The following is a 115,343-nucleotide window of genomic DNA, read 5'->3' as shown; positions in this document are numbered from 1 at the left end:
GATTTCGGACAGGTTTCCGCCCACCTCCCGGGATATCTTCATGGCAGCAGTCACCATCTCCAGCTCTGGCGAGGGTATCCTCGCCGCGAAGTTGTCCAATGCCGTCTCGAATGCGACGCCCACCCGCAACTCCCGCAGGAAAAGATCCCATTCCTGGGCGAGAGGTGGAGACTCTTCCTTTACGGTAACTTCCAGCGCCTGCGTGAGGCTGGAACCGGCTTTCATCGAATTGGCAACGGACAGCAGTGAGTCGGGCAACTGGTCGAGTATCTTCTCCAGACGTCGGCGTTTGATCACGCGGTAGAGAAACCGTGGCGCAGCAAGCAGGATCATCGACACGATCAACGCCGGCACCAGCGACTGTGTCAGCAGTAGCGCAAGCAAAAAGCCTGTACAAAGAATGACCACGTTGAGAAAGAACAACTTCTGCGGCTCGATAAAGACGTACAGTTCAGCGAGGCTGACGCGCGCCTCCGAGGTAAACTGCAAGCGGTACGCCTCCGCCGCGCTCGTCGCGACGCGGACCAAGGCAAACGCGAGAATCCCTACGGAGCAGGCGAAGAGAACCGAGGCGATCAGCATGCACGGATCTCGTTGAAAGGCGACTTAGCGAACCGGTCAATGGGCATGCATCACCCCGTCGCGAAACATGCCGATATCCATGGCGATGCCCTGGCTGCGCAGCCGTTCGTAGAGCTCCGGGATCAGTCCGGTGGCGACCAGCTGGCCCTGGACCTTGCCATGTTCATCGTAGCCGGATTGGGCGAACCGAAATATTTCGCCCATCTGGACCCGACCGTTCTCGATCCCCGTCAGCTCCGCGATGCTCGTCACCTTTCTCGAACCGCAGCTGAAACGAGACTGTTGTACGATCAGGTGAACCGCCGACGATATCTGCTCCCTGATGGCCTGTACCGGCAAGTCCATGCCCGACATCATCACCATGACTTCAAGCCGCGAGATGCAGTCCCTCGGACTGTTGGCATGGACTGTGGTCAGCGAGCCGTCATGACCGGTGTTCATTGCCTGCAGCATGTCCAGCGCCTCGCCGCCACGGCATTCCCCCACCACGATACGATCTGGACGCATACGCAAGCAGTTGCGGATAAGATCTCGAATCGCGACCGCACCGCGTCCCTCCTGATTGGGCGGTCGCGCTTCCAGCGAAATCAGATTCGGCTGGCTTAGCTGAAGCTCCGCGGCATCTTCCACCGTGACGATTCGTTCGTCCTCCGGAATGAATGCGGAAAGCATGTTCAACAACGTCGTCTTACCCGAACCGGTGCCGCCGGAAATGATGATGTTGTGTCGGTTTTTCACCGCCTGTTCGAGAAACTGCACCATTTCCCAACTGATGGAGCCGTAAGAGACCAGGCGATCGGGAGTGAGTGGCGTTTTGGAGAACTTCCGAATGGTGATGCAGGGCCCCTTTAGCGCCAAGGGCGGAATGATCGCGTTGACTCGCGAGCCGTCTTTCAGACGGGCATCAACCATGGGGGAGCTCTCGTCAATGCGCCGTCCCAATGGCGCTACGATTCGTTCGATAGCGAACATCACCGAAGTATTGTCCGTGAACGTCACAGGCGACTTGTAGAGCCGCCCTGCTCGCTCGAAGAAAATTTCATCAGCGCAGTTCACCATAATCTCGGTGATGTCATCTTGACCGAGCAGATCTTCCAGAGGCCCCAGCCCCACAGCCTCGTTCAATACCTGACGTCCGATTTCGGCGCGGTCGAGCCCGGCCGGAAAGTCTTCGATATCGTCCAGCACGTGGCGGACGAGCTCGGACGTCAGTGCGCGGAGCTCTGCGTCGCTCATCTCGAAAGTGTTGATGCGCCGGAGGTCCAATTGTTCGAGCAGCGACTTGTGTACACGTCTACGCCAGATACGGGCGACATCCGGCTCCTTGTCATCGTGCTGTACCGCCACCAGCGCGGTTTTCGCGGTCGCAGGAGCTAGCACTGCATTGCTGTCGACAAGATCTTGCATCGGCCGCTCCGGCTGCTGGGTTGTCTGTGCAGGTTGTACATGCAATCTATAACCGTGGATCAGGATCGAGTCTTCCGGCGTCAGAGGCCCGTAGCGTCGCGTCTTGTTTTCATTCACATAGGTTCCAGTCGCACTGCCCATATCCTCGATGAACAGTTCGCCCTGCTGTACAGTGAGCCGCGCATGGACCTTGCCGACTTTCCAGCCTCGCAGGACGATAAGGCAATCCGGATCCTTGCCTATCAGGCAGCTGTCGGTGGAGCAGCTGACGCTGTTGACCCGAGTGCCATGCCTGGTGTTGACGATCACGTTGAACATAAGGGTCGCCTACTCAAGCAAGCCAATAGCGGAAGCAGGACGTTCCCTGACCGCTTTCAGATCGTCGTATTGCGCTGCGAACGTGGTGGGCATCTGCTCCGGCGCGGTAATGATCTCGGGGGTGACCAGAATCACCAGTTCCCGGCGAGTTTCCGTTTTTTCCCGCGCCCGGAACAGCCCGCCAACCACTGGCAGTCGGCCTATCCCTGGTACCGAGTATTGCGCGTTCGCATCGTGCGTCGATAGCAGGCCGGAGATGATGATAGTTTCGCCGTCGCGAACGTTTATCACCGAGTCGGCCTTCCGGGTCAGTAGCCCCGGAACATTGCCCACAGAGGAACTCAGATCGATTGAACTGACCTCCGCTTCGATCGATGCAACGATGTTGCCGTCTGCGTCTGCTGTCGGAGCAATACCGAGCTGTACACCGTACTCTCGGAAATTCACCACTGGATTCCCGTTGCCGTCTACGGTCTGGTAGGGGAACTCCCCGCCGGAAAGGAACCGAGCCTCTTCGCCACTGCGGGTCGTCAGAACAGGCTCGGCGAGGGTCCGGGCGCCGCCGGTGGTTTCCATCAACTGGATCGTAGAAAATAGCGCGGATGAGAATCCCACGAACGGGTGCAGACTCCGATTGCTGGGGGGCACCACATCCAACAGCTCGCCCCAGTTGACCTGTCCTCCCGATGGAACCACGCGATACACATCGTTCGAGACCAGCGTGCCGACAGCGGCAATGGTCGGACCTTCTGCAGCATCGGCCCAGCGAATACCGACGCGACGCCGATACTGCTCGTCAAGCTCGATCAATTGTGCCTTGATGCGGATGAGCTTGCGCATCTGGACTTCAGTCGGCCGGACCATGGATATAACCCCGGGTAGAGCGCCAATGACCGCGGTATAGGTGTCCATCAGCTGTGGATCAAGCGCACCTTCTACGACCAGCAGCCCATCGACCTCGCGGATAGTCAGTCCGGGGTACGAAGAGAGTACTGAGCGCACGGCGCCCAGCCGGCGCTGCACGTTGCCACCCTGCACATAAACTCGGTACTGCTCTATTCTCTGGCCGGGCTTCCACAGATGCAGGTCGGTTTCGCCCGCGTCTTTGGGGATCAGCAACAGCTCGCCCGTGTCAAGCACCGAGACACTCAAAACGTCCTCGTTGCCCACGGCGACCCTGTCGACCTCTCCAACTGATACGGTTCTGACTTCGCCCACATGGAGCTCAAAGTGACGCAGCTGCGCCAATGTCTCACCGGAGCAGACAAGCAAGATTGTTGCGGCGAACCACTGCAGACTTCGCCAATTCCATTTGCACATGTTCATTTCCCTGAATCGCCGTCCGCTGCCGGCAGGTTAAGCGCATAACTTTTCAACAGACCGCGGTCCCGGCGCGCCTGCACGGACTGGCTGTGTACATAGGTAGGAGTGAGGAATCCGTTCTGGTTGGCGCCGCGTACATAAAACTCCACACCCTTGGCCCCAGATAGATCCTGACGTAGCAGTTGCTGCGAAAGAATCTCGTCGCCGTGAATGCGTTCATCGTCCGGCCCGCGCAACATGAACACGAAGTCGCCCAGCTTGTTTGCCAAGGTGATCCTTGCTGCGTCGTCACGAGGTACGCCGACGGTCACAGTTGCGTAACGCTCCTCTTGCAGAGGATCAATCACATCGAAATCCTGCTCCTTTGAGCGCAACGGAGCGCGCCCGACCGAAAGGACTCTGACGCGCTCTCGCAGTAGCACCAGCGCTTTTTCATCCTTGGGTTCGCTGGTAATCGTCGAATCACCGGTGAGCAGGAACAAGTCAACGTAGTCGCCGCTGGTCAGCATCCCTGCGTTACTGGTCACCTCGCTCACCTCAACCGTCACCGCACGCTCGCCCATCTCCAGCAACTGCGAGAACCGCGAAATCGCATCGCCAGCCAGAAAGTGCGTGAGTAGCGGTTCTCCCGGCGACATGGGGTGGCGGACGACCTGGCCATCGTATAAATGGAAGGTTTCCGGCGTGATGGCTTCGGCTGAAAGATGCTTCGCCGGCACCTGCGCAATGGCCATATTGTGCGGCCCAACTTCATCACCCGGAACAATTGGAGCGATCGCGACGACCACATCGCGACTCTCTCCGGAGCTGCCCAGCAAGCGCTCCCGCAGAGACGCTTCCTGTGAGTCCAGATAGTTGTGGGAAAGCCAAAAAGCCACCCCTCCTGCAGCGAGAGCAATGCAAAGCACACCCCACGATCCAATTCCTTTTGCAGCTTTCATCTGTTCTCCTAGAGCGGCATCGATGAGGAATACATGTACGCGGCGTGCTCGGTCTTGATGGCTTCAATCAATAGTTCAATCACATTCTTGCCGTCGAATACTGGCGCAATCAGCACCGCTACGAAAAAGACCAGACCAATTGCGTATTCCACCATTGCGCTGCCATTACAATTCCTTTGCATCACCACTCCTTACCTATGAGTCACCAACACCGCGACGACCGTAGTGCCCTGCCTAGAAGCCGAAAAGGTCATATTCAGCTCTTCGCTTCGACGGCTGAGTATCAGAACATTCCTTTCGGTGGCCTTTGGACTGGTCGCATTGCTCCAGCCCTCCTGAGCGAACCGTCGGTCATAGAAATCATAAGTTCGTTTTAGGCTTTCCGGACTCTCGATCATCAGCGTTCTGCTATGCTTCGGTCCGTCTACGGCTTTGATGTCATTCAACACTTTGCTGTGAGCGACCATCGGAAAGCCTTTTGCCGGTTCTCCTCGCGAAATCTCACTCGGATCAAAAGCGAACGAAGTAGAAAGGATTCCTCGCGAACCAAGCCTGTCGCTGCGATCAATCTGCACTACCTGAAAAAAATCGCCTTCGCGATGAGAAAGCAGAACAAACTCTTCTGTATCTGCAACCGCCATCGCATTGTGCCACTCGGATGCATAAAACTTCTGCAGGTCAGCTAACGCACGGTTGCTCCTGAATTCAAGAAGCTGCATGGGGATTCCGCTAAACTCAATTTCTTCCGCGACAATGGAAACATGCATGTGATCCGCCACGGGAAATTCGGGAAATTGCTTGGCTGCTGAGTCTACAGCAAACATCGAGACACCCAACGATAGCGTCGCGAGCAAGTAGCTCCGCATTGACACTAGCAAGAGCGGCTCCCACCCCTTCCCAGAGATATTCATTCGACAGAATCCGTAGACCGCAACTTCGGATTTGGATCGTGCCCGCCGGCCTGTGTAGCGAATGTATATTCGCGTTCATATTTAAGGCACTGCGCAAACACTGCGGCTTCGGTATGTTCGGGAGGGCTACCTGCTACAGTCATGTCGAACATTTTCTTTTTCAATATATAGTTTACGCTAGTTTCCCGTTCCTTGTGCTTTCCTGCCAATCCGTGCCCTTTTTTGAGAATCTCATGTCTGACGTCGTCCGGAACGACGCTGTCCTTTGGCAGCAATTTATGAAAATGTCTCGCTTCGTCTTTCCAATGCATGCAACCAATCTCCGGATGCATGTGGTGGTGCTCATTAAGCTCGCCGTCACCTCCAGAAATAAAGGTGTCAGCAGATAAAGTCTGGGAAAGCAAAAAACCACACAGCAAGAAAAGCCATTGCCCGCTTGCCCTCCCGCCAGGATGTGGTTGCATCCCTCGTGACCGGAGTAAACTCAAGCGATACAGAAGTAGTGTGACTGAACATCCGGCAAACTTCATGGCTCGGTACCTTCTGAACGAAGTTTCGGCTGTGGGTGATGACCGCCTGCCTGTGTAGAAAAAGTATATTCCGGTTCATATTTCATACACTGTTGGTACACCGAAACTTCGGTATCTGCGGGAGCGCTTCGTGACACAGTCATATCGAACATTTTTTTCTTCAGTATGTAGTTGACGCTGGTTTCCGGCTCCTTGTACTTGCCTGCCAACCCGTGCCCCTTTTTGAGAATCTCATGTCGAACTTCATCCGGAAAAAGACTGTCTTGCGGGAGTAATTTGTGAAAATGACGTGCTTCGTGCCTCCAAAGCATGCATCCAGTCTCGGGATGCATCGAGTGATACTGAACAAGCTCGTCGTCACTTTTGTTCAAAAATTCGTCGGCGATTGCGCTCTGCGCGAGCATAACTACCAACAGCAGCGAAAATTTCTTCATCAATAGCGCTCTAGATACTGTTGAGGGACTCGATCAGGGTCGATGTAGCCAAGTTCAAGCCGACCCACAACTTCCAATGGTCCGACCAGAAACGGCAGGTCAGTCAACACGCTCGCGATACCGTCCAAATGGCTCGTAGGAGTCAGCCCCTGGACCCGTCTGCGTACATGCCCGGCGCCGCCTGCGTTCCAGGGATCCGTAATGAGAGTCACGCTTCGGTCCAATTGGATATCCAGCTCCGCCATTTCCGAAATGCGCGCTGGCGCTCGCAGCGATAAAGCGACTCGGCCGGTATGGGCGCCTTGCTGAGCTATGTCGAACCGAGCAAACAAGGGCACGTTTGAGATCCAGCGAAGCGCGCTCTCTGTCACGCCCGCGGTTCCAGGCGCTGCCTGACGCTCTGAGGTGGCGTTCACGTACAGTGGAAATTCCGAAACGTTACCTGTTTGTCGCAGGATCGGACCATTGCCAGTGGGATGGCCGTATGCGTATTCCAAAAGCGGATCGATGCTATAACGTTTGAGCGCTTCGTCTACATCGCTCTGGATTCCCTGATCGCGCCTGCCAAACACTCTCGCCTGAGTCTCGCCACGTATCTCGTTGTCACTCTTCCCTGTGGCAACGCTTGGCCAACCCTGCGGTCCCTCAGACCATACGGTCCGCTCCCAGGCGATGTAGCGTGCGCCCAGCTCAACCTTGTGCCTGGCGTCCAGATACTTGCCTAAGGTGACCATGGCAATAAATAGCGGTACCAGCACCAGCACTGCGGTGACGAGAAACTCGACAAGCGCCTGGCCTCGTATAGCCGAGCTCATACCAGGTGGCACACCATTCACAATGGTGACCCCGTAGCTAACTGCGCCGCGATTAACCGACTACCTGGCGAAACCTCCGTCAACCGAGGTTGCCAGTACGGGTTATACAAATTGCCGTGCTCGAGGCGGCGGTCTGCCCGTGGCCACAACGACGTCGGCCTGGAGAAATACGATTCCGCTGTCGCTACCGAAACAATTCGGTCTGTCGGCAGCGAGCCGCTCGAGTCAATGTTTAGCTGCTCCGCTACGGCGGTCCCCGAGCCGGATTGCAGCTGATCTTGACTCGTGGAAATGTTCGAGGACTTCTTGGCGAGGTGTACCGTCACACCAGGGCTTTGACTGGATTCAGCTGGCGCGCGACCACTGAATCTCGGATCGCGGTCTGTCTCGAAATCGCGGTAATCCCGGAGGCCATTTATCTTGGAGAGGTTGTTTCCGCGCCCATTAGAGGCACCAAGCGTCGCCGCCCAACGATTTTCCCAGGCGTTGCCCCACTTGCTACCGGGAGAGGTGTTGTAACAGCGGTTGCCTGCGCACTGTCTGCGGCTAAAATAGTTGTGGTCCGATCCTTCGTCCAAGGCGTGCGCTGCACCCCATCCGACAGGCATGGTCTCGCGCCAGCGATAACGAATACGAAAACGGCTTATTCTAGGCAGCGCGATCCATAGGCTTTCGGTATCAAGGGACGTCCAGTCCCAGGTTATTGCATCCCCGCTGTCATCCATGTCGAATTCAGTCGCGCCCCGCTTTCGCATCTGGATCCGCGCAGCAAAAGACCGGTGATTCATCCAGGTCGTCGCCCGGTCAGCGGTAAACCTATCCCTGGAGGCGACCACCAATGCCGTTTTTTCGCGGAAGCGAGACCTGTTCACGCTGTCGCTCTCTCTTCCCTGCCCTAAGGAAACTTCGTTTTTTCTAATGGAGCTCTGCCAGCGGTCCGAATACTTCGCTAGTCCAGCCAACGTCTGCACTAAGCCGAACTCTACATCTGAATCGTTTTGCTTGATGATAGCGAGCGTGGCTTCCATACTGGAAAAATAAGCAGCCTCGTGATAAATCTGCTGCGCTTTTGAAAGAAAATATATATATTCGTCCAGAACTCCAACGCCGGCTCCGGTCACCTGAACTACTACATCTGAAAGACGTTCCGCGAACATCCGAACCGCATTTGTCACCGCTTTAATAGCTTGCCCTATCCCAGGTACAACCTGAGCAATCGTACCGGCGGTGTCGAGATTGATGGCCTCCTGCTCAAGATAGTGAGTCCAGGAGTTAATCGCCACCAACTGTCCGATAGCCGCCTGGTTAGCAATCATCGCGCGATTGGTATAAGCAGTGAAGTTGTAATCCCTTGCGAGCAAAGATGCGGCGCTGTACGCAGCCGCGTCCGAAGTGTTTTGCAATCTGACCCGCTCAGCCGCGACCTGACCTGAATCGAACATGGAAAACGCAGCCAGGCCCATTACCGCGAACAACAGAATGGTGAAGATGGTGGCGTATCCATCCTGATTTTTTTGCATGAGCATGGCTGACATCGAACGATTATTCGCTGCCGATCATGTCGGAAGCGGTGTCGTTGTAATTCCCTAACGAGGTCGCTGTTCCTGCCGCAGTTGCCGCCTGACCCGCTGTACCTTGAGCTTTGGTAATATTAGAGCTAGCCGACTTCCCCGACATTTCATTCGCCATACCGGCAACTTGATGACGAACAGTTTGCCCAAAGAAGCTGTAGGCAGCGATCGCGGCGACGGCGATTAGAGCAGTGATAATGATGTATTCAGTCATGCCCTGACCGAGCGACTTCTTTCTCAAAGAAAAGGTTTGCATATGTTCTCCTTCGCGCACAGACGAATGCCGCGCGCAAGCGCACTGAATGAATTTCATCGTGTGGTTTCAGCAAGGATGACAACGTCAGACAGGCCTGACTGGCCAAAGGAAATTACATGCCACAACTGAGAATTCGAACGAATTCTGTGACGAAAACGTAGCGTCCTTTCTACCGGCCACCTCATAAAAGGTGCGCCGGATCAGACAACACTCCTCAACTCCGGCCGAATTGAACGACATCTCGTCGTAGACATACAACCCATAGACATCGTAAATGCAAAGTAGATCACGAACCTCGGTTCCCACCCATATAGGTGATGGTGCTAATTCCTTCGCTAGTTTTTGGCGTTGTATATCCTGAACGCCAGACATCCGTTGTGTGACTCGCGTCAGCTTTTCCCGCACTCACCGTTGCGCTTCGTCTCTTCGGCCAACACACTCCGGCCCGCACGCCAATGTTCCGCTGTCGTTGGTTCTCCATCTTTGAGTTAAAGACCGGGATCTACCATGACACGGAAGTTTGTCTCCCGCCGGCGTCCGCTCGCCGGTGCCACCTTCGTTGAATACCTGATCGTCGTCAGCGCCCTGATTGTCGTCGGCGTCATCGCCTTTTCCAGCTTCGGCTCCAGCAGCCGCCAGCACGTCGGGCATATCTCCAAGGAGCTGGCCGGCATGCCCGCTTCGATGGACGGCGGCAGCACCGGTGGGGGGAGTTCGGGATGGCCTGGTTCGGGCGGCGGTTCCGGTGGCGGATCAGGCTCAGGGAGCGGCTCCGGTTCAGGAACGGATGCGGGCAGCGGCGATGCCGGCGGCTCGGGTGGGGGCTCCGGCACCGTGGGCGGCGGTACCGGTGGGGGCGCAGACGGTTCGGGCGGTGGCGCTGGTGGCGGCACCGCATGGGATGATTTGCTCGGGAGCGGCAGTGGCGGCGGGCTCGATGGCGTGGGCGGTGGCGGCTCCTCCGGCTTCAACCCCGGCGGCGATCTGGGCGGCGGTATGGCCTGCTCAGTCGACACGGGTAATGATCAGAACGCCTCCCCCGCCGGCGGCAGCCCACCGACCTACACCCTGGTCGGCAACCCGATCAACATCGCGACTGGCAACAAGTACCAGCAGGAAGTCGATTACCAGGGCTCGGGTGAGTTTCCCCTCGCGTTCATCCGCGCCTACAACAGCCACGCCACCGACGAAGCCGGCAGCCTCGGCTCGGGCTGGCAGCACAACTACGAGCGGCGTATCACTGCTCACGATGACGGCCGCATGCGCGTGGTGCGTGAGGATGGCCGCCGGCACTATTTCCGCCAGGATGGCCAGCGCTGGATCGCCACCGACAACAACGTCGACACGTTTGAAGGGGTGTATCGCCAGGACGAGTTGCTCGGTTGGACCTACCGCCCCGGCACCGGTGGCGCCGAGCAGTACGATGCCCAGGGCCGCCTGCTGAGTATCGAGCACGTGCATGGACAGCGTCAGCAGCTTGAGTACAACGAAGAGGGCCAGCTGGCGAGCGTCAGCGATGCCTATGGCCAGCGCGTGCGCTTTCAGTACTCCGGCCAGCGTCTGGTGCGGGTCGATACGCCCGATGGTCAGGCGCTGCAGTTCGGGTATGACACCTTCAACGGTAATCTGCTCACCGTCACCCAGGGCAAACCGGGGCTGCTCGACCGGCTGCGTCGCTCGACACTGGACGGCCCGGCCCGCACCTACCATTACGAAGACACGGACTTCCCACACTACCTGACCGGCATCACCGATGAAGCCGGCCGCCGCTACGCCACCTGGGCCTATGACAACCTGGGCCGGGCGGTGCTGTCCGAGCACGGCCAAGGCGTGGAGCGCATCACGGTTGAGTATCTGGCCAACAAGACCTTCATCACCAACGCAGCCGGCAAGACCGCGACCTATCACCTGATCGAGCAAAAGGGCGTCAAACGCCTCAGTCGCATCGAGGGCGATGCCACCCCCTACTGCCCCGAGACCCAGCAGCGGCATATCTATGCCGACACCGGTTATCTGACCGCCGCCATCGATGCCGAAGGCCGCGCCACGCTGATGGAGCGTAACGAGCGGGGGCTGATCACCGAGCTGACCCAGGGCGTGTTGTGGCAGAACCAAGCGCCGGTGCTACAACCGGAGAGCCAGCGCATCGTCAGCGAATGGCACCCGCACAAGCCGCTGGTGACGCGCCGCACCTATTACAGTCTGGACGATGACCAGCAGTGGCAGCCCCAGCGCGAGACCTTCACGCACTATGACCAGCAGGACCGCCCGGAGGTCTACACCGAGGTCAACCTGAGCACCCAGCAGGTGCCCTACGCCACCCACGGTGACAGTCGCAGCTGGACCTACCAGTACAGCTATCATGACGATGCCAACACGCACCTGGCGCGCATCCGCATTACCGATCCGCGCAAAGCTCAGACCCAGTTGGATTACGACAAGCAGGGTCAGATGGTTCGTGTGACCAACGCTCTCGGCCACGTTACCCGCTATGACAACCACACCGCCCAGGGTCGCCCCGGCCGCATCACCGACCCCAACGGCCTGATCACCCAGCTGACCTACAACGACCGTGGCTGGCTGACCGGGATCAAACGCATCGGCAGCCATACCAGCCAGATGCAGATCGAGTATCTGGCCAACGGCCTGCCCTCTACCCTGCACCGGGAAAACGGTGACAGCCTGACGGTTACCTACAACGATGCCCGCCAGGTCACCAGCCTGACCAACAGCCTGGGCGAGCACATCGCCGTCACACCCAACGCCGTCAGTGGCGCCTGGGAAACGCTGTCGATTCAGAACGAAGAAGGTCAGGACGTGCTGGTCAAGCAGCGTCAGCTCGACGAGCTGGGCCGGGTCATTGCGCTGCTGGGCAATGCCGGCCAGCAGACCCGCGTGCAGTATGACAAGGCCGGCCTGCCGATCCGTATCGAGCAGCAGGCTGGCGAGGAACCCACCGGCCTGCTGACCACCGTGCAACAGTACGATGCCCTGGCGCGTCTGACCCAGACCCGCGACCCGGCCGACGGCCAGACCCAGTTCGGCTACGGCCCGACTGGGCAGCTCGACACCGTGATCGCCGCCAACCAGGCGACCACCCGCTACACCCGCGATGGGCTGGGACGGCTGCTGCAACTGGACAGCCCCGACACCGGTATCCAGATCCATCACTACGATGACGCCGGCCAGCTCAGCCGCACCCACCGTCCGGACCAGCCAGACCAGGACGTCCGCTACCACTACGATGCGCTCGGTCGCCTCACTCGCATCCAGTACAGCGATCCAGGCGAAGACATCACCTACACCTACGATCAGAACGACGAAGCTCATGGCGCTGGCATCGGTCGAGTGACCCGCATCACCAGCCGCCACAGCCAGATCGACTACCGCTACGATGCCCACGGCAACCTACTGGTCGATGCCCGGAAGATAAAGGTGGGTGGGCACACCCATGAGCAAACGATCACTTACAGCTACACGAACGGCAACCAACTGGCGTCGATCACCTACCCCAACGGCCAGACCGTTCGGTACGACTATGAGAACGGCCGCCACAGCCAGGTCACGCTGGGAACCGAGCAAACCGATACCCCGCTGATTACCGACATCACCCACCGCCCCTTCGGCAGCATGGACAGCTGGACCTATGGCAACGGCCTGACCCAGACGCTGGAGCATGACCTGGATGGCCGCATCACTGCGGTCAACGTTCAAAACGAAAACAACGAAGCCGTCTGGCAGCAGGCTTACGAGTATGACCGACTGAACAACATCACCGGCATCGAGCGCAGCGAAGGCCAACGGACTTACCAGCAGCAGTTCGGCTACGACCTGCTGCAGAGGCTGATCATGGATCAGGGTCCCTACGGGCAGCAGCGCTTCGACTATGACGAAGTCGGCAATCGACTGACCCAGCGCTACACCAGAAGCGACGAGAACCACATCGGCGAGCCGGACGAAGCAAAAGAAGAGCTAACCAAGTACTTCTACGCACCCGCCAGCAACCGCCTGCTCGGCACCAGCGAAAATGACGTGATCCTTGACCCCGCCGGCAACACGCTACTGGAGCGCAATGCCACCAACCGCAGCTACGAATACAACGCACAAAACCGCATCAGCGCATACCTGGAAGACGGCGAACTGAAAGCCCGCTACCACTACAACGCGCTCGGCCAACGCATCCACAAGGCAGTAATGCAAGCCGACGGGAGCGAAGCCCACACCCTCTTCCACTACGATCAGCAGGGTCAACTGCTAGGCGAAACCAAGCTACAAAGCACAGAGAAACCCAGCCCCGGCCAAGCGGTAGAAACGCAGAACATCATCTGGCTACAACTGCGATCGGTTGCGGCCATCGACACCACCGAGAACGAAGCACCTCGCATCGCCTGGCTGCACAGCGATCATCTGCTCACCGCTCGGGCTGCAACCGATGCTAACCAGGATCTCATCTGGCGCTGGCAAAGCGATGCCTTTGGGGTAGGCGAAGCTGAGAGATTCAACCACGCAAGCGAGCCACAGCTCACACTGAACCTTAGATTTCCAGGTCAATATCATGACCGCGAAAGCGGGCTTTACTACAACTACTTCAGGACGTACGATCCGGACACCGGCCGGTACATACAAAGTGATCCGCTTGGGCTCATTGGCGGGATTAACACTTATGCCTATACTAATTCTGGACCATTATCATATTTCGATATTCTTGGACTCTGCGCGAATGAGAAAACGTTCTACGATGGGTTCGATTCAGAGTTTCTGAAGACATTCGAAGCCGCGAACCCGTTCGAGCACGCCATGTTCAAAGAGTATGCGCAGGGCATTTCGCTCTCAGCATGGCCAAACGACGATTTCAGGCATTACGAGATAGCTTGGCGGAACTTCGACCAGTATGCCAGGGAACAAGCGATGCGACTTGTAAACCTGCATGGGGCAGGACTAGCAGATAAATTAATAGGGCCGGGGAACATTGCAGGCAGCATCCCTGGAATTGGCCCTCTTGTCGGGATAATCGGGACGATGGGGGCAATATCTAGCTCAGCCGAACTATTATCAATAATTCCAGAAGCCATGGACATTCAAATGCATGGACCGGCGGTAATTAATCAGCCGACATTCATAGAAGCGTTTGGAAGGCCCTACGACAGCACTCTAACGGATTTGCTAAGCCGATGAAAAAGCTAAATATTTTTTCTTTTTTATTCCTCTTTTTTGTACTTTGCTCAACCGCAATTGCTGACCCGGGCGAAGATACTTTTATATTATCGATTGCGGAAACGCATCTAGATCACCTTAAGCTCGACCAGCAAGTCTGGGAGAAACTCCCGTCCGAAGCCACCGCTGCCAGAACACTGCTTTCCGAATCGATAACAAGAAAACTGGTAATGTTGAGCGGACTCGAGTTTTCCACAGCTGACGTCCGCGCGCCGAGGCTAGAGATTCTGTGCCTGTTAAAGCGAGACCCAAGCACTTATCAATCGCACAATCATCATAATCTTTCAAAAATCGCCGACCGCTTCCTCAACAACATAATCTCTGAAGTTATGCATGAAATCGAAAGCGCGCAACGAGTGCTTTATGGGAAAGAATGCTATGTGTCCCCAGACCATCGAAGCGGACGCAGAAGTTAGCAAAAAACCCTAAAATGGAATGAGTAGACCTTACCGGGGATAGCTTGGATTTATTCGGCCCTATAAAAAGCCGGGGTCTCTCAGATTTTCTAGTACTCCAAATACGAATGCTGTCCCAGTGTGTGCAGTATATTCACGTAGCGCACGACCACCGCCGAGGCCCGTCCAAATGTGCTGTTTCTGGCGCGGCCAGATCGTGATTTCGGGGCATCCGTATGCACAAAGCTCTCGCCGCTGCATCGGCATGGCGATCTAGCCTTAGAGGAATAGCCATGACGAGTCTTGCAATCGCTCTCGCATTAGCCTTAGAGAGCAACAGAGGGCGACGAACCCTATGCCGGCCGGTCTGCAAGATCCTTTGAACTCCTTATCCCCAGTTTGAAGCAAGGCAGCGTTCTATAAGCATCTAAATCCCTCACCGCCCCAACATAAACACCTCATACTCCAACTCATCCAACGCCCTACTCAACTGCGCCAGCCCCACCAGCACACAACACGCCAGCGACACGGTGAAGCCGTACCCGAAGAAGCTCGGCCCGAGGTACTGGCTGATCAGGGTGAGAACGACGTTGAGCAGGACGAACAGTGCGGTGAGTTCCAGCACGATGCGGCGTTTATCGAGGTAGAAGAACACGTTGAGCAGGGCCATGAACACGACCTGGATGCTCACGCCGATCAGGTCGATGTAGAACAGCGGCAGGTAGTAGTGCGAGATGCCGAGCCAGTCGAGCAGCGTGGGGGCAAACAGAAACAGCAGCACGATGGTGATGCCCTGAACCTTGCAGATTTCCTGCAGGCCCTGGCGGATCGACAGGGTCATTTCGTTCTTCAGCTGGCCGATGTGCTGCAGCGTCTGCCCTTCACGGATGGCGCTGAACAGGCGCTCGTACCATTCGGCAAAGTCGGTTTCGATGCGTACCAGGAACACGGCCATGCCGGGGATGATCGCCAGGTACGCCAGGAAGATCGGCAGGTCGTACAGCATGGAGGCGCGCAGCGGACCGATGACTGCATCGGAGGTGGCCGGGTTGAACCAGAAGAGAATCTTGTCGACCCAGATGCCCAGGTTGTAGCACAGGCCGGTGAACAGCAGGCTGACGAATACCTTCTTGCGGTCGAAGAAGTCGAAGGCAATCAGCCGGTCGGAGCGGTATTCGCGCAGGATGTCGAACAGGAACATGAACAGCAGTGAGGCGTGGCCCAACAGCAGCGCCAGCAGGAGGCCGTCCAGCTGCCAGTGGCGCAGCACCAGCGCGCTGAGCACCATCAGGGCGTAGCCGCAGAACATGATGATCAGGATGCGGTTGTACTGCTTCATGCCCGAGAGAAAGATGATCACGATCCACAGATCGCACAGCACCACGAAGTTGGCGAGCACCAGGGTGCGGTAGGTAAAGCTCTGGTCGAACAGCAGCGCCAGCAACACGGCGCCCAGCAGGCCGCAGCCAACGGTGATGATGAACAGCACGCCGAGCAGATTGGGCAGGATCATGTCCAGCCGCTTTTCGAACAGGCGGTCGGAGACGAAGCGGGTAAAGAACAGTTGCAGGCCGCCGGTGATGATCAGCGAGCTGGCCATCAGGTAGGTCACCGTGACCAGAAACTGCCGCACCAGCGTACTCGGCAGCACGATGCCCAGGCTGAGAAAGCCGATCAGCATCACGCTGATGATCGACAGCACCCAGGGGCCGGAGCTGATCAGGCCTGCGTATACGTACGCACGTAGCGTGGACGAGTACGAGTCGCGCGCCAGAATCCGGCGCAGTTCGAAGCCAATGCCTGCCATCAGTCGCGCTCCACGGCGGTGCGGTAGATCTGCTCATAGCGCTGCAGCATGAGCGCCTCCCCGTAATAGCGGTGTGCCCGGGCCAGCCCGGCCTGCTGTGCGCGGCTCCATGCAGCCTGACTGCGTAACAGCCGCAGCACAGCCTTGGCGGTGCCCTGCGGGTCGGCAATGGCGACTACTTCCCCGGCTACCCCCAACGCCCGGTCCTCGGGATCGACCCCTTCGATCAGTTCGCGGCAGCAGCCCACATCGGTACAGACAACGGGCGTACCGGCGCACCAGGCCTCCAGAATCACCAGCGGCTGGGCTTCACTGATCGAGGTAAGCAGCATCACGCCGAGCTTGGGCAGGATATCGTGCACCCGCTGGAAGCCCAGAAAGCGGATATTGCGTTCAAGCCCGAGGCTGGTCACCAGGCTGCGGCATTCGGCAGCGTAGTCCGGGTCTTCCTCATCCGGCCCGACCACCCAGCCCTCGGCTTCCGGCAAGGCGCTGACCACGCCGCGCATGGCGCGTATGAAGGTTTTTACATCCTTGATCGGCACCACGCGGCCAACCAGACCGACCACCGGAGCGATGCCCGCCGGCCGCTGGTTGATGATTTCAGCCCAGCGCGCCAGGTCGATACCGTTGGGGATTACCTGCGTGCGTCCGGGGGCGGCGCCATCCTTGATCTGCCGCTGGCGGTTGCCTTCGTACAGCGACACGATCGGATCGCTGGAGCGGTAGACCAGCAGCCCGATCCGCTCGAAGAAGCGAATCCACAGCGTGCGGATGTAGCCGGTCTGGGTATCCATGCTGCTGCTCAGGGCTTCGTCCGGGTTCTCGGGCACCCACCCTGCCTGCGCCAGATCGATCTTGCGCTCCTTGGTATAGATGCCGTGTTCGCTGAGTATCAGCTCGCAGCCCCAGCGGCGCTTGAGGATACAGGCGGCGAGCCCGGCATAGCCGGTGGAGATGGTGTGCAGCGTCCGCGCACGCGGCATGCGCTGTACGGCCTCGGCGAGCATCAGCACCGGCGACTGGATGGTGCGCAGCGTCCAGAAGAAGTTGATGAACGAGGGGTCGCTGCAGTGCTCGCGATAACCACCGGCAATGGTCTGCCAGCTCTGCTTGCTGCGCAGCATATCGGCGAGAGACAAGCGCCCCTGGGCCAGTGCATCGAGCACCATGTCCACCTCGCTCTCATCGGGCGTCAGCGGATGATGGAATACCCGGTAGAGCTGCTGCAGATCCGCTTCCGCGGCGGGGCGTGATCTGGACGGGGCGGCCTTGTCGGCCTGCCAGGCCGATTCGATGAACACCTCTTCCAGATGCACCACGTTGGGCGGCAGCTCGTAGTTGCGCTTGGGGTAGGCTTTTTTCTCGCCGCCGATGAACAGGACCGAGAAAGTCAGATGCGGTAGCCCGAGAATCATCTGGTTGATCCAGCTCGACACGCCGCCTCGCACGTACGGCCAGGTCCCTTCGAGCAGCAGGCACACATCCGCCGTCACTTGCTCATGTGAAGTCTCGCGTCCGGAGTCGACGCGTGTGGCGAAGCGCTCGGGGGCATTCATGTCCAGTACCTGGCAATGTCGGCAAACGGGGGGCGCAGCGTGGCGCCGGCGGGCAGACTGTGCAGCAACCGCCTGACCTCTGCGTAGCGGCCGGAGACGAACGCCGCCTCGGCAAGGAATGGCAGCACCTTGTCCGGGCTGACGCCCTGAAGACGCGCGCTGTTGAACTGGTGCCGGGCCGTGACGATGTCGCCCCGCTCCAGCGCGACGCGGCCGGCCAGCAGGTCCAGTTCGGGGTTGGGTTCGAGCTCAAGGGAGCGGGCACTGTGCGTCCAGGCCTGATCCAGCACATGGTCGAGCACGCTGCCCTGCGCCAGGCCGAGATAGGCCAGCTCCCAGTACCAGCGGGCCAACGCTGCATGTTGCGCCGCGCTCCCCGCTCCGTCCGAGCCGATCTCTTCGATAAGCCGTTCGATGCGCTGGTTGATGCGGCTTTCCTTCTGATCGAGCATCGAATAGGCGAGCAAGCGCACGTCGTCAGACGAATCACGCAGTGCCAGTTTGAGGATCGGGATCGAGTCGTGAGCGGGCATGCGCCGCGTGGCCATAAGCGCGGCCAGCCGTTGCTCGGGGTCGGATGCCAGGTTCAGCACGTCCTGCAGGCCGCCATCGTGAAACATGGGTGAGCGCCCGCTTTCCAGCGGACGAAATGGCAGCTTGGGCACGCCAAGAGACTGCCACATCGGCTCGTCATGGCTGCGCTGCGTATACAGCGCTGGGAATACTGCAGCAATGAGCCCGACAGCACCGAGCACCGGGATGAAAAACGCCAGACTGAATAAAAACAGCGGCGACCAGGGCAGCGGCCGGCGGTAGCGGGCCGGCAGCAGGCGCCATACCGCCAGCGTCAGCAGCGCGCTGGCAGCGGCGTGCGGCAGTACCGCGACCAGCAACCCTTCGAGCAGGCCTGGGCTCGATGCCAGACCGGCCCAGCTGCTGGCCTCGAACGCCAGCGCTCCGCTAAACAGCCACTTGGCTAGCATTCAGTCCACACTCGTTGTAGATGAAATTGCGCAGGCCCTGGCGCTCGCCGTTAGGCACCAGCTCGTAGTGCAAGGTGCGCAGATCGAAGTCCTCGAGACGGCGTTCCTGACCGAATCGCTCGCCAAGCAGGTACTGCAGGCGGTTGATGTAGCCGCCAATGCCCTGCGCCGAGGTCAGCGGCATGAGAATCAGCATGCACTGGTGGCCCTGCCGGTTGGTCACCAGCAGCTGCAGGTCCAGCCCGCGCTGGCTGTCGACCAGCACGCGGATCAGCTCCTCATCAGGCGTGCGCAGCTCGACGGCAAACAGGGTTCCAGACAGATGGTGCTGTTCAACGTCAATCAGCGAGCGTTTGAGCTGCTGCGAGAAGAACTGCGCATCGGCGTCGTCCAGCCGCAGCGACACCGGGTCGCTGTTGAGCAGGTCTGCCACATGCCCCGCCAGCAGTGCCAACAGGCTCAAGGTGCGGTCGTTGAAGGCGAAGAACGGCATTTGCCGAATCGCCAGCAGCGCCAGGAGCCTGCCTTCGGCGTCGATCAGCGGCACGCAGGCCTGTAGCGAGGTGAAGCCCTTCCACTCCCCGCCTTCGATGAACATCTCGCGTACGCTGACCAGCTTGCGCTGTTCGATGCACAACCGCACGAGCTGGTCATCGGGGTCGAGCAGCGCCATCTCGCCGAGCGTGGCCAGCGGTTTGGGCTCCACCCGCTGATCATCGAGCATGCGATACAGCCCCGCCACACGCAGCGAGCCGTACTGACCCAGCAGCCCGATGACCGCATCGGCCATGCTCTCGAGCGCATCGCCGCGACGCTCGAGCTTTCTGAGCTGCTCGCGCAGCAGCAGTAGCGAGCTGCGCAGGCTCTGGTCACCGCCGGCTACGCGCTGCTCGAGCCTGTCATGCGACAGCCGCAGAATCTGATGCGCGCGGGTGAACTCGTCCAGCCGGTACTGCCGGTATTCATTGGCCATCTGCAGCTTCTGCAGGCGCCGCTCCCAATTGTCGCGAAACTCACCCACCAGCATCGCTACGATCAGGGTGCCAACGATATACGCAGAAGGCAGCTCGGCATAAAGCGAACTGCCTTGACGGTGCAGGATCACCACCGAACCAACCAGAATCAGCGCGCTCGCCAGTGCCTTGACGAAGCCATAGCGCAACCCGATCAGCAGGGGCGCCAGCATCGACCACGGAAAGCCGTACACCTTCAGGGGGTCCTGCGGGGAAAACCACCAGGCAAGCCCTATGGTGATCCCGGTGATCAGCAGCGTTTCCAGCCAGGCACCCGGCCCCCGTGCGCTGGGCGCAAGGCTGAAGTCCTTGTGGGGGGAGTCGATAGTCATTACTGAAGCTGCAGATCGTCGACGAGCTTGTCGATGACTTTCTGCGCCGAGCCGGCCAGGCTCTCGCGCGACCAGCCGGCGCGAGCGCCACTGTTGCTCCAGAGCACCCTGCCCGTAGACGGCTCGAGCACGCGCAGGCTGATCCCAACAGCGGGCTCGCCATCCAGGCCGCTCTTGTACTGCCACTCTTCAATGCTGCCGCTGATGACATAGTCCAGACGCTGCTGGCGGGCCCAATCCAGCGCGGCGGCGAGCCGTTCGCGGTCATCGACCAGGATCAGATCACCCTGCCGTGCGGGCGGATAGATACGCGGTTGCAGGCCCTTGCGCGTCAACGAGCTGAGCAGGATCTGTTCGCTGCGCTCTCCGGCCAACGGCGTTTGTGAATAGTTGACCATGGGCACAAGACCCCATTGCGCCTCGCGCGGCAAGGCCTCGCCCTGCTGGCCGGTGAAGTTGGCGCAACCGCCAAGCAGCGCTGCGAGGCCTGCCAGCGTCAGATAACGGAACCATTGCATGATGAGTCTCCTGTTTGATGCCACGATCAGCGTCCGAATCGGAGGCTGTAAGTTAATCCCAAGGTACCGCCTGGCTCGCCACCACCTCCGCGCGGTGCCGACTGGTAGCCGCCGGTGATGGCGAGTTCGTCATCGCCGAGCAGCTCGACACCGATGCCCGCATTGATGCCATACACGAAGCTGCTGTCGGTGAACTGCCAGCCAGCCAGCAGATCCAGCGACCAGGTGTACTGGCCGCGGGTACGGTTGAGCGCGCCGGGGATGCCGCGCTGCAACGAGGTGCCGGCATACACACGGCCGAACTCGTCCTGTAGCAGGGTATCGGCAGCAACCGCGTCAACACGCAGCGCGCCGCCCTCCTCTGCGGTGAGGCCAGACAACGCACCGCTGCTCAGACGCGCACGCTGATAGTCGATGCCGGTGCGCAGCAGCCAGGTGGGCCCGGAGAATTTCTGTATTTGCGTCCACTCGGTGGTTACCGCTTCCGAGGCGCCCAGGGCCTGACCGTCGAGGGTGCTGTAGCGGTTATGGCGCAGCGTCCAGCCGAGCTGGTCACGCGCCGAGAAACGATGCTGGCCGGCCAGCCCGATGCCGCTCTGCTTGCCGAAGGCGCGCAGCAGGCCGCTTTCCACGCTGGCCCGGTCCCAGTCCAGCGAGAGCTGCAGCGCATCGCGACTGGTCAGGGTCCAGCTACGGCTGACTCCCAGACCGAAGCGGTCGTCGGCCCCGTGCAGGCTGGTATCCAGTGTCAGCTCGGCAGCACCGTCATCAAGCGAGCGCTCCAGCGTGATCGCGGCAAACTGTTCATCATCCAGCCTACCCGGCTCGAGCAAATCGCTGCGATAACGTGCCTGTTGAAGATCGAGCGATGCGTACCATGCATCCCCCACATGCCGCGCCAGCGTCAACTGAGGGCCCTCGCGATTGAAGCCACCGAAGTCCTGCCGCAGCCAACCGATGCGCACGCCCTGCGGGTGCCGCTGATGAAACTCCACCGCCTGACGGCGCAACTGTTCGGCGACAACCGGGGCCTGACGCGTCCCGATACTGCTCAGCGCCAGGCTCATCGCACTGCGGCTGAGTCCAAGCCGATCGAGGATCGCCACGCGCTGCGCCGGATCGAGATCACCGGTTTGCAGCAGCCGCTCAAGCGTGTCGCGGCTGTCCTGACGCAGCGCCTGTTGCAGCTGGTTGTAAGCATCAACCCGCAGGCCCTTGCGCTGTGCCCAGGCAATCCACTCATCCTTCTGGGCTTCCTGATTGGTGGCGTCGAACTGGGCCAGCAGGCGGTCGAACCAGACCTGGAGCATGGCCGGCGAGCCATCACGCCAGCGCATCGCCTGCTGTTCGGCCTGCAGGGACGACGTACTCGCCGCCAGCAGGCGCAGCCAGGTGGCGTAGCGCTCGGGCGACTCGTTCATCGGCTGGGTCTGTAATCGCACGACGAGCGCATCGCGCAGACGATGGGCCTGGTCGCTGCGCCCGGCGGCATCCAGCGCATCGGCGTAGGCAGCCTGCGCCACCCAGTCATCGGCATTCGCCTGCAGGTACAGCCGGAACCAGGCCAGTGACTGTTCATGGCGCTGCAGCATCTGGTTGGCGGTAGCAAAGGGAAGCCACAGAGCCCCGACGTTTCGGGCAGCGTAGTGCCAGCGCGTAAGCAACATGGGCAGTTCGGCCACCCGTTGCCGGTCGATGAGGTGCCACATCAACCGTTCATGGAACAGGTATTCGCGGGGGAAGCGCGCCAGGCCGAGGCGATACAGACGTTCGGCTTCGTCATGGCGCTGCTCGCGTTCTGCAAGAATCGCGCGGGCGAGCAGCAATCGGGACAGCTCGGCAACGTTTGGATCGCGCTCGGCTTCCTGGATCAGCTCACGGTAGAGCTGCATGTCGCCCAGTTGATCGGCAAGCTCCAGCGCCAGCACCAGGTCGCCTGCGTCGGCCCAATTTCGCCAGCTCCCCACCAGCATGGCGAGGGCGCGACGCGGCTGCTCGAAGCGGTAGGTTTCGATGAGTTCGCTCTGTTCGCTGCGAAGGAGCGGCGTACCACTTGCGACCAGCGACTGATAGGCATGCTGTAGATCTTCCGTACGCTCAAGCGTCCAGGCCAGCGCAGCCCGGGTGCGCCAGTACTCCGGGTCGGTGATGCCGCGCGTATCGACCTGTAGCACTTGCCATGCGAGCTCCGGCTGGTGGAGTCGCCAGGCGGTATTTGCCCAGTCGACCAACTCCTGCGAGTCCAGCTTGAAACGCTTCGCCATGCGCTGCAGCGTTTCGAATTTGGACTGAAGCTGCCCGGTGTTTTCCAGATTCTGTGACAGACGTGACCAGGCAAGGCGATGTCTCGGCTGGCGTTGCAGGTAGCTGCGCAGCCAGGTTTCAGCCTCATCCGGCGTCCCGCGCTGTTCGTGGGCATAAACCAGCGCGTCCAGCTCGACATCAGAGAGACGTTGCCCGACCCCTTCACCACCCAGCCACTGGATGCCGCGGTCGTAGTCATACAGCTGGAAGGCGAGCTTCCAGGCATGGGTGCGGCCGTCCGCAGCGGGCTCTAGCGCAAGGTATGCCTGCCAGTAGTCCAGTGCCTCGGGGCCGTAGCCGTTCCATTCGGCAAGCTGGGCCATTTGCCGCTGCAACGCCGCATCGCCGGGACGCAGCGCTGCCAGCCGCTCGCCGGGAAACCAGGCATTGCGGATATCACCGGCAGCCAGATGAAAGCGCAGTTCGGCCTCGAGCGCCGTTTCACTGTCCGGCAGGATTTCGCGCCAGTAACGAACGATCCGACCGGCAAGATCGAATCGCTGGACACCCATCGCGACATTGACGCCCTGGGCCAGCCAGGTGGAGAGCGCGTCGCTGATCGGCAACCGTTCCAGCTCGCGGACCAGCAAGAGTGATGCCTCAGCATGCTCGCCCACCGCCACTAGGCCTTCATAGGCGCGCCGCACCAGAGCCGCTCGCATCGCACCATCGCCCGACGACTCGAGCAGCTCCAGATAGACCTGCGCCGCCTGGGCCGGACGGTTGCCTGCCATGTACCAGGTGGCCGCCTGCTCCAGCAGAGCGACGCGCTGGCCGTCCTGCTGTGCGGCGAGGCGTCGATACAGGTCAGCCGCGACCAGGGGCAATTCGAGCCGAAGGGCGTCCTTTGCCAGACGCTGCTGGCGAGCCGCTGACAATGCGCTGCTATCGTAACTTTGCAGCGCCGCCCGCGCCTCATCCAGGCGGCCCGGCTCTGCGCTACTCAGGGCCTGGGCGATAGTGATGTGCAGACCAAGATAGCTGGCCTCTTCGCGGTCCGGGTCGGGCCAGGCCTTCAGATGCTGGCGAGCGCGGTCGTACTCGCCGAGGTACGTCAGCAATTCGATGAGTTCGATCCGACGCGCCTCATCTTCCGGGCGCGCGGCGAGCAGCAACTCGGCATAGTTGGCCGAGACCGCGTCAGGCGTGCGGCCTTCAGGCAACAGCATGTCTTCGCCGGTATAGGTGAGCACGAGCGCCCCGCCGATACCGGAGGCAATCGCGACCAGTGTCCATGGCCGGACCAGCCTGATGGGTTTATCTGCAGGTGAGTTGCGCATTCGTCACCTGTTCCATCGGCATCTCGAACATCCACACCCCGGCGGCGCTGGCCCCGGAGTAGGTCTTCCCTGAATGACGCACTGTGCACTGCCCGGCCGCCCTGACGGCAAACCGCAACGGAAATTGGCCGGCGAAGGAGAATGTCACCTGGTCGGCGGTGTCGTATTCCCAGCGCTGCAACGGCAGGTTGGCATGCTCCAGAGCAGGACGCGTGTCGCGCTCGGTGCGCAGGGCGATGGTTGCATCGGCCTTGCTCAAATGCACGTAGCGGCCCTGCGGCAGTTCACGCACGCCAGCGACGCCATCGGAGCGCAGCAAATCCGGCCACCCCATGGCGGGATCGAGTCGAAGGGTGCGCAGCGCCCCCAGACCCTTCACCTGCCACGCACCATCACCACGCTGGGCCAGGCTGGCTGAATGCAGACCATGCACGCGCTGGACGTAGTCACTCATCCACATGGAGAACGGTTGCTCCGCGAGCATGCTCCGGTAGATGTCGCGCATGACCTTGATCGACGCCTGCTTGGTCGCCGAATAGAAGTGGTAATACAGATGCATGCCACGCAGCCGGCGGGGCGTATCGGTCAGCTCGAATGTCTCCATCACGCCCTTGAAGCCGTAGAACGGCCCGCGCCACAGATTGGTGTAGACGTTTTCGTTGATGATTGGCGCGTACACCTGCAGGCCGCCGGCCGTGGGCCGCAGAAGCGGGTAAAGGCCGGTCAGCGACGGATTGGCATGGGTGAGTATGGTGGCCCCGCCGTTGACGTTGCTCAGGCCAGCCTCGTAGGCAAGCCGGATGGTCTGGTCATCGGGCACCGCATCGCCGGACCAGAAGATCATCTTCACCGGCTTGTCGGGAGTGGTCAGGCGTTCGTTGATGTAGTCACGCGAGCCGACGATCTCCCGCTCGAGATCCATCTGCGTGTAGCCGGGTATCGCCATGTTCAGGCCGTACTCGGCATGAAACCCCTCGCGCTGGGCGGCACGCTCCGGCTGCCAGTAGAACGGGTGGCTATAGCTGTGGGTGGCGACCTCGACCCGGGGATGAGCGAAGATCTTGCGGGCAATGGGTTCAAGCTTTGGCGCGAGATAGGGATACATGCCCTTCGGGCCGACCTCACCTTCGACGACCGATGCCGAGGTCAGCAGCGGATACGGTTCGATGAACTGATCCAGTGCCACCTGCCCGGCATAGGGCGCCCCGGCCGCCTCGGCGCGTGAGACAAACCCGTCTCCATCGATATGCACGGTGGCTATCCGCAGCCCGTTTTCCGTGGTCGCATCCGGGCGCGGCATTGGCGGCAGGCGCAGCGCTCGCTGCAGGAATGCAAACGGGTCGAGGATCCACCGACGCTGCTCGGCACCGTCTTCCAGCACGTAGGGACTGAGCGCCAACCCGCCCCACTCGCCAATGGCTACCGGGGAGAAGGTGCGGCCGTCCGCACCGGTCAAGGTCAGACTCGCGGTTGGACCGCCCGGCAACAGGGAGAGGCCGACCATGCCACGCGTGCGCGCCACCACCGGCGCTTCGAATGCGCCGAGCAGCGTCTCATCCTGGCTGGTGATCGTGAGCCCGGGCCGCACGGGCTCGCTGGAACGGCGCAGGCCAAGCCTGCGCAGCAGGGCCGTGTCGTCCACCGGCAGGCCAGCCATGAAAGCCATCGGCAGGCCCTCGTCAAGACGAGCACTCAGCCACGCATGCAAGGGGTATGGATCATCCGGAGCGCCGCTGGTCATCCATACCACCACGCCGGCGTACAGGCCCAGCGGCTGAACCGGCAAGGAGCTGCCGTCGACCGACAGGTAATCCACCCGGTAGCCGAGATGTTCGATCACGCCGCCCAGCAACGTGTGGCCATCATTACGCGAGACGCTACCCTCGCGCGGGTCATACAGCACGGCGATGCGCCGAGGGTGCACCTCGATGCTGCCGACACCCAAGGAATCGAGCTGGGGCGTGGTGATGTAAGGCACATAACCTTGCTCGCCGAGCGCAGCGGCCAGCTTTCGCGCCTCATCGCGTCGCTCTGGCGGCAGGTACTCGATGGCGATCACCGGAACGCCGCGATCCCTGAGGGGGGCGAGCTGGCCTTCAAGCCATTGCCGGTCCTGCTCGGGCACATTCCGATAGGCATTGGCGGAGGCATCCCAGCCGGCACGCAGCGACTCCGCTGCGACGGCAGCGACCGACTCACCCAGCTCCGGTAGCACCTCGAAGCCGCGGTTGAAAAACAGCTTGAGTTCCGGCTCGGCCTGATTCAGCGCAGCGATGAGTGTCACCAGCGCCTCACGCTGCGCCGAGTGCTCGGCCTTGGGCAACAGCGTGAAGCTGTCCAGCGTGTCGAGAAACAGACCGCGATAGCCGAGTGCGCTGAAGGAGCGTGCCTGTGACAGCAGATGCGCCCGCCAGACCGGCGACGTGAGGTCCATGACCTGGCTGTTCCAGCCGTGATTGGTGACGCTGGTGGAGGCGGTACGGGCGACGTCAGGGTATTGCTCAGCCTCGGACGCGTCCAGCTCACCAATGGAGAGATAGGCGAAAGGCAGGCTGCCCTGCGCGCAAAGAAAGGCGACGTTGTCTGCAGACAAATGGGCTGGCTCTACCACCACCCAGTCAAACTGGGACAGTTCGGCAAGCGGCGGCTGATCGGCATACCAGAAGGCAACGCTGGGGAGAGTGGTAGCCTGACCGGCGGAGACGACGCACAGCAACAGAATGCCCGCAACCATGCGACACCAGGCCCGTCCCTGTGGCCTACAACCGTTCCTGAACTGCATCTACGTCCCCGAGATTCGAACCGCCCTCCCCTTGGATGCGCCCAGCGGCTCGAATGACTAGCAGAAGAACGACCGGGCAGGCGCGATGCCGCGGACGAATGGAACCGTCAAATTCCAGAGAACGGTCCAATATGATGCCAGTATGGCATCATCGATTAGTACGTCAATATACCGTCTGCAATCGGCCGGACGAGCGGTCGATGCCGGTTATCGGACGCATCATACGGCCTCTTACGGTGCGTTCGCCAGCGCCTTCAACAATGCCTCATGGAACTCCTCGGGCGCCTCGACCTGCGGGGAATGGCCCAGCTCCGGAAACTCGATCAATTCGGCATTGGGGATAGCCTCTGCAGTTTCGCGGCCCAGCGCGGGATAATCACCCAGCTTCCTGGCAACGTCGTCCGGTGCCCGGTTGGCGCCCGGGGCCGTGCGGTCCTTGCCTCCGATCAGCAGCAGAGTGGGCGCCTTGATGTTGGGGAATTCCTGGACCACCGGCTGGGTGAACAGCATCTCGGCCGTCTGCGCCTGGTTCCAGGCGACGATCTCCCGACCCGGCCCGCTGTACATCCCGGCGAGCATCTCTACCCAACGGTCGTATTCCGGCTTCCACTGGCCGTCATAGTAGAACTTCTGCTGGTAGCCCTTTACGCGCTCGTAGTCGGTCTGCAGCTCCCCTTCGTACAGCGAGTCGACGGTTGCGTAGGGGACGCCCTTGGCCAGCCAGTCTTCGAGCCCGATGGGGTTGACCATGACCAGACGCTCGGTCAGATCCGCATGATCCAGCGCAAAGCGTGCGGCGAGCATGCCGCCGATGGAGTGCCCGATGATCACCGCCTGCTCGACGTCCTCATGCTCGAGCAATTTGGCAGTGTTTGCAGCGAGCTGGCCGAAGCTGAACTGGTAGCCGCGCGGCTTGGTGGATTTGCAAAAGCCCACCTGGTCCGGCGCGATGACCCGGTACCCAGCTTCGCTCAACACCTCGATCGTCCGCTCCCAGGTCGCTGCGCAGAAGTTCTTGCCGTGCAACAGCACCGCCGTGCGGCCGTTCGCTTCACCGGACGGCTCCACATCCATATAGGCCATGGACAGGTCCTGCTGCTGCGAAGTGAACTCGAACTGCTGCACCGGATGCGGATAGTCAAACCCTTCAAGCTGTGCGCCATAGCTGGGCCGGGACTCGGCCTGGGCCACGCTGGCACACAGCAGCGCCGCTCCGAAAAAGCTGTATCGAAAGACCATTGTTAAAAGCTCCTTGAATCTGACTTGGCTGAAAGGCATCGAGAGTATAGCCAGCCCTGATGGGCTGGCCCGGCTTGCGGGGGCATGACAGTCTGAGCCTGCCGCGAACTGTTACGGAACGCCGCGCGCCTTCTGTCTCTGTTTCAGCCCTTTCCGGTCATCTAGGATGAACAGCCTACAAGGAGATTCCCATGCGCAGCGTGCCATTCAAGCAGGTCGATGTTTTCACTCGCACTCCGTTCAAGGGCAACCCCGTCGCCGTGGTGCTCGATGCCCAGGGATTGTCTGATGAACAGATGCAGCAGATCGCCAACTGGACGAACCTGTCCGAGACGACATTTGTCTTCCCGGCCACGGCCGACGGTGCCGACTACCAGTTACGGATCTTCACCACGGTGTTCGAGCTGCCCTTCGCCGGCCATCCGACCATTGGCACCGCGCATGCGCTGCTCGAGGCCGGACTGGTCGAAGCACGTAATGGTCGTCTGGTGCAGCAATGCCCCGCCGGGCTGGTTCCGCTTTGCATTACCGGCGCCGGAGACACCCGCTCTATCGCCTTCGAACTTCCGGAGCCGGCATTCACCTCCTTTGACCAGGCGCAGGTCGAGGAGCTGGAAGCGATCCTCGGCACCCCGCTGGTGCGCCAGGCTACGCCTCGGCTGATCGATGTAGGCGCTCGGTGGATCGTCGCGCAGCTGCCGTCTGCTGACGCAGTGCTCGCCTGCACGCCGGACTTTCTGCGTATGCGAAAGCAGGATGCCGCCGCCGAGGCGACCGGCGTGGTGATTTTCGGCGAGTATCCCGAAGGCTCGCCAGCCCGAGTCGAGACCCGCGCATTCGGGCCGGCAACCGGCATCGAAGAAGACCCTGTGTGCGGCAGTGGAAATGGCTGCCTGGCTGCATTTATCCGCGCAACCGACCAGACCGCCCACTTCGGCAGCCGTTTCGTCTCCTCGCAGGGTGCAGCACTGGGGCGGGCGGGCCTCATCGATATCGTCATCGAACCACAGCGCATACAGATCGGCGGGGCGGCGGTCACCTGCATCGATGGGTCCATCACCCTCTGACTCCATGTCCGGCCGCCAGACAGGCGGCTCGCCTTTGGCTTGGGCTGGCTGCGTCGCCGCGCTACCATGTGGCGCTTCGCTTCGATACTGGCCCGACTGCTGCCGTTATCGCCCGCCCACTTGGCTCCCTGCGTGACAGAGATCAGACTCCTTGAACAACGAGCAACCCAGCCATAGCCGGTCTCGCGAAGACTGGTTTACCAAAGGCCTGAAAGAGCGCCTGCCCAGCGAGGTACGCGAGTCGTTCTCCGAACAGCAGCTGCAGGCGCTGAAAGTCGCCTTTGGCGCACGACGCTGGGGAAAACACCCGGTAGACCTGCGCGGCACGCTCGATCTGTGGCGTTGGCGTTACTACTTCGTGCTGCTGATCGGTCGCAACCGGCGCGAGCTCACCCGCCGTGAGCAGCGAATCTCCCGCGTGATGGGCGCGCTTTCACTGGTCGGTTTTCTGCTGTTTTCAGTGCTGGTCGGGTTGCTGGTGCTGTACGTGCTCAAGTCAGCGCTGGGCATCAACCTCATGCCCAACACCTCGCTGGGACTATGGGACTGGCTCAAGAGCAGTTGAGCAGAACCGCTGCGCCGTCGGCGCTTGCCTCGCTGTTCTCTCTTCGGCTCGATCACGCTGCCAATGCCTGCAAAGCGGCGGTGGCCCCGGCATCTTGAACTAGGCTGGTTGAACGATCCGGCGCTGGAGAACCGTCGATGTGCGGCCGCATATCCCATTTTCGATCCGAGGAAAAATACCTCAAGTGGCTGAAAAGCCAGGTACCGGTAGCCGGCCCTGTCGATGACCGGCCCAGCGAGCGCTACAACGTTGCGCCGCAAACCCATGTCAGCGTTCTGCACCAGGACGAAGACGGCCTGCGCTTCTCGCCCATGCGCTGGGGCTACGCCCCGCTGTGGGCGGGCGATAAACCACCCTCGATCAACGCTCGTCTCGAGACAGCGGCCCGCAGCAGATACTGGCGCGACATCTGGGCAGTCGGACGCTGTCTGGTTCCCGCCGACGGCTGGTTCGAGTGGGTAAGCGATGCCCACCAGCCACGCAGTCGCCAGCCCTACTTTATTCACCTGGCTGACAATCAGCCCATGTTCTTCGCGGCAATCGGTCGTTTCGAGCGAGGGCTCTCAGCGCCATCACCTGAGACCACCGGCTTTGCCATCGTCACGGCCGACAGCGAAGGCGGCATGCTCGACATTCATGACCGGCGGCCGGTCGTGCTGGCACCCGCGGTGGCTCGCCGATGGCTGGACCCGGGCCTGGATGCCGCGGCGGCTGAGGACCTGGCCAGAACGCACGCAACGCCGGCCGAGTCATTTCGCTGGCACTCGGTGGACGCGGCGGTGGGCAATGTACGCAACGATGGGCCACAGCTGATCGAGCCGCGCCCGCTGGCCCCTCGCACGCTGGATCTGTTCGACAGCTGAAACGGCCTGCCCGGGTGGCTGCATAAGCATCCATAAGCCGGCTCAATGAATGCTGCCTGATCCCGGCGATTGGCTAGAATCAGGCTCAGGCAACGCCTTCCGATAACAACAACAAGGAACCGTACATGAAGCCACTCTTTCCACTTGCGATGCTCGCTGTGCTGATCAGCACTCCTGCGCTGGCAGACAATAGCTACCAGCCGCCGCAGGCGCTGGTCGCCCCCTCGGCATTCAAGGGGGTGCATGGCCTGGCCGTGGATCACCAGGGCCGCCTGCTCGCGGGCAGTGTGGTCAGCGCCAGCATGTATCAGGTCGACATAGACTCCGGCGAGGTGACCACCTTCATCGGTCCGCCGGAAGGACAGGCTGACGACATCGCCATCGGACCCAACGGCGAAATGGCCTGGACCGGCTTTTATCTTGGCAAGGTGCTCTATCGCGAGAAGGACGATGCGCCGATTCGCGTGCTCGCCGAAGGGTTGCCTGGCATCAATTCGATCGCTTTCAATCAGGAAACGGGCAAGCTCTACGCCAGCCAGGTGTTTCTGGGTGATGCGCTCTGGGAAGTCGACGTGTCGGGCGCTAGCGAGCCGCGAGCGATAGGCAAGGACCTGGGCGGTTTCAATGGCTTTGAAGTTGGCCGGGATGGCTGGCTGTATGGGCCGCTGTGGTTCAAGGGCCAGGTCGTGAAGATCAATCCGGCGGACGGGGCCATGCAAACAGTTGCCGAAGGCTTCGACACCCCGGCCGCGGTGAACTTCGACTCCGAAGGCAACCTGTATGTGCTGGACACTCGCGCCGGCACGCTCAATCGCGTAGATGTCTCCACCGGGCAGACGAACGTGGTGGCGACGCTCGACAGCTCGCTGGATAACCTGGCCATCGACAAGGATGATCGGATATTCGTCTCGAACATGGCCGACAACTCCATCGAGCTGGTCGACCCTTCATCCGGCGAAGCGCGGGTGATCACCAAGGGGGAACTGGCCGTGCCAGCCGGTCTGACCATCAGCGAGGACGGCAAGACGCTCTACATTGCCGACATCTTCGCCTTTCGTGCGGTGGATACCGACACAGGTGAGGTCACCGACATCCGCAGGGCGCATGGATCGGACATCGAATATCCGTCTGCCGTCTCGATGGGTCGCACGCGGTTTCTGCTGACCAGCGCGTCGACCGGTACCCTGCAAGCGATAGACATGGAAACCCGCGAAACCAGCGCCATGGTGCATGGCTTCAACGCACCGAGTTCGGCGGTGGAGCTGGAGGACGGCACGATCGTGGTCAGTGAGCTGGGCAGCGGCAAGCTGATCAAGGTGACCGGTGACGCGCTGGACAAGCGTGCCGGTCTTGTCGAAGGGCTGCAGGGGGTGGTGCAGATGATTGTCGGCGCCGATGGGAAGATTTACCTCACCGAGGCGGCAGGCTTTCTGACGCGGGTTGACCCGAAGAATGGCAAGATCGAGCGCTTGATCGAGGATCTGGCGATGCCGGAAGGACTGGCTCAGCTGAGCAATGGTGACATCGTCGTTGCCGAAACCGCCGCGAAGCGCCTTTCGGTGATCGATCTTGATGGTGGTGAACGGGAGGTCCTGGCAAAGAATCTCCCGATCGGCCTACCCGCCGGCCCGGGCATGCCGCCGAGCGGAATCACCACCGGGGTCGCGGTTGACGCCGATGGGGTGATCTATTTCGGGTCGGATATCGACAACGGGCTGTACAAGATCGAGCCGGTAATCGTCGAGCCCGATCGCGCCATTGCCGAGAAGCCGGAGTAGGCGTCCAGGCGTCGACCGAGGCCGGCGACCCTTCGCGGCTCCTACAGTGGCTCAATACGCTTTTGCAGGAGCGCGACTGGGCGCGAAAGGGTTTTGCGGATGCTGCTTCGCGGTCATGCCCGCTCCTACCTACAAACAGCGATGTACGTAGGTACGTGAAGCGGAGCCCGATCAGGGCTCCGCTCTGCCGGTCCGTCAGGACGCCCGGTTCATGTCCCGCAACACGAAATGCAGGATCCCGCCCGCCTTGAAGTAATCGATCTCGTTGCGGGTATCGATCCGGCACAGTGCCTCGAACTCGACATCGCTGCCGTCCTTGCGCTTGCCGACCACCTTGAGCATCTGGCCAGGCGCAAGGTTGTCGTCGATGCCTTGCACATCCAGCGTCTCGTAACCATCCAGCTCCAATGGGCCAACGCCCTGACCATTGACGAACTGCAGCGGCAGCACGCCCATGCCAACCAGGTTGGAGCGGTGAATCCGCTCGAAGCTTTCGGCAATCACTGCCTTGACGCCGAGCAGGTTGGTGCCCTTGGCCGCCCAGTCGCGGCTCGACCCGGTGCCGTACTCCTTGCCGGCCAGCACGACCAGCGGCGTGCCTTCGCTCTGGTAACGCATGGCAGCATCGTAGATCGACAGACGCTCGCCACTCGGCGCATGGATGGTCTCGCCACCCTCTTCGCCACCGAGCATGCGATTGCGAATGCGGATGTTGGCGAAGGTGCCGCGCATCATCACTTCATGGTTGCCGCGACGCGATCCGTAGGAGTTGAACTCGTCCGGGCTCACGCCCAGCTCCTGCAGATAACGACCGGCCGGTGACGAGGCCTTGATATTGCCGGCCGGTGAAATGTGATCGGTGGTGATCGAGTCGCCGAACACGGCCAACACCCGGGCGCCCTGAATCGGCTTGAGCGGTTGCAGCGGCTGATCGATGGTCTCGAAGTACGGTGGATTCTGGACGTAGCTCGACTCGCTGTTCCAGGCGTAGGTGTCGCTTTCGGTCACGCGGATCGACTGCCAGTGCTCGTCACCGCTGAATACGTCTGCGTAGCGCTTGCGGAACATGCTGCCATCGACGTTCGCCACCGCCTCGGCAATCTCTGCATTGCTCGGCCAGATATCCTTGAGGAAGACCGGCCGGTTGTTCTGGTCATGCCCGAGCGGCTCGGCCAACAGGTTCATCCGCGTATTGCCCGCCAATGCGTAAGCTACGACCAAAGGCGGCGACGCCAGCCAGTTGGCGCGCACCTGCGGATGCACACGGCCTTCAAAGTTGCGGTTGCCCGACAGCACCGAAGATACCGCCAGGTCATGATCGACGATGGCCCTGGCGATTTCGTCCGGCAGCGGCCCGGAGTTGCCGATGCAGGTGGTGCAACCGTAGCCGACCAGGTTGAAGCCGAGCCTGTCGAGATACTCGGTCAGCCCGGCCTTCTCCAGGTAGTCGGTAACGACCTTGGAGCCGGGCGCGAGCGATGACTTGACCCACGGCTTGCGCTGCAGGCCCAGTTCGGCAGCCTTCTTCGCCACCAGACCGGCAGCCATCATGACATTCGGGTTCGAGGTGTTGGTGCAGGAGGTGATAGCGGCAATGACCACGGCGCCGTGCTCGAGCGTGAACTCCTCGCCGTCCATGCTGATGCGTGCTTCGCCGCGCTGGGTGCCTTCTCCGTGTTCGAGCATCTCGACCTTGTCGCGCGGTGCCGGCTGCAGATCCATCAACTCCTGGAAGGCCTTGCTGACACGGCCAAGCGATACGCGATCCTGGGGGCGGCGCGGCCCGGCCAGGCTGACCTCGACCTCGCTCAAATCCAGCTCGAGCGTGTCGGTGAACTCCGGTTCCATGCCTTTCTCGCGCCACATCCCCTGCGCCTTGCAGTAGGCTTCGACACGTTCGATAACCTCGTCCGGGCGGCCGGTCATGCGCAGGTAACCGAGCGAAATCTCGTCAATCGGGAAGAAGCCGCAGGTAGCACCGTACTCGGGCGCCATATTGCCGATGGTCGCGCGATCCGCCAGGGGCAGATCGGCCAGACCGTCGCCGTAGAACTCGACGAACTTGCCGACGACGCCCTTCGCCCGCAGCATCTGGGTTACCGTCAGCACCAGATCGGTTGCGGTCACGCCTTCGGGCAGCTTGCCGGTCATCTTGAAACCGATCACTTCCGGAATCAGCATGGACACCGGCTGGCCGAGCATCGCTGCCTCGGCCTCGATGCCGCCGACCCCCCAACCCAGCACACCGAGCCCATTGACCATGGTGGTGTGCGAATCGGTACCGACGAGCGTGTCCGGATAAGCCCAGGTCTTGCCGTCCACTTCAGACGCCCACACGCTCTGGGACAGATACTCCAGATTGACCTGGTGGCAGATGCCGGTCCCCGGCGGCACGACGCGGAAGTTGTTGAACGCCTTCTGGCCCCAGCGCAGAAACTCGTAGCGCTCCCCGTTGCGTTTCATCTCGATGTCGACGTTGTCCTGATAGGCGTCGTCGTAGCCGAAGCGGTCGACCATCACCGAATGGTCGATCACCAGATCCACCGGCGACAATGGGTTGATCCGCTGAGGATCGCCACCGGCCTTGGCCATGGCGTCGCGCATGGCAGCCAGGTCGACCACTGCAGGCACGCCGGTGAAGTCCTGCATCAGCACCCGCGCAGGACGATACTGAATCTCCCGGTCCGATGAGCGCATCTTCAGCCAGTCGGCCATCGCCTGGATGTCGTCGCGGGTCACGGTCACGCCATCTTCATGGCGCAGCAGATTCTCCAGCAGAACCTTCAATGAAACGGGTAGCCGGTCGATACTGCCGAGTTTCTCGGCTGCCTTCGGCAGGGAATGGTAGTGGTAGGTCTTGTCTCCTACCTGCAGCGTGCTCAGCGTATCCAGACTGTTGCCTTGGGACATCCTCAACTCTCCTCTCTGGTCAGCCGACGGCTCGCGCCGGATCGGTTAAAACTGCCAAACAGCTCACTAAAACTTTAGTCCCATGGGGCTAAAGACCGCGCCTGTTTCGGCGATACAGTGAGCATAGACAACAAAACGTCTCCCACCGCTCACGCTTTCTTCCCAGGACAGTATTAAAATGCGCAACAACCAGCCCATCACCCAGCGTGAACGGATGTTCAATGCCGATCAACGTTTGATATCAGCGACCAATCTGAAGGGTCAGATCGTCTACTGCAATGATGCCTTCGTCGATATAAGCGGCTTCACGCGAGAGGAGTTGATCGGCAGCCCGCACAATCTGGTACGCCATCCGGATACCCCATCTGCGGTGTTCGCGCATATGTGGAACGACCTGAAAAACGGGCGCAGCTGGATGGGTATCGTCAAGAACCGTTGCAAGAATGGCGATCACTACTGGGTGAACGCATTTGCCACCCCGGTCTGGGAGAACGGCCAGGTGACCGGCTATGAATCGGTACGGGTGCGCACGACCCCTGCCCAGGTCGAGCGGGCCGAGGCGCTTTACAGCAGACTCAATCAGGGCCGCGCCCCGCGAACAACCGACTGGGCTGGTGTCATGCTGCCGGCCGCCTTCGGTATTACCCTGGCCGCGGTCGGTGGCGGACTGACGCTGGGACTTGGCGGCCTGGGTGCGGGACTGGCTTGCGCTGCCGGCATACCAGCGGCCTGGGTGTACAAGCGACTCAACGATCAACGGTTGCAACGCGCCATCAGCGCCGCTGACAATGCCATTGTCGATCCGCTGCTGGCGACCATGTATACGCCTCACCGCGGCGTCCTCGGTCAGCTGGAGATGGCCATGCACAGCCAGCAGGCCCGTCTGCGCACGTGCCTGACGCGTGTCATGGACAGTACGGACGGTTTGCGGGTGCAGGCCGAGGAGTCCAGCAAGCTGGCACGTGCCAGCAGCGACGGCCTGTCGCGGCAGCGCCAGGAGACCGATATGGTCGCTACGGCGATCAACCAGATGGCTGCCGCCACCCAGGAAGTATCGAGCAATGTGCAGCGCACTGCGGACGCTACCCGCGATGCCAACACCCTTGCCGACCGCGGCAAGCAGGTGGCCACCCAGGCGCGCGACGCCATCGAAGTGCTTTCCGCGTCGGTGCGCTCGGCGGCCACCGTCTCCAACCAGCTGTCTGTCGATGCACGGGAGATCGGCAGCGTCGTCGACGTTATCCGGGGGATCGCGGAACAGACCAACCTGCTGGCCTTGAACGCAGCGATTGAAGCGGCCCGTGCCGGCGAACAGGGGCGCGGCTTTGCCGTAGTGGCTGATGAGGTGCGCGCATTGGCCAGCCGGACCGCCAGTTCGACTGAACAGATCCACAAGCTGATCGAAAACCTACAGGGCGCCGCGGCGAAAGCGGTATCGACCATGCATGCCGGTCACGAACAGGCCGAACTGGGCGTAAGCCGGGTCATCGACGCTGACGAGGCGCTGGACGGCATTCGCAACGCCATCGAACGCATCAACGAGATGACTGGCCAGATCGCCGCTGCGTCGGAAGAGCAGACCGCCGTCGCCGATGAGATCAATCGCAATGTGGTCAACATCGCCAGCCTGTCGGACAGCACCGCGACTCAAGCCTCCCGAAGCGCAACGCTCGGCGCAGAACTCGCCGCGACTGCCGGACAGCAGGCTGCGCTGGTAGAGCGCTTCGCCAAGCGATAATCGGGAGAGGCTGCGGGAGCCGGGATGTGGGAGCGGCGGCCCCGCCGCGATAGCGGACTCGCCCTTCGCACCCAATCGCGCCGAGAACGGCTCTCTCACCATTGACTGACACCGTCGCCAGACTGCATGAACCTACCGGGCACTTTGGCGCGGTGCTAAACTCCGTCCTTTTGCAGATCGCAACAAGGACACCCCATGTGCGGAATCGTCGGCGCCATCGCCCAGCGTAATATCACTCCCATCCTGATCGAAGGCCTGCGACGCCTCGAATACCGCGGCTATGATTCGGCCGGGGTAGCCGTCCTGGCGCAGGGCAAGGGCATTCAGCGAGTCCGGGCAGTCGGCAAGGTCATCGAGCTGGAAAAGAGCCTGAGCGAAACACCGGCGCTGGGTCACATGGGCATCGCCCATACGCGCTGGGCGACCCACGGCAAGCCCGCCGAGCACAATGCACATCCGCACGTGTCCAACAGGTTGGCCGTTGTCCACAACGGCATCATCGAAAACCACGCACCGCTAAGAAAGAAGCTCAAGGACCTGGGCTACGTTTTCACCTCCGAAACCGACACCGAAGTGGTCGCCCACCTGCTCGCCCATCACTACGAGCAAAGCAAGGATCTGCTTGAGGCATTCCGCCAGACGCTGGGCGAAATCCACGGCGCCTACGCCCTTGCGGTCCTCCATGAAGACGAGCCCGAGACGCTGTATTGCTCGCGCATGGGCAGCCCGCTGGTTATCGGCGAAGGCGTTGAAGAGCACTATATTGCCTCCGACCCGCTGGCCCTGCTGCAGGTCACTGATTGCTTCCGTTACCTTGAAGAAGGCGACTATGCGCGTGTATCGCGTGAGCAGTGCGACATCTGGAACCGTCAGCACGAAACCGTAGACCGCCCCGTCAAGCGCTACGAACATGCCGCGCACAGCCTGGACAAGGGCGAGTATCGCCACTTTATGCTCAAGGAAATCTACGAGCAGCCCGAGGCGATCACCCAGACGCTGGCGGGCACGCTGGGTGACGACCATGTGCTCACCGCCCTGCTCGGCCCGGAAGCCGAAACGCGCCTGGCCGACATCGAGCATATCCACATCGTCGCCTGCGGCACCAGCTACCACGCCGGCCTGGTTGCCCGCTACTGGATCGAGGCGCAGGTCGGCATCACCTGTCAGGTCGAAGTCGCCAGCGAGTACCGCTACCGCACCGTGGTGGTGCCGAAGAACACCCTGTTGATTACCATTTCCCAGTCAGGCGAGACTGCAGACACCCTCGCTGCGCTGCGCTTTGCCAAGGATCAGGGCTACCTCGCAACACTGGCTCTGTGCAACGTAGCCGGCAGTTCCCTAGTGCGCGAGGCGGACTGGCGTCTGCTGACCCATGCAGGCCCGGAAATTGGCGTCGCGTCGACCAAGGCATTCACCACCCAGCTGGTGGCGCTGCTGTGGTTGACTACCGCGCTGGTACAGGCCCGTGGTGGCGACAAGCAACTGATCATCACCAACATCAACGCGCTGAACGCATTACCGAAGATGGTCGAGCAGGCTCTCGAGCTCGACACCCGCATCGCCGAACTCGCCGAGCGCTTCGCCAACAAGCATCACGCCCTGTTCCTGGGCCGCGGCACGCATTATCCGATCGCCATGGAAGGCGCGCTGAAGCTCAAGGAGATTTCCTACATTCATGCTGAAGCCTACGCCGCTGGCGAGCTCAAGCATGGGCCGCTGGCACTGGTGGATGAAGATATGCCAGTGGTGAGTGTGGCGCCGAGCGATGCGTTGCTTGAGAAGCTGAAGTCGAATCTGGAGGAAGTGCGGGCGCGTGGTGGGCAGCTGATTACCTTTGCGTGTGAGCGTGTCGAGCAGAGCGAGGACGGCACCACCGAAACCATCAGCCTGCCGTGGGTGGAAGAATGCATCTCGCCCATCCTCTATACAGTCCCGCTGCAGCTGCTTAGCTATCACGTAGCGCTGGTGAAGGGGACCGATGTGGATAAACCGCGGAATCTGGCAAAGTCTGTGACTGTGGAGTGAAGCGCGAGTTGATCCCCGCAGGAAGCCGGGCGAAGAGCCCGGCCGACCTTCGACAGCTGATCTGGGGACGCGCTCGGGTCCCTTACCCCTCTACTCTATTAGATCGCATGGCTGCCTGTTCTTCTGGTTGATACAGCAGGTCGACGATTTCGCTGCTGGGTTCGTACCCTAAAGCCGTGCTCAGCAAAGTCTGCCTGATTACATCGTAGTCACTGTTGCGGACCGCCTGACGGATGGTGTCCAGGACCGGCAAAAGCCGGTCCCAGCTTATAAAAACTTCGCTTGCTCGACGAATTTTCGGATGCTGTGTTTCCTGAGGGTTATCGCCAATCAGAAGCTCTTCATAGAGCTTCTCGCCAGGGCGGAGACCGGAAAAAACAATCTCGATGTCGCCATTTGGGTTGTTGGAATCCTTCACGGAAAGACCGGACAATGAGATCATCTTTCTGGCCAGATTCGCAATCTTCACGGGCTCACCCATATCGAGCACGAAAACGTCTCCGCCTGTGCCCATCGCCCCGGCCTGTATAACCAGCTGGGCGGCTTCCGGGATAGTCATGAAATAGCGGGTGATTTCCGGGTGCGTCACCGTGACCGGTCCCCCAGCACGGATCTGTTCGCGGAACAGCGGAATCACCGAGCCTGATGAACCAAGTACGTTTCCGAAACGAACCATGGTGAAGCGCGTACGGTTCATGTGCTTCAGAACTGAATCATAGCCCCATAGGGCCGGGGCCTTTTCCACACTCAATGCCTGCATGAGCATCTCGGCCATCCGCTTCGTGGACCCCATAACGTTGGTCGGACGGACGGCTTTGTCAGTGGAAATCAGGACCACGTTCTCGACCTGACATTTGATAGCGACCTGCGCCACGTTCAATGTGCCGAACACGTTATTCATGATGCCTTCGGCAACGTTAAACTCCACGATGGGTACATGCTTGTAGGCAGCAGCGTGATAGATCGTGTGGACGCCCCATTTGGCAGTAACTTGCTCAAGCCGACTCTTATTGCGAATTGACCCGAGAATTGGAATAAGCTGAATCGATAAGCCCTGCGCCGCCACTAGGCTCGCAAGTTCCGTATGTATGGCATACAAGGCGAATTCGCTATGCTCAAACAAGATCAGCGTGCGGGGCTGGGCTGACACTATCTGCCGACAAAGCTCGCTACCAATGGACCCTCCGGCCCCCGTCACCATCACCGCACGAGACTTGATGCAACGTTCGAACAGACCATGGTCAGGAGGCACGCAATCTCTCCCCAGGAGGTCAGCAATATCGACTTCCTGCAAGTCGTCTACCTTCACCTTGCCCGAAGCAATGTCAGCGATAGCAGGCATAGTTCTAACATGAAGAGGATACTGTTCGAGTGTTGACAATATCTTCTGACGATACATACGAGTGGCAGACGGGATCGCCAGGAACAATTCTTCTACACCGGTAGCTGCAATCATCTCGCCGATGCGTTCCGACGGATACACCGGCAGACCGGACACCGTACGGCCAGCCAGGTTCGGGTCGTCATCAACGAACGCCACAGGTTTGTATGTGCCGTCGATTTTAATGGAGGCGAGTAGTTGATTTCCGGCGCCTCCAGCGCCGTAAATCGCGACAGGAATTCCGAATCCTGCGCCCCTGGGGCGGATCACAGCGCGACCTGCCGTAAACCAGTCGCCGGTGAAATATTCACGCGCTACCAGTCGAAGCCCGCCAAGCAGCAACAAACTCAAGCACCAATACATGAACAGGACTGATCGAGAGCGGAAGATTCCGGTACCTGAGATGTCCAGCAGGAGTATTGCGCTACCAAGTGCTAGAAGCCCAATGGACACCGCTTTGAAAATACAGGTCAGCGCATCCGTACCGACATACCGCATGACAGCACGATACATACCCAAACGAATGAAAAATGGCACAGCCAGAATCGGCGCTAGCAGGAATATCTGTGTCTGCCCCGGCCCCGGCCATAGCCAGCCTTCGCTTCCCATTCGAAGATAGAAAGCCAACCACAGCGCAATCCAGATCAACAGCACGTCGGCTAGGATCTGAATAATGCGTTTCTGCGTGTAGCTCAACGAAACGAGACGTTCTTTTAACAAACTATTCTTCCGCTCGACTCAAAAATGTAACAACGAAAAAGGCGCCCTAGGGCGCCATTTTAGCGGTCCAACCGAAGAATACTACCCATCACATCGAACGAATCGCCTCCAACAGGCGCTTAGTCTGACGTTCCATTAGCTGAAAGTCGCCACGGCTCTCCACATTCAGACGAATAACCGGCTCGGTATTGGATGCCCGCAGATTGAAACGCCAGTCCGTAAAGCAAATACTGACCCCATCCGTGTAGTCGACGTCGAGCGCGTCCTTCGTATACTGCGCTTCGATTGCCTTGAGGACAGTAGGCGCATCGTTGACCTTGAGATTGATCTCGCCGGATGACGGGTACGCGGCAATGCGCTCACCGACCATATCGGACATGGGCACTCCCTTGCGGCAGAGCAGTTCTGCCACGAGCAGCCACGGGATCATGCCGCTGTCGCAGTAAGCGAAGTTGCGGAAGTAATGGTGCGCGCTCATTTCGCCGCCATAGGCTGCGTCTTCCTTGCGCATACGCTCCTTGATGAACGCGTGACCTGCCTTGGTCTGCACCGCGCGGCCACCATTTTCTTCAACCTGCTCGACGGTGTTCCACACCAGGCGTGGGTCATGGATGATCGCTGCACCAGGCTCTTTCTTCAGGAACGCCTCCGCCAGAAGGCCGACGATGTAATAGCCCTCGATGAAGCGCCCCTGCTCGTCAAACAGGAAGCAACGGTCGAAGTCGCCGTCCCAAGCGATACCCATGTCTGCCTTGTGCTCCAGCACGGCCTTGCTGGTGGTCTCTCGATTCTCGATCAGAATCGGATTGGGGATACCATTGGGGAAGGTGCCGTCCGGCTCATGGCAGATCTTGATGAACTCTACCGGTATCTGCTTTGCCTTGAAGGCCTGCTCGATGGCATCAATCACCGGACCGGCCGCGCCGTTTCCCGCATTCACCACCAGCTTCAGCGGGGTGAACTTGTCAGGCTCGATGTAGCCCATCAGGTGCTCGACGAACGCCTGGCGCGTATCTACCTTTTCGTATTTGCCGCGTGCGCTGTCCGGTACCGACGGATCTCGGCCATCCTCGAGGGTAACGCTCATCTGCTCGGCCATCTGGCGAATGTCTGCCAGGCCGGTGTCGGCGGAGATCGGACGCGAGCCCTCGCGCACCAGTTTGAAGCCGTTGTAGTCGATCGGATTATGCGAAGCAGTGACCTCGATGCCGCCATCCACGCCAAGGTGGAAGGTAGCAAAGTACACTTCCTCGGTCCCTGCGAGCCCCAGGTCCAGCACGTCTACACCTTCATCGCGCAAGCCGTTGGCCAGCGCTGCCTTCAACTGGGGCGATGTCTCACGTACGTCTCCGCCCAGCACAATGCTGCGCGGTTTGAGAAATTTCGCAAAGGCGCGGGCGATACGGTAAGCGATATCTTCATTCAGCTCCGTACCAAGCTGTCCACGAATGTCATAAGCCTTGAAGCAGGTCAGCTGTGTCATGTCGGTTCCCATTATTTCCATTCTGCGCGAATCCGGCGTAGCAGGCCGGCGGTGGAGACGTCAGTGTCATCCGTTTCGTTATCTTCCCCGCGAATCTTGCCGAGCGTGGTCATGGCAATCTTCTTGCCCATTTCCACACCCCACTGATCGAACGGGTTGATGCCCCAGATAACCGATTGCACGAACACCTTGTGCTCATACAAGGCGATCACAGCTCCGAGGCTGTAGGGATTCAATTCATCGAGGAGCAATGTCGAACTTGGCTGGTTGCCGCGATAGCGCATGTACAGCGGCTGGCTTTCGGCATCCTTCAACGCCGCGTCACCCAATGCCAACAGGCGTGACTGCGCCAGACAGTTTGCCAGCGCCAGCTGATGCTGGGCGATCAGCTCATCTGCAGCGTCATGGTGCAGCGATTCATGATACCGGCGGGCCGGCACGATGAAATCGCAGGTCACCGCCTCGGTGCCCTGATGCAGCAACTGGTAGAACGCGTGCTGCGCATTCGGGCCCACATCGCCCCAGATGATCGGACAGGTAGCGTGCTCGACCGGCTCGCCTTCCCGCGTGACGCTTTTGCCGTTCGACTCCATTTCCAGCTGCTCGAGGTACAGCGGCAACTGCTTCAGGCGGCCATCGTAAGGCAGAATCGCCAGACCATTAATGTCCAGAACGTTGGTGTTCCAGACACCAATCATGGCCATCAGAACCGGCAGGTTTTCCTCCCACCTCGCATTCTTGAAGTGCTCGTCCATGTCGTAGGCGCCCGCGAGAAAATCCCGGAAGCCCTGCATACCGATTTTCAGCGCGATCGGAAGACCGATTGCTGACCACATCGAATAGCGCCCACCCACCCAGCCCCAGAACCCGATCTGATTTTCTTCGGCGATGCCCCATTCGGTCATCTTGTCTGGCGAGGCAGAGACACCAATAAAGTGGCAATGCAGCACACTGGCATTGGCACGGCGGCCAAACGAACGCTGCAGCCACTGTAGTGCAGTCGCGGCATTGGTCAGGGTGTCGATGGTGGTGAACGATTTGGACGATACGATGAACAGCGTTGTCTGCGGTTTCTTGTCCCGCAGCAACTGCGACAACTGACTGCCATCGATCGTCGATGCGAAGTGAATATTCAGTCTTTGCCGAGTCCGGGTCGTAAAGTCGGCCAGTGCCTCGGTCACCATCAGCGGCCCGAGATCGGAGCCACCAACACCGATGTTGATCACGTCGGTGATCACTTCGCCCGTCGCGCCGCGCCACTGGCCTGCCTGAATCTTGGCGACGATACGCTCCATCCGGGCAAGCTGCTCGTGCACCTCGGCGGTAATGTTCTCACCATCTACCTCGCAGCGCGCATCGGGTGGCAGTCGCAACGCCCAGTGCATGGCCGCCCTGCCTTCGGTGTCATTGACCTTTTCCCCGGCAAAGAGGCGGCCGATCCACTCACTCAACTCGTGCGTTCGGGCCAGCTCGAACAGTTGATTCAAGGTCTCTTCCGTGACACGTTGCTTGGAAAAATCGAACAGTAGCGGGCCGAACTGACGGTGCATCTTTGAAAATCGGTCCGGGTCTGCTGCGAAGAGTTCGGCGAGGTGCTGCTTGCCAGCCGTCGCTCCGTGCGAAAGCAGCTCGTTCCATTGGCGTTTCTTGGCGTCAGTCATCAGCGTCGTCCGATTCCGAAATACTCAAACCCGATCTCTTTCATGTACTCCGGGTCCCACACGTTGCGGCCGTCGAGCAACAATGGATGCCGCATGCTCGCCTTCATATGCGCGAAGTCCGGGCTCCAGTAAGCCTTCCACTCCGTGACCAGCATCAGCGCATCGGCATCAACCAGGGCCGCGTACGGGTCCTGATGCAGGATCAGATCGTCGCGAGGACCGCCAGCCCATTCGGTCAAAGCCGGCATCGCTCTAGGGTCATGGACGTGTACTTGCACACCTTGTGCCCATAAAGCCTCGATCAAACGCAAGGCTGGAGCGTTGTCGATACGCGCTGATTCGGGCTTGAACGCCACGCCCCAGATCGCAATCTTGCGTCCTTGAAGGTCTGTGCCGTAGTAGCGCCAGAGTTTGCGAAACAGCGACTCCTTCTGACGCTCGTTGATGCGCAAGACCTGATCCAGCAGTTGCGCCTGAATACCGCTCAACTGCAAGGTTGAAGCCAGGCTCATCACATCGCGCGAGAACGCCAACCCGCCGAAACCGCAACCGGGGTAGAGATAGCCTTCGCCGATACGCTTGTCCGCGCCCATCCCGCGTCGTACCCGCTCAATGTCGACATCGAGCATATCGGCCAGGTTGGCCATATCGTTCATGAAGCTCAGGCGTGTAGCCAGCATGCCGGTGATCGCCAGCTTGGTGAACTCGGCTTCGCGCGGAAGCATGAACATCATTCGGTCGATGCGGCGGTTGAAAGGACGGAGAATTTCGCCCGTCATCCGCTGAGCCCACTCGGAATCACAGCCCACCAACCATTGAGAGGCGTTGAGAAAGCTTTGCAGCGCGGAGCCTTCGATCAGCAAATCCGGCACCGCTACAGCTGCGCGTTGAGCAGTTGACGCGCCAGGCAGTTCGCGCAACGCTTTCTGCAACGCTTCAGTAGTACCCACCTGGAAGGTGGACTGATTGATCAGAAGCCAGCTACGCTCCGGGCCTGAGGGCAACGCCGCGATCGCGTCATAAGCGATATGGGTATCATTCGGCGACAGACCCAGCCAGACGACCGAGGTTTTGTCGTCTACCTGCTCATCGACGCGCGCAAGCCGGAACCGGCCCGCGGTAGTCTGCTCGGCGATCATTTCAGCAAGACCCGGCTCGCGAAATGGGCAACCGCCCCTCGCGAGCGTGGTTGCAGCGGGCCCCTTGGGGACCCGCATGGTGACGTTATGTCCGGTAGAGGCCAGGGCAGCGGCACTTACCAAAGCGCACAACGTGTCTCCATACACATCGATGAACATGCACGCCCCTTACATATATTGCTTGAGAATATCCCTGAATCCCTCACCGAGTTTGGGATGTTTTACACCGTACGCGACGGTTGCTTCCAGGTAGCCAAGCTTGCTGCCGCAATCAAAGGAGCGTCCAGCGATGCGGAAAGCATCGGCGCCCTGCTCTTTCATCAATGCGGCGATGGCGTCGGTCAGCTGAATTTCGTTGCCTGCACCAGGCTTGGTCTCGTCGAGCAGCTCGAAAATGCGAGCCGGGAGCACATACCGGCCAACGATCGACAGGTTCGAGGGCGCTTCCTCGCGAGGCGGCTTTTCCACAACGCGATGCATGGCAGTGCCTTCGCCGGCCTGAAGGTCGACCCCCGCCACATCCACCACCCCGTACTGGCTGACAAGCTCGTAGGGAACCGGCTCGACCATGATCTGTGCGCGACCGGTCTGCTCGAAGTGCTGCACCATTACACCCAGGTCTACGCTGGAGCCCTTCTGCTCTACCAGAACATCGGGAAGCATCACGGCAAATGGCTCGTTTCCGATGACTGCACGAGCACAATTCACGGCATGGCCCAGGCCGAGCGCCTTGCCCTGGCGAACGGCAGTAACCTTCAGATTGGCAGGAGCCGTTTCACGCAAAATCTCAAGGAGCTCATGCTTGCCGCGCCGATCGAGCTCGGCTTCCAATTCGTAGTGCGTGTCGAAATGATCTTCGATGGCTTTTTTGCTGGAGTGTGTGACCAGAATGATCTCGTCGATGCCTGCGGCGAGGGCTTCCTCGACAACGTACTGAATGACGGGCTTATCAACAACAGTGACCATTTCCTTCGGAATGGCCTTGCTGGCCGGGAGGAAGCGCGTGCCGAGTCCGGCCACGGGTAGAACAGCTTTTGTAACCTTCACGAGAACTCCATGTATCAAAAAATCAATTCGATGTCCATGCATGCCATAAGCTTGCGGGGGCGCAAGCTAGCCATGAAACGGGACGCCAACCTGCCTGTTGTGTGGAACGTTTCTACGCCCCTAAGTTCCATTTCCGATCGATGGTCGTGATCGTTTTTTCGCAAATCCTACAGCCCGTCAAAAGGCTGGATCAGGCCGTCGCCTCAGTCATGACTTCGCGTATCACGGCGCAGGTTTTTTCCAATTCCTCGCCGGTCAGTGTCGGATGGACAAGGAACATCAAGCTGGTTTCTCCCAGCCGTTTCGCGACGGGCAAACGCTCAGTTGGACGCCAGCCAGTGTCGTCGAACGCCTTTTCGAGATAGACCTCGGAGCAGGAGCCTTGATAGCACGGCACGCCACTTTTATTTATGGCCTCGATGATACGATCTCGCCCCCAGCCTTGCGCCAAACGCTCCGATTCGATCTGCACGTAGCACTTGTAATGCGCATGAGTGCTCCCCGTGGCCTCGTCGAAACTGGGCACCTTGAGCGATGCGAAGCCGCGGCAGGTTTCCCATATACGCTGCGCGTTCTGCGTGCGGGCCGCGGTCCATTCTTTCATGCGACGCAGTTGAATCCGCCCGAGCACCGCCTGTATTTCAGTCATGCGCCAATTAGTGCCGAAGCTCTCATGCAGCCAACGGAAACCCGGCGGGTGCTCACGCTCATAAACCGCATCCCACGACTTACCGTGATCCTTGTAAGCCCACATCCGCTTCCACAGGTCGCGGTCGTTGGTTGTAACCATGCCACCCTCTCCGCCGGTGGTCATAATCTTGTCCTGACAGAAGGACCATGCCGAGATGTGGCCAATCGACCCGACCGAACGCCCTTTGTAGCGAGCGCCGTGTGCCTGGGCACAATCCTCGATTACAAAAAATCCTTGCTGCTTGGCCATCGCCATGATCGGGTCCATGTCACACGGCCAGCCGGCGAGATGGACGCAGATGACCGCCCTGGTTCGCTCTGTCAGGACCGCACTGACAGTCTCGTGCGTGATGTTCTGCGACACCGCATCGACGTCTGCAAACACAGGCACAGCCCCAGCAGTCACGATACTCGAAGCCGATGCAAGGAACGTGCGCGAAGTGACGATCACTTCGTCTCCCGGACCGATCCCTAGCGCTTTCAACGCCAGATCCAGAGCTACCGTACCGTTGGTCAATGCAATTGCATGATCAGAGTCGGCCCAAACAGCAAATTCTTTTTCAAACTCGCGGCCCTCGTTACCAGTCCAGTAATTGACCTTGTTTGATAGCAGGACGTCACGCACCGCGTCGGCCTCCTCGTCAGTAAAGCAAGGCCAGGGTGAGAAAGGGGTGTTAAGCATAGAAATATCTCGGAACGAAGGCAGCCAAGTCCTGGCTGTATTAATCGGAAGACGTGGAGGCCCGTCAGAGCACCCGAGCGGGAACACCGACAACGGTACATGCGTCAGCAACATCGCTCACCACAGCCGCTCCGGCTCCCACTGTGACACCAGAGCCAATACGCACTAGCTGGCGAACACAACTACCGATGCCAAGCCAACTCTGATCTCCTATTACGACCCCTCCTGCCAAATGAGCTCCTGGGCTGATATGAACCGCAATTCCAAGCACGCAGTCATGGTCAACTGTCGCACCAGTGTTGATGATCGCGCCCATACCGATTGAAGCATCAACGTTTATCACGACCCCGCCAAGTACAACCGAACCGACTCCAACGCGAGCGGAACGACTGACTAAAGCTGACGGGTGAACCAACGTCGTCAGCTTCGCGCCGTGTTGAGCCAATGCGGTCAGCTTGGACTGCCGTACAGCATTGTTACCTATGGCAACCAACACGCCATCGAAATCTGATAACCGCTTTAGCAAGGCCGCCATATCACCTTCAACAGACCACCTGGAAATCGATCGCTTAGCTGGCCAAGCATCGTCGAAAAATATGACTGTCTCCCAGCCGCAAACCTCCGCGCAATCGGCGATTACTTTCCCGTGGCCGCTGGCGCCCAAGATAGCCAGCCGCTTCACGAGTCATTCCCAGTAAATCTCGCTGCTGTGGCTTCGCCATCAGCGCTGATACCGTCGCGCACTAGCACTTTTTTCACGGTCAAAAATAGAATCTTGATATCCAACGACAGCGTTTGATTGTCGACGTACCAGACGTCGAGCATGAACTTTTCATTCCATCCCAAGGCGTTACGTCCGTTTACCTGGGCCCACCCGGTGACTCCCGGTCTTACCTCATGGCGACGGTACTGCTCAGCCGAATACAACGGAAGGTACTCCATCAACAAAGGCCGTGGTCCAACCAGGCTCATGTCGCCTTTCAAGACATTCCACAGTTCGGGCAACTCATCCAAACTGGTCGAACGAAGAAACTGGCCGAATGACGTGAGGCGCTCGGAATCAGGCAAGGGAGTCCCGTTCGCATCAACCGCGTCTTTCATAGTGCGGAATTTCACCATCTCGAACGGCTTACCATTCAAACCCGGGCGTACCTGCCGAAACAACACTGGCGTTCCAAGGTTGCAGCGTACCTGCCAAGCTACGATAGCAAGCACAGGTGCCAGCAATAGCAAGGCAAGCAAGGCGACCAGACAATCCATGATTCTCTTCAACATCATTCCCACCACTTGTTATGCGCCGCCGGCAAGCGTGATATCTGTAAGACGTTGTGCGAAATGCGAGATTTGCAGCCGCTCCCTAAGTTCGTCAGGCACCGTGATCGGCGCAGACGCACCCTCCAGAGACGAAAAACAAGCTATCAGCGCATCGTGCTCTGGTTCGCAAACGACACCCAGATTCAGATCTCGCACCCAGCGCGCGACGCTCGTCCCTTCACCGCATATGGCCAGTACGCCCGCGCCGGAGAGCGCATAACCGGAGGACTTGCTGGGGAAAGCGTAACGCGTAACCTCGTCATCGATGGGCAGCAACGCCCATCGATGTCCAGCCACCAGCTCGGCCGCCTCGACCGCGGAGATCACCCCTTTGTATTGCACCTGCTCATATTCCGACGCCAATGCTTCGATATCCTGAGCGTGTACTCCGCCGCCGGCAAAGGTGAACCGTAGGCCACCGCCTGCCTTCAAATAGGCGCGTATCGCCGCCACCACCAACGGGATCCGCTGCAACCGGCCAGCATTGCCGCAGAACACGACATCCCCCTCAGGCAAACCCGTTTGCGCTGGCACCCTGTCGAAAGAGGGATTATCGAGCAGGTGTATTGGTATGTCACCTGAAGCGCGAGCGTTGATGTAGGTTCTCATGTCTTCGGACAGGGTCACCGCCGCCGCCGCATTCCGGATGGTGAAGTTATCCAACGCTTGCAGTACCTTGAAGACCAGCCGATTCAGCGGTACCACAATGTTTGCGGCCTCGGGATGAATGTCCTGCAGGTGGTAAACATAGGCAGCCCGGAACAATCGACAGTAGACCGCCACCACGAAGGGTACGACTACCGGCGGGTTGGTCGAGACATAAACCGTCGCAGGCTTCACGCGGACCAGGCTGAAAAACGTCCACGCCATGAAGAAAATGGCCTCCGCGATACGCTTGGCCAAGCCGCTGCCGGAAGTCGTGTAGGATCGACAGGCACGTATCTGGACATTCGCTCCCCGGCCAGCGTCAGCCAAGGTTTGCTCCAGGTTACCACTCGTCTGCGTCAGAACGCAGACAGTGTGGTCTCGGGCAGCAGTTTCAGCGAACTGAAGCAAACCTTCGCCAATCACCTGGCTGTCAGGCCAGAAGCTACGGTTCACGATTGCGAGGTCGGTACGTTTGCGTCCCACGTGCCCGGCCCTCAGAAGCGCTTCCAGACGTTCTGCATCACATAATCACGATAACTGTGGACGATGCGCACGACCTTCTCTGCCACGTTCGGCATGCTGTAATCGCCAACCAACCGAAGCGTTCGCTGTTCACCGCGCTGCTGGCCCTCCAATATCGCGAGCCCCTGCAAGACACGCTCCTTGTTCAGTCCCACCATCATCGCAGCAGCCTCTTCCATGCCTTCAGGCCGCTCATGCGCTTCACGGATATTCAAAGCCGGGAAATTGAGGATGGATGACTCTTCATTGATCGTGCCGCTGTCGGACAACACAGCTTTAGCCGCAAGCTGCAGCTTATTGTAGTCCTTGAAGCCCAGCGGCTTGAGGAGCTGGACATTGGGATGAAAATCGACTCCGAGTGCATCGACGCGTTTTTGGGTTCGCGGGTGCGTCGATACGATGACCGGAAACCCGTACTGCTCCGCGACGGTATTCAGCACATCGACCAAGCCGGAGAAGTTGGCATCCGAATCGATGTTCTCTTCCCGGTGAGCGCTCACGACGAAGAACTTGCCAGCTTCCAGTCCCAGGCGTTGGAGTATGTCCGAATTCTCGATGCCGGATCGGTAATGGTTGAGCACCTCGTACATCGGGCTGCCGGTCTTGATGACCATATCCGGTGACAGCCCCTCGCGCAGCAGGTAGTCCCGCGCGATGGTGCTATAGGTCAAGTTGATGTCTGCAGTATGGTCGACGATGCGGCGGTTGATCTCCTCCGGAACCCGCATATCGAAACAGCGGTTACCCGCCTCCATATGAAAAGTCGGGATTTTCCGGCGCTTGGCAGGAATGACCGCCATGCAGCTGTTAGTATCGCCCAGCACCAGCAAAGCGTCTGGCTGAACCTGAGCCAGGACCTTGTCCACAGCGATGATGACATTGCCGATTGTCTCCGCTCCGCTGGCTCCGGCCGCGTTGAGAAAATGATCAGGCTTTCTTATTTCCAAGTCCTGAAAAAATATCTCATTGAGTTCGTAATCGTAGTTTTGGCCAGTGTGAACCAGGATATGTTCGCAATGTTCGTCCAGCTTTGCCATGACCCGAGAAAGCCGAATGATTTCCGGACGGGTGCCCACCACCGTCACGACCTTAAGTTTCTTCATTTGAAATCCTTGTAGCAGTCAAGCTTCAGTGCCCACCGGCCTGGCGTAGGTATCCGGCCGCTCCCGGTCGAAAATCTCGTTCGCCCAGAGCATCACCAGCATTTCGTCACTTCCGACATTGGTAATGTCATGGGTCCAGCCGGGTACGGTTTCAACGACTACTGGCTCATCACCCGATGCGAACAGCTCGTAAAATTCACCCGTGACGATGTGTCGGAACCGATAACAAGCCTGACCCTTGATAACCAGGAACTTTTCGGTTTTCGAGTGATGATAATGGCCACCGCGGGTGATACCCGGATGCGCGGTGAAAAAAGAGAACTGCCCCGAGTCCTTCGTCTTGAGCATTTCGACGAATACGCCGCGTTCGTCCCCGTGCTTGGGGAGCGTATAGCTGAAGCTCTCGGGCGGCAGATAGCTCAGATAGGTGGAATAAAGCGCGCGCGTCAGACCAGTACCGACGGCATCCGTCGTGAGCGTCTGGCGGCTGTCTCGAAATGCCTGAATCTGTCTAGCCAGAGCTCCGACTGTGGTGGCATACACCGGGTCGACGTCCATGAACGGCTGGCCGTCGACCTTACCGTCCATAAGAGAAACGAAACAATCCACCACGTCATCGATGTAAACCAGTCGAAGCGGGGCGTCAGGGTCGTTCACCTTGATGGGCAGACCACGTGAAATGTTATGACAGAAGGTCGCGACAGCCGAGTTGTAATTGGGCCGGGCCCACTTGCCAAACACATTCGGCAGCCTGAAAACGTGTACCGGAGAACCGGTCGACGATGCAAGGTCGATCAGCGACTGCTCCGCTGCCTTCTTACTCTCGCCGTAGGGGTTGGAACTTTCGGCCTGAATGGACGAGGTGTATATCAACGGGATCTCGCGTCCGCTCCTGGCGACCGCATCACAGAGCGCCCGGGTGAGATCCGTGTTGCCTATGGTGAAATCCGCTGGGTCTTCCGGTCTATTCACCCCCGCCAGGTGGAAAATGAACTCCGCATCCCCGACCAGTTGGCCGAGGCGCTCCAATGAGTCTTCGCGGGTAAACGTGTGAACGTCGACATCCTTGCGCTCCCCCAGGTGGGCAACAAGATTTTTGCCTACGAAGCCGTTCGCTCCGGTGATCAGCACTTTCATCGGCTATTCCTCCGGCGTTGCGTATTCGCCACGTTGGATCGCGCGCATGAACTCGAGTCTCAACAACAAGCGCTTCATGCCTTCCACATCCAGCCGTTCGGTGTTGTGAGAGTTGTAGTCTTCACTACGGGAGATTTTCTCTTCACCCTGTTCGACATACTTCGCGTAGTTCAGGTCGCGCAGGTCCGGGGGCACCCGGAAGTACTGACCTGCCTCTTCAGCGGCGGCCATTTCTTCGCGGCTGAGCAGTGCTTCGTACAGCTTTTCACCATGACGCGTTCCGATTACCTGAATCGGGTGTTCCGGTTTGTCGAGCAGTTCAACCAGCGCGCGCGCCAGGGTTTCCACGGTTGCAGCGGGTGCTTTCTGCACGAAGATATCGCCGTTGGTGCCGTGCTCGAAGGCATGCAGGACCAGGTCGACCGCGTCGGAGAGCGTCATCATGAAGCGAGTCATGTTCGGATCGGTCAAGGTCAGCGGCTTGCCCGCTCTGATCTGCTCGATGAATAGGGGAATGACAGAGCCACGGGATGCCATCACGTTGCCGTAACGAGTGCCACAGATGACCGTCTTGGCATCATCTGCGTGGCGCGACTTGGCAACCATGACCTTTTCCATCATCGCCTTGGAAATACCCATTGCGTTGATCGGGTACACCGCTTTATCGGTACTCAAGCACACCACGCGCTTGACCTGATTCTGGATCGCCGCTTCCAGCACGTTTTCAGTACCGATCACGTTGGTCTTGACCGCTTCCATCGGATGGAACTCACACGACGGAACCTGCTTTAGGGCGGCTGCATGAAATATGTAATCCACCCCGCGTGTCGCATTCAGAATGCCCGGATAATCTCTGACGTCCCCCAGGTAAAACTTCAGCTTGGGATGACTGTAGATCTTCCGCATGTCGTCCTGCTTCTTTTCATCGCGGCTAAAAACTCGGATCTCGCCCAACTCGGACTGAAGAAACCGTTTGAGCACGGCATTACCGAAGGAGCCAGTGCCGCCGGTGATCAGAAGAGTCTTACCTTGAAATTCGTTCACAATTCGCCTCCACAAAACGCACGATTCTTGCGCCGACTGCACCGCTGGTCTTTTCACGCAAGAGCCAGTCACGGGCATCGTCAGCTTTTCGCAGCAAAACGGTTTCATCCATGCGGTCCAATCTTTCGATTGTCCGCGCTATACAATCAACCGAGAATTCTTCAATGAGGTTCAGATAGGCATCGTACTCTGCAGGAACCCCATCAAGCTTGGTTGTCATGACTGGGACACCACTGGCCATGTACTCCAGAATCTTGGAAGGAAATGAGTACCGAGTGTACTTTTCCGCTGGGTCACGGGTCAGGGCAAGCAACGAGGCACGCTGCTGAATAGCTTGAGCATGCGCGGGCGGTACGAATCCGAGGTATTTGATCGCAGCGCAATCCTGCGATTGGCTTCGCAGGTAGTCCTCTAGGTCGCCACGGCCGCACAGCCAGAGCTCGTAGGAAGATCCCGCCCTCTTGAACGCTTCGACGAGTTCGACAATGCCGTAAGCGCGGTTAACCGAACCAGCATAAAATATAATTTTTTTGCCTGAGCAGTCGGGTAGTGAAGCCGGATACTCAACATCCACCGCGACCGAGTCATCACATATTCCCTCCACTACTAGCGCAGGCACATGCGCCCAGGCGGAACTGTCCTCAGCCATTGGCTTGGCAGCGACAAAAACGCCACTCGCCCGAGCCAGCATGGCATCTACCAGTTTGACGTCCAGCCTTTTCAGCCATTTGACAGGCAACGACCGGTTGAGCCCCATATCCATATAAACCGGCAGATCCGGCACGTACACGAAGAAGGGAGCCGACACGAACGTCGAGTACAAATACGCAGCGAGCAGATTTGGCGTATGGGCCGAATATAAGCAAACCACCGGCTTTTCGGACCTGGGCTGAGAAATCAACGCGGTCAGCACCCCCAAAAAGCGCGACGCGAGTTTCAACACCGGCAAGTTGATCAGCGGAAGGACCCGTGCCCCGCGCCCGTCCTGAGCTTGCCCAGTCTGACTCGGCAGGAGCACGTGCGGATTGCGTGGATAAGTCGAGACTGCCGCTGTGGAAATCGTCCGCACACGCGCCCCACCAATGCGCAAAGCACGCAAGAATCGCGACTCAAGCTTGTACGCCGCAACCTGAGGGAGCGCATCGCCAGCAGTGTATCTCTCGAAATAGTCCGGGCTTACACAAAAACCCACCAACAGAATATTCATAGATTCTCAGTGCTGATCGTAATGACGGTCGCGGTCGGGGCGCTGACGGGTGAAACAAAAAGCGGAGCGCAGTATACGCCAGAACAACTGCCACGGACCAAGCGAAGCGATAGTAACGTCCAGACCCCAGGCAAAACAGAAGGCCTGACCACTGTCGGCAGCGCGCAAAACGCTACGCGCTCGGGCCTACTGAGTGTCTCTTTGCGCCGAGCATACCGAACAGGAAAAACGCCACCGCTCCGGCGCTTGGAACTATCAAAATATCCCAGACTAGCGCCATCGGGCCGAAAGCCATCAAGACTGCCGACCAGGCAAAAAAGCGCTCGGGCGAAGGCTCACTCATCCTGGTGCGTCGAACTGCCGAGCTCAGGTTGAAAAAGAGCATGGCGATGAATGGAATGAAGAAAATCAATCCTCCTTTCCAGACCAACGTGAGGAAATAAACGTGAGTAGATGTATTGGCTGCCAAGCCCGGAGAAATCTCTTCTGACGTATATCGACCGTACCCTGAGAAACCATTGCCGAAGAGCGGGCTGGCTACCGCCTCACTTACACCTTCAACGAGAAGTTGAATGCGACCCGTGGCAAACTGATCGGCCTTTTCCTGCCAGACCCTGTCTGCCTCTGCGGTTCCTGACAAGTGCCCTTCCTGTGCAGACGCTGGCCCCTTGATCGCGTCCAGCGAAGACAACATCCGACTCGCCTCTATACCTCTGACGTAAGTGAGACCAAACGCAGCGACAAGGGCGAGAAGCGCGAAGAGAGCTTTTCGCGCATTCTGTCGATCGCGAAATGCAAATAGGACGACAGACCCAAAAATCCAGATCAACAGCAGCTGCGCGCTGCGTGACTCACTTCCGAAGATCAGAAACGATGCGGATAAAAGAGCGAGCCACATTACTGCTGATAGCCACCGGTTCGCCACACCGCCAATTAGAGTTCCGCAAAGAATCATGGCTTGCAAACAAATTAGGTGCGCAAGGCTGAGAACCCCGAAGGTCGCAAAAACCGGCAGTCCTAGAAACTCGGCGTTCATGGCCGCAAAGCCAAGAGAACCTATGTAAATCCTCACGGCTTGGTCCAGAAGAATCACGCGGGCAGCGACCACGATCAGGAATATCGATGAAAACATGGAAAACCAGAAGAAAATCCGGCTAATCCCGCTACTCTTCGCTAAAAATCGCCCCAAGAACAAGAATGAAGGCGCGAACATGATAAGGACTAACGAAAGAAGGTGCCTGATCGTCTCGCCGTCAGGCGATACCGCTTCCGCTGCAAATATCGAAACAACACCAGCTACCATCGAAAGTATGTAGGCTGCCCCCGTGCGATCGAAGTCATTCAAGAACCCCAGTCCAATCAGAGGAACCAAGAAAAAGGCAGGGTTGATGTCATAGCCCAGTAGCTGAAACAGCACGATGGGGATACACATCATAGCGGCAACGATAGCCACTAGCGCGTCGCTCCTGCCGAGGGTTAGGTGCAGCTTAAATATATCCAGCATCCGGATCCTTAATAGTCGTATCTAGTGCATTTCGCGTGGAACGCTACTCTCCATCAAGCCAGGCTTCGTCTTATGGATGTCCGCCGTCCCCGTTCTGTGAAGGATTTCCAATCGATACCCTTCCAGAGAGCCAGACAAGCGAAAAAAGAAAAACCTGCGAGCAACATGAGGCTACCTATCCAATATCCCAACGAGTTTCTTGACGGCCCCATGGCATGGCTCAATAGCTCCCCAATGCCGAATAGTAAAAATGCCCAAAGGATCGGCATGCAGAATTTGACGAGCTGAATTTTCTTGCGAAGAGTGTACATCAAGACAGCCAGATACAGCATTTGTGCGAGCACGGCGGCAACAGCGACACCGAGAATCTTTCCTGTCGCGCCTGCGATGAAACAGAGTACGATCGAGACCAGAGCGCAGCCTATGGAAAGTATCGCCAGCCTACCTATCTTGCGGTGCACCTCCATCCGTTTTTGAGCGTAAACCGAGACGGAAGCCAGAAAAACGCCGCAGAATGCCAGAAAGATGGTGCTTATCGACAAACCGACTTGCCTGTCAGCAATCCGCTCGAAAAGCTCGAGCCCCCAAAGGTCTAGCGCAACCCATAACGCGGCAAAGGCAATAACCAGAAAGGAAATTGAAGCTTCGACGATGTCAATCGCGAAATGGCCTTCGCGGAATCGATTGATCAACAACGAATGGACCATCATAAGCAGTGGCATGCTTAATAGCCCCGACGCGCCTATGAACAAGTCTTTCAAAGAGAGGTAGGCATCACCCCCCGCAAGGTTATAGTGCCCGAGAGCAAATCGGTCTGCGGCAGCCATGATCAGCATTCCGAGCATCCACGGCGACAATGCAGAGCCATATTGATATATGGCCGTAAAACTGGCTACGAAGGCTTTCTTCCCTACGATCAAGTTTTCCGCACCGTGCTCCTTCAGCTTAACCAGCAGGAGAAACAAGGATGCCGCGAGATAGCCAACCGATAGCGACAGGATTGCAAACTTGTAGTTCACTGCTATCCGCTCGAAAATCACAAGGACGGTCACGACTTGGCCGACCGCCTGGAGGAGGATGGCGACCAACTGATGTCGCACCTGAAACGTCGCTTGATACACCGAAGAAAGGAAAAAGAACAACGCTTGGCTGAAGCACAGCAGCACGACGTTGTAGAACGCATAATCGTCGACGAAAACCGTCGATACGACTCCGGCAGCTATAGCCGCCACGGGGGCTATAATAAGGACGGACCATAGACAGCTGTAGAAAAGCGTCGCTCGATTATCGGCGCTTGCCACACAGTAAATATAGGAATTACCTATCCATGCACTACCCAACTGCGCAGCGATCAGAGCACTCGCGATGCTCACTGAATAGCTGACATATCCACCTTCGGGCAGAACCGAATAGAGGAGGACGATAAAGAATATGCCGGTAGCCGCAGGGATCAGCTTGACCGGAACGTACAACAAGAGCTTCCCGAGGAAGGTCGAGGAATTCATCCGGGGAGTTTTCCAACGCAGAGCTCGTTCGTCAGGAATATTCGTTCAGCAGGTCGCAAACTCGGCTCCAAATACAGAATTACATCGGTGAGCCTGAGCATCGAACCCGGATCACCAAGCCTCCGCGTGGCGTAAGAAGGCTCTTGCACAGCCGGCTGGCTGCATCGCGCACGCTACCGCCCCGAGATTTCTACTGCTTTCCATTGAGGCTGGTCTGCGACGCGCAACAGTCACCTTCGATAGCATACTTCAATAATGGCCTGACAGGCGCAGGCGAGATGATAGACGCTCCGGGGTGACCTTGTCAGCGCAAAATGGGCAGCTGGTCACCGTCAAGCGAATCGATGGCGGCAAATTGTGCTCTGTCTTGACCTTCGAGCTGAGTAACCAACAAGCGCCAACGTTGATCAATTAGACATAGACTCACTCATCCACGTACCGTTCCAAAAGCGGGCCAGCAATTTCGTCCTTGTGACAACAGTCAACCTATCGCGGAGCGGCCAGTCGATCGCGAGTACTGGGTCATCCCAACGGATCGCCCGCTCGCAATTGGTGCGTATTGGCCCCCAGTCTTGCACGATATATCGCGTTGCCCTCTATCGTATCTAAACTGTAGGCGGAACTTTCAGGGGCACGGCATCAGGCGTTTTTGCACTTAAAGCTTGTAGCAAGTTTTGGCCACTCTTGAGGAGCGATTCCTTGGTTGCCGGGTTTTTCAATGACTTCTCAGGCGAAGCAGCATCACGAAGTCTCGCCCGAGGCGGCGAAGGGATGGATACCGCCTCTCGGGTTACCTTCGGTGCCTTGCTGGGTCTCAAAGACGTTACATCGCCTACCAGCTAAGCTTCGGTGGGCGCGCAATCTGCTCGTTTGCTCCGTAAAGGTATCCCTCTCGCTTGCCGGTCGAACAGGAGGAGCTGGAGTTATAAGAGGTGGCCGGCTTGTCAGTAGAACTACTCCGCTCCAATCCACGCACTTTTTATGGAACCTCGCGTCGCACCCCATTAGCAGTGACCTAACCGGCGCGCGCAAAGGCGTTTTTTTCACGAGAGCCACGGCAGGGTGTCCTGAAAATAGAGTTACCCAGACGCTTGTGCTACCGCATGTCGCGGTGTCTTCGTGGATCCACTGAGCTGCGGCTGTAGTCCTTGCGCTTCGCTGCGCACAGTTCTTTAAGCATGCAGGTCAGATCAACCCGCTGCCTTTAGCGCTCTGAGCGGAATATGCAACAACTGCTCACGCTGCAAAAGGTTGAGCAGGATCACCGCACGATCTTCTCCATCTGCTTTGCAGAACACCGCCTCGATATCTCGAAACGGCCCATCGGACACCGTCACTTTGCAGCCCGACTCAAAAAGCGGCTGTGCCTTGTTGGTGGCCAGACGCTGGCGAATGTCTACGATGATGTCACCCGGCACGGCCACCGGACGGTCGCAGAAGGTGACTAGCCGCGCTACACCGCGCGTCGAGCGAATGCTGTGCCAGCTGTCAGTGGTCTGGCAGAGGTTGATGAACAGGTAACCAGGGAACAGGGATTCGTCGAGCATCACGCGCTTGCCTCGGCGCATGGCTTCGACCGGGTGCACCGGGCGGTAACAGGGGAATTTCTGATTGCGCAGATGCTCTTCAGCGCGGGCGTCCTGGCGGGGCTTGCACTGGATGAGATACCACTGGGGGGAACTGCTCTGATTGCCAGACATCCTGTCTGTCTCCTTTAAGCCTTGCACGATGCATCCATGCTCGTTGTTGCCAAATAATTGCCGCCGGTAAAAACCTGGGGCGCTACGCAGCGCGGCGATGCCAATATAATAGCGCGGCGACCTTCTGTACAAATGCTCTTTTTGCACTCCACGATGACTCGCGCGAACAGGCTCGCGTTGCGCGCCCGTGGTGCAAGGCCTTTAGCGGAATGGACCAATTCTTCGGCCGGCAAACGGCAAGCTCCCGCCGGGCCGTAGGAGCGTACCTGGGCGCGAAAGCGGAGTCCGAGCACCCTGCTTCGCGGCCAGGTCCGATAACACCCACTGCTGCCTACCTCTGTAGGAGCGCACCTGGGCGCGAATGCAGCATCCGCGAACCCTTCGCGGTCATGCCCGCTCCTACAAAAAGCGGAATCACGCGGTCGGAATCACCACTTCCATCGCCACACCCTTGCGCCGCGCTGCTTCCTTCAACAACCCCGCCAGCCGTTGCTTGGCTGCGTCATCGCCATGCACCAGCCGCACCTGCCTGGGCCAGTGGCGCATGCCGGTGACGAATTTCACCAGGCCCTTCTGATCCGCGTGCGCGGAATAGCCACCCAGCGTCTCGATGCCCGCACGGATGTCATAGCGCTCGCCATCAAGCTCGACCCAGCCGCCACCCGGCCCATACTGCTGAATGTCCCGCCCCGGGGTGCCGCGTGCCTGGTAGCCGACGAACAGCACGTTGTGTCGCGGGTCATGCAGCATGGCCTTCAGGTAGTTGACGATCCGCCCGGCGCTGCACATGCCGTTACTGGTGATCACCACGGCCGGCTGCTTCGTCTGGGCCAGGCGATTGACCATGGCGATATGCTTGTCGTGCGAGTCCACCGTCAGCAACTGCTCGAACCCCAGCGGCTTGTGGCCCTGACGCACGCGGCGCAGCGCTTCCTTGTCCCACCATGGCTTGAGCTGGCGGTATAGCGTGGTGAAGCGGGTGGCCAGCGGCGCATCCAGAATGATCGGCAGATTCTCCCAGTCAAGATTCTTGCCCGGCCCGCCTTTGCTGCGCTTTTTTGCGCTGGAGATGATCGCTTCGATCTCGTAGAGCAGCTCCTGCGTACGGCCAATGCTGAACGCAGGGATCAGCACCGTTCCGCCATCGGCCAGCGCCGACTCCAGCGCCTTCTGCAGGCGCTCGCGGCGAGTGCGGCGGTCTTCGTGCAGGCGGTCGCCATAGGTACTCTCCAGCACCACCACGTCCGCCTGCCAGGCCGACTTCGGTGGCGGCAGCAAGGGCGCATGCGGCGCGCCAAGATCACCGGAGAACACAATGCGATGCTTCGCCCCGGTTGCGGGGTAGCGCACGTCCACCTCAACCCACGCCGACCCGAGAATGTGCCCTGCCTGCCGGAACCGGACCCGACAAACGAGGTCGTCCCGATCGATGAGCGAGATCCATTCGCGGTAGGCGTGCCCTTGCAGCATCGGCTCCACAAGCGCGAGAAATTTCTCTGTCAGGTCGCGATCGCGTTTAACGCTCAGCATGAAGGCATCTTCCAGCACAGCAGGCATCAGCATTGCTGACGGCTCCGTGCAATGCACCGGCCCCTTGAACCCGGCCGCGATCAACCAGGGCAGCCTGCCGATATGGTCGATATGCACATGCGTGGCGATCAGCGCTCGCACGCTGGACAGGTCGAACTCGATCTCCAGCTTGCCTGCACCCGCCCCTGCGTTGGAGAGCTCCGCGCCCTGGAACATGCCGCAATCGACCAGCAGGCTGTCGTGCTCCGTCAACCATAGTTGATGGCACGACCCGGTCACACCCTGCACCGCTCCGTGGTGCTCGATGAATGGATAGGTTCCGCTCATTGCACAATCCCTTGCGTTGGAAAACGTGGGCGGAACCTTACCGTAATGGCGCATCGCTAGCCGTGACCTCTCTCACATGACAGGACCATTCCAACCTTCCGCTCCGCCTTTCATTCCTCTGCCCAAGCCGCTGGCTGTCCTGCACAGACGAATGGGGCTTCCGAAAGTAGCACTGAGCCATCATACTCCGCGCCCGTTCGTCATCATCAATTCAGACGATTGCCGAAAGTTCCCGGCAATGGTCAAATTCCGACGAAAGGACATAAACCTAACGCGCCGATCCGCCAGGTTCGGTGCCATGCGAGGGACCGTGTTATGCAGTACCGTCCGATTTCCGTCGTCGCCTGTGCGCTCCTGCTTTCCGCCTGCGCCGGCACCGCAGTCAACAACACCGCCGGCCGCCAGACCATCTACGAAGATGTGCGCACCAGCAGCTCAACCGTCCAGGGCATCGGCCTGGAATCGCAGGACATCGTTGCCGTCACCGACCAGATGATGCGCGACATGCTTGCCAACCCTGCCCTGGCCCGTCGCGCCACACCTCCGCGGATCATCCTCGATTCGGCCTACTTCACCAACGAAAGCGCCTCGCGGATCAACAAGAACATGATCACCGACCGGCTGCGTATCGAGCTGCAACGCGCGGCTCAGGGACGCATGGTGTTCATCGGGCGCGAGCATGCTGCCATGGTCGAAGCAGAGCGTGATCTCAAGCGCGCCGGCGTGACCGATGCCGGCACCATCCGCAGCACCCAGGGCACTGCCGGCGCGGACTTCCGGCTGGTCGGTCGCATTACTTCGGCCGACGCGGTCGACACCTACTCCAGCGCCACATCGCGTTATCAGCAGCTGACCTTCGAGATGATCGACATGGAATACGGCACCGTCGTCTGGGCCGGCATGTACGAGATGAAGAAGACCGCGCAGGACGATGTGATCTACCGCTAGGACCCGGCATAAGGACCCATGCCATGCGATCAGGACTATTACTGCCCGCGCTGTTGATGGCGGGCTGGCAGACTGTTGCCGTCGCCCAGCCGGAACCTTTGGCGGACGCGATCCAACGTATAGAGACCGATGACGCCAACAACCTGGTACTCAACCAGCTGCAGGCCGCCACCGTCGCGCTCGATCTGGGCCTGCGGGACGAGTCGGCCAGGCTGTTCGATGAGGCTCTGGCGGGCGTGACCGCAGTCTACGCGGACAACGAGCGCGCCGCCGCGGCCCGCGGACTGTGGCAGAACGAGGGCGCCAAGGACTTCAAGGGGGAACCCTACGAACGCGCCATGGCGTTCTACTACCGCGGCATCCTCGACATGTACGCAGGCGACTATGAGAACGCCCGCGCCAGCTTCAAGAGCGGGCTGCTGCAGGACGCCTTCGCTGAAGAGGCGCAGCATCGTGCCGATTTCGCCCTGCTGATGTTTCTCGAGGCCTGGTCATCCCATGTACTCGGCGCGAAGGACCTGGCCAGTGAACGCTTCACCGAGGTACAGGGGCTGCGCCCTGCTCTCACGCCGCCGGACGCCTCGCACAACGTGCTGGTCATCGTCGAAACCGGCAAAGCGCCACGCAAGCTGCAGGACGGCATCGGCGGCAATCTGCTGGTGTATCGCCAGGGCAAACGCTTCACCGAGGCTGGGGCACGCCTGACCAGCAACGGCCAGACCATCGATCTATTGCCAATGGAAAGCATCTTCTGGCAGGCGTCCACCCGTGGCGGCCGTCCGGTTGACGGGATTCTCGACGGTCAGGTGCAGTTCAAGCAGACCACCCAGACGGTGTCGGCGAACGTCTCGGGTGTAGCCAGCAACGCTGCCAGCTTCGCGCCTCTGTTCGGCGCTGCCGGCGGTGCATTCGCAGGGGTCGCCGCAGTAGCCGGCCTCGCCACGCTAGCCACCGCTAAAGTCACCGCCCGGGCCGACAACCGCTTCTGGAACAATCTGCCCGACATGGTTCACGTGCACACCATGGCCGCCCCCAAGGGCGAGCGCGAAGTGCGGGTGGACTTTGTCGATGGCAACGGCACCGTGCTGCCCGAGCTGAGCCAGACCGCCGCTATTCATTTTGATGACCAGGGCCGGGGGCTCGTCTGGGTCCGGGCGCGCCGAGCAACGGACGTAGATACCAAATGAGGTACACGCAATGAAAATCTGCAATGCCGCACTACTGGCCAGCGCGCTGCTGGCCATGACCGCCTGTTCCTCCGTCGACCGTAACGAAGGTGCCCAACCCGGCGTCCGCATCAGCGATGACCGCGCGCCGAACGCCGGCGTGACGCTGGATAGCGTGGTCATTCTGGACAAGACCCTGCAGGACCGTCGCTCCGGCAAGCTCGCCATAGAGCGCTCCGGCGCCCGTCGCACCCAGACCGGCACCCTGGAAGCCTTCGCCGTGATTCGCAACCGTACCGACCATCCGCTGCAGATCGAAGGCCGCACGCAGTTCCTCGATGACCTTGGCGTGCCGATGGAGGCGCCCAGCCAGTGGAAGCGCCTCTATCTGGATCCGCAGTCGGTCAACGGCTATCGCGAGCTATCTACCAGCGTGCAGGGCGTAGCGCATTATTACATTGAAATTCGGGAAGCTCGCTGATGAACCGCCTGCCAATCAGAACCTGCACGCTGGCATTGTTCATCAGCGCAGCGATGGCTGCCCCGGTCGTCTTCGCCGACTCGCACACCCCGTTCGATGAGGATCTGGGCGAATCGCGGTTGGAACAGACCACTCCGGCCGGGCAGATCAGCTCTGGCTGGACACCGCCGCCTGCGGCCAGCGACCCGGGCGAACAGCGCTACATAACCGAACCCACGCGTGACACCAATGCCGAGGCCGCCCAGACCATCACCGCCAGCTTCAGCGCGGCCTATCGTGCTGCCGGCTCCCCCCGCATGGCGGTGTATTTCAACCGCCAGCTGAGCGAAGAAGTCCGCGAGTGGATACCCGGCTACCAGCAGTTGCGCGTCACCAGCAACCAGACCGCCAGCGTTACCGGTCCGGACCTGCAGACGGCCGACGCCAGCTACAGCAGTGACCGCAGCGCCACGCTGACCACACGGCACGCAGTCGATACCTCCGGCCGCCGGGTGGATCCGTCAGAAGAATGGACATGGCAGTTCGAGGATGCCATCACCCAGGTATTTCTCGGTGCCGGCGCCAATGTAGTGGATCGTGCGATGATGTTCCGCCAGGCCGCCCACAAGAACCCTAACAGCCAAGGCGCAGACGGTTCCATCTCCATCACGCAGAATGAGATGTCCGCACTCAATGGCTTTGCCGACATCCTCGTCGAGGTGAAGGTGACGCGCTCCGCCTCCGCGCTCGGTTATGACTTCCGTGCGACCGGCAAGAACATCAAGACCGGCCAGATCATCGCCTCAGCCTACTTGAATGGCGAAGGCGACCAGCGCGCGCAGAGCTACGTGGCCACCGCCAACGGCTATGAGAAACAGTACACCACCCCCCTCACGGTCGATTACATCTCACGGGAGCTGACGCTCAAGCTGATGCAGTCGATGGCACCACAGTTGAGCCGCTGAACGGAATTTCACCATGAAGAAACTGATTTGCTGTCTCGCCCTGATCGGCCTGACAAGCGGTTGCACCCAAATGATCGAACACGCGGCGTACGTTGCCCCTGAGGACGTCCCGCCGGCACCGGAACTCGTTCCAATCCAGATGGGCCAAACTATCGATGTGGCGGCGCCGGAGATGTTTCTGCTACGCACCCGCATGATGGATGCCGAAATACCGCTGTTCAACTTCTACCAGTTCAACTCCAAGCCCGGACAGACCGTCACCATCACCATGCGCTCCAAGGGTGGAGACACCGCCCTGTCGCTGCTGGACTCCTATGGCCACGAGAACGTGCAAATCCTTGCCAGCACCACATCAGTCCGTAACAACGAGGCGGCGCGGGCAGCACGGGCGCGCGGAGAGCATTCCGAAATGATCATCACGCTCCCGCCGGATGAAGATGGCGTTTACTACATCCAGCCGACCATGGCGCAGAACGGCTTTTCGCTCACGCTGCAGGCCGGATCGGTACCCGCGCAGGACATTCTGAAAAAACCTTGAATCAGCACAACCGTAAAGCAGGGAACGCACCCGTATGAAACGACTTATTGCAGTAGTCGCGCTTACCGCGAGCCTCACCGGCTGCGCCGGCCTCGTTACAAGCCCGGAACAGGCCGCCGCTATCGCGACCAGCGCCAAGCCAATCCAGTACGGTGAAACCGTACAGGGCGCCGCCAACACCTATCCCGCCTCAAATCTCTATTACCGGTTCAGTGGCACCGCCGGCCAGCCGGTGACCATTACGCTGAGATCGCAAGGGCCCGATGGCGGACTCGAGCTTGGCGGCAAACCTGGCGCTTCGAACGTGACCGAGTATCCCAACACCATGATGCCGCAGAACTTCAACGCCAACGGTCCGCATGCAGAGATCCGCACGTTGCTGCCAGCCAGCCCAGACGGCAATTATTACGTCCGTGTGATGCTGGAGGACACCGGCGCCTACAGTCTTACCCTTCAAAAGGGTTTAGTCGTATCACAGGACATTCTCAAACTGCCGTCGCCGATTCTGGGCACTACCGGCAAATACATGAGCCCCTTTACCGAAGACGACACCATCACCCCCTGGGTGGAGAAAGGCATAGCCGTCACCGTCGGTGCTAACGTTGGTCAGGCCCTGGGAAGCGTCGCGGCACTCAGCGCAAGTTCCGACAATCTCATCTTGGCGCTAGCCGGGGGCGCGATCGGTAAAGCGGTCGGCACGGCGATATCGGTCGAAGCCGTCGGCGGCTGGGAATTCGTCAAGGCAAACTCCGACCAGTCCTTCGAAACCGTCGAAGACCTGGGGCGCTACCTGCACTACCGCCATTCAGCCCACCCTCAGTACAAGGAAGTCGTCGCGGCCACGGCGGGCATCTATCCAGAGTTGAACCGAGCGATGACAGCGGTCGTGATGGGTCGCTAAGGCGTCGAACGCAGCGCTCAGACATCCCCGCTTCGAAACTCCACCGTCAGATGCTTGACCTCATGCACATGGTCAAGTCTCTGACGCACCTCCTCGGCACCCGACTCCCCGCGCCCCACCACACTTACAATCGCCGCCAGCGCCTCCGGGCCGACCTGCCATACGTGCAGATCAACCACCGCCGCATCGCCTGGCCCTTCAACCAGCTGCCGGATCTCGTCGGCCACATGCGGATCGGTGCGGTCCAGTAGCACGCCCGACGTCACACCGATCAGGCTCCACGCCCAGCGCGCGATGACCAGTGCGCCGACGATACCCATCAGCGGGTCCACCCATACCCAGCCCAGATAGCGGCCCGCCATCAGCCCGACGATCGCCAGGACGGAGGTCAACGCATCGGCCAGCACATGAAAATAGGCCGATCGCAGGTTGTTGTCGCCGCCGTGCTGGTGAGCGTGTCCGTGCGCGCCTTCGCCCTCATGCCCATGGCTGTGCTTAGGCCCGAGCAACACCGCGCTGACCACGTTCACCACCAGCCCCAGTATTGCCACCAGAATGGCCGCGCCGAACTGGACCGGAACCGGCTGCAGCAGCCGCATCACCGACTCGAACGCGATCCCCAACGCGACCAGCCCCAGGATCAGCGCCGACGCAAAGCCGCCGAGATCCCCCACCTTGCCGGTGCCGAAGCTGTAACGCCCGCTGTGCGCATGGCGCCGGGCGTAGGCGTAAGCCGCCGCGGCGATGCCCAGCGCGCCGGCGTGCGTGGCCATGTGAAACCCGTCGGCAAGCAATGCCATGGAGCCGGTGAGATACCCGGCCGTGATCTCGCCGACCATCATCACCAGCGTCAGCGCCACCACCCACAGCGTGCGCCGGGCGTTGCCTTCGTGTTGCGAGCCGAGAAAGACATGGTCATGGGCCGGTCGGGCGGTGCTGTTCATCGCAGTAGTCATCCTGGTGCCATCGCAGTGTTGGATACCGACAGCCTAGTCGCTCAACAGCGCCTTCTGCACAGCACCATCCACCCCCCAGTGGGAGCGGCGTCCCCGCCGCGATGGCGTCCGCAGGACGCCCAAGGTTCCTGCTAAGCCAAACAAGACCCCCTTCACAAACCCACCGCCCCGATTTGAATCGCCCGCCACCCACAGGCACCCTCCCCTCAACGTCACATCACCAGGGAAGGCTCATGATCAAACGACGCCTCATCCTGTGCCTGGACGGCACCTGGAACAGCAACGACAAGAGCGACGCCATCACCAACGTGGTCAAGCTGATGCGCCTGATCCCGTGCATCGGCGCAGACGGCATCAGCCAGATCGTCTACTACGATCGCGGCGTGGGCACCGGGCCGGGGGACAGAATCACAGGCGGGTTCAGCGGCAAGGGGCTGGACGAGAAAATCATCGATGCCTACCGCTTTCTCGGCAACAACTACCACCCAGGCGACGAGATCTATCTGTTCGGCTTTTCCCGCGGCGCCTACACCGCGCGCAGCCTCGCCGGGCTTATCGACATCGCCGGGGTCATACACCCGTCCTGTCTGGGCGAACAGCTGGACGAACTGCAGACCATCCGCCGCTCAAACCAGACCGCTCAGCACAAGCGAGCAGCCATCGCCGCCATCAGCGGTCTGCGCCGGCATGAACCGGCACCCATCAAATGCATCGGCGTATGGGACACCGTCGGTTCGCTGGGCATCCCCGGGGACTGGGCGCGGCACAAGTCCTTCGCCTCGCGCTGGTACTTTCATGACGTGCACCTGGGCCAACATGTCGACGTCGCCCTGCACGCCCTGGCCATCGATGAAAAGCGCCCGGCCTTTCCGCCGACCCTGTGGGAGAAACCGATTGACCAGCCACTGCCACCCGGGCAGGTGGTCGAGCAGGTATGGTTCCCGGGTGTGCACTCCAATATCGGCGGCTCTTATGCGGACAGCCGCCTGTCTGACATCACGCTGGACTGGATGATCAAGCGGCTACGCGCCCACACCAGGTTGACCGTCGACGACCTGACGCTTCACCCGGCTGCGCAGACAATCGAAGACTGCATCGCCGGCAAGGGCATCGAAAGCCGCACGCTGCTGTACCGCGCCATGCTCAGCCACGCGTGGCCCTACCTGCGCACGCTATGCAATGTACTCACCCCACCCACCGGCAGGCTGGACGCGCTGATCCGCAACCGGGTCAAACCGCTACACAGCCGCCGTAACCAGCCCAGACCCGGTGAGCAAACCGTCAACGAACGGGTGCACATATCGGCCCTGCAACGCTGGCAACTGGAGGCCGTGCAGCATGATGCACCGGAGCATAAAGCCATACCGCCGGTCCCCTACCGACCACCGAACCTGGCGGAGGTCATCAGGCAGGCACGCCTGGCCCCAGGGAAACGTCCGGTCACGATTGTCGGCTGGGATGGCGAACCGATCCCGGCAGCGCAGGTGTACTGGCCCGCCGAGGAGTAGAGGAAGGTACAGAACGGCCCAAATGCATGAACCACGCCGCGCGCAGCGCGCCTCCAGCTTGACCCGCACCCCGCTGCGCCATACAGTTCCACTTTCGTGGCCACCGCGCCGGAAACCAAGAAAGCCAAATGTTCAAATCGATATTGATCGTATGTGTAGGGAATATATGTCGTAGCCCTACTGCCGAAGCGCTGCTCAAACACAAGCTGCAAGGCTACGACATCAAGGTCACCTCAGCGGGCCTGGGCGCCCTGGTCGGCAAGGGCGTAGACCCCACCGCCGCCGCCGTCATGGCTGAACATGACATCAGCCTGCACGACCACATGGCCCGCCAGCTGACGCGGGAAATGGTCCGCGATGCCGACCTGATCCTCACCATGGAAACGCGGCATATCAAGGCGATCTGCGAGCTCACGCCCGAGGCGCGGGGCAAGACGTTCCTCTTCGGCCGCTGGCTCAATGGTTGTGAAACGCCAGACCCGTACCGTCAGCAGCGCCAGGCTTTCGTGCATGTCTACCAGATCCTCGACAAGGCCGCCAACGCCTGGCTGCCCTATCTCGTCCGCTGACTCCAGCCTGTAACCGAACCGCACCACAATAGCGCCCACGCTCCAGAAGCGTGCGGCGCCGCTGGTCGTTTTTCGCTTGGTCGCAAGTGAATTTGCCCTTACCTTTCGCGCGCTGTTGCGGCTAGAATACGCGCCAGTATTAAGCCATCACCGTGGCATGGGTCATGCATAGCATGACGCCACACCGATGGCGTGAAAAATTCGATTACATGGAAGTCTTCAGGAAGAAACTGTAAATCCTGTGGCGGTAGCATTGTCCAACGGAAGGTAACCCTCCGGCCCCCCGGGCCAGATCTCCCCCGATTGGCAACCAGCAGAACCCGGTTGCAGCAAGCCGATTCAGCCCCTACTCCGCTCAGAACATGCGCACTGCTTTCGTTTCGATCGCAGAGCAGGTCCTTGCATGCGCCTAACGTGTGGCAGGCACTGGCCGATACAGCTCAAAGGCAGGCGCCAGAGCGGCGCGTGCAGTAGAGGGTCAGCCGGGCCAAACGAATGGGCACCAGGCGACCATCCGATACGACCGCCCGCTGCAGGGAAGGTTCAAAACTTTTTTTGGTTCGAGTTCGCTCAGCCCTCAACGCTTACATCCGCAAGGTTGCACATGCAAACGAATCAGACTCACACCCAGGACGATAATGAAATCGATCTGCTTGCCCTGCTGGGCGCCCTGATCGACGGCAAATGGATCATCCTCGGCTTCACCTTCCTGTTCGCCGTTGCCGGCATCGCCTACGCCCTGCTGGCAACGCCGATCTACCAGGCCAATGCGCTGATCCAGATCGAGGAGAAAACCGGCAGCAGCCTGAGCGGCCTGAGTGAACTGACCGACATGTTCGGCTCCACCTCCAAGGCGGTAACCGAGATCGAGCTGCTCAAGTCCCGCGCCGTGATCGGCCAGGCGGTGCAGAACCTCAAGCTGGACATTATCGCCACACCCAAACACTTCCCGGCGATCGGCGCCTGGGCCGCCCGCCGCTTCGAGCCGGAATCAATCGGCGACGTGGCCCAGCCGCTGTTCGGCCTGGATGCCTACGCCTGGGGCGGCGAAGTAATCGACGTATTTCAACTGGACGTACCGCCGCGCTACCTGGGCGAAACACTGACCCTCACCGCCATCGACCACGCCAGCTTCGCGATTGCCGATGAAGACGGGAACCTGCTGGTGGAAGGCACCGTAGGCCAGCAGATCGACGAGTTCGGCTTCCAGGTCCAGATCGCTCAGCTCATCGCCCGCCCCGGCACGCAATTCGAACTGATCCGCCAGCGCCGCTTGAACACCATCCTGCAATACCAGGAAGAACTCGGCGCCAGCGAGCGCGGCAAGGACAGCGGTATCATCGCCCTGAGCCTGAAGCATGAAGACCCGGCCTACGCCACCCGCGTGCTGGACGAAGTCAGCCGCCTGTATGTACGCCAGAACGTTGAACGCAACTCCGCCGAAGCGGCGCAAAGCCTGGAATTCCTCCGCCAGCAACTGCCGCAGGTACGCACCGAGCTGGAGCGCTACGAGCAGGCGCTGAACGAATACCAGACCAGCAACAAGTCGGTAAACATCACCATCGAGACCCAGGCCGTACTGGATCAGCTGGTCGAGCTGGATACGCTGATCAGCGAGCAGAACCTCAAGCGCGCCGAACTGGAGCGCCGCTTCACTCGCGAACACCCCACCTATCAGGCGCTGATCGAACAGACCGCCCAGCTGGAGCGCCAGCGCAGCGAACTGGCGAGCAAGATCGAAAACCTGCCACAAACCCAGCAGGAACTGCTGCGCCTCACTCGCGATGTGACAGTGACCACCGAGGTGTACACCGCCATGCTCAACACCGCGCAGGAGCTGGATGTCTTGCGTGCGGGCACCGTGGGCAACGTACGCGTCGTGGATACAGCCGATGTGAATCTCGCTGCGCCGGTCGCGCCGAAGAAATCGATGATCGTGCTGGTCGCAACGTTATTGGGCGGCTTCGTCGGCGTCGCACTTGTCCTACTGCGCCAGGCACTCAATCGCGGCATCGAAGACCCGGACGTGATCGAACAGCTCGGCCTGCCCGTCTACGCCGCCATACCTTTCAGCAAGGACCAGGAAGCACTGGAAAAACGCGCCCGCGACCGGAACGACAAAGGTCCCAGCTCGCTGCTGCTCGCCGTCAACAACCCCGCGGACCTGTCCATCGAATCGCTACGCAGCCTGCGCACCAGTTTGCACTTCGCGCGGCTGGAAGCGAAGAACAACATCCTGATGATCTCCGGCCCCAGCCCGTCCGTGGGCAAGTCGTTCGTCTCATCGAACCTGGCCGTGATCATGGCCCAGGCCGGCCAGAAAGTGCTGCTGATCGATGCCGACATGCGCAAGGGCTATGTGAACAAGATGTTCCGCATGCAGCCAACCAATGGCCTGTCCGAACTGCTGGCGGCGCAGCTGACCAGCGATCAGGCCATCCGGCAGACCGAAGTGGAGAACCTGCACTTCGTGCCACGCGGCCAGGTTCCGCCGAACCCGTCCGAACTGTTGATGCACCCGAACTTCATCGCTTTCATAGAAAACGTCAGCAGCCAGTACGACCTGGTCATAATAGACACCCCGCCGATCCTCGCCGTGACCGATGCCGCAATCGTAGGCCGCAGCGCAGGCACCAGTCTGGTGGTGACCCGATTTGGTGTGAACGGCGCAAAAGAGATCGAAGTCATGAAGCGGCGGTTTGAGCAAAACGATATACAGCTTAAAGGTGCGATCTTTAACGCAGTTCTCAAGAAAGCCGGCGCTTACGGATACGGGAATTCCGGCTACTACAATTATGTATATCAGTCGGAACAGAGTTAACCATAAGTTACGACTTCCGATAAAGCAGAGCCAAAGACCAGCCGCACATATGACAATCACAAAAGATACGTTAGACTCTCCGCAGACCCAATCGAGAATTGAGGAACGCGAAAAACGGATCAAGCACAGTGCTGTGGCTGCGTTGTTCGCCAAGGCAATTCAGGTCATCGCCGCTCTAATCACAGTGCCGTTGACCCTGCCTTATCTGGGAGAAGAACTATTCGGCGTCTGGATGGCTATCACTGGGATATTCGCATTCCTAGCGTTCGCGGACCTCGGCATAAACATAGGACTACAGCAATCTCTAACTGCAAATGTAGGCCGCCTCCAAGCCACGAGAAAATCAATAAGCAACGCATTTTTTCTACTCACTACAATTGTTATCACAATCTTTTCGGCTTATCAGTTACTGCCCGCGGAACCTTTCCTCGCCCAATTGGCAGTCAACAAGGAACTCGTGCCAGAACTCAAGAAAACCATGGACACGATGTTATATATCTTTCTACTTGGATTGTACGCAACGTTCTTTCAACGAATTTTCGAGGCGTATCAGGACGGAAAGATCTTAAACATCCTTTTCATCACAGGCCGACTTCTTTCATTAGCTAGTGTGGTTCTCGCAGTGCAATTCGATTTGGGTCTAGCAATAATGATCGCAATGTACACAGGGCTACCTATGATCTGCTTACTTGCCGGCGGCGCTCTTTTGCTGGTTCGCTTCAAGCATCTCCGCCCGCGATTGAAAGAAAACTCGTTATCTACTTGGAGCCAACTAATCAGGACGGGCTCACAAGCGTTTTTGGCGCAAGTCGGAGCATCGCTGATGCTGTCTGGACCCATTATCTCGCTAGCTGCAGTCTACGGTGCCGCTGCGATAGTGCCATTTGCCCTAGTCCAACGGCTAGCTGGACTAGTGGGAATGTTGCTTTCGGCCGTTCTCGGACCCTTGTGGCCAGCTTATGGGGACGCGGTTCGGCGCGGCGACAGCACGTGGATTGCCAAGACGTTTCGACGTTCAGTTAACATCTGCCTAGCAGTGTCTATTCCTGCCTTCATTGGACTAGTCTGCTTCGGTCAAGACATAATTTCAGTATGGACTACCAAGCAGGCTCAAGTTCAAGTTGAGAAAAGCCTCTTATACGTGTGCGGCTTATGGATGGTGCTCACTGCGTTTGTACGCGCGTTCAGCATGCTACTTAACGGTGTTGGTAAACTAAAAGGCCAAGCGATATACGGAGTTTTTTTACCTTTCGCAGCAATTAGCATAGCGTACTCGGCAGGAGCCGAAATTACCCTGCCTATCAACTTACTCATTGTGGTACTCATAGGTGAAGCCGGAAGAGTGGCCTGCATGGCAATCGAAACCAGGCGACACTTAACAGGAGCACGAACCTAATGCAACTATACTATCCGGTGTACACCCGCACAAAAATATCCGGTCAATTAGAAGGCATTATACTGTCGCTAATATCCCGCACATATATATCCTTAAAGGGCGTTACCGAATTTAGCGGCTGTAACCTAACTGTAAAAACGTTGTTCGGCATTCATTCTTTCGGTAATTTCGAGACGGCGGCGAGACACATTTCTTGCCTTGGCAAGCGATTCAACACCATCGAGATACCATGAACGTCCTGAGCCGACTCCAAGGGCGCCTATGGCGGACCATTGGAACCAACTTCGTCGTCCGGATGATATTTCGCGGCGGCGCCAAAATCGGACAGCAACCAGTCATATATGGTTGGCCGATTATCGACTTGTGCAAGGGAAGCGAGATACGTATTGGAAGCCGAGCAGTATTAACATCGATTTCTGCTTTCAATGCCATAGGAGTCAACCGTAAGGTCACCATTCGAACGCTTAGCGCAAATTCGAAGGTAACCATTGGAGATGACGTGGGTATAAGCGGCGCAATCATATGCGCGTCGACTAGCATCCACATTGGCGCGGGAACCCTGGTCGGCGCCAACGTGATTATCGCCGACAATGACTTTCACCCCGTTGACGATATCTCAAGGCGGTACAGTCGACAACCGTCCGGAAGACCCGTGCATATTGGGGAGAACGTTTTTTTGGGTACGAACACTATCGTCTTGAAGGGATCAACCATCGGCGAGAATTCGGTGATTGGCGCAGGGAGCGTCGTGTCTGGCTTGATTCCGCCTAATGTAGTGGCTGCGGGCAACCCGTGCCGGATAATAAGGGAGTTGAACGTTGGTCGCTTGGTTTGAATCCATCGGCCAGGCGCTAACAGCAGGAGTACCGCTTACGCCGATATGCCCCCAGCGCGTAACGCGAAAGCTTCGCTGCGCTCTGACTAAACTAGGGCCGACGCTCGCCTGAGCCTATTTACAGAGCTTAAGATAGGAACGATTGAATGAACGAATCCAGCCCAGCCCCAACGCTCTCTATCATTACGATTTGCTATAACAACCGTCTGGGCCTCGAAAGAACCTTCGACAGTGTTCGAACGCAGGTCTCCCGCAATTTCGAATATATTGTCGTGGATGGTGGCTCCACGGATGGGTCAAAACAACTAATCGCTGATAACACCGATCTAATCACTGCACACAAAAGCGAGCCAGATCGCGGGATCGCCGATGCGTTTAATAAGGGCATTGCGTTGAGCACCGGCTCTTTTTTGCTATTTTTGAATAGCGGCGACGTTCTCGCAGATAACGAAACTATAATGCATCTGAACTCAGCTCTCTCTCAGGACATCGATATCCTCGTCGGGGATATCGAGATAGGCGGAAGTAAATATTCCTATCGGAAAGATCTCCACTGGCAGATCTTGCGGAACTATCTTCCTCATCAAGCTATGTGTATCGGCAAAGAGCTGTTTATTTCCTACGGCTTATATGACCAGTCGTATAGATTAGGAATGGACTATGAGTGGTCGTTACGTCTAAATCCTCGCCTTACAAGAGTGGCCCGCACCCCCAGGGTGCTCAGCGTAATGGAACCTGGGGGTATAAGCACATCCTGCTATAAAGGGACGTTTTGGGCTTACCACGCAGCAAGGCAGAAGAACGGCACTTGTCCACGATCAATTTCTGCTTTCATTACAATGTTATTCATCGCAAAGCGGTATTGCGGGCTTTCTTTTCGCAGGCTTCTACGAAATTAGTACATTATCTCTCAAAAGCCTTGGACTATGCGTAGCTACCCGCCCAAGAAGTTCAACCCTTAGCTTTCCTTGTATTCGATGACACCCTTAAGCACTGGTTCATACACGGCCACCTTATGCTAGGTTACAAGCCCCCACAGAACACTTACTCACTCGCCGCCTCCGCGCGCAGCGCGAGCACCTTTGCCACGCTGGGTTTTTTCCTCCTCCCGTTCGAGAATCTCGCTATAGCACCCAGCGCTGGGTGGCCAGCGATAGCACCAATCTTCTTTTTCGCATCTGTTTTGCTATCTCTCAATAGCATGTCGTTTTCGGTCGCGAAAGTTCGGACCGTGGTTGCGCTAGTTATAATAAGCTCTTGCGGATGGATCTCGACCTATGTTTTAGGGCTGGACAACCGTTTTTTTGTACGTGACGTTTTTGACGCCTTTGCCGCGCTCACGCTGGGCGTTTGTTTTGCAATCTGTCTCGCAAGGGTTTTTCGCCCAGGCGTACGTGCCGATTTGCAGATACGCGGCTATCTAAACGCTTATGCACTCGGATCCACCATTGCTATTGGCACCTCTAGCTTACTGTATTTGTTATCTAAGGCCGGTGTGAGCTTTGCATCTTACCTTGCCCTCATAATTTTGAAAAGAAATGAGGAAATGAATCGGTTTGCGTTCTTTTTCGCTGAGCCATCGTTCGTAAGTGTACACATCCTCGGCGTCCTGATCCCCTTGACTTGGCTGGCATGGCGCCTTGATCTAACCCTAGAACGCAATCGACTGCTTGGCTTGGGACTGGCTTACATCCTGATATCAGTACTATTGCTTGACTCTGCGAGATTTTGGATTGACATGTGCTTTTTGGCGGCGACGTCCGCCTTCTTTTATATAACTAGATCGTTTAAAAAGGTTTCTATCAAAACCTTGTTGTTTGCCATGACGATAGCACTACCAACCAGTAACTTTATCTTATTCAACGAGGGGCTCCTGGGAAGTCTGACGATGGGACGCGTCCAGGCAAGTGACGACTTGCTGATCACGCTGAATTCGGATGACTCGTTAGCGTCGCGATTTTTCAGAACGGATGCAGCGTACCAGGCGTGGAAGGAATACCCACAGTATTTGATAACTGGAGCAGGCTTCGGAAATATCGGCGCGCTAATCGACGTGGGATATCAAAAAGCACTTGACAATTTTCGATCTTCCTATATGAAAGAGGTCATTCAGATAGGAGAGTCCGGCAGCGGACCGAATATTTTCAATATGCATGCGAAGACCATCGGGGAGTTCGGGCTAATAGTCTACCTGCTACTTCTTTTTGCATTATTCGACAGACGTTTTTGTTTTCTATTTCTCACTATATTCTGGTGCTATCTTCAATTCGATTCCTACGCTTTTTATGGTCTTTGGATTTATGTAGTCGCGAGAGCCTGCCTCCCACTAATTGAAAAACCAACGAAGCAAACGAAAATTGGGATTGAAAATGCGTCGTAAGAAGCTGATACATGTCGTAGAGAGTGTTTCTGACACATATGGCGGACCGGCCAAGTCAGTCCCATATTTGATAGCTGGCCTAAACGCGACCGGCCATGTTAACAGTCTGGTATCTATTAGCAGTCCAGACGGCAACCACAATAGTGTGTGCTCGGAACACTCCATCGAACCTATCATATTTAACGGATATACAAAAAAGTTCAGGTATTCGCCAGCTCTAAGCAGGCACCTGATCGCTCTGGCAAAGCAGAGCGACATCATTCACACCCATAATTTGTGGACGTATCCTGCAATCGCGGCCTATCGGGCAGCGAAAGTCGTTCGTGCTCCGCTGGTGTGCTCTATTCGAGGGAATCTTTATGAATGGAATTTGCAACAGTCTGCTTTTGCAAAGAGAGCCGCGTTGTCGCTATACCAACACAAGATTCTTGCCTCTGCTGATCTCCTGCACGCCACAGAGCCAAACGAAATTGTGGCGATTAGAAGGTTGGGGATTTCATCGCCGATCGCGTTAATTCCCAACGGTATAAACTTCGATGAGTTTTCTCAATTACCGAGCAGGGAAGTCGCATCATCTACATTAAAAATCAACCCTCACTCAAAAAAAATCCTATTTCTGTCTAGGGTGCATCCCAAAAAGGGAATCGATATTCTGATAGACACGTTTAGTCGACTGGCATCTCGTTATCCGGACTGGGAGCTCTTAATCGTTGGTCCGATCGCAGACGACACTAATATCGCTGATATTGTTAAAAGAAACATTGCCGCTGCAAGCCGTATTCACGTGATGGGAATGCTTGCAGGTGCGGAACGGCAGGCCGCCTTCGCCGCCTCAGACTTGTTCGTATTGCCCACCCACAGCGAAAACTTTGGCATTGCAATAGGTGAAGCTATGGCAGCAGGGCTTCCAGTCCTAACTACGACAGGTACACCTTGGACGATTCTAAATGAAATATCTGCAGGCTGGTGCGTCGAATTGAGCCCCGAAACGTTTCAGTCGCACCTGTCCGAGGCTATGAGTACTGACAGAAAGATTCTGAAAAAGATGGGGGATTTCGGTAGGCATCACGTCACGCAAAACTATTCTTGGAGTATGGTCTGCAAAATGATGGGCGCATCTTATTCCTGGTTGCTAGATAGCAACTTACCGAAACCATCTTTTATTTTTGACTGAGGACAACATGCAGAATTTAGCTACTTACACCCAGCCACCAAACTTTAGAGGTAGAAGCGCATTTGTATGCCAGCTGTGGTGGCTTGTGCAATCTCTACTACTAAATACATCGCCGCAATTCCTATTCGGGTGGAGAGTTTTTCTCCTCAGGTTATTCGGTGCCAAGATTGGACGAGATGTAAAAATACGCCCAAGCGTTAAGGTTACCTATCCATGGAAGCTAGAAGTTGGAGATTTTTCGTGGATTGGCGACAACGTTGTGTTGTACTCCTTAGGGCCAATTCGTATTGGAAAAAGCTCGGTCATATCTCAGCGATCATATATTTGCACTGGGAGCCATGATGCTCATCGAAGCAGCTTCGATATTTTCTCTCTTCCCGTGGTAATTGGGGACGGTGTTTGGCTCGCGACTGATGTCTTCGTTGCGCCAGGAGTATGTATCGCTAACGGGGTAGTGGTCGGTGCGCGAAGCTCGGTCTTCAAGAGCATCGGACGTGAGGGCATATACGCCGGGACTCCTGCCACATTCATCAAGCCGCGTTCATTCCATCAACAAGGTTAAGTTATGAAGAAAAAAGCACTCATCACCGGCATTACAGGTCAGGATGGCTCATACCTGGCAGAGTTTCTCCTGGAGAAGGGCTACGAAGTCCACGGCATCAAGCGGCGCGCCTCGCTGTTCAACACCCAGCGCGTCGACCATATCTATCAGGACCCGCATGTCGAGAACAAGAACTTCGTTTTGCACTACGGCGACCTGAGCGACTCGTCCAACCTGACCCGCATCATCCAGGAAGTGCAGCCCGACGAGGTCTACAACCTCGGCGCCCAGTCCCACGTGGCGGTCAGCTTCGAAGCGCCGGAGTACACCGCAGACGTCGATGCCATGGGTACCCTGCGTATCCTCGAGGCGATCCGTCTGCTGGGCCTGGAAAAGAAGACCCGTTTCTATCAGGCCTCCACCTCCGAGCTGTACGGTCTGGTGCAGGAGATTCCGCAGAAGGAAACCACTCCCTTCTACCCGCGTTCGCCCTACGCCGTCGCCAAGCTGTACGCCTACTGGATCACCGTGAACTACCGCGAAGCCTATGGCATGTATGCCTGCAACGGCATCCTGTTCAACCACGAGTCTCCGCGCCGCGGCGAAACCTTCGTCACGCGCAAGATCACCCGCGGCCTGGCGAACATCGCCCAGGGTCTGGAAAGCTGCCTGTATATGGGCAACATGGATGCGCTACGTGACTGGGGCCATGCCAAGGATTACGTGCGTATGCAGTGGATGATGCTGCAGCAGGAAACCGCTGACGACTTCGTCATCGCCACCGGCGTGCAGTACTCGGTACGTGAATTCATCAAGTGGTCGGCGGCCGAGCTGGGCATCACCCTGCGCTTCGAAGGCCAGGGCGTTGACGAGAAGGCCATCGTCGAGAAGATCGAAGGTGACAAGGCGCCCGGTCTGGCGACTGGCGATGTGATCGTGCGCGTCGATCCCCGCTACTTCCGTCCCGCCGAAGTGGAAACTCTCCTGGGCGATCCGAGCAAGGCCAAGGACGTACTCGGCTGGACTCCGGAAATTACCGTGCAGGAAATGTGCGCGGAAATGGTCTCCGAAGATCTGAAGGTCGCCCAGCGCCACGCGCTGCTCAAGGAGCACGGCCACGAGATTCCGGTCAGCGTGGAGGGTTGAGCATGGCAGCTGACCTCAACCAGCGCATCTTCGTCGCCGGCCATCGCGGCATGGTCGGCTCGGCGATCGTCCGGCGCCTCGAGGCGCTGGGCTATACCGACATCGTCACGCGGGGCCGCAACGAGCTGAACCTGCTGGATCAGCGCGCGGTGAACGCGTTCTTCCAGGCCGAAGGCATCGACCAGGTCTACCTGGCCGCGGCCAAGGTCGGCGGCATTCACGCCAACAACGAGTACCCTGCCGAGTTTATCTACGAGAACCTGATGATCGAGGCCAACATCATCCACGCCGCGCACCGCGCCGGCGTGGAGAAGTTGCTGTTCCTCGGCTCCTCGTGCATCTATCCCAAGCATGCCGAGCAGCCGATGCGCGAAGAGGCCCTGCTGACCGGCATTCTCGAGCCGACCAACGAGCCCTACGCGATCGCCAAGATTGCCGGTATCAAGCTCTGCGAAAGCTACAACCGCCAGTACGGTCGTGACTACCGCAGCGTGATGCCGACCAACCTGTACGGCCCGCACGACAACTACCACCCGGAAAACAGCCACGTCATCCCTGCCCTGCTGCGCCGCTTCCATGAAGCGACCCAACGGGGCGATGAAGAGGTGATGGTCTGGGGCAGCGGCAAGCCGATGCGCGAGTTTCTGCATGTGGACGATATGGCTGCGGCCAGCATCCACGTGATGAATCTCGACACCGAGACCTACCGCGAGCACACCCAGCCGATGCTCTCGCACATCAATGTCGGCACCGGCGAAGACTGCACCATCCGCGAGCTGGCCGAAACGGTCAAGAAAGTGACCGAGTTCCCCGGCAAGCTGACGTTCGACGCCAGCAAGCCCGACGGCACGCCACGCAAGCTGATGGATGTCTCGCGTCTGGAACGGCTCGGCTGGAAGAGCAGCATCAAGCTCGAGGATGGGCTGCGTGATGCCTATCGCTGGTTTGTCGAGCATCAGGACGACGCACGCACGCACTAACACCCCCAAACAAACCCGACATCATCCAATTGAGTGATGCCAAAGCGGCATCACTCTCGTTATAGTAGCGCCCGGCCACCCATGGAAGGCCCCGCGCTAGAGCGCTTCGACTTGCTTTTACAGGGACGTAAGACATGAAAATTCTGATCTACGGGATCAACTACAGCCCGGAGCTGACCGGTATTGGCAAATACAGCGGTGAGATGTCTCGCTGGCTGGCTGAGAAGGGGCACGACATTCGCGTCGTCACCGCCCCACCCTATTACCCCGACTGGCAGGTGCAGGCTGGCTACAAGCGCTGGCGTCCGTACCGCGATAACGATGACGTGGTGACCGTTACCCGCTGCCCGCTGTATGTGCCGAAGAATCCTTCTGCCATCAAGCGCATCCTGCACTTGAGCAGCTTCGCCCTGAGCTCGCTGGTCTCGCTGGCGACCAAGATCCGTTGGAAGCCAGACGTGGTAGTACTGGTGGCACCAACCCTGTTCTGTGCCCCCGGTGCGCTGCTTCTTGCAAAAATCACCGGCGCGACCAGCGTGATTCACGTGCAGGACTATGAGGTGGATGCCATGTTCGGCCTCGGCATTGCGCGCAAAGGGCTCTTCCGCAAGGTGGCTTGCGCGATCGAGGCGCGGTTGCTGCGCTCGTTTGATCGCTTCTCGACCATCTCCACCGGCATGCTCAAGCGCGCTGAAGAGAAGGGCGTACCCGCAGAAAAGCTGATGTTCTTCCCCAACTGGTCGGAGACCGAACGCTTCCAGAATATTGCGCGGCAGGCCGAGCTGTTGATACGGCTGGGCGTCGATCCAACGAAACGGGTGATGCTCTACTCCGGCAATATCGGCGAGAAGCAGGGGCTCGAAGGTGTTATCGAAGCAGCCGTGCACTTCCGTGAGCGGGATGACATCGTGTTTCTTATCGTGGGCGAAGGTGCCGGCAAGAAGCGCCTGATGAAGCTGGTCGAGCAGAACCAACTGGCCAACGTCATGTTTGCACCGCTGCAACCCTATGAGGACCTGCCTGCTTTGCTGGGTTCGGCGGACGGTCACCTGGTGATTCAGAAGCGCGGCGCGGCGGATGCGGTGCTGCCCTCGAAGTTGACCAACATCCTCGCTGTCGGTGGAAACGCCATCATCACTGCGGACCCGGAAACCACGCTCGGCATGCTGTGTACCGAATACCCGGGTATCGCCACACTCGTGGAGCCGGAATCGGTCAGTGCCCTGGTCAAGGGCATTGAAACCGTTCTGGAGCTGGCGCCGAACAACGTGATCGCCCGCAACTATGCGTCCGAATACTTGGCCAAGGACCGCGTACTTGAACGCTTCCTGCAGGACGTATCCCCCATCGAGACGACCGCGCCGCCCCAGGACGATATCGCCGTAGCCTAGCCAACCAGGAATATCCTAAATGCTCCATCCGGTAATCATGGCCGGGGGCAGCGGCTCACGCTTGTGGCCTCTTTCCCGCCAATTGAACCCAAAGCAGTTCATTTCTCTGACTGACGATGCACTCTCAATGCTGCAGCAGACCGTTCGGCGGCTTTCCCCGCTGGCGGTTGCTCAGCCCCTGTTGATCTGCAACGAGCAGCATCGCTTTCTCGCAGCGGAGCAGCTGCGTCAGCTCGGCTTGAACGAAGCGAAGATCATTTTGGAGCCCGTGGGACGCAACACCGCGCCGGCCATTGCGCTGGCCGCACTCAAGCTGCGTGCTGTAGGTGACGATCCGTTAATGCTGGTTCTGGCTGCTGACCATCTGATTCGCGACACGTCGGCCTTTCACCGCAGTATCGAACAGGCGCAAGGCTTGGCAGAACAAGGCAAGCTGGTGACCTTTGGCATCGTGCCGACTCATGCGGAAACCGGCTACGGCTACATTCAGCAAGGCACTGCTCTATCCGACACCAGCTTTACGGTCAGCCGGTTTGTCGAAAAGCCGGATGCGGCTACTGCTGCAGGCTACCTGGCAGCAGGTGACTACCTGTGGAACAGCGGCATGTTCCTGTTCCGCGCCAGCCGCTATCTCGAGGAGCTCGCTTCGCACCGCCCTGATATTCTCCGCGCATGCGAACAGGCCATGGCGCAGGCGAGCGATGACCTGCATTTCACCCGCGTGGATGCGGAAGCTTTCGCCGCCTGCCCGGACGATTCGATCGATTACGCGGTGATGGAGAAGACAGCCGACGCGGCTGTGGTCAGCCTGGACGCAGGCTGGAGCGATATCGGCTCCTGGTCTGCTTTGTGGGAAGTGACTGACAAGGATGCAGCAGGTAACGCGGCGACTGGCGATGTGATGCTGCATGCCACGCGCGATACCTTCGTGCGAGCCGAGCATCGTCTGGTTGCAACCGTCGGCGTGCAGGATCTGGTCATCGTCGAAACCAAGGACGCGGTACTGGTCGCGCACAAGGATCACACGCAGGACGTGAAACGCATCGTCGAGCAGATCAAGCAGGACGGGCGTCACGAGCACATGAACCATCGGGAGGTGTACCGCCCCTGGGGCGTGTATGACTCCATCGATAATGGCGATCGGTATCAGGTCAAGCGCATTACGGTGAAACCGGGTGCCAAGCTGTCGGTGCAAATGCACCACCACCGCGCTGAACACTGGATTGTCGTCAGCGGCACCGCGAAGGTCACCAATGGTGACACGACCTATCTCGTCGCAGAGAACCAGTCTACTTACATCCCCATCGGCCAGGTCCACGCTTTGGAGAACCCCGGCGTGATCGACCTGGAGCTGATCGAAGTGCAGTCCGGGTCGTACCTCGGCGAGGACGATATCGTCCGCTTCGAAGACCGCTACGGTCGTGCGTAAACCTGCCAGCTATTTGTCGAAAGGAATGACATGAAAGTTACCGTTTTTGGGATTGGCTACGTGGGTCTGGTGCAGGCTGCTGTTTTGGCCGATGCGGGCCATCAGGTCTGCTGCGTGGATGTGGACCCGGACAAGATCGCCAACCTTGAGCAGGGCATCATCCCGATCTTCGAACCGGGGCTGACTGACCTGGTGAAGAAGAACCACCAATCTGGCCGCCTGCTGTTCACGACTGACGCGGCCGTAGGCGTCGCCTTCGGCGAGATACAGTTCATCGCCGTGGGTACGCCACCCGATGAAGACGGCAGCGCGGACCTGAAGTACGTGCTGGCCGTGGCCGAGACCATCGCCTGTTATATGGATTCGCCAAAGATCGTGGTGAACAAGTCGACCGTGCCGGTCGGCACCGCTGACCGGGTCAGTGCGCGCATGACCGAAGTGCTGGCGGAGCGGAAGCTCGATATTGCCTTTCAGGTCGCTTCCAACCCCGAATTTCTCAAGGAAGGGTCAGCCGTCGCCGATTGTGTACGCCCTGACCGGATCGTCATCGGCACTGACAGCGAACACGTCGAAGCGCAGCTGCGCGAGCTGTATGAGCCGTTCAACCGCAACCATGAAAAAGTCATCGTCATGGATGTGCGCAGTGCCGAGTTGACCAAGTACGCGGCCAACTGCCTGCTGGCAACCAAGATCTCGTTCATGAACGAGATGGCCAACCTGGCCGAGCGGCTGGGGGCAGACATCGAGGCCGTGCGTCACGGCATCGGGTCGGACCCGCGCATTGGCTATCACTTTATCTATGCCGGTTGTGGATACGGCGGGTCGTGCTTTCCAAAGGATGTGCAAGCTCTGGAGCGCACAGCTCGCCAGGTGGGTTACGAGGCACAATTGCTGACCGCTGTCGAAGCGGTAAATGAACGGCAGAAGTCCCGACTGTTCGACCAGATCAGCCATTACTTCAATGGCGATGTGTCAGGCAAGACGTTCGCCGTCTGGGGCCTGTCGTTCAAGCCGAATACCGACGACATGCGCGCTGCCTCGAGCCGCGTACTGATGGAGCTGCTTTGGCAGAACGGAGCAGCGGTGCAGGCGTTCGACCCCGAGGCCATGGAAGAAACCCAGCGCATTTACGGGCACCGCAGTGACCTGCGCTTGATGGGCACCAAGGAAGCGGCGCTGGCCGGCGCTGATGCCCTGGTGGTCGTTACCGAATGGCGTGATTTCAAGGCCCCGGATTTCGCGTATATTCGCGCCGCGCTGAGCACGCCGGTGATTTTTGACGGCCGCAACCTGTATGACCCGCAGCGCATGCAGGATCAGGGTTTCGACTACTACGGCATTGGCCGTGGCAAGTCTGTGAGACCGGAAGTCTGAGTCAACAATCGCTTAACCTCTGTCATTGCTCCTGAGACACCATGCCTAGATATCAACGAGGGATTCTCCACTCGAGGGAGCCCCTGCTATCCCTGCTGCACCGTGTGCTCGATCTGGCGTTCATCGCCGCAGCGTTCTTTGCCACGCTGTACTGGAACGACACGCCGCTGCGACAGGAGTACCTGCTGTGCGTGACCGGCAGCCTGTTCCTGTTCTACCTGATCAGCGACTTCAGCCAGTTGTATGGCTCCTGGCGCGGCGAGCACAGCTTGCTTGAGCTACGCAAGGTCGCCAGCAACTGGGCGGCGACCTTCGCTGCGGTATTCGCAGTGGATTATTTCCTGTTGCCCTCGCGCACCCTGCCCAACACCGATGGGGTGCTCTGGTTCACGCTGGCTCTTGTGGGGCTGGCATCGCATCGGGTGGTACTGCGGCTGGTCGTGCGGCGCATGCGTAGCCGTGGATTCAACACCCGCTCGGTAGCCATTGCCGGCGCCGGGCCGTTGGGCCAGCGCCTGGCCAATACCATCATGAAGGCGCCCTGGATGGGGTTGGACCTGCTGGGCTTTTATGACGACATGTCCGTCGAACCGGTCTCCCTCGGCGGGACCAGCGTTCGCCTGCCAATCAACGGCAATATGGCCAACCTGATTGCGGAGGCGCGTGAAGGCCGAATCGACAAGGTTTACATCACTTTGCCGATGCGCGCAGAGGAGAAGATCAAGTGGCTGGTGGATGCGCTGAGCGATACCACCGCGTCGGTCTATCTGATCCCGGACGTGTTCGTGTTCGATCTGCTGCATGCGCGCAGTGAAAGTATCAACGGGTTGCCGAGCATCAGCATCTTCGATACGCCGATGGACGGCGCGAGCCGCGTCATCAAACGCATGGAAGATGTGGTGCTGTCGTCACTGATTCTGGCCTTGATCGCCCTGCCCATGCTGCTGATCGGCCTGGGCGTGAAGCTCACCTCCCCCGGCCCGGCCCTGTTCCGCCAGCAGCGTTACGGCATCGACGGCAAGCCGATATCGGTCTGGAAGTTTCGCAGCATGCGCGTGATGGAAGATGGCGATGACGTAGTGCAGGCTACCCGCGGCGATGCGCGCATCACCCGGCTTGGTGCCTTTTTGCGGCGCACGTCGCTGGATGAACTGCCGCAATTCGTAAACGTTCTGCTGGGCGATATGTCTATCGTTGGGCCACGGCCGCATGCGGTGGCGCACAATGAGGAATACCGCAAGCTGATCAACGGCTATATGCTGCGGCACAAGGTCAAGCCAGGCATTACCGGCTGGGCGCAGGTCAACGGCTGGCGCGGCGAGACCGATACACTGGACAAGATGGCCAAGCGCATCGAGTGCGATCTGGACTACATTCGCCACTGGTCGCTGTGGCTGGATCTGAAAATCGTGTTCATGACGGTGTTCAAGGGGTTCGTCAACCCGAACGCCTACTGAGCAGTCCGGCGCTGGGCACACTGATACAAGGGGCTACATGAGCAAATCGATACTGGTCACCGGCGGCGCTGGTTACATAGGCACGCACACCTGCATCAAGCTGCTCGAGGCGGGTTACCAGGTAGTGGTGATCGACAACCTGAGCAATAGCTCCCCGGAGGCATTGCGCCGGGTGGAGCGGCTGACCGGCAAGTCGGTGACCTTCGTCAAGGGGGACATCAACGATGGGCCGCTGCTGGACAGATTGTTCGACCAGCATGCCATCGAGGCGGTGATTCACTTCGCCGGGCTCAAGGCGGTGGGTGAATCCGTCAGCCAGCCAATGCGCTATTACCACAACAACGTCAGCGGTACCGTGGTGCTGTGCCAGGCCATGCACCGCGCCGGCGTGAAGAACATGGTATTCAGCTCGTCTGCCACCGTGTATGGCGACCCGGCCAGCGTGCCGATACGTGAGGACTTCCCTACCTCGGCGACCAACCCGTACGGGCGCTCGAAGCTGATGATCGAGGAAATGCTGGGTGATCTGTATGTGGCCGATGGCGAGTGGAACATTGCGCTGCTGCGTTACTTCAACCCGGTGGGGGCGCATGAAAGCGGCTTGATCGGTGAGGACCCGTCCGACATCCCGAACAACCTGATGCCCTATGTGGCGCAGGTGGCTGTGGGCCGGCGTGAGCAGTTGAGTGTGTTCGGCAGCGATTATCCGACCCACGACGGCACCGGGGTGCGCGATTACATCCATGTGGTGGATCTGGCCGCCGGGCACGTGAAGGCGCTGGAATGGCTGGAGCGCAAGCCGGGCATTCGCGCGTTCAACCTGGGCACCGGCGTGGGGTATTCGGTACTGGATATGGTCAAGGCGTTCGAGAAGGCCTCCGGCAAGCCGGTGGCCTACAAGCTGGTGGACCGTCGGCCCGGGGATGTGGCGCTGTGTTATGCGGATGCGTCATTGGCCGAGCAGGAGTTGGGTTGGCGTGCAGAGCTGGGGGTTGAGGCGATGTGCGCCGATGCCTGGCGTTGGCAGTCGCAAAATCCGAAGGGGTATTCGGAATAGATTGTCGCGGGGGAGGTATTAACCTCCCACGGGTGTTGCCCGCCCAGTCCTGCCCCTGGCGTAAGGGTTGACGTCGCGGATTCTTCTTCGCGGTCATGCCCGCTCCTACGGCTAGGGGGGGGCGTGGGTTTGGTAGGAGCGTCCCCCTGGGCGCGATAGCAGGCTCGACAATCCCTTCGCGGCGAGGGCGCCGCTCCTACCGATCGGGTTCGCGTCAGCGATGGGTGCGGCGCGACACTATTTTCTTGAAGTAGTTCCCACAATGTTGTAACCGCGTATAATCGCTCACAATCTGTACTCATAAGGAACCGGGTAATGAAACAGCAATTCCTCGCTTTGATCGCAAGCGGTTTGATCCTCTCTTCCAGTTTTGCCTATGCCGCTGAAGAAGCAGCTGCCACCGAAGGTTCGGCTGGTGCCAGCAGCTCCTCCGCAGGCGCGTCTGCTGGCGGTACTGGCGCAGCAGCGGGTACAGGTACTGGCGTTGCAGCAGGCGCTACCGCCGGCGCAATCGGTGGTATCAGTGTTGGCGCAGTGGCGCTGGGCGCGGCAGTAGCCGGCGCGGCAGCGGCTGCAGCGGGCGGCGGTGGCGGCAGCGGATCGGGTGGCACTACCGGTACCACTGGCACCACAGGTACCACCGGCACCACCAACTGATAGCTGAACCAGGCCATTCGCACTCCGTGCGGGTGGCTTTTTTCTGCAGTACCTCTTCTCGATCGTCACGATTGCCTCACGAATAAAGATTCCTGCCATGATCCGTTTCCCGTTAGTCGCGCTGGGCGCGTCCCTGTTGTTGCTCCAGGCCTGTGCGTTTGCGCCTGGCATGCATATGCACAAGAAGAGCCTGATCGATCGCGACGCGGCAGAGAACAGCATGGTGGAGATCGTGCAGATCACCCCCAAGGTGATCGCACAGGAGCAGGCGGTGAACACCCGCATGCACATTCCGCAGGCGCTGCTGGATTACCAGCCGGAGAATTACCGCATCGGCGCCAACGATGCGCTGTTCATCACCGTATGGGACCACCCCGAGCTGACCGTGCCGGGGGGCCAGCAGCAACCGGCTGAAGCCAACTCGCGCGTGGTACGCGCGGACGGCACGCTGTACTACCCCTTCCTCGGCGCCGTACAGGTCGAAGGGCTGACACTGGAACAACTGCGTGAACAGATTACCCAGAAACTGGCACGGGTAATCGAGCAGCCGCAGGTCGACGTCAACGTGATCGGCTTCAATAGTCAGAAGATCATCGTCAGCGGTGCCTTCGCCAACCGCGGTTTTCTGCCGGTGACGGCCGAGCCGCTGACCCTGGTGCAGGCGGTGGGCATGGCCGGCATCGAAAAGGGCCGCGCTGACCTGTCCAACCTGACGCTGATCCGTGAAGGCGTGACGTATTCGCTCGATTACGACCGACTGACCGACCGCCCCAGCAACATCGGCGAGATCTATCTGCGCGCCGGCGACAAACTGCATCTGGCGCTGAATGATTCGCGCAAGATCTTTGTGATGGGTGAAGTCCGCACGCCCCGCCCGCTGCCCTACAGCACCAGCCGCATGAGCCTGAGCGAAGTGCTCGCCACGGTCGGCGGACCGCTGCAGGAAACGGCCAGTGGCCGCGAGGTGTATGTGATTCGCGGCGTCGAGAATCTCGAAACGCAGAAGGCGACCGTGTTCCAGCTCAACGCCAGCTCGCCGACCGCGTTCATTCTGGCCGATCAGTTCGAGATGCAGCCGCAGGATGTGGTGTTCGTCGGCCCGGCCGAGATTACTCGCTGGAACCGCTTCATCAGCCAGCTGTTCCCCTCGGCCAATATCTTCCGCACCACGCTGACCATCGACGAAGACCTGCGCGATCGCAGTTCGAACTGAGGATGGCGTAGGTGACACTCTTGTTGCGCGCAGCAATTTGCTGCGCCGCTTGCCTCTGGTTGACCGGCTGCGCGCCGTTTAGCTCGGCGTCTTACCAGACGCTGCGGATTGCCGTGCTCGGCCCGCAGTCGCAGGTCACCACCGAGTACGTCAACCAGCTCGACCGCCCTGCCCTCATCGTTCGCCTGGGGCAGTCTGAAGCGCTGCTGACGCTTGCCTCGCGCGCCCAAGCCGTTGCCGAGTGGCATGGTGTGGAGCAACATCTGGTGACGCGCAACGGCAAGCTGGTGCATACCGCCGGGCTGCCGCTCGAGGCGGATGTGATCGTGGCGCTGGCGGCAGATGATCCGTTCGCCGGAGACCTGCGCACTATTGCGGACGGCGCGACCATTACCCGGCTGGTCGACTATCCGGCGCGCTATCTCACCGGCGTGCCGCAGCATGCGCGTTACACCCTCGGCCCGCGCGAAGCGATGAACATCATGGGCCGGAGCGTCGAGCTGCAACGCCTTGATGAAGCCGTCAGCATGCCTGCGCTGGGCTTCAAGGCGAACAACCGCTACTGGTTCGACCCGGCTGACGGCCGCGTGCTGGTCAGCGCGCAGCAGATCGCCCCGGGCCTGCCCGAGCTGGTTCTGACCGAAGCCGTACCAGCGGGGATAACCCGATGATGCGCTTGCTGCAAAGGATGCTGTGTGCGCGGCGCGCGTATCGCGGTGTCGGTGGCTCGGGCTCAGCGTTCGCGCCCAGGTGCGCTCCTACAGGGGCGGCAGCTGACCTGCGTAGCATGTGGGAGCGGCGTCCCCGCCGCGATGGGTTGACGCAGTCTATCCAGCCCGCCGGTCGCCGCGCGTCGCGCCTCCCACACGCTTGGGCGTGGATGCTGATCCAGCCACTTCAGTGTTCGTGGGGGCCGATGTGCTCGTGGGGGCCGATGCGTTCGTGGGGGCCGATGTGTTCGTGGGTGCCGATGTGTTCGTGGGAGCGGCGTCCCCGCCGCGATGAAGGCCACTCCAAAGCTCTGACGCTTGCCATCCTGCTCATCTGCGCCTTGCTGACCTCAACGTCCAGTGCTGCCGAACCGCTCAACGTCACGGTCGAGGGCCTTGTCCTGCAGCCTGGCACCTATTCCCTACCCGAAGGCGCACGCCTGAGCGATGCATCGGTTGCCGCCCAGGTGCGTGCCGATGCCTGGTTCCTCGGCGCTGCCCTGCTCCGCCGCGCCGCCATTCAGCCGCAGCAGAAGCTCAAGGCCGGCCTGCTGTTCGATCTGCAGAGCAGTCGCGTGCACTGGCAGGCCGAGGAGCAAGCCGCTGGCGTTGAGCTGGCGGGTCGGTTGCTGACGGCGGTCGAAGCCATGCCGGTCACGGGCCGCGTTCGCGCTCAGCTCGATCCTCTGCAGCAGCTGGCGTTGAGCCGCAATGGGCTGTTGCAGGATGGCGACCGTATTGCGTATCCACCGCGTGCCGAACGGGTTCGTGTCACCGGCGCGGTGAAGGCCGATTGCTTGCTGGCATTCGATCCGTCGCTTCAGCCGGTGGATTACCTTGATCAATGCCCTCGTCATGCGCTGGCCGATCCGAGCTATGTGCACGTAGTTCAGCCGGACGGACGCACCCAGCGGCGCGGTGTGGCGCTGTGGAACCGCGAGCCGGGGAATGTGGCGGTGGGGGCGGTGTTGTATGTGCCGGTGGATCCGAAGCATCTGGCTGCGGACGCGCAGGGTCTGAATGATGATTTTGTGGCGCTGTTGGCTACGCAGGTGGCTGAGGCCGGGGCGGCTGGTAAAGGCCTTGTGAGCGAGTCCGCTATCGCGGCGGGGGCGCCGCTCCTACCGGGGGTGAAGCAGGGTTTGGGGGCGTCGGTTGGCACCTATCGCGGCCGGAACCCCGCTGCCACGGGTTCGGCTGCCACGGAGGTCGCTTTCACTGACTCCATTGGCGTAGCAGCAGACAGTACCGTGGGAGGCGCGACTCGCGGCGACATGACCCCGCAAGGCGAGCAGTCGGTCGGGGAGTATGCCGGTGGATAATCGCGCACCCTTCCGGCTGCTGGTACTGGGGCCGGCACTGCTGGCCGCGCTGGGCTATTCGCCGGCCAGCATTGCCGACCGCTACCGTACCACCCAGCATGACTTCGGCGGCGTGGGCCTGCTGCAGACGCCGACCGCGCGCATGGCGCCGGAGGGCGAGTTCAGCTTCAACGCCAACCGCACCTCGCCCTACAGCCGCTACAGCGTATCCGTGCAGCCGCTGCCGTGGCTGGAAGGCACCATCCGTTACATGGCGATCACCAACCGCCTGTACGGCCCGAATATCGCTGGCGACCAGAGCTACAAGGACAAGGCCGTCGACGTGAAGGCTCGCGTCTGGGAAGAGAGCTACTGGCTGCCGGATGTCGCCATCGGCATGCGCGACATCGGCGGTACCGGCCTGTTCTCCAGCGAGTACGTGGTGGCCAACAAGCGCTTTCTCGATTTCGATGTGAGCCTCGGCCTGGCCTGGGGTTACATCGGCAATCGCGGTGACTTTCGCAACCCATTCTCGGTGCTGGGCTCGAACTTCAACGAGCGCCCCGGCCGTACGGCTGAGCAGGTCGGCGACTTCAACCAGGACAACTACTACCGCGGCCGGCCGGGTGTGTTTGGTGGTGTGGAATACCAGACGCCCTGGGATCGGCTGCGCCTGAAGCTGGAGCTGGACGGCAACGATTACCGGAACGAGCCGCAGAACAACGACCAGCAGCAAGACTCGCCCTTCAACCTCGGCGCGGTGTTCTCCGTGACGCGTGGCATGGATGTGCATGCAGCCTGGGAGCGCGGCAACACAGCCATGCTCGGCGTGACCTTCCACACCAATCTCAAGACCGGTGCCAGTACACCGAAGGTTCTCGACCCGGCACCGGAAGCACGCGAGCCGCCCACAGGCGTCACGGGCCAGGCCGTGGACTGGGAGGCGGTCAGCCAGCGCCTGCAGCGTAATGCCGGGCTGGATGTACAGGAGATTGCCGAGCGTGACGGTGAGCTGATCATCACGGCCGAGCAGACCACCTACCGCAGCACAGCGAAGGGCCTCGGGCGCGCCAGCCGCGTGCTGGATAACGCTACCAGCGCGGGCACCTATGACTGGTATACGCTGCGCCATACTGCGCGAGGCGTGACGATCAGCGAGACCAGCCTGCGTGCCGAACGCCTGCGCGACCTGGACGCCAACCGCATCGAGCCCGATGTGATGCGCCGCGCAGTGGTCTCGGCTCAGCCGAGTGTGGTCGATACCGACGTGCTGTATGCGCAGCCGCTCGACCGGTTCGATGTGGGCCTGTCGCTGGGTTACAACCAGAACGTCGGTGGCCCGGACGGGTTCATCCTGTACCAGTTTCTGGCACGCGCTGACGCTGAATATCGCTTCGCACGCAATAGCTGGGTGCACGGCAGTGTCGCGGCGAACCTGATCAACAACTTCGACAAGTTCCGCTACGACGCGCCAAGCCGCCTGCCGCGTGTGCGCACCAACCTGCGCCAGTTCCTGACCACCTCGGATGTGGTCATCGAGAATCTGCAGTTCACCCAGGTCGAGGAGCTGACGCGCGACTGGTACGGGATGGTCTACGGCGGATTGCTCGAAGGCATGTTCGGCGGGGTGGGCGGCGAAGTGCTCCTGCGCCAGCATGGTGAAACCTGGGCTGTCGGAGCTGACCTGAACTGGGTCCGCCAGCGCGGCTTTGCCCAGGATTTCAGCTTCCGCGATTACTCGGTGGTGACCGGGCATGTGACGGGCTATCTGCAGACCGGGTACCACAATGTATTGGCCAAGGGCAGCGTGGGACGCTATCTGGCGGGTGATCTGGGCGCCACGCTGGACCTCTCGCGTCGCTTCGACAACGGCGTCACCGTGGGCGCCTGGGTAACCAGAACCGATGTGCCGGCCGAGCAGTTTGGTGAGGGCAGTTTCGACAAGGGCGTGTATTTCACCCTGCCCTTCGACGCCTTCTTTGCGCGATCGACCCGCAGTCGCGGCACCATTGTGTGGAATCCGCTGACGCGTGATGGCGGCGCGCGACTGGCTCGATACTACGGGTTGTATGAGCTGACCAGCGATCGGGATAGGGAAGTTTTCGAGTCCGGATTTGACCAGCTGGTCAAGTAGACTCGCCGGAGCTCAACGCTCAAATTGATATCAAAATGATTCTATAATGGAATATAGTGTGCGTGGCCGAGGTGCCTTCGTACGAGCAGTCTACAAGGATGTAAGCACACTATCATGATCGCCTTTCTTATCGCCCTGTCGTTTCTGATCCTCTGCGCCGAGTCCTATGCCAAGACCCGCCGAATACTCGACGCCCGGCCGATGCCGGACACCTGCCTGAGTACGGCTTACACGCTGTTGGGCGGTTATGCTGCACCGCTATGCGCGCTGGCGCTGCTGGGGTGGGGCTTTTACATTTTTCAGTGGTGGTTTCCGCTGGTTGCGCTGATAGGTTGTTCGGCTGCCGTTGCTTTGCTCTTTGGCCGTTTCATGGAAAGCTTCGCTGCCGGCCTGGTGTTGATCTCGTTTCCGCTGGGTGCGGTAAGCGGCATTTACTGCCTGGTGGCCTGAACGGCTGCGCGCGGCATTGCGCTCGGGATATTTGCGGCGGAAGCGAGGTCTTACCGTTGCCGGTCGCTTGATCAAGATTGCAGCGGCCGAGTGAGACCAGTTTATTTTGCAGACGGCTAGCGCCGCAGCACGGAGCATGCATGTGGCGTAGCATCAGCCGACACCGCAATACCTTTCAGACTCTCTTCGTGGCCCTGGTGCTGCTGGGCATGTTCCTCGGCATGCGCCCAACGCCTCCCTTCGGCAAGATCCAATGGCTGATGACCAGTTTTCACCTGGGCGGCCTGTTCTTCTGCACCCTGCTTAGCTATCTCGCCTTCCCGCGCTGGCCCTGGTGGTTGCGCTTCGGGATGATGTGCGGCGTTGGCCTGGCGGTGGAGTTCGTGCAGTATTTTCACCCGACCCGCTCTGCGGATCTGGTGGATGTGTTCGCCAATACCGTTGGCGTGGTGCTGGGGTTGGCGGTGATTGCCCTGTGGCAGAAGCGGAATCGCTGGGGCGGGTTTGCTGTGGAGTCGCGGGAGGTTTAGGTTTGAACTGCGTGGCGTAGGCTAGCCCGCTTTCGCGCCCAGATGCGCTCCTACGCAGATTCCCGGGTAGGAGCGGCGCCCTCGCCGCGATGAAGGTGGCTCCGGCTCCGCTTCGCGCCCAGGGGGACGCTCCTACAAAAATCTCCACGCTGTAGGAGCGGGCATGACCGCGAAGGGGTTTGGGCTGCGGCGCTTTCCGATTGCATGCTTTCGCGCCCAGGTGCGCTCGTACGCAGATTCCCGGGTAGGAGCGGCGCCCTCGCCGCGATGAAGGTGGCTCCGGCACCGCTTCGCGCCCAGGCGGACGCTCCCACAACAATCTTTGCGCTGTAGGAGCGGGCATGACCGCGAAGGGGTTTGGGTTTAGAGGCATAACCCCAGCCCACTCGCCAATTCATCGATTCACGCTGGAGCAACTATGTGGTTCACCATCATGCGGCTGTGGGTTCGCTACCGGCTCGCCTTCCAGATTCTGTTCATTGCGGTCGTCGCGTTCGGCATGTTCCTCGGCATGCGCCCCACCCCGCCTCCCACCGCCTTCAGCTGGATGGCGACGAGTTATCACCTCGTCGGGCTATTGGGCTGCACCGTGCTCAGCTACCTGGCCTACCCGCGTTGGAAATGGTGGGTTCGCTTCGTGCTGATGTTCGCCGTGGGCATTTCGGTGGAATGGGTGCAGTCGTACCATCCGACGCGCAGTGCCGACATCCATGATGTGTACGCCAATACGATCGGCGTGTCCTGTGGTCTGGCATTGATCTGGGCGTGGGAGCGTTTTGGCAAATGGCAGCCCGGGCGACGGGGAAGCGTACTATCGCGGCGGGGACGCCGCTCCCACGAAGCGGGATGATGCCGAGCCAGGTAGCAACCCCATCCCCCGGTAGGAGCGGCGCCCTCGCCGCGATGGGGGTTAGGCTGTGGCTCTTCCCGATACTCCGCTTTCGCGCCCAGGTGCGCTCCTACAGTCGATGCTAACCAAACCCGTGGGAGCGGCGCCCTCGCCGCGATAGGATTGGGCTTTGGATACTCCGCTTTCGCGCCCAGGTGCGCTCCTACATTCGAATCGAACCGAACCCGTAGGAGCGGGCATGACCGCAGAGGGGGTTGGGCTGTAGCGCTTCCCGATAACTCGCTTTCGCGCCCAGGTGCGCTCCTACATTCGAAACGAACCGAACCCGTAGGAGCGGGCATGACCGCGAAGGGGTTGGGCTGTGGCGCTTTCCGATAGCCCGCTTTCGCGCCCAGGTGCGCTCCTACATTCGGAACGAACCGAACCCGGAGGAGCGGGCATGACCGCGAAGGGGTTGGGCTGTAGCGCCTCCCGATAATTCGCTTTCGCGGCGGGGGCGCCGCTCCTACGAAGGGCGCGCGCCCGTTGCGTGGTATGTGATCACCAAACCTGTGGGAGCGGCGTCCTCGCCGCGATGGGTTATTGCGGCTTACGCTTGGGGGGCGCAAAACCGTCGGAGCTGGTGGTCACATCACCCTTGGGCACCGCCGGCTTGCGCTTGGCGGCTGGCTTGCCGGTCTTTGGCTTCTTCGGCTTGCTGCCCTTCTTGTCATCCTTTTTCTTTTTCGCGCCGGCCGGCTTGCCGGACGCCTTCACCTTCTTCGGACCCTTGAAGCTACCGGGGACTTCCTTGAGGATCCGGCGCTCGAAGTTTCGCCGCAGATAGCGCTCGATGCTGGACATCAGATTCCACTCGTGCGGCGCCACCAGCGAAATCGCCACGCCCTCCGCGCCTGCCCGGCCCGTCCGCCCTACCCTGTGCAGATAATCATCGCCACTGCGGGGCATGTCGAAGTTGATCACCAGATCCAGCTCGCTGATATCCAGCCCCCGCGCGGCCACATCAGTCGCGACCAGGACACCTGACTGGCCCTGTTTGAAGCGATCAATCGCGGCCTTGCGGTCCTTCTGATCCTTCTCCCCGTGGAGCACGTACACCCGGAACTCTTCTCCAGCGCGCAGCACACCGTTCAGCCTGTCAGCCATAACGCGCGTGTTGGTGAAGACGATAGCCTTCTTGCCCTGAATCTCGTTGGCCAGCAGCCATTTGAGCTGGGCTTCCTTGTGTGCATCATGGTCCGCCGGAATAACCTGCTGCCGAATCGCTGGCGTGTCGTCGCGCACGCTATCAAGCTCGAGCCGCATCGGCTCGCGCAGCACCTGCTCGGTCACACGGCGCAGACCTGCGTTGCCGGTGGTAGCGGAAAACAGCATGGTCTGCCGCTCGCTGCGGCAGGCTTCGGCGATCTTCAGGACGTCCTCGCTGAAGCCCATGTCCAGCATGCGGTCGGCTTCGTCGATCACCAGCGTCTGAATCTGTGTAAGGTCGATGTTCACACCTGCGGCGAGATGCTCGAGGGTGCGCCCGGGTGTGGCGATCAGCACGTCCGGGTTCTTGCGCATCTTCGCCGCCTGGACCTTGAAGTCCTCGCCGCCGATGATCAACTCAGCCTTCAGGAAGGTGAATTTGGCGAGGCTCTGCACATCCTGCAGGATCTGTCGGGCCAGCTCACGGGTGGGCGAGAGGATCAGCGCACGCGGACCGGTTGGCTTGCTCTCGTCATTCAACAGGCGATGCAGAATCGGCAGCACGTAGGCAGCGGTCTTGCCGCTGCCTGTCTGCGCGATCACATAGAGATCCGCCCCTTCGATTGCCGGCGGGATAGTTTGCTCCTGCACCGGAGTGGGTGTGTCGAACGTCAGTTCGGTCAGGGCTTTGAGCAGGCGTTCGTGCAGGTGCAGGTCGGTAAACAAGGGCGGGATCTCTTTTCGGATTCGGTGCTGCGTGAATGCGCGCAGTTTAGCATTTCCGGGTCCAACTCGTGTCATCAGGTTGACAGGCAGGTGGAACGCGCTGGTTACTTGATGGATGGCTCGGCTCGATGGTGGCGTGGCTGATCGCTCGCTGTCGCCGCGGGTCGCGCCTCCCACCGAAGCAGGTGTGGGGCTGGAGGCTTGAGGCTTGAGGCTTGAGGCTTGAGGCTTGGAGCTTGGGGCTTGGGGCTTGGGGCTTGGGGCTTGGGGCTTGGGGCTTGGGGCTTGGGGCTTGGGGCTTGGAGCTCAGATAAAAAAAGGGGCGCCGAAGCGCCCCTTAAATCCCAAACTAAACGAGCAACACTACTACTTAACGAACACCCGAAGCACGGAGTGCAGCCGGAGTGAACTGGTTGTAGTTCGGCTGGAAGTCGAACTGAGGTGCAGACACTTCTTCGGTATACATACCCAGTGCGATGTAACGGCCTGCGAGCAGGTCATACAGGGTTTCGATCGCGTAACCCGGGATCTTTTCCTTGTAATTGAAGGCAATGTGACCTTCACCTACGCGCCACAGCGTGCCACGACCATCGTAGTGGTCAGCCAGGTTGATCATCCACGAGTCTTCGTCCATGAAGAAGTTACGCTGAGCGTAAATGTGACGTTGACCCTGCTTCACGTTGCCCTGTACTTCCCATACGCGGTGCAGCTCGAAGCGGGTGTGTTCCGGGTTGATGTGGCCAGCCTGCAGCACGTCCGCGTACTTCACGTCACGGTCGGTCATGCGATAGCTGTTGTACGGTACGTAGATTTCCTTCTTGCCAATCAGTTTCCAGTCGTAGCGGTCAGGTGCACCGTTGTACATGGAGAAGTTGTCAGACGTACGCATACCGTCCGAAGCTGTACCCGGGCCGTCGTACGCAACCTGCGGAGCACGACGTACGCGGCGCTGACCAGCGTTGTAAACCCACGCCATGCGAGGCTCTTTCAACTGGTCCAGGGTGTCGTGTACCAGCAGTACGTTACCAGCCAGACGCGAAGGCGCATTCACACGCTGCTTGAAGAACAGCAGGGTGTTGGGAATGGTCGACTCGTCAACATCCGGCATATGCTGCGGATAACCGACTTCTTCTTCCAGCTTGATCAGCGTGTATGAGCCGTTGGTTTGCGGCATGGCTTGCATGTACCAACGCTTGATGTTCACGCGATAGCGAGTGTTGTGGTTCCACACCACTTCCGCACCGGACTTCGGAATCGGGAAGGCGAAGGTGCCGTGCGAAAAGTTCTCGATACCGTCGCCACCGTTAACCAGCTTGGCCTGGCCAGCAGTACGCTTGACCTGGTCATACACGTCCTGCGGGTAGCCCACGGTACGCTGAGTCTCGTAGACGGGCATGCGGAAGGTTTCCGGATAGCGCTCGAACATCGCGATCTGGCCGGGGGTCAGCTTGTCCTTGTACTCCTGGTAGTTCTGGGCAGTGATGGTGAACTGCGGCTGAGCGTCGGCGAACGGGTTGGTCTGGAAGTTATCCTCGACCACCCGGCCAGCGTCCTCACCCAGGCCGCCAGTCCACTCGGGGATGGTGCCATCGGCATTGCCGGCCTTCTCAGCGCCGATCGGCGTGAGTTCATTACCCAGCTTGTTGATCTCATCCTGGGTCAAAGACTGGGCCATAACGCTGGATGCCAGGAGGCTTAACGCCAGACCGCCTGCACCCAGAAGGGTTTTTTGCATACGCATATTATTGTTTCTCCTTATCTGCCAGTCTTAGAAAGTCACACTGAAGCTGAGCGACGCGAAGTCACGGTCAACTGCGGTGTTGTACTTGCCGTCGAAGAAGTCGGTGTAGCTCAGCGACGCGCTGTACTTGTTCGCATAGTCGGCGTTCAGACCCAGGCTGATCGCCTTGGCGTTCTCGGTAAAGTTCGGGCTGTAACCTTCAACGTCATGCGACCAGGTCAGGCTCGGCGACAGGTTGACGCCCATGAACACGTTGGAGTAATCCAGCGCAGCGCGCAGACGGTAGCCGTAAGACCAGTCAGTCATGAAGCCGTCGTCTTCACACCAGCTGGCTGCGTTCGGCGAACGGCCAGCGGCGGGTGCGGTGCCCTGGAAGGACGAGCATTGACCAGCTACGACACCGGGAGGACCTACGTCGCCTGGATTGTACGGGCTTTGTCCGAACAACGAGTCACGACCGTAGCGCATCTCACCGATACCACCGATGTAGTTCACACCGAGCTCACCGACCAGAGACAGACGGCTAGCGCCCAGCACGCGATCAATGAAGTGAATGGCAGTGATTTGGGCCTGATAGAACTCTTCGCGCTCGTAACCCGGAATGTCAGAGCCGATACCAGCCGGCCCAATGGCCAAACCGCGGTGCGTGTTGTCTTGACCCGTCGCAGCGTTAACCAGAGCCAAACGGCTTTGATCACCGGTATTAATCTGCAAAGGCATATTCGGACGATAGCTCAGCTCACCACCGACCGACGTGCCGGCAATGCTGGTCTGGAAGCTAACACCGTACAACCGAATGTCTTCAGGATATTCGAAGAAATAGCCTGCAGGACCGTTGACACCGTTCAGACCCGGTATCGGGTTGCCCACGCCCGGTGGCAGACCGGCAACACTGGAGTAAATCGGAGTACGGCTATGATAGTTCATCGCGTACAAGCCGAACTCAGTATCATTCAACGCAGGAACGAACCAACGGAATGCAACGCCGTATTGCCCACTGTCAGATGCTTCCTGATCTTTCTTTGCGCGCACGATGTACGTGCCAGCAGGCTGTTCGCCCATCGGGAAATCCTGGCCCGCTACGACCAGACGATCGTTACAACCGGTGGCAAGTGTGTCAGAACCGAAGAAGGTACCGCAGTTATCCAGCACAGTTTCCTGGAACTTGAGCTGATAAAACGCTTCCATGCTCAGGTTTTCAGTCAGGCCCTGGGAGAAATACAGCATCTCGACCGGGAGCAGGCCTTCCTTGATCTCCGCACCCGGGCGGCGGAATGCAGCGACGTCGATCGGGTTGATGGAGTTGATCGAGTTACCGATGAAGGTACTTTCACCCCAGCTCACCACCTGGCGGCCCAGGCGAACGTTGCCCGGGTTATTGCCGATGAAATAGTTGTGGTAAACGAACGCATCGAGCAGCTCGACGCCGGAGCCTTTTACCAGCGGATCGCGACCGGAGTCGTCGATATCATAGAAGCGCTGGCTGCCATCCTTGGTTTCGAAGTCGTACCAGTACTTACCGCGGATGAAGGCGCCGGAGTCGCCGTAATTGAGCTCGAGATCATGTACGCCGCGGAAGATCTTGGAGAACACGTCGCCTGCATCGTAGTTCAAACGACCATCGTCTGAGGTACGAGCAGCCGCTTCGCCGTTCATGAACTCGCCGTCACGAACGGTCTGAGTATGGATGAAACGCTTGTCCGCGCTCTGGGTGGACATACTGGCACCGATGGACAGCTGAGAGTCTAACTGCCCGCGGACTTCGCCAAGATTGAAGGTGACTGCGGCGGCTGAGCCAGAGAAGCTGGCCAGACCAATTGCCAGAGGCAATGCGGCGAGCGACCAAGCATGCATTTTTTTTGTCATTGTGCTGCTCCGTTAGAATGAATCACGAGTGCCAGGCCTTCGGGATGGCTCTGGCATCGGTGATTAGTCTGTCACGGCTTTACAAAAGCATTTGTCCGATTCGGACGAATCTCTTGTCTCACATGGACATTCAACGAATGAATGACAGCAATTGCCCGGCGGAATAATCTGTTGCATTTGTTTACCTAATATAGCAATTTAGAGCCTCGGACGACGATCGGGCACACGATCGCGTATCAATAAGAACAAGAAAATTGACGAGAGGCGAGAATGAATCAGATTCTCCATCCGCTGCCCTGTGAACGGTTGCAGGAACGGGCATTCTGGGCTCAGGGCATCGCCCGGACCATGGAACAGTACGGCAAATCGCTGCGTGATCTGCCAGCAGACCTGCGCCAACACTGCGTACCTACAGATCAAAGCCTCGCACAGATTACCCAGACCGACATGAATCGCCTGTGGCATGCCGCTGCCCGCTTGACCGAGGACGAGTGCTTCGGGCTTCGCATGGGGCAGACCTATTGCTCGAACACACTCAAGGTTCTTGGTCTTGCGGCAGTGTCCAGCGAGACGGTTGGCGACGCGGTGAAGCGTGTGCTGCGCTACATCTCGGTGTTCAGCACACAGGTCCAGCTGTACTCCGTTGAAGACGACCAGTATTTCACTATCTATTTCGAGCCGCGTGGCACGCCGCACCCGCTACATATCGAAGCGGTGGTGGCCCAGTGCGCGAAAATCTGGGCTTCGCTGGAGAACGGCCACACACCGCTGGTGCTGGAGACGCGCCTTGCAGGCGAGCATGAAGGGACGCGCGCCTACTGCGAATCAGTGTTGAGCGGCAAGGTACGACTGGGCGCGAAGCGCGTTGCCGTGCGCATGAGTCGCGCGATGCTGCGCAACCCGCTTCCCTCTGCCGATGCATTCCTGCGCAAGCGGCTGGATGCGTCACTGGAAGACATGCTGGGCGATCTGCCGAACGTGAACTTTGCCGAGCAGGTGAAACAGCGGATCCGTCTGCTGGTTGCCCAGCGCGAGGTGTCCGAAGAAATGGTGGCAACGCCGTTCAACATGAGCCCGCGCCACCTGCGCCGCAAGCTCAGCGAAACGCAGACCACCTATGAAAAGCTGCTGGATGAAGTGCGTATGGAACTGGCCATGCGGCTGATCCGTGAGGGCAAGCTCAACCTTGGCCGTATCGCATTCGAGCTGGGCTTTCTGGACCCCAGCAGCTTTACCCGAGCGTTCCGTCGCTGGACTGGCATGAGTCCTACCGCGTTCAAGGACCAGTCGCAGAGCAAGCTGGGGGCGGCAGCGGTTTAAGGCTTCTCCCTGCACTGATCAGCACCACTCCAGGCGGCCGACCGGCCGCCATCGCGGCGGGGACGCCTCTCCCACCGACAATCCTGTTTGCCTTCAAGTCGTAGCGCACAGCCGCCGCGGGTCGCGCCTCCCACAGGCGCTCTAAAGCCAAAAGCAGAACAAAAAAAGGGGCCCGAAGGCCCCTTTTCTGTCACACCCAAACGGTACCGATCAACGAACGCCCGAGGCGCGCAGAGCGGCCGGGGTGAACTCGTTGTACGAAGGGTTGGTGCCATACTGCGGCGCCGACGATTCTTCGTTATACATACCCAGCGCGATATAACGACCGGCAACCAGGTCATACAGCGTTTCCGCCGCGTAGCCAGGCAGCTGCTCATGGTAGGCGTGGGCGATGTGACCCTCGCCAACGCGCCACAGGGTGCCGCGACCGTCGTAATGATCAGCCAGGTTGATCAGCCAGGAATCCTCGTCCACGAAGAAATTACGCTGCGCGTAAATGTGGCGCTGCCCGTCCTTCACGTTGCCCTGCACTTCCCACACGCGGTGCAACTCGAACCGGGTGTGTTCCGGGTTGATGTGGCCGGCCTTCAGGATATCGTCGTACTTCAGCTTCGGATCAACCAGCTTGTAGCTGTTGTACGGAACGTAGATTTCCTTCTTGCCCACCAGCTTCCACTCGTACCGGTCAGGTGCGCCGTTGTACATGGAGAAGTTGTCGGAAGTACGCATGCCGTCCGAAGCAGTACCCGGGCCGTCATACGCCACCTGGGGAGCGCGGCGTACGCGACGCTGGCCAGCGTTGTAGACCCACGCCATGCGCGGCTCCTTCAGCTGATCCAGGGTGTCGTGTACCAGCAGTACGTTACCTGCCAGGCGCGACGGCGCGTTTACCCGCTGCTTGAAATACAGCAGTGTGTTGGACGCCTTCTCCAGGTCCACGTCGTTCATGTACTGCGGGTAGGCCGCTTCTTCCTCGAACTTGATCAGGGTGTAGGAGCCATTGGTCTGCGGCATCGCCTGAACGTAGGAACGCTTGATGTTCTTGCGATAGCGCGTCATGTGGTTCCACACCACTTCTGCGCCCGACTTGGGGATCGGGAAGGCAAACGAGCCGTGGCTGAAGTTTTCGATACCGTCACCGCCGTTGACCAGCTTCGCTTCGCCAGCGGTCTTCTTGACCTGGTCGTACACTTCCTGCGGGAAGGAAACGGTGCGCTTGGTCTCGTAAACCGGCATCGTGAAGCTGTCAGGATACCGTTCGAACATGGCGACCTGGCCCGGGGTCAGGTGCTCCTTGTGCTCCTGGTAGTTCTGCGCCGTGATGGTGAACTGCGGCTGCTCGGCCTTGACCGGATTCTCACGGAAGTTGCGCTCCAGCTCGGCACCGGCTTCCGGGCTCAGACCGCCGGTCCATTCCGGAATGGTGCCGGCAGCGTTGCCCGACTTTTCCGCACCGATCGGCGTCAGCTCGTTACCGAGCTTGTTGATTTCATCCTGCGACAGGCTTTGCGCCATCACGCTGGTGGCGAGGATGCTGAGGGCCAGGCCGCCTGCACCGATAAGAGTTGTTGCTATACGCATATTATTTTTCTCCTGATAGCCGGTCTTGTTAGAAAGTCACGCTTAGGCTGAGCGCGGCGAAGTCGCGGTCAACAGCGGTGTTGTACTTACCGTCGAAGAAATCGGTGTAGCTGATCGAGGCGTTGTACTTGTTGCCGTAATCGGCATTGAGCGCGACGCTGATCGACTTGGCATCTTCAGTGAAGTTCGGGCTGTAACCCTCGATGTCATGCGACCAGGCGAGGCTGGGGCTCAGGTTGATACCGGCAAACACGTTGGCGTAATCCAGGGCGGCACGGATACGATAGCCGTAGGACCAGTCGGTGAAATAACCATCGTTTTCACACCAGCTGGCCGCGTTGGGCGAGCGATCAGCCACAGCGGTGCCCTGGTTGGATGAGCACGTGCCATTCTCGAAGGGGCTTTGGCCGAAGAGCGAGTCACGACCGAACTTGGTGGTGCCATTCTTATCGCTCAGACCGCTGATGTAGTTGGCACCCGCTTCCCCGACCAGCGACAGACGGCTTGCTCCGAGCACGCGGTCAATGAAGTGAACGGCCGTCACCTGGGCCTGCCAGAATTCCTTGCGCTCGTAGCCTTTGATGTATGTGCCTGGAGTGGAGCCAGCATAGTCACGGTGCGTATTATCCTGCCCCAGATTCAGCGCAGTACGACTCATGTCGCCAGTATTGATCTGCAGCGGCATGTTGGGGCGGTAGCTGATCTCACCACCGACGGAAGCCGGGCCGACCATGGTCTGGAAACTCATGCCGTAGAGGCGAATATCTTCAGGAAATTCGAAGAAGTAACCAGCGGGGCCGGTGCTGCCGTCATAACCCTCGATGGTGCCGGCCTGCGCCGCAGCAAGGAGACCTGGAATAGCGGCCTGAAGTTGCGCTGCTGTGACGCCAGGAGGCAGTGGCGCCTCACCTCGCAGAATCCTGCCATAGGCTTGCGCAGTCTGGCCGGGCAATAACTGATTACCTGCCACGTTCGAGTAGATCGGCGTGCGGCTGTGGTAATTCATCGCATAGAAGCCGAACTCGGAGTCATTCAGCTCAGGCACGAACCAGCGAAATGCTACACCGAACTGACCATCGTCCTCTGCGTGCTCATCCTTGCGCTCACGCACGATGTAGCTACCAGTAGGGGTGGCGCCCTGCGGGAAGTCAGAGCCGGTAACGACCAGGCGATCAGTGCAACCACGCGCCAGCGTATCGGAACCGAAGAAGGTGCCGCAGTTGTCCAGCACGGTCTCGCGCCACTTGAGCTGGTAGAAGGCTTCCATGCTCAGGTTCTCGGTCAGACCCTGGGACAGGTAGAGCATCTCGACTGGCAGCAGTGCTTCTTTCAGCTCTGCGCCCGGGCGGCGGATGGCTGCCACGTCAATCGGGTTGATCGAGTTGATCGAGTTGCCGATAAAGGTGCTTTCGCCCCAGCTGACAACCTGCTTACCTAGGCGGACGTTGCCCGGATTGTTGCCGATGAAATAGTTGTGGTACACAAACGCGTCGAGCAGTTGGACGCCCGAGCCTTTCTGCAGCGGATGACGGCCATCTTCCTGAATGTCATAAAAGCGCTGGCTGCCGTCCTTGGTTTCGAAGTCGTACCAGTAGTTGCCGCGGAAGAATGCGCCGGAATCGCCGTAGCGCAGTTCGAGGTCGTGGACACCCTTGAAAATCTTGGAGAAATAATCACCGGCTTCGTAGTTCAGACGACCATCGTCCGAAGTACGTGCCGCGGCTTCGCCACCGCTGAGCGTGTGAATGAAACGCTTGTCCGCGCTCTGGGTAGACATGCTCGCGCCGATGGACAGCTGCGAGTCGAACTGCGCCTCCACGGGCCCGAGGTTGAAATTCACTGCGTGCGCCGATCCGGCAAAGCTGGCCAGGCCGATCGCCAATGGCAAGGCCGCAACCGGCCAAGCATGCATTTTTTTTGTCATTGTGCTGCTCCGTTTGGGGTGACATCTACCTGCGCGTCTAAAGACACGTTCAGGGCAGAAGCAGTCTGTCACGAGCCCAAGCGGGAAAACCTGCCCCAGGCGGCCAACATTCTTGGCCCGCACGGCCATTCATACAATGAATCGCGATAATAAGCAGCCTTATTAAGAGCGATAAGCACGCAACCGCGCTCGTAGCCCGCGGCGGGGAAAGTTAGTCGATCCTATGGAAAAACCCCTCTAGAACGGGCATTGTATCCATCTCCGTGCGGACCGCCCGTTTTCCATGCAGCCAAGGCGGCGGACAGAGGAATTGAGAAAAGCAAATCAGCGATCAAGCACCCATTTGTTCGCTTGGCGAAACAGGCTTTCGCCAAAGCAAGCCTTTTTTCCTTTGATTTATCTCGCAATAATACAAAAAACGATGTTGGCTCAACCCCTTGGCTCCAGGACCCTCAATGCCAATCGAAGGACGGAAAATTGCCCCGGTTAATCGTGTTCGCGAGCGCGCCTTCTGGGTTCCAGTGATGAACCAGGCGCTGCGTCAGTACGGCCGGACGCTGGAGGCTTCCAGCCTGGCGCACAATCTAGTGCAGGTATCCCAGGCGCAGTCGGGCTTCCTCGACCAGGCATCCTGCTCGTTGATCTGGAGCGAGGCGGCCCGCCTCGCGGATGACCCCTTCTTCGGCTTGCGTATCAACCGTGTTTTTCGCCCTACCCCGCTCAACGCGATCGGATTGACCACACTTGCCAGCCCGGATCTGGCCACGGCGCTGAAGCATCTCACGCGGTTTTTCCCGATTGTCAGTACGCAGGTGAAGCTTGAGTTGCGCATCGAGGACGAGTTCGCCTTCCTTCATCTTCATCCGCTGGGCGAGCCTCACCTGCATCACATGGAGGCAGTAATGGGGTATCTAGGACGGCTGTTCGAACAACTGGACCATGACAACATCGAACTCGTCCTCGACGCGCAACTGCAGCGCGGCGGATCTGAGCTGGAGGAATGCGCACGGCTGCTTGGCGCGCGGACGCTGACGTCAGGGGACGAGTACCGCTTCACCCTCCCGTACACCGCGCTGGGCGAGCCGCTGGCGACCGCAGACAGCTTCCTGCTGCCGCGCTTTGTCGAAGCCATGGAGGATTTGCTATCGAACCTGCCAAGCAACGATCTGATCGACCAGGTAAAGCGTCGAATCCAGAACCTGCTTGGCTCGGGGGACGTCAGTGTGGAACGCGTGGCTGCTCCGTTGAACATCAGTCCGCGACATCTGCGCCGCAAGCTCAGCCAGGAAGGCACGTCCTACGAGCAGCTGGTCGATGAAGTGCGCAAGGAGGCGGCGATCAGAATGATCAGCCATGGCGAGCTGTCGCTCACCAGCATCGCGTATGAACTGGGCTTCCTCGACCCGAGCAGCTTTACCCGGGCTTTCCGCCGCTGGACTGACATGAGCCCGACGGCGTTTCGCCGGCAGATCGTCAGCCTGGTGTGATCACTTCTTTCTGAACAACAGCGTCATGCGGTCGCTTTCGCCAATAGCCAGGTAGGTAGTGCGGTTCTCGTCGCCGAGCTTGAGTGTCGGCGGCAAGGTCCAGACGCCCTCAGGGTGATCCTTCGTATCCTGAGGGTTTTCGTTGACCGGGCTGCTCCCCACCTGTTCGAACCCTGCCTCTTCCGCCAACTCGATCACCAGTTGCTCGGTGACGTAGCCGGTTTCGATCATCTGTTGCAGATCGGTGTCGGGCAGCGCCCGGTGCTCGACGACGCCTAGCATGCCGCCGGGCTTGAGCGCTGCATGGAACTTGCTGAATACCAGCCGCGTTTCGTCCTTACCGGCGGCCAGCCAGTTATGCACATTGCGGAAGGTAAGCACCCGGTCGGCGCTTTCCGGCTCGGCGATCGGCGTGTCCGGATCGTAGTTCAGTACGGACACGCGGACGGAGTCGTAGATGCCGCGAGGATCTTCCAGCTTGCGCTTGAAATCGTTCAGGGAGCGCTGCTGGTAATCCGAGTCGGCGTCCGGATCGAAATGAGCAGCGATCAGTTGACCGTCTTCCTTCAGATAGGGGGCGAGGATCTCGGTGTACCAGCCTTCGCCGGGCCAGGCTTCAACCACCGTATGCTGGGGCTGCACCTGGAAGAAAGCCAGGGTGTGTTCGGGGTTGCGGTAGGCATCGCGAACCACGTTGGTGATAGAGCGAGTCGGGGCGCCAATGGCTTTCTTCAGAGCCTGTTGTTGTTCCGGATCCATCTGCGGCGTCGGAACGGTGGGCTGCTGTGCCATCCCTGCAGCAGGCAGCAACAACATGGCAGCTAAAATCAGTGGTCGCATTCGCGGTCTCCCCTTGGCGTGATCTACCCTCATAGTCAGACATATATGAGTGCTTTATGACTAGGCGAGTTCATGTAACCCTTGTACGGACTTAGTGACTAGTGAGGTGAGCGCGTGCATGACACCCTGCCGTTATTGAATGAACTCGACTTCCCCGCCATTCGGCGCGGGGCGCTGCAGGTGCTGCAGGTCAATCTCACCTATCAGTGCAACCAGCGCTGCCTGCATTGTCATGTCAATGCCGGGCCGACGCGTACCGAGGCCATGACCGACGCGGTCATAGAAGCGCTGTTCGCGGTTATCGATGCCCACCCGGTCGGTACACTGGATCTCACCGGCGGCGCGCCGGAGATGCACCCTCGGTTTCGCGATATCGTCAGGCATGCGCGCGCGACCGATCTGCAGGTCATCGATCGCTGCAATCTGACCATTCTTTCTGAACCGGGTTACGCGTGGGTGGGCGACTTTCTCGCCGACCAGCGCGTGCACGTGTCGGCGTCCCTGCCCTGTTACTCTCGGGACAACGTCGACAAGCAGCGCGGCGATGGCGTGTTCGAGCGCAGCATCGCCGGCCTGCAGCAGCTCAACGCCCTGGGCTATGGGCAGGACGGCAGTGGTCTGGAGCTGAACCTGGTCTACAACCCGCAGGGTCCAAGCCTGCCGCCACCCCAGCAGGCACTGGAGGCGGACTATAAACAGCATCTCCTGGAAGACTTCGGCATCCGCTTCAACGCGCTGCATACCATTACCAATCAGCCCATTGCCCGCTTCGGTAGCACACTGGTCAGCAAGGGCCAGTTCAACGGCTACATGCAGCTGCTGCGTGACAACTTCAGCGAAGCCAACGTGCCAGGATTGATGTGCCGTTCGCAGGTCAGCGTGGACTGGCAGGGCTACCTGTATGATTGCGACTTCAATCAGATGCTCGACCTGCCGGCACCACTGATCACCAGCGACCGAAGCCATCTGCGCGACCTGCTCACGGCACGCGTGGAAGGCCGTCCGATTGCGACGCGCGATCACTGTTTTGCCTGTACGGCCGGACAGGGTTCCAGCTGCGGGGGTGCATTGGGATAGCGCGAAGCGCGGATTGGTAGGGCCGGGAAGGATTGCGAAGGACTTGAGCTATGAGTCGTCTGCTCGTCCGCTTTCGCGCTCAAGCGCGCTCCTACAGCAAGCCGCTAATCGCCATCGTGTAGGAGCGGGCATGACCGCGAAGGGGTTGAGCTCAGCGTCGTCTGCTCGTCTGCTTTCGCGCTCAAGCGCGCTCCTACAGCAACCCGGGAATCGCCATCGTGTAGGAGCGGGCATGACCGCGAAGGGGTTAAGCTCAGCGTCGTCTGCTCGTCCGCTTTCGCGCTCAAGCGCGCTCCTACAGCAACCCGGGAATCGCCATCGTGTAGGAGCGGGCATGACCGCGAAGGGGTTGAGCTCAGCGTCGTCTGCTCGTCTGCTTTCGCGCTCAAGCGCGCTCCTACAGCAACCCGGGAATCGCCATCGTGTAGGAGCGGGCATGACCGCGAAGGGGTTAAGCTCAGCGTCGTCTGCTCGTCCGCTTTCGCGCTCAAGCGCGCTCCTGCAGCAAGCCGGGAATCGTCATGTAGGAGCGGGCATGACCGCGAAGCGAAATCCGCACGCCACGAGGCAAACGGCTGCGTGAACCAAGGAATGAAATCAGGGGATGAGGTATGGGAATGTCCGGTTCGCTGGGCGTGTTTTTCTGGGGGTTTCTGCTTGCCTATGGCGGGCTGATGTATTGGCTGTCACCACGTACGGTGACCGCCGGCGGCTTTTTCAACGGCGAAGATAGCCAGGGCCGCAGCGCGTCGCCGTGGCTGCTGACCACGAGCATCTTCATCAGCTGGATCTTCGCCAAATCGGTGACCAATGCGGCGAACCTGGGCGCCGAGTTCGGCCTCGTCGGCGGGCTGGCCTATGCCACTTACTGGCTCTCGATACCGCTATGCGGCCTGGTCATCTACCGCCTGCGCCGGCGCTTCGCTGCCACCAGTCTGGTCAGCTTTCTCACCAGCAACTACGGCCGTGCAGCCGCCCTGGCCTTCTCCGCCGCTATCCTGATTCGCTTGTTCAACGAGGTGTGGAGCAACACGGCCGTGGTCGGCGGGTACTACGGCGAGCCCGGCACTGCACCCTTCGTCATCTCCGCGCTGCTGTTCACTGCCGTCACGCTCGCCTACAGCCTGCGCGGCGGTCTGCGCAGCTCGATTCTCACCGATGCCGCGCAGGCGGGCATTTTTGTCCTGGCGCTGGTGTGTGTGTTGTGGCTGGTATTGCCGCAGCACTCCCCAGCAGAGCTGACCAGCACCAGCTCCTGGGCACTCGATGCAGGCGTGGATCTGTTGCTGGTCGCCTGCCTGCAACTGGTCAGCTACCCGTTCCATGACCCGGTGCTGACCGATCGCGGCTTCATCAGCCAGGAACGCAGTATGCTGCGCGCCTTCACCATCGCCGGCGTGCTGGGCTTCTTCGCCATCCTGGCATTCAGTCTGATCGGTGTTCATGCAGACCTTGTCGGGGTCGGCGCATCGTCCAACGTGCCTGCCGCGCTGGCCCGCTCACTGGGCATCGGTGCGCTGCTGGTGATGACCATCGTGATGATTTCCGCAGCCGGCTCGACCCTGGACTCGACCTTCTCCAGCCTGGCACGCCTGACCGGACGTGAGCTTCCGGCACTAGCGGGCCGCGATCTGGGGACCCGTGCAGTGGGGCTGGGCATGGCCGCGATGGCGGTGTTCGCCCTGCTCGGCAACCTGCCCATGCTCGCCGGGACCGATATTCTCAAGGCCACGACGATCAGCGGCACCATGGTCATGGGTCTGGCTCCGGCGTTCGTGCTGCACGGACTCGTTCGTCCGACGGCAACTGCGTTTCACCTGAGTTTCTGGACTGGTCTGGCGCTTGGCGTCGCCCTGACCCTGAACTGGATTCCTGACAGCTGGGCCATTGGCGATGGCAAGTATGCGCTGCTCCTCGGCACCAACCTCTACGGTCTGCTGCTCTGCACGGGGCTTTATCTGCTTGCCGGCGGGATGGCGCGCCGATGAGGGCGGGTCGTGAGTGCCCCCTGGACTACCGTCTGCCGGCGGACAGTTTCACAGGCAGTCCGCTATTTGGCTGTGACACCCTCTATGTGGTTGGCGGGCTGTACGGCAACCGACAGGCCCTGACCGCGTTGCAGCGACGATTGACCAGCGAACCGGCAGCACGGGTTGTGTTCAATGGCGATGCGCATTGGTTCGATTGCTCCGCAGCGATATTCACCGAGATCGAAGCCGGGCTTGGCGGGCATACCGTCCTGCGCGGGAACGTGGAAACCGAGCTCGGGCGCAGCGAGCCCGGTGACGCCGGCTGTGGCTGCGCCTATCCGGACGACGTGCCGGACGACACCGTGGACTGGTCGAACCAGATTCACGCCAGCCTGGCGCGCACGGTATCCGGTTTGCCGGGGATGCGTGACACATTGGCCGGCCGCCCTGCCACCGCGCTGGTCGATGTGGCAGGACACCGCATCGCCATTACCCATGGCGATGAACACTCTTTGGCTGGCTGGGGCTGTGATCGCACGGCGTTGCAACAGCCTGAGCGCCGCCGCGAGCTGGATGCCTGGCTTGCCGGATCCGACCTGAGCGTCCTCGCCACCAGCCACACCTGCGCCGCGGCCGCTCTGCAACTCGAGCACGGCGTGGTGATCAACAATGGCGCGACGGGACTGCCCAACTTCAATAACGGACGCTACGGAGTGGTGACGCGCATCAGTACTCACGCGCATGCCAGCGCCTTGTATCGGACAGTATTCGAAGGGCTGGTAGTCGAGGCCCTCCCGCTCAACTACGATCATCAGGCCTTCATGGTGGATTTCGATTCGCAGTGGCCTGCCGGATCGCCCGCACAACTGTCATATCGTGAGCGTATCCTGCACGGCGCCGATTCGGCACCCGAAGCGGCTCTGTCCGGAGGCTTTCGACTCGCAAGTACCCTGTGTTCCATGGAGGATCTGAATCTGTGAAAGCCACCCGCTGGATAGCCTTGCTGGCGTTAGCCGCGCTCATTGCAGCGTTCGTCATCTTCGATCTGCATCAGTACCTGAGCCTGGAAGCGCTCAAGGCGCACCAGAGCTCACTCGAGCAATGGGTGGCGGCGCAGCCGTTGACCGCTGCAGGGGCCTTTGTGGCGATCTACGTGCTGGTCACCGCGCTCTCGCTGCCCGGCGCAGCGGTGATGACGCTGGTCGGGGGCGCGCTGTTCGGGCTGGGCTGGGGGCTGCTGCTGGTCTCCTTCGCTTCGGCCGCGGGCGCGACGCTGGCGATGCTGATCAGCCGGTTTTTCCTGCGCGACTGGGTAGCCAAACGCTTCGGGCGCCAGATCGAACCGATTGATCGCGGCATAGAGCGCGACGGCGCCTTCTATCTCTTCGCGCTGCGGCTGGTGCCGGCGTTTCCGTTCTTCATCATCAATCTGGTGATGGGCCTGACACGTATACGCGTGCGTACCTTCTGGTGGGTCAGCCAGCTGGGGATGCTGCCGGGCACGCTGGTCTACGTGAACGCCGGCCGCGAACTGGCGCAGGTGGAAACGCTGGGCGGCATTCTGTCGCCCGGCCTGATCGGCGCCTTCGTTCTGCTCGGCCTGTTTCCGCTGGTGGCACGCAAGATCCTCGAATGGGTCAAGGCCCGGCGGGTCTACAAGGGGTGGGACAAGCCGAAGCGTTTCGACCGCAATCTGGTGGTGATCGGAGCAGGCAGTGGCGGACTGGTGAGCGCCTATATTGCCGCTGCCGTGAAGGCGCAGGTCAGCCTGGTGGAAAAGAACGAGATGGGCGGAGACTGCCTCAATACCGGATGTGTGCCGTCAAAAACGCTGATCCGATCGGCGCGCCTGGCCGCCGACGTCAGGCGCGCCCATCGGCTGGGGTACAGTCACGCCTCAGCCGAGGTGGATTTCCCGAGGGTCATGGAGCGGGTGCAGGCAACCGTGGCCGAGATCGCACCGCATGATTCGGTCGAGCGGTACACCGAACTGGGCGTGGAAGTGTTCAAGGATACCGCGACGATCATCTCGCCCTGGGCCGTGCAGGTGGGTGACCGCACGCTCACCACCCGCAACATCATCGTCGCTACCGGTGGCAGGCCCAAGGTTCCGCCGATCCCGGGCCTGAACGAGATGGCCCTGTATACCTCCGAGACGATCTGGAATCTGCGCGAACGGCCGGAGCGGCTGCTGGTCATCGGCGGCGGGCTGATCGGCTGCGAGCTGGCCCAGGCTTTCCAGCGGCTGGGCTGCACGGTGCTGCAGATTCAGCGCGGTGATCGGTTGCTACCCAGCGAAGACCCGGAAGTGAGTGAACTGGTCATCGCGTCCATGCGCGAAGACGGCGTCGAGGTGCTTTTGCGCCACGACCCGCAAGGTTTCCACCGGGTCGATGGCGTGCAGCAGGTGACGCTGCGCGACCTGCAGACGGACCAGTGCCTGACCCGTGACTTCGACGCAGTGCTGGTAGCCACCGGGCGAGCCTCGAACACCGACGGATTCGGTGCGCAAACCCTCGATCTTGCGCTACGCGATGACGGGACGCTGGAGACAGATGACTACCTGGCGACGCGCTTCCCGAATATCTATGCGGTGGGCGACGTAACCGGCCCCTATCAGCTTACCCACGCTGCCAGCCACCAGGCCTGGTATGCCGCAGTCAACGCGTTGTTCGGGCCGTTCAAACGTTTCCGCGTCGATTACCGCGTACTGCCCCATGCCATCTTTACAGATCCGGAGATCGCCCGGGTGGGGCTCTCCGAGACCGAGGCCAATGCCAGAAACATTGCCTACGAGCTGACCCGATACGAGCTGTCCGAGCTGGACCGGGCCATCGCCGAGGATGCGCGTACCGGCTTCGTCAAGGTGCTCACCGTGCCGGGCAAGGATCGTATCCTCGGCGTGACCATCGTCGGCGAACATGCAGGTGAACTGATCGCCGAATACGTGCTGGCGATGAAACATAATCTGGGGTTGAACAAGGTGCTGGGGACCGTGCACAGTTACCCGACGATGGCCGAAGCGAACAAGTACGCGGCTGGAAACTGGAAAAAGGCCCATGCGCCCGAGGGACTGCTGCGCTGGGTTGCACGCTTTCACAGGTGGAGGCTGGATTGAGGCTGTCGGTGATCATTCCTACGCTGAACGAGCAGGATACGCTGCAACGCACCCTGAGCGGGCTCCAGCATTGGCGTGACGATGTTGAAATTATCGTGGTCGACGGCGGCAGTACCGACCGGACGCGCGACATCGCCGCGCCGCTCGTCGATCATCTGCGCGTCACCGCACCCGGTCGGGCGCGTCAGATGAACGCCGGCGCTGAACTCGCGACCGGTGACGCCCTGCTCTTTCTCCACGCGGATACGCTGTTACCATCCGGCTTCCTCGCGCTCATACGCCAGGCTCTGGCTGATGAAACACACCTGTGGGGCCGGTTCGATCTGTGCTTCGAGCCGCGCAATCGACGGCTGGATCTGGTCGCCTGGATGATCAACAAACGCTCTCGAGTCACGCGTATCTGCACCGGTGACCAGGGCATCTTCATGCTCACTCAGGTGTTCCGCGACTTCGGAGGCTTCCGCAACATCCCCCTGATGGAAGACATCCAGTTCACACGCAGGCTGCGCTACCTGACCCCGCCTGCGTGCCTGGACGCGAAGGTGGTGACCTCGAGCCGGCGGTGGATCGAGAAAGGCATTGGCCGCACCATCGTACTGATGTGGTGGCTGCGACTGCTCTATTGGCTGGGCGTTTCGCCCGACCGCCTCGTGCGGCTCTACTATCCCGGCCGATCGGAGCAGACATGAGCCGCCCGCTGTTGATATTCGCCAAGGCGCCAGTCGCCGGAACCGTCAAGACCCGACTGATACCGGAGCTGGGCGCGGAGGGCGCGCGGGACTTGTACATCGAGCTGTTTGACAGAACCCTGGCCCAGACCGCGGCCTGGCCGGGCCAGCGTGTTCTCTACTGCGCCCCGGACAC

General features: G+C 59.6%; 90 protein-coding genes (2 of these 90 running past the window's edge). 46 read left to right on the top strand and 44 right to left on the bottom strand.

Features of this window, described 5'->3' with window-relative positions; all coding sequences use genetic code 11:
* The 11 genes from KEM63_RS05955 to KEM63_RS05905 all read right to left on the bottom strand — a co-directional run.
* Positions 1–582, bottom strand: partial view of a type II secretion system F family protein gene (locus tag KEM63_RS05955; protein WP_223655280.1) — the 5' portion only. 261 nt of this gene lie to the left of the window's left edge; the window shows 582 of its 843 coding nt (coding positions 1–582); it begins with the start codon at positions 580–582; its stop codon lies beyond the left edge, outside the window.
* Positions 583–618: 36 nt separating this feature from the next.
* Positions 619–2,307 (bottom strand): TadA family conjugal transfer-associated ATPase, encoded by a 1,689-nt coding sequence (locus KEM63_RS05950; RefSeq protein ID WP_223655279.1) that lies wholly within the window; start codon positions 2,305–2,307, stop codon positions 619–621.
* 9 nt (positions 2,308–2,316) lie between these two features.
* Positions 2,317–3,627, bottom strand: coding sequence for a type II and III secretion system protein family protein (locus KEM63_RS05945; RefSeq protein WP_223655278.1), 1,311 nt, complete (start codon positions 3,625–3,627; stop codon positions 2,317–2,319).
* A 2-nt stretch (positions 3,628–3,629) separates the two neighbouring features.
* Positions 3,630–4,571, bottom strand: coding sequence for a Flp pilus assembly protein CpaB (gene cpaB, locus KEM63_RS05940; RefSeq protein ID WP_223655277.1), 942 nt, complete (start codon positions 4,569–4,571; stop codon positions 3,630–3,632).
* An 8-nt stretch (positions 4,572–4,579) separates the two neighbouring features.
* The gene (locus tag KEM63_RS05935) at positions 4,580–4,753 is read right to left on the bottom strand and encodes a hypothetical protein (RefSeq protein ID WP_223655276.1); all 174 of its coding nucleotides are present in this window, start codon (positions 4,751–4,753) and stop codon (positions 4,580–4,582) included.
* 9 nt (positions 4,754–4,762) lie between these two features.
* A complete protein-coding gene (locus KEM63_RS05930) occupies positions 4,763–5,395 on the bottom strand; it encodes a hypothetical protein (protein WP_223655275.1) in 633 nt (210 codons plus the stop codon).
* An 83-nt stretch (positions 5,396–5,478) separates the two neighbouring features.
* Entirely contained in the window at positions 5,479–6,012 is a 534-nt protein-coding gene (locus KEM63_RS05925) for a hypothetical protein (RefSeq protein ID WP_223655274.1), read from the bottom strand.
* Positions 6,009–6,446 carry a hypothetical protein gene (locus KEM63_RS05920; protein WP_223655273.1) on the bottom strand — a complete coding sequence of 146 codons (438 nt, stop codon included), beginning with the start codon at positions 6,444–6,446 and terminating at the stop codon, positions 6,009–6,011. The genes KEM63_RS05925 and KEM63_RS05920 overlap by 4 nt, the downstream gene beginning before the upstream one ends.
* Positions 6,446–7,261, bottom strand: a complete 816-nt coding sequence (locus KEM63_RS05915; RefSeq protein ID WP_223655272.1) for a TadE family protein — start codon at positions 7,259–7,261, stop codon at positions 6,446–6,448. The genes KEM63_RS05920 and KEM63_RS05915 overlap by 1 nt, the downstream gene beginning before the upstream one ends.
* Positions 7,262–7,278: 17 nt before the next feature.
* The gene (locus KEM63_RS05910) at positions 7,279–8,796 is read right to left on the bottom strand and encodes a Tad domain-containing protein (protein WP_223655271.1); all 1,518 of its coding nucleotides are present in this window, start codon (positions 8,794–8,796) and stop codon (positions 7,279–7,281) included.
* Between the two features lie 7 nt (positions 8,797–8,803).
* Positions 8,804–9,088, bottom strand: a complete 285-nt coding sequence (locus KEM63_RS05905) for a hypothetical protein (RefSeq protein WP_223655270.1) — start codon at positions 9,086–9,088, stop codon at positions 8,804–8,806.
* A 507-nt stretch (positions 9,089–9,595) separates the two neighbouring features.
* Here KEM63_RS05905 and KEM63_RS05900 point away from each other — a divergent pair.
* On the top strand, positions 9,596–14,263 hold the full coding sequence (locus tag KEM63_RS05900) for a DUF6531 domain-containing protein (RefSeq protein WP_223655269.1): 4,668 nt from the start codon (positions 9,596–9,598) through the stop codon (positions 14,261–14,263).
* On the top strand, positions 14,260–14,718 hold the full coding sequence (locus KEM63_RS05895) for a hypothetical protein (RefSeq protein ID WP_223655268.1): 459 nt from the start codon (positions 14,260–14,262) through the stop codon (positions 14,716–14,718). Before KEM63_RS05900 ends, KEM63_RS05895 begins: the two co-directional genes overlap by 4 nt.
* Positions 14,719–15,133: 415 nt before the next feature.
* On the opposite strand, the gene pelG is transcribed toward KEM63_RS05895, so the two are convergent.
* From pelG to KEM63_RS05855, 8 genes are all read right to left on the bottom strand, one after another.
* On the bottom strand, positions 15,134–16,504 hold the full coding sequence (gene pelG / locus KEM63_RS05890) for an exopolysaccharide Pel transporter PelG (protein ID WP_223655267.1): 1,371 nt from the start codon (positions 16,502–16,504) through the stop codon (positions 15,134–15,136).
* Positions 16,504–18,063, bottom strand: a complete 1,560-nt coding sequence (pelF, locus tag KEM63_RS05885; RefSeq protein ID WP_223655266.1) for a GT4 family glycosyltransferase PelF — start codon at positions 18,061–18,063, stop codon at positions 16,504–16,506. Before pelF ends, pelG begins: the two co-directional genes overlap by 1 nt.
* A complete protein-coding gene (locus tag KEM63_RS05880) occupies positions 18,060–19,046 on the bottom strand; it encodes a HEAT repeat domain-containing protein (RefSeq protein WP_223655265.1) in 987 nt (328 codons plus the stop codon). The genes pelF and KEM63_RS05880 overlap by 4 nt, the downstream gene beginning before the upstream one ends.
* Positions 19,024–20,391: a PelD GGDEF domain-containing protein gene (locus KEM63_RS05875; protein ID WP_223655264.1), complete on the bottom strand. Its 1,368-nt coding sequence runs from the start codon at positions 20,389–20,391 to the stop codon at positions 19,024–19,026. Before KEM63_RS05875 ends, KEM63_RS05880 begins: the two co-directional genes overlap by 23 nt.
* Positions 20,391–20,909 carry a penicillin-binding protein activator LpoB gene (locus KEM63_RS05870; RefSeq protein WP_223655263.1) on the bottom strand — a complete coding sequence of 173 codons (519 nt, stop codon included), beginning with the start codon at positions 20,907–20,909 and terminating at the stop codon, positions 20,391–20,393. Before KEM63_RS05870 ends, KEM63_RS05875 begins: the two co-directional genes overlap by 1 nt.
* Before the next feature lie 26 nt (positions 20,910–20,935).
* Entirely contained in the window at positions 20,936–24,493 is a 3,558-nt protein-coding gene (locus tag KEM63_RS05865) for a tetratricopeptide repeat protein (protein WP_223655262.1), read from the bottom strand.
* Positions 24,471–27,227: a bifunctional glycoside hydrolase/polysaccharide deacetylase family protein gene (locus tag KEM63_RS05860; protein WP_223655261.1), complete on the bottom strand. Its 2,757-nt coding sequence runs from the start codon at positions 27,225–27,227 to the stop codon at positions 24,471–24,473. The genes KEM63_RS05865 and KEM63_RS05860 overlap by 23 nt, the downstream gene beginning before the upstream one ends.
* A 279-nt stretch (positions 27,228–27,506) precedes the next feature.
* Positions 27,507–28,514, bottom strand: a complete 1,008-nt coding sequence (locus KEM63_RS05855; RefSeq protein ID WP_223655260.1) for an alpha/beta fold hydrolase — start codon at positions 28,512–28,514, stop codon at positions 27,507–27,509.
* Between the two features lie 191 nt (positions 28,515–28,705).
* On the opposite strand from KEM63_RS05855, the gene KEM63_RS05850 reads away from it, so the two are divergent.
* The 4 genes from KEM63_RS05850 to KEM63_RS05835 all read left to right on the top strand — a co-directional run bounded on the left by KEM63_RS05850 (position 28,706) and on the right by KEM63_RS05835 (position 32,787).
* On the top strand, positions 28,706–29,581 hold the full coding sequence (locus KEM63_RS05850) for a PhzF family phenazine biosynthesis protein (RefSeq protein WP_223655259.1): 876 nt from the start codon (positions 28,706–28,708) through the stop codon (positions 29,579–29,581).
* A 151-nt stretch (positions 29,582–29,732) separates the two neighbouring features.
* Positions 29,733–30,146, top strand: coding sequence for a 3-phosphoshikimate 1-carboxyvinyltransferase (locus KEM63_RS05845; protein ID WP_223655258.1), 414 nt, complete (start codon positions 29,733–29,735; stop codon positions 30,144–30,146).
* Between the two features lie 137 nt (positions 30,147–30,283).
* The gene (locus KEM63_RS05840; protein ID WP_223655257.1) at positions 30,284–31,009 is read left to right on the top strand and encodes an SOS response-associated peptidase family protein; all 726 of its coding nucleotides are present in this window, start codon (positions 30,284–30,286) and stop codon (positions 31,007–31,009) included.
* Positions 31,010–31,134: 125 nt separating this feature from the next.
* Positions 31,135–32,787, top strand: coding sequence for a Vgb family protein (locus KEM63_RS05835; RefSeq protein WP_223655256.1), 1,653 nt, complete (start codon positions 31,135–31,137; stop codon positions 32,785–32,787).
* Positions 32,788–32,982: 195 nt separating this feature from the next.
* Here KEM63_RS05835 and acnA read toward each other — a convergent pair whose 3' ends face one another.
* Positions 32,983–35,697, bottom strand: a complete 2,715-nt coding sequence (gene acnA / locus KEM63_RS05830; RefSeq protein ID WP_223655255.1) for an aconitate hydratase AcnA — start codon at positions 35,695–35,697, stop codon at positions 32,983–32,985.
* A gap of 178 nt (positions 35,698–35,875) precedes the next feature.
* On the opposite strand from acnA, the gene KEM63_RS05825 reads away from it, so the two are divergent.
* Positions 35,876–37,435: a methyl-accepting chemotaxis protein gene (locus KEM63_RS05825; RefSeq protein WP_223655254.1), complete on the top strand. Its 1,560-nt coding sequence runs from the start codon at positions 35,876–35,878 to the stop codon at positions 37,433–37,435.
* 195 nt (positions 37,436–37,630) lie between these two features.
* Complete coding sequence (gene glmS, locus KEM63_RS05820) at positions 37,631–39,460, top strand: glutamine--fructose-6-phosphate transaminase (isomerizing) (protein WP_223655253.1); 1,830 nt, start codon at positions 37,631–37,633, stop codon at positions 39,458–39,460.
* Positions 39,461–39,542: 82 nt separating this feature from the next.
* Here glmS and KEM63_RS05815 read toward each other — a convergent pair whose 3' ends face one another.
* The 17 genes from KEM63_RS05815 to KEM63_RS05735 form a co-directional block, all read right to left on the bottom strand.
* A complete protein-coding gene (locus tag KEM63_RS05815; protein WP_223655252.1) occupies positions 39,543–41,561 on the bottom strand; it encodes a polysaccharide biosynthesis protein in 2,019 nt (672 codons plus the stop codon).
* Between the two features lie 88 nt (positions 41,562–41,649).
* Entirely contained in the window at positions 41,650–43,044 is a 1,395-nt protein-coding gene (locus KEM63_RS05810) for a phosphohexomutase domain-containing protein (protein ID WP_223655251.1), read from the bottom strand.
* 11 nt (positions 43,045–43,055) lie between these two features.
* On the bottom strand, positions 43,056–44,705 hold the full coding sequence (gene pgi, locus KEM63_RS05805) for a glucose-6-phosphate isomerase (protein ID WP_228744800.1): 1,650 nt from the start codon (positions 44,703–44,705) through the stop codon (positions 43,056–43,058).
* A complete protein-coding gene (locus KEM63_RS05800) occupies positions 44,705–46,003 on the bottom strand; it encodes a UDP-glucose dehydrogenase family protein (protein WP_223655250.1) in 1,299 nt (432 codons plus the stop codon). The genes pgi and KEM63_RS05800 overlap by 1 nt, the downstream gene beginning before the upstream one ends.
* Positions 46,004–46,012: 9 nt before the next feature.
* The gene (gene galU / locus KEM63_RS05795; RefSeq protein ID WP_223655249.1) at positions 46,013–46,933 is read right to left on the bottom strand and encodes a UTP--glucose-1-phosphate uridylyltransferase GalU; all 921 of its coding nucleotides are present in this window, start codon (positions 46,931–46,933) and stop codon (positions 46,013–46,015) included.
* Between the two features lie 148 nt (positions 46,934–47,081).
* Complete coding sequence (locus KEM63_RS05790; RefSeq protein ID WP_223655248.1) at positions 47,082–48,263, bottom strand: DegT/DnrJ/EryC1/StrS family aminotransferase; 1,182 nt, start codon at positions 48,261–48,263, stop codon at positions 47,082–47,084.
* Between the two features lie 64 nt (positions 48,264–48,327).
* Complete coding sequence (locus tag KEM63_RS05785; RefSeq protein WP_223655247.1) at positions 48,328–48,945, bottom strand: acetyltransferase; 618 nt, start codon at positions 48,943–48,945, stop codon at positions 48,328–48,330.
* A complete protein-coding gene (locus tag KEM63_RS05780; RefSeq protein WP_279346939.1) occupies positions 48,942–49,538 on the bottom strand; it encodes a sugar transferase in 597 nt (198 codons plus the stop codon). Before KEM63_RS05780 ends, KEM63_RS05785 begins: the two co-directional genes overlap by 4 nt.
* A 15-nt stretch (positions 49,539–49,553) precedes the next feature.
* A complete protein-coding gene (locus tag KEM63_RS05775; RefSeq protein WP_223655245.1) occupies positions 49,554–50,708 on the bottom strand; it encodes a glycosyltransferase in 1,155 nt (384 codons plus the stop codon).
* Between the two features lie 11 nt (positions 50,709–50,719).
* A complete protein-coding gene (gene wecB, locus KEM63_RS05770; RefSeq protein ID WP_223655244.1) occupies positions 50,720–51,850 on the bottom strand; it encodes a non-hydrolyzing UDP-N-acetylglucosamine 2-epimerase in 1,131 nt (376 codons plus the stop codon).
* Positions 51,851–51,868: 18 nt separating this feature from the next.
* On the bottom strand, positions 51,869–52,987 hold the full coding sequence (wbjC, locus tag KEM63_RS05765) for a UDP-2-acetamido-2,6-beta-L-arabino-hexul-4-ose reductase (RefSeq protein ID WP_223655243.1): 1,119 nt from the start codon (positions 52,985–52,987) through the stop codon (positions 51,869–51,871).
* Positions 52,988–52,990: 3 nt separating this feature from the next.
* Positions 52,991–54,031, bottom strand: coding sequence for a polysaccharide biosynthesis protein (locus KEM63_RS05760; RefSeq protein ID WP_223655242.1), 1,041 nt, complete (start codon positions 54,029–54,031; stop codon positions 52,991–52,993).
* Positions 54,012–55,238, bottom strand: a complete 1,227-nt coding sequence (locus KEM63_RS05755; RefSeq protein WP_223655241.1) for a glycosyltransferase — start codon at positions 55,236–55,238, stop codon at positions 54,012–54,014. The genes KEM63_RS05760 and KEM63_RS05755 overlap by 20 nt, the downstream gene beginning before the upstream one ends.
* Positions 55,239–55,410: 172 nt before the next feature.
* Positions 55,411–56,691: an O-antigen ligase family protein gene (locus KEM63_RS05750; RefSeq protein ID WP_223655240.1), complete on the bottom strand. Its 1,281-nt coding sequence runs from the start codon at positions 56,689–56,691 to the stop codon at positions 55,411–55,413.
* A 104-nt stretch (positions 56,692–56,795) separates the two neighbouring features.
* Positions 56,796–58,247: a polysaccharide biosynthesis protein gene (locus KEM63_RS05745; protein WP_223655239.1), complete on the bottom strand. Its 1,452-nt coding sequence runs from the start codon at positions 58,245–58,247 to the stop codon at positions 56,796–56,798.
* Positions 58,248–59,437: 1,190 nt separating this feature from the next.
* A complete protein-coding gene (rfaH, locus tag KEM63_RS05740) occupies positions 59,438–59,947 on the bottom strand; it encodes a transcription/translation regulatory transformer protein RfaH (protein WP_223655238.1) in 510 nt (169 codons plus the stop codon).
* Positions 59,948–60,361: 414 nt separating this feature from the next.
* Positions 60,362–61,804, bottom strand: a complete 1,443-nt coding sequence (locus tag KEM63_RS05735; RefSeq protein ID WP_223655237.1) for an MBL fold metallo-hydrolase RNA specificity domain-containing protein — start codon at positions 61,802–61,804, stop codon at positions 60,362–60,364.
* A 315-nt stretch (positions 61,805–62,119) separates the two neighbouring features.
* On the opposite strand from KEM63_RS05735, the gene KEM63_RS05730 reads away from it, so the two are divergent.
* The 6 genes from KEM63_RS05730 to KEM63_RS05705 are packed head-to-tail and all read left to right on the top strand — an operon-like array spanning position 62,120 to position 66,782.
* Positions 62,120–62,752, top strand: a complete 633-nt coding sequence (locus KEM63_RS05730; protein WP_223655236.1) for a penicillin-binding protein activator LpoB — start codon at positions 62,120–62,122, stop codon at positions 62,750–62,752.
* A 23-nt stretch (positions 62,753–62,775) separates the two neighbouring features.
* Positions 62,776–63,939, top strand: coding sequence for a hypothetical protein (locus KEM63_RS05725; RefSeq protein ID WP_223655235.1), 1,164 nt, complete (start codon positions 62,776–62,778; stop codon positions 63,937–63,939).
* Between the two features lie 10 nt (positions 63,940–63,949).
* Positions 63,950–64,399, top strand: a complete 450-nt coding sequence (locus KEM63_RS05720; protein WP_223655234.1) for a putative periplasmic lipoprotein — start codon at positions 63,950–63,952, stop codon at positions 64,397–64,399.
* Positions 64,399–65,343 carry a hypothetical protein gene (locus KEM63_RS05715; RefSeq protein WP_223655233.1) on the top strand — a complete coding sequence of 315 codons (945 nt, stop codon included), beginning with the start codon at positions 64,399–64,401 and terminating at the stop codon, positions 65,341–65,343. Before KEM63_RS05720 ends, KEM63_RS05715 begins: the two co-directional genes overlap by 1 nt.
* Before the next feature lie 13 nt (positions 65,344–65,356).
* Positions 65,357–65,881: a PPC domain-containing protein gene (locus KEM63_RS05710; protein WP_223655232.1), complete on the top strand. Its 525-nt coding sequence runs from the start codon at positions 65,357–65,359 to the stop codon at positions 65,879–65,881.
* A gap of 34 nt (positions 65,882–65,915) precedes the next feature.
* Positions 65,916–66,782, top strand: coding sequence for a hypothetical protein (locus KEM63_RS05705; protein ID WP_223655231.1), 867 nt, complete (start codon positions 65,916–65,918; stop codon positions 66,780–66,782).
* Between the two features lie 17 nt (positions 66,783–66,799).
* On the opposite strand, the gene dmeF is transcribed toward KEM63_RS05705, so the two are convergent.
* Positions 66,800–67,726, bottom strand: a complete 927-nt coding sequence (gene dmeF / locus KEM63_RS05700) for a CDF family Co(II)/Ni(II) efflux transporter DmeF (protein WP_223655230.1) — start codon at positions 67,724–67,726, stop codon at positions 66,800–66,802.
* 245 nt (positions 67,727–67,971) lie between these two features.
* Here dmeF and KEM63_RS05695 point away from each other — a divergent pair, with 245 nt between their 5' ends.
* The 24 genes from KEM63_RS05695 to KEM63_RS05580 all read left to right on the top strand — a co-directional run bounded on the left by KEM63_RS05695 (position 67,972) and on the right by KEM63_RS05580 (position 95,641).
* A complete protein-coding gene (locus tag KEM63_RS05695; protein ID WP_223655229.1) occupies positions 67,972–69,246 on the top strand; it encodes a DUF2235 domain-containing protein in 1,275 nt (424 codons plus the stop codon).
* A 128-nt stretch (positions 69,247–69,374) separates the two neighbouring features.
* Entirely contained in the window at positions 69,375–69,815 is a 441-nt protein-coding gene (locus tag KEM63_RS05690; protein WP_223655228.1) for an arsenate reductase/protein-tyrosine-phosphatase family protein, read from the top strand.
* A 604-nt stretch (positions 69,816–70,419) separates the two neighbouring features.
* Positions 70,420–72,636 (top strand): polysaccharide biosynthesis tyrosine autokinase, encoded by a 2,217-nt coding sequence (locus KEM63_RS05685; RefSeq protein ID WP_223655227.1) that lies wholly within the window; start codon positions 70,420–70,422, stop codon positions 72,634–72,636.
* Between the two features lie 49 nt (positions 72,637–72,685).
* Entirely contained in the window at positions 72,686–74,032 is a 1,347-nt protein-coding gene (locus KEM63_RS05680; RefSeq protein WP_223655226.1) for a lipopolysaccharide biosynthesis protein, read from the top strand.
* Between the two features lie 229 nt (positions 74,033–74,261).
* Positions 74,262–74,867 carry an acyltransferase gene (locus tag KEM63_RS05675; protein WP_341481927.1) on the top strand — a complete coding sequence of 202 codons (606 nt, stop codon included), beginning with the start codon at positions 74,262–74,264 and terminating at the stop codon, positions 74,865–74,867.
* A gap of 146 nt (positions 74,868–75,013) precedes the next feature.
* Positions 75,014–75,766, top strand: coding sequence for a glycosyltransferase family 2 protein (locus tag KEM63_RS05670; RefSeq protein ID WP_223655225.1), 753 nt, complete (start codon positions 75,014–75,016; stop codon positions 75,764–75,766).
* Between the two features lie 116 nt (positions 75,767–75,882).
* Entirely contained in the window at positions 75,883–77,247 is a 1,365-nt protein-coding gene (locus KEM63_RS05665) for a hypothetical protein (protein ID WP_223655224.1), read from the top strand.
* The gene (locus KEM63_RS05660) at positions 77,237–78,421 is read left to right on the top strand and encodes a glycosyltransferase (RefSeq protein ID WP_223655826.1); all 1,185 of its coding nucleotides are present in this window, start codon (positions 77,237–77,239) and stop codon (positions 78,419–78,421) included. The genes KEM63_RS05665 and KEM63_RS05660 overlap by 11 nt, the downstream gene beginning before the upstream one ends.
* Before the next feature lie 7 nt (positions 78,422–78,428).
* Positions 78,429–78,983, top strand: coding sequence for a WcaF family extracellular polysaccharide biosynthesis acetyltransferase (locus KEM63_RS05655; RefSeq protein WP_267461154.1), 555 nt, complete (start codon positions 78,429–78,431; stop codon positions 78,981–78,983).
* A 3-nt stretch (positions 78,984–78,986) separates the two neighbouring features.
* On the top strand, positions 78,987–80,108 hold the full coding sequence (gmd, locus tag KEM63_RS05650; RefSeq protein WP_223655223.1) for a GDP-mannose 4,6-dehydratase: 1,122 nt from the start codon (positions 78,987–78,989) through the stop codon (positions 80,106–80,108).
* Positions 80,109–80,110: 2 nt separating this feature from the next.
* Positions 80,111–81,088 (top strand): GDP-L-fucose synthase, encoded by a 978-nt coding sequence (gene fcl, locus KEM63_RS05645; RefSeq protein WP_223655222.1) that lies wholly within the window; start codon positions 80,111–80,113, stop codon positions 81,086–81,088.
* Positions 81,089–81,222: 134 nt separating this feature from the next.
* Positions 81,223–82,479 carry a glycosyltransferase WbuB gene (locus tag KEM63_RS05640; protein ID WP_223655221.1) on the top strand — a complete coding sequence of 419 codons (1,257 nt, stop codon included), beginning with the start codon at positions 81,223–81,225 and terminating at the stop codon, positions 82,477–82,479.
* A gap of 19 nt (positions 82,480–82,498) precedes the next feature.
* A complete protein-coding gene (locus tag KEM63_RS05635; protein WP_223655220.1) occupies positions 82,499–83,908 on the top strand; it encodes a mannose-1-phosphate guanylyltransferase/mannose-6-phosphate isomerase in 1,410 nt (469 codons plus the stop codon).
* 30 nt (positions 83,909–83,938) lie between these two features.
* Positions 83,939–85,282: a UDP-glucose dehydrogenase family protein gene (locus KEM63_RS05630; protein WP_223655219.1), complete on the top strand. Its 1,344-nt coding sequence runs from the start codon at positions 83,939–83,941 to the stop codon at positions 85,280–85,282.
* 41 nt (positions 85,283–85,323) lie between these two features.
* Positions 85,324–86,739: an undecaprenyl-phosphate glucose phosphotransferase gene (locus tag KEM63_RS05625; protein ID WP_223655218.1), complete on the top strand. Its 1,416-nt coding sequence runs from the start codon at positions 85,324–85,326 to the stop codon at positions 86,737–86,739.
* Between the two features lie 37 nt (positions 86,740–86,776).
* Positions 86,777–87,796 (top strand): UDP-glucose 4-epimerase GalE, encoded by a 1,020-nt coding sequence (gene galE, locus KEM63_RS05620; protein ID WP_223655217.1) that lies wholly within the window; start codon positions 86,777–86,779, stop codon positions 87,794–87,796.
* 315 nt (positions 87,797–88,111) lie between these two features.
* Positions 88,112–88,453: a hypothetical protein gene (locus KEM63_RS05615; protein WP_223655216.1), complete on the top strand. Its 342-nt coding sequence runs from the start codon at positions 88,112–88,114 to the stop codon at positions 88,451–88,453.
* A 97-nt stretch (positions 88,454–88,550) separates the two neighbouring features.
* Positions 88,551–89,666, top strand: coding sequence for a polysaccharide biosynthesis/export family protein (locus tag KEM63_RS05610; protein WP_223655215.1), 1,116 nt, complete (start codon positions 88,551–88,553; stop codon positions 89,664–89,666).
* Between the two features lie 11 nt (positions 89,667–89,677).
* Complete coding sequence (locus tag KEM63_RS05605; RefSeq protein WP_223655214.1) at positions 89,678–90,337, top strand: YjbF family lipoprotein; 660 nt, start codon at positions 89,678–89,680, stop codon at positions 90,335–90,337.
* A gap of 263 nt (positions 90,338–90,600) precedes the next feature.
* On the top strand, positions 90,601–91,698 hold the full coding sequence (locus KEM63_RS05600) for a capsule biosynthesis GfcC family protein (RefSeq protein ID WP_223655213.1): 1,098 nt from the start codon (positions 90,601–90,603) through the stop codon (positions 91,696–91,698).
* A gap of 25 nt (positions 91,699–91,723) precedes the next feature.
* Complete coding sequence (locus KEM63_RS05595; protein ID WP_223655825.1) at positions 91,724–93,811, top strand: YjbH domain-containing protein; 2,088 nt, start codon at positions 91,724–91,726, stop codon at positions 93,809–93,811.
* A gap of 114 nt (positions 93,812–93,925) precedes the next feature.
* Positions 93,926–94,261 carry a hypothetical protein gene (locus KEM63_RS05590; protein WP_223655212.1) on the top strand — a complete coding sequence of 112 codons (336 nt, stop codon included), beginning with the start codon at positions 93,926–93,928 and terminating at the stop codon, positions 94,259–94,261.
* Positions 94,262–94,401: 140 nt separating this feature from the next.
* Complete coding sequence (locus KEM63_RS05585; RefSeq protein WP_223655211.1) at positions 94,402–94,791, top strand: VanZ family protein; 390 nt, start codon at positions 94,402–94,404, stop codon at positions 94,789–94,791.
* A 418-nt stretch (positions 94,792–95,209) separates the two neighbouring features.
* Positions 95,210–95,641, top strand: a complete 432-nt coding sequence (locus KEM63_RS05580; RefSeq protein ID WP_223655210.1) for a VanZ family protein — start codon at positions 95,210–95,212, stop codon at positions 95,639–95,641.
* A 579-nt stretch (positions 95,642–96,220) separates the two neighbouring features.
* Here the strand turns inward: KEM63_RS05580 and KEM63_RS05575 are convergent.
* From KEM63_RS05575 to KEM63_RS05565, 3 genes are all read right to left on the bottom strand, one after another.
* On the bottom strand, positions 96,221–97,555 hold the full coding sequence (locus KEM63_RS05575) for a DEAD/DEAH box helicase (RefSeq protein ID WP_223655209.1): 1,335 nt from the start codon (positions 97,553–97,555) through the stop codon (positions 96,221–96,223).
* Positions 97,556–97,925: 370 nt separating this feature from the next.
* Positions 97,926–99,290, bottom strand: a complete 1,365-nt coding sequence (locus KEM63_RS05570) for a DUF1329 domain-containing protein (protein ID WP_223655824.1) — start codon at positions 99,288–99,290, stop codon at positions 97,926–97,928.
* 33 nt (positions 99,291–99,323) lie between these two features.
* Positions 99,324–101,162, bottom strand: coding sequence for a DUF1302 domain-containing protein (locus KEM63_RS05565; protein WP_223655208.1), 1,839 nt, complete (start codon positions 101,160–101,162; stop codon positions 99,324–99,326).
* Between the two features lie 270 nt (positions 101,163–101,432).
* Here KEM63_RS05565 and KEM63_RS05560 point away from each other — a divergent pair, with 270 nt between their 5' ends.
* A complete protein-coding gene (locus KEM63_RS05560; protein ID WP_223655207.1) occupies positions 101,433–102,482 on the top strand; it encodes an AraC family transcriptional regulator in 1,050 nt (349 codons plus the stop codon).
* Between the two features lie 210 nt (positions 102,483–102,692).
* Here the strand turns inward: KEM63_RS05560 and KEM63_RS05555 are convergent, their stop codons facing one another.
* Together KEM63_RS05555 and KEM63_RS05550 are read right to left on the bottom strand one after the other, a co-directional pair.
* Positions 102,693–104,063 carry a DUF1329 domain-containing protein gene (locus tag KEM63_RS05555; protein ID WP_223655206.1) on the bottom strand — a complete coding sequence of 457 codons (1,371 nt, stop codon included), beginning with the start codon at positions 104,061–104,063 and terminating at the stop codon, positions 102,693–102,695.
* A gap of 28 nt (positions 104,064–104,091) precedes the next feature.
* Positions 104,092–105,987, bottom strand: coding sequence for a DUF1302 domain-containing protein (locus KEM63_RS05550; protein WP_223655205.1), 1,896 nt, complete (start codon positions 105,985–105,987; stop codon positions 104,092–104,094).
* Positions 105,988–106,442: 455 nt separating this feature from the next.
* On the opposite strand from KEM63_RS05550, the gene KEM63_RS05545 reads away from it, so the two are divergent.
* Positions 106,443–107,474, top strand: coding sequence for a helix-turn-helix transcriptional regulator (locus KEM63_RS05545; protein ID WP_223655204.1), 1,032 nt, complete (start codon positions 106,443–106,445; stop codon positions 107,472–107,474).
* Here KEM63_RS05545 and KEM63_RS05540 read toward each other — a convergent pair whose 3' ends face one another.
* The gene (locus KEM63_RS05540) at positions 107,475–108,314 is read right to left on the bottom strand and encodes a class I SAM-dependent methyltransferase (RefSeq protein WP_223655203.1); all 840 of its coding nucleotides are present in this window, start codon (positions 108,312–108,314) and stop codon (positions 107,475–107,477) included.
* Between the two features lie 114 nt (positions 108,315–108,428).
* Between KEM63_RS05540 and arsS the strand changes: the two genes are divergently transcribed.
* The 6 genes from arsS to KEM63_RS05510 form a co-directional block, all read left to right on the top strand.
* Positions 108,429–109,391, top strand: a complete 963-nt coding sequence (arsS, locus tag KEM63_RS05535; protein WP_223655202.1) for an arsenosugar biosynthesis radical SAM (seleno)protein ArsS — start codon at positions 108,429–108,431, stop codon at positions 109,389–109,391.
* Between the two features lie 617 nt (positions 109,392–110,008).
* The gene (locus tag KEM63_RS05530) at positions 110,009–111,379 is read left to right on the top strand and encodes an SLC5/6 family protein (protein ID WP_223655201.1); all 1,371 of its coding nucleotides are present in this window, start codon (positions 110,009–110,011) and stop codon (positions 111,377–111,379) included.
* Positions 111,376–112,341: a hypothetical protein gene (locus tag KEM63_RS05525; protein ID WP_223655200.1), complete on the top strand. Its 966-nt coding sequence runs from the start codon at positions 111,376–111,378 to the stop codon at positions 112,339–112,341. Before KEM63_RS05530 ends, KEM63_RS05525 begins: the two co-directional genes overlap by 4 nt.
* The gene (locus tag KEM63_RS05520) at positions 112,338–114,479 is read left to right on the top strand and encodes an FAD-dependent oxidoreductase (protein ID WP_223655199.1); all 2,142 of its coding nucleotides are present in this window, start codon (positions 112,338–112,340) and stop codon (positions 114,477–114,479) included. Before KEM63_RS05525 ends, KEM63_RS05520 begins: the two co-directional genes overlap by 4 nt.
* On the top strand, positions 114,476–115,168 hold the full coding sequence (locus tag KEM63_RS05515) for a TIGR04283 family arsenosugar biosynthesis glycosyltransferase (protein WP_223655198.1): 693 nt from the start codon (positions 114,476–114,478) through the stop codon (positions 115,166–115,168). The genes KEM63_RS05520 and KEM63_RS05515 overlap by 4 nt, the downstream gene beginning before the upstream one ends.
* Positions 115,165–115,343 carry the start of a TIGR04282 family arsenosugar biosynthesis glycosyltransferase gene (locus KEM63_RS05510; protein ID WP_223655197.1) on the top strand. 439 nt of this gene lie beyond the right edge of the window, so 179 of the gene's 618 nt are visible here — the first part of the coding sequence; its start codon is at positions 115,165–115,167; the stop codon falls past the right edge of the window. Before KEM63_RS05515 ends, KEM63_RS05510 begins: the two co-directional genes overlap by 4 nt.

The sequence above is a fragment of the Halopseudomonas nanhaiensis genome (genome assembly GCF_020025155.1).
GTDB classification, from domain to species: domain Bacteria; phylum Pseudomonadota; class Gammaproteobacteria; order Pseudomonadales; family Pseudomonadaceae; genus Halopseudomonas; species Halopseudomonas nanhaiensis.
The sequence above is the reverse complement of the archived record's forward strand: the minus strand, read 5'-3'. Positions and strand labels throughout refer to the sequence as shown.

Bases quoted from the DNA above. Each gene is read 5' to 3' on its own strand.
- KEM63_RS05950 (WP_223655279.1), bottom strand. From the start codon at position 2,307: ATGTTCAACGTGATCGTCAACACCAGGCATGGCACTCGGGTCAACAGC.
- KEM63_RS05945 (WP_223655278.1), bottom strand. From the start codon at position 3,627: ATGTGCAAATGGAATTGGCGAAGTCTGCAGTGGTTCGCCGCAACAATC.
- cpaB (WP_223655277.1), bottom strand. From the start codon at position 4,571: ATGAAAGCTGCAAAAGGAATTGGATCGTGGGGTGTGCTTTGCATTGCT.
- KEM63_RS05935 (WP_223655276.1), bottom strand. From the start codon at position 4,753: ATGCAAAGGAATTGTAATGGCAGCGCAATGGTGGAATACGCAATTGGT.
- KEM63_RS05930 (WP_223655275.1), bottom strand. From the start codon at position 5,395: ATGTTTGCTGTAGACTCAGCAGCCAAGCAATTTCCCGAATTTCCCGTG.
- KEM63_RS05925 (WP_223655274.1), bottom strand. From the start codon at position 6,012: ATGAAGTTTGCCGGATGTTCAGTCACACTACTTCTGTATCGCTTGAGT.
- KEM63_RS05920 (WP_223655273.1), bottom strand. From the start codon at position 6,446: ATGAAGAAATTTTCGCTGCTGTTGGTAGTTATGCTCGCGCAGAGCGCA.
- KEM63_RS05915 (WP_223655272.1), bottom strand. From the start codon at position 7,261: ATGAGCTCGGCTATACGAGGCCAGGCGCTTGTCGAGTTTCTCGTCACC.
- KEM63_RS05910 (WP_223655271.1), bottom strand. From the start codon at position 8,796: ATGTCAGCCATGCTCATGCAAAAAAATCAGGATGGATACGCCACCATC.
- KEM63_RS05905 (WP_223655270.1), bottom strand. From the start codon at position 9,088: ATGCAAACCTTTTCTTTGAGAAAGAAGTCGCTCGGTCAGGGCATGACT.
- KEM63_RS05900 (WP_223655269.1), top strand. From the start codon at position 9,596: ATGACACGGAAGTTTGTCTCCCGCCGGCGTCCGCTCGCCGGTGCCACC.
- KEM63_RS05895 (WP_223655268.1), top strand. From the start codon at position 14,260: ATGAAAAAGCTAAATATTTTTTCTTTTTTATTCCTCTTTTTTGTACTT.
- pelG (WP_223655267.1), bottom strand. From the start codon at position 16,504: ATGGCAGGCATTGGCTTCGAACTGCGCCGGATTCTGGCGCGCGACTCG.
- pelF (WP_223655266.1), bottom strand. From the start codon at position 18,063: ATGAATGCCCCCGAGCGCTTCGCCACACGCGTCGACTCCGGACGCGAG.
- KEM63_RS05880 (WP_223655265.1), bottom strand. From the start codon at position 19,046: ATGCTAGCCAAGTGGCTGTTTAGCGGAGCGCTGGCGTTCGAGGCCAGC.
- KEM63_RS05875 (WP_223655264.1), bottom strand. From the start codon at position 20,391: ATGACTATCGACTCCCCCCACAAGGACTTCAGCCTTGCGCCCAGCGCA.
- KEM63_RS05870 (WP_223655263.1), bottom strand. From the start codon at position 20,909: ATGCAATGGTTCCGTTATCTGACGCTGGCAGGCCTCGCAGCGCTGCTT.
- KEM63_RS05865 (WP_223655262.1), bottom strand. From the start codon at position 24,493: ATGCGCAACTCACCTGCAGATAAACCCATCAGGCTGGTCCGGCCATGG.
- KEM63_RS05860 (WP_223655261.1), bottom strand. From the start codon at position 27,227: ATGGTTGCGGGCATTCTGTTGCTGTGCGTCGTCTCCGCCGGTCAGGCT.
- KEM63_RS05855 (WP_223655260.1), bottom strand. From the start codon at position 28,514: ATGGTCTTTCGATACAGCTTTTTCGGAGCGGCGCTGCTGTGTGCCAGC.
- KEM63_RS05850 (WP_223655259.1), top strand. From the start codon at position 28,706: ATGCGCAGCGTGCCATTCAAGCAGGTCGATGTTTTCACTCGCACTCCG.
- KEM63_RS05840 (WP_223655257.1), top strand. From the start codon at position 30,284: ATGTGCGGCCGCATATCCCATTTTCGATCCGAGGAAAAATACCTCAAG.
- KEM63_RS05835 (WP_223655256.1), top strand. From the start codon at position 31,135: ATGAAGCCACTCTTTCCACTTGCGATGCTCGCTGTGCTGATCAGCACT.
- acnA (WP_223655255.1), bottom strand. From the start codon at position 35,697: ATGTCCCAAGGCAACAGTCTGGATACGCTGAGCACGCTGCAGGTAGGA.
- KEM63_RS05825 (WP_223655254.1), top strand. From the start codon at position 35,876: ATGCGCAACAACCAGCCCATCACCCAGCGTGAACGGATGTTCAATGCC.
- glmS (WP_223655253.1), top strand. From the start codon at position 37,631: ATGTGCGGAATCGTCGGCGCCATCGCCCAGCGTAATATCACTCCCATC.
- KEM63_RS05810 (WP_223655251.1), bottom strand. From the start codon at position 43,044: ATGACACAGCTGACCTGCTTCAAGGCTTATGACATTCGTGGACAGCTT.
- pgi (WP_228744800.1), bottom strand. From the start codon at position 44,705: ATGACTGACGCCAAGAAACGCCAATGGAACGAGCTGCTTTCGCACGGA.
- KEM63_RS05800 (WP_223655250.1), bottom strand. From the start codon at position 46,003: ATGTTCATCGATGTGTATGGAGACACGTTGTGCGCTTTGGTAAGTGCC.
- galU (WP_223655249.1), bottom strand. From the start codon at position 46,933: ATGCATGGACATCGAATTGATTTTTTGATACATGGAGTTCTCGTGAAG.
- KEM63_RS05790 (WP_223655248.1), bottom strand. From the start codon at position 48,263: ATGCTTAACACCCCTTTCTCACCCTGGCCTTGCTTTACTGACGAGGAG.
- KEM63_RS05780 (WP_279346939.1), bottom strand. From the start codon at position 49,538: ATGTTGAAGAGAATCATGGATTGTCTGGTCGCCTTGCTTGCCTTGCTA.
- wecB (WP_223655244.1), bottom strand. From the start codon at position 51,850: ATGAAGAAACTTAAGGTCGTGACGGTGGTGGGCACCCGTCCGGAAATC.
- wbjC (WP_223655243.1), bottom strand. From the start codon at position 52,987: ATGAAAGTGCTGATCACCGGAGCGAACGGCTTCGTAGGCAAAAATCTT.
- KEM63_RS05755 (WP_223655241.1), bottom strand. From the start codon at position 55,238: ATGAATATTCTGTTGGTGGGTTTTTGTGTAAGCCCGGACTATTTCGAG.
- KEM63_RS05745 (WP_223655239.1), bottom strand. From the start codon at position 58,247: ATGAATTCCTCGACCTTCCTCGGGAAGCTCTTGTTGTACGTTCCGGTC.
- rfaH (WP_223655238.1), bottom strand. From the start codon at position 59,947: ATGTCTGGCAATCAGAGCAGTTCCCCCCAGTGGTATCTCATCCAGTGC.
- KEM63_RS05735 (WP_223655237.1), bottom strand. From the start codon at position 61,804: ATGAGCGGAACCTATCCATTCATCGAGCACCACGGAGCGGTGCAGGGT.
- KEM63_RS05730 (WP_223655236.1), top strand. From the start codon at position 62,120: ATGCAGTACCGTCCGATTTCCGTCGTCGCCTGTGCGCTCCTGCTTTCC.
- KEM63_RS05725 (WP_223655235.1), top strand. From the start codon at position 62,776: ATGCGATCAGGACTATTACTGCCCGCGCTGTTGATGGCGGGCTGGCAG.
- KEM63_RS05720 (WP_223655234.1), top strand. From the start codon at position 63,950: ATGAAAATCTGCAATGCCGCACTACTGGCCAGCGCGCTGCTGGCCATG.
- KEM63_RS05715 (WP_223655233.1), top strand. From the start codon at position 64,399: ATGAACCGCCTGCCAATCAGAACCTGCACGCTGGCATTGTTCATCAGC.
- KEM63_RS05710 (WP_223655232.1), top strand. From the start codon at position 65,357: ATGAAGAAACTGATTTGCTGTCTCGCCCTGATCGGCCTGACAAGCGGT.
- KEM63_RS05705 (WP_223655231.1), top strand. From the start codon at position 65,916: ATGAAACGACTTATTGCAGTAGTCGCGCTTACCGCGAGCCTCACCGGC.
- dmeF (WP_223655230.1), bottom strand. From the start codon at position 67,726: ATGAACAGCACCGCCCGACCGGCCCATGACCATGTCTTTCTCGGCTCG.
- KEM63_RS05695 (WP_223655229.1), top strand. From the start codon at position 67,972: ATGATCAAACGACGCCTCATCCTGTGCCTGGACGGCACCTGGAACAGC.
- KEM63_RS05690 (WP_223655228.1), top strand. From the start codon at position 69,375: ATGTTCAAATCGATATTGATCGTATGTGTAGGGAATATATGTCGTAGC.
- KEM63_RS05685 (WP_223655227.1), top strand. From the start codon at position 70,420: ATGCAAACGAATCAGACTCACACCCAGGACGATAATGAAATCGATCTG.
- KEM63_RS05680 (WP_223655226.1), top strand. From the start codon at position 72,686: ATGACAATCACAAAAGATACGTTAGACTCTCCGCAGACCCAATCGAGA.
- KEM63_RS05675 (WP_341481927.1), top strand. From the start codon at position 74,262: ATGAACGTCCTGAGCCGACTCCAAGGGCGCCTATGGCGGACCATTGGA.
- KEM63_RS05670 (WP_223655225.1), top strand. From the start codon at position 75,014: ATGAACGAATCCAGCCCAGCCCCAACGCTCTCTATCATTACGATTTGC.
- KEM63_RS05665 (WP_223655224.1), top strand. From the start codon at position 75,883: ATGCTAGGTTACAAGCCCCCACAGAACACTTACTCACTCGCCGCCTCC.
- KEM63_RS05660 (WP_223655826.1), top strand. From the start codon at position 77,237: ATGCGTCGTAAGAAGCTGATACATGTCGTAGAGAGTGTTTCTGACACA.
- KEM63_RS05655 (WP_267461154.1), top strand. From the start codon at position 78,429: ATGCAGAATTTAGCTACTTACACCCAGCCACCAAACTTTAGAGGTAGA.
- gmd (WP_223655223.1), top strand. From the start codon at position 78,987: ATGAAGAAAAAAGCACTCATCACCGGCATTACAGGTCAGGATGGCTCA.
- fcl (WP_223655222.1), top strand. From the start codon at position 80,111: ATGGCAGCTGACCTCAACCAGCGCATCTTCGTCGCCGGCCATCGCGGC.
- KEM63_RS05640 (WP_223655221.1), top strand. From the start codon at position 81,223: ATGAAAATTCTGATCTACGGGATCAACTACAGCCCGGAGCTGACCGGT.
- KEM63_RS05635 (WP_223655220.1), top strand. From the start codon at position 82,499: ATGCTCCATCCGGTAATCATGGCCGGGGGCAGCGGCTCACGCTTGTGG.
- KEM63_RS05630 (WP_223655219.1), top strand. From the start codon at position 83,939: ATGAAAGTTACCGTTTTTGGGATTGGCTACGTGGGTCTGGTGCAGGCT.
- KEM63_RS05625 (WP_223655218.1), top strand. From the start codon at position 85,324: ATGCCTAGATATCAACGAGGGATTCTCCACTCGAGGGAGCCCCTGCTA.
- galE (WP_223655217.1), top strand. From the start codon at position 86,777: ATGAGCAAATCGATACTGGTCACCGGCGGCGCTGGTTACATAGGCACG.
- KEM63_RS05615 (WP_223655216.1), top strand. From the start codon at position 88,112: ATGAAACAGCAATTCCTCGCTTTGATCGCAAGCGGTTTGATCCTCTCT.
- KEM63_RS05610 (WP_223655215.1), top strand. From the start codon at position 88,551: ATGATCCGTTTCCCGTTAGTCGCGCTGGGCGCGTCCCTGTTGTTGCTC.
- KEM63_RS05600 (WP_223655213.1), top strand. From the start codon at position 90,601: ATGCGTTCGTGGGGGCCGATGTGTTCGTGGGTGCCGATGTGTTCGTGG.
- KEM63_RS05590 (WP_223655212.1), top strand. From the start codon at position 93,926: ATGATCGCCTTTCTTATCGCCCTGTCGTTTCTGATCCTCTGCGCCGAG.
- KEM63_RS05585 (WP_223655211.1), top strand. From the start codon at position 94,402: ATGTGGCGTAGCATCAGCCGACACCGCAATACCTTTCAGACTCTCTTC.
- KEM63_RS05580 (WP_223655210.1), top strand. From the start codon at position 95,210: ATGTGGTTCACCATCATGCGGCTGTGGGTTCGCTACCGGCTCGCCTTC.
- KEM63_RS05570 (WP_223655824.1), bottom strand. From the start codon at position 99,290: ATGCAAAAAACCCTTCTGGGTGCAGGCGGTCTGGCGTTAAGCCTCCTG.
- KEM63_RS05565 (WP_223655208.1), bottom strand. From the start codon at position 101,162: ATGACAAAAAAAATGCATGCTTGGTCGCTCGCCGCATTGCCTCTGGCA.
- KEM63_RS05560 (WP_223655207.1), top strand. From the start codon at position 101,433: ATGAATCAGATTCTCCATCCGCTGCCCTGTGAACGGTTGCAGGAACGG.
- KEM63_RS05555 (WP_223655206.1), bottom strand. From the start codon at position 104,063: ATGCGTATAGCAACAACTCTTATCGGTGCAGGCGGCCTGGCCCTCAGC.
- KEM63_RS05550 (WP_223655205.1), bottom strand. From the start codon at position 105,987: ATGACAAAAAAAATGCATGCTTGGCCGGTTGCGGCCTTGCCATTGGCG.
- KEM63_RS05545 (WP_223655204.1), top strand. From the start codon at position 106,443: ATGCCAATCGAAGGACGGAAAATTGCCCCGGTTAATCGTGTTCGCGAG.
- KEM63_RS05540 (WP_223655203.1), bottom strand. From the start codon at position 108,314: ATGCGACCACTGATTTTAGCTGCCATGTTGTTGCTGCCTGCTGCAGGG.
- KEM63_RS05530 (WP_223655201.1), top strand. From the start codon at position 110,009: ATGTCCGGTTCGCTGGGCGTGTTTTTCTGGGGGTTTCTGCTTGCCTAT.
- KEM63_RS05525 (WP_223655200.1), top strand. From the start codon at position 111,376: ATGAGGGCGGGTCGTGAGTGCCCCCTGGACTACCGTCTGCCGGCGGAC.